Source organism: Collinsella sp. SGI.033, assembly GCF_050315135.1.
Taxonomy (GTDB): Bacteria; Actinomycetota; Coriobacteriia; order Coriobacteriales; family Coriobacteriaceae; genus Collinsella.
Genome location: NZ_JBNPOK010000006.1, coordinates 1 through 95,469, shown reverse-complemented (window position 1 = coordinate 95,469; position 95,469 = coordinate 1). Strand labels below are relative to the sequence as shown.

Genomic DNA, 95,469 nt, shown 5'->3' with positions numbered 1-95,469 from the left:
CGGGGGCGGGAATCTGGTTGCACACAACTCCTACACATTTATACCCGCAGCTGACGCTTGCCAGTCGTTACCTACCACTCGCCGAGCATATCTTTATATTGAGCAGCCCCATGGCTAGAGCCGATATGCGCCCCGAGCCAAAGCGCAGCCGGCATCAAGCAACTCGTCGCGCTCCTCCACCGAAAAGCCCTCGGCGTACACTCGCACCACCGGCTCAGTGCCACTCGGGCGAACCAACAGCCAGGTATCATCCTCAAATGCCAAACGCAAGCCGTCCATGTGACTTACGCTCTGCGGCGCCTTGCCGCAAATCGACTTGGGATTCACACCGGGAAGCAGCGTGCGCAGCGACTCGGCATCTTCTGCCTCAAGTCGTAAATCTCGACGGCCATAACTTGTTTTTCCAAAACTCGCCTCGAGCTGATCGACCAGCACGCCCAGCGAAGCCCCCGTCTTTGCCATGAGCTCACACAGGAGTAGGCAAGCGAGGATGCCGTCACGCTCGGGCATATGCGCGGCAATGCCGATGCCACCGGCCTCCTCACCGCCCATAAGCACCCCGTCTTTTTTCATCTCGGCGGCTATATATTTGAAGCCAACCGGTTTTACGGTCACGCGGCAACCGAGCGCCTCGGCAACACGACGCACAAGCGTCGAGCACGATAGATTGACGACGACTCGCCCCTTCAAATTGCGAAACTGAACCAATTCGCCCATTACGAGCGCCATGATCTGATGCGGATGTATATATCTACCGCGCTCGTCGACCGCGCCAATACGGTCAGCATCGCCATCGGTCACCAGGCCGGCACACGCGCCGTCTTCGATAACTGCACGCTCGCAGGCATCCACCCACGGCTCTACGGGATCGGGACAGATATCCCTCCAATCCGATGCTTGCCCCGCATGAATCTCATGGACCTCAACACCCAGCTCGCGCAGCAAATCGGCAAGATAACCTTGAGCCGCTCCCCCCATGGGGTCGACCACCACGCGCAGACGAGCGGCACGAATGGCATCGGCATCGACAAACGATGCTACCGCTCGCATATAGTCGGGAATGATATCCGCCGTGCGATACTGCTCCTCGAGCCCCAGAGGTTCGGCGGCCATCGTTGCCTCGAGCTCTTCGATGACGTCCTGGTTTGCCGTGGAACCATCGCCCATGCGCAGTTTGAGACAGAGATAGCCCTGCGGATGATGTGAACCGGTCACCATGAGCGCCCCGCACGCCTCGCCATCGTATGCGGCAGCCCACGTGATGGCAGGCGTGGGTACAAAACGGGCCGCGAGCACGGCATCAAGGCCATGGGCCGCAAGCACGCCAGCTGCAAGTTCTGCAAACTCGCGCGCCCGGGGACGGGTGTCATACCCGATATATACCGTCTTGCCGGGATATGTCTTTTGCCAGAGCTCGCCGGCTGCATCAGCGATACGGGCAACATTGTCAGCGTTAAAATCCTCGCCGACGCGAGCGCGCCAGCCATCAGTTCCAAAATGAATTATCGCGCACACACGCAGACACCTCGCAGTGTTTGGATCATGGTACGCAGGTGGTATACCCGCAACGAGCGCCCGGCAAGCCGCCGGCGCACGCATTCACCGTTTAGGCAAAAGCCGTCGAGGGCGCATATAGACAAAAAACCGCCCCGGTTGGGGCGGTAATTCGAATGTGCTTTTCTTAGGACTCTATATATCGAGCGCGTCTGCCATAGCAGCCGTCGTGATCGCCGTGGTTCCGCAACAGCCACCAACCATTGCGGCGCCAGCCCGCTTCCACTCGACACATGCGCGCGCGAAAGCTTCGGGGTCCTCGTGCCACACAGACCCATCTTGCGTTTGGACCGGATTTCCCGCATTGGGACGTACAGTAACGGGCGTCGTGGCTATCTTGACCATTCTTGGTACCGCAGCGGTAGCCGCTGTCAGGGTGCAGCAATTGACCCCAACCGAGCTCGCACCGTGCTTCTCGGCATACAAGATGGCACCTTCGATGTTTAGGCCATCACCCAGCAGGTCGCCCTTGTCATCAATAGCAAAGCTCACCAGAACGGGCATGCCATCAGCGGCATCATGGACACCGGCGAGCACGGGCTGCAGATTGCGGATAGACGTGACCGTCTCGACCAGAATCCCGTCGACGCCGGCGTTGAGCAGGGCGGACGCCTGCTCGCGAGCATTTGCGCGAATCTCTCGATACTCGGAAGAATCCTCGACAAACCACTCAATCGCAATAGGCCCCATGGACCCCAGCAATAGCTGGGGATTTGCCTGGCGGGCATCGTCGACCGCCCCGCGATTGACCTCTGCCATAGATGGAGCGATTTCATCGCGATCGAGCGCAAAACCCGATGCCTGGAACGTATTGGTAATAAGCACCTGTGCACCAGCGGCGGCATACAGTCGGTGGATGCGAGAAACCGTCTGTGGTTCGGCGAGGTTCCAAAATGCCGGCGGAATATCGGCAGCACCGTATTCACTCAGCAGCACGCTGCCCATCGGACCCTGTGCCAGCAGCGTCTCGCTGGTAAGTCGGCGCATAAGCTCCTCGCCGCCGAAGCGATTGTAATAACTCGTATCCATATATATGTTTCGCTATTCCTCGATGCTGATTCCCTGCTTTTCGAGATAGGCGAGCCAACGGACCATTGTGTCCTCGGAAAGCGCGTGCTCCATCATGCAGGCCTCGGCATCGGCGCGCTCAAAGTCGACGCCGAGCTCCTGGACCAAAAATGTGCGAATCAGGCGATGGCGATACCAGATAGCCAAACCGACCTCGCGCCCACGGTTGGTCAGGATAACCTTGCCGTAGTGAGACTGCTCGACAAGTTCGGATGCCTTGAGAGCCGAAACCGCCTTGTTGACCGATGCCTTCGAAACGCCAAGGCGCTGTGCGATATCGACCGACCGCACGCCATTAGTCTCCCCATCCTCGCTTTCGATGCGAACCATGCACTCCAAGTAGTCTTCGTTCGCCACCGTTAGATGTAGCTCGCGCGAGCTATTTGTCGTATCCATGAACATCCGTCCCTTCTGCATTCAATGGCTGATTCTACCCCATCCAAGCGTCGCGGTATGCCGCGGCATACCGTGCTAGAGTTCTTGTTGCACACGACAACCAAGATTGGAGCGGTCTCTATGGAAAACACCACCACGAACCCCGACGTACTCGAGCGTTTTTTGCGCTACGTCCAGATCAACACACAGTCCGAGGATGCCAACTGTGACCAGGTTCCGTCGAGCACCGTCCAGTTTGATCTTGCCAATGTGCTTGCCGAGGAATTGCGCGAGCTTGGTGCAACCGATGCCCATGTAACCGAAAACGCCTATGTCTGCGCTCACATTCCCGCGAGCGCCGGCTCCGAGAATAAGCCCGCCCTGGGCCTGATCGCGCACCTCGACACCACCGAGGTCGCACCGGGAGCCGGCGTAGCGCCGCACATTGTGCACTACGAGGGCGGCGACCTGGTTTGCGGCATCGTCGACGGCAAGCCCGTTTCCATGAGCACCGCCAAGCTCCCCGCCCTCAACAACCTTTTGGGCGAGGACCTGGTTTGCACCGACGGCACCACGCTGCTGGGCGCCGACGATAAGGCCGGTGTCGCCGAGATTATGGCGCTCGTCGCACGCATTGCACAGGACCCCAGCCTGCCCCACCCCACGCTTGGCATTTGTTTCTGCCCGGACGAGGAAATCGGCCACGGTGCCGAGCTGTTGGATATCGAGGACTTTGGCTGTAAGTATGCCTACACAGTCGACGGCGGTCCGGTTGGCGAGCTTGAGTGGGAGTGCTTCAACGCCGCCGAGGCTACCGTTAGCTTTGAGGGCCAGTCCATTCACCCCGGCGACGCCAAGGGCCGCATGGTTAACGCGGGCAATCTGTTCTGCGACTTCAATGCCCTGCTTCCCTACGTGCAGCGTCCGGAATACACCGAGGGCTACGAGGGCTTCTATCACCTCGAGGGCGTTTCTGCCACAGTCGACCATGCCACGGCGCGCTATATCGTCCGTGATCACGATGCCGCCAAGTTCCAGCAGAAGCTCGATCTGATGGATGCTGCCGCCGCGCTGCTCAACCAGCGTCTGGGCGAGGAGCGCGTAACGGTCGAGATCAAGCACCAGTACCGTAACATGGCCGAGATTGTCCGCGACTACCCAGAGCTGATCGAAGTCGCCAAGGAATCCTTCCTTGCCTGCGATGTTGAGCCCCAGGTGCTGCCGATTCGCGGCGGCACCGACGGCGCACAGCTGTCGTTCCGCGGCCTGCCCTGTCCCAACCTTTCGACGGGCGGCTACTGCTACCACGGCGTCAACGAGTTTGTTCCGGTCAGCTCGCTCGTCAAGATGACCGACGTCTTGCAGGAGCTCGTCGCCCGCTTCGCATAAGGAACTCGAATAATCTAGGTAAGCAAAATCGCCCCGTCCTCAAAACCGAGAACGGAGCGATTTTTTGGTGCAAGGGGAGTAGTCGGCATCGCTGGTTGAATCAACGTCAGCGAGCGACGTCCAGAGCGAACAAGTTGGCATGAAAAAGGCAGGACATTGACCTTCTGGTCATGCCCTGCCTTTTGAATGACAAATTGTCGCTCTGGGCGGCGCGCAGCGTCGAGCCGTTGCACGGGCTGGCAAGCCCGCGCAACCCTAGTAGTTGGCTTCGTAACCGTTGCCGTCGCCAGTGGGCTCCTCGTAATAATATGAGCTGTAATCCGAATCGTCCGAATAGCTCGAATCGTCCGAATAACTAGAATCGTCCGAGCTTTCCGACGAACCGGCCGTACCGTAGGCGTAATCGTCAGAAGTATGGTTGCTCAAATCACCGATTGTGGAGCTGGTTCCGTCGGATAGGCCCATGGTGTTTGGTCCCTTAGGATCCTTGCCGGCATCGACGCGCGCCATCATCTCCTTAAGCTCGTCCTCGTAGACAAAGACATAGCTCTGGCCGTCGATCATGGTGGTTTCATCTGCGTAGGAAGGCAGATTCGCCGAATAGATGCCATCGACATCCATGCCGCGCATAGCATTGACCGTAGACACGATGTCCTGAACGCTCATATCGGTCACAAGCATATCGGACAGCGAATTAACCAGGTCGAAGACCTTCGTAGCATCAAAGTTGTTGAGAATCTGGTTGGCAAGGGCACCAAGCACCTGGCGTTGGTGACGCATGCGCGTATAGTCGCCGTCGGCATAGGTATAGCGGCAACGGGCATAGGTGAGCGCGGTAGCACCGTCCATGTGCTGCTGGCCTGCCGTAATCTTAATGTCCAGATGCTCGGGGTCATCGACATCGTCGGTGGCGTTGATGTCGATACCGCCCACAGAGTCAATCAATGATTGCATACCGTCAAAGCTAACCTCGGCATAGTGGGAAATCTGCACGCCGCACAGCTCATTGACCGCTTGAACCATGGCCTCGGCACCGCCATAGGTATGGCAGGCGTTGACCTTCATGGTTTCGCCGTTATAGACAACCTTGGTATCACGTGGAATGGATATAAGCGTAGCCTGCTTTTGCGTAGGGTCGATGCGCGCCAAGATAATTGAATCGGCGCGATACGTGTCCTCGCCCGGACGACCATCGGTACCTAAAAGAAGCACGTAGAACGGATCCTTAGCCTCATCGGTATCCACCAAGATATGGCGCAGATTGTCGGTAATGACATTGGAATCGCCGAGCTTGCCCATAATGCTGGCGAACCACAGCCCGGCGGCAGTCGTAGCGCTCAACAGCACGCCAAGCACGGCGATAAGCGCAACGCGACGGATTGTCTGGCCGCGGCGGCGCTGACGAGCGCGCTCGGAGTAGCGTGCAACATTATCGCGACTGTAGATCTTGGCCTGTGCGCCGGTTGAAGGTCTTCGAGTATCCGCTAAGGGCTTCTTATTATTAAACATAGGCAACCTGCATTAGTAGATGACGGGATCGGGAACAGTGGCGTGCTCGACGTTTGCACCAAGTGCCTGCAGTTTTTCGACAAACTGCTCATAGCCACGTTTGATGTGATGGATGGCCGAGACCTCGGTAACGCCGTCGGCGATAAGGCCAGCAACGACGAGCGCGGCGCCGCCGCGCAGATCAGGCGAGGTAACCTGTGCACCCGAGAACCCCTTGACGCCATGAATCATGGCGTGATGGCTTTCGATGCGGATATCCGCGCCCATACGGACCAGCTCCGACGCGAACATGAAGCGGTTCTCGAAGATATTCTCGGTAATCACAGAGCTGCCATCAGCAAGAGCGGAAAGCACCATGATCTGCGCCTGCATGTCCGTCGGGAAGCCCGGGAACGGAAGTGTCTGAATATCGACCGGCCTGATGTGCTCGACACGACTCACGTGAACGCCATTCTCGATTCGCTCACACTCGATACCCATGAGCTCCATCTTCTTGAGCACCATGCCCAAGTGAATGGGGCAAAAGCCCGTAACGTCGACACCGCGGTCATCGGCCATCAGGGCACCGGCAACGATAAAGGTGCCGGCCTCGATGCGGTCGCCCACCACGCGATGGGTAACGGGATGCAGCTCGTCCACACCTTCGATGGTCACGACGGGCGTGCCGGCGCCAACAATCTTGGCGCCCATCTCGTTGAGCATATTGGCAAGGTCGACGATCTCGGGCTCGCGAGCCGCATTATCGATAACCGTAGTGCCTTGTGCGCGCACGGCCGCCATGATGAGGTTCTCGGTAGCGCCGACGCTGGCAAATTCAAGCGTAACCGTGGTACCGCGCAACCCCTGAGGAGCGTTGGCATTGATGTAACCGTGTGCAGTGTCGAATTCTACGCCCAGCGCCTCAAGACCCAAGATGTGCATGTCGATCTTACGGGCACCCAGATTGCAGCCACCCGGCATGGCAATCTTGGCACGATGGAAACGGCCCAGCAGGGGACCCATCACGGCCGTGGAGGCGCGCATCTTGGCGACAAGCTCGTAGGGAGCCTCCCAGGAATCAACCTGAGAAGTGTCGATCTCGAGCGTATGCTCATCGAGAACGTCAATCTTGGCGCCCATACCCTTGAGCACCTTGCCCATAACATGGACATCCGAGATATCGGGCACGTTCTGCAGCGTCGTCTTCCCCGGTGCCAGAAGCGTTGCCGCCATGAGTTTGAGTGCAGAGTTCTTTGCACCCGAAACGGGCACGGAGCCTCCGATGGTGTGGCCACCTTCAACACGGATAATATCCAAGGTCTACCCTTTCAAAAAGCATGCCCGGGATGGCTGGGCCATCCCGGGCATGATGTGTTCGCAAATGGTCGAACGCCAAATCGTTTGACTATTGGGCAAGCATGAGCTTACACCATGCGATTTCATTATAGAGGTAGGCGCGGCGTGCATCATCCTCCGACAAATTACCCAGCTTCTCTTCAAAACCTTGAATATCAGCTTTAAGCTTGTCGGCATCGACGGTCGCCAAATCGCAAGCGCGCTCGGCGAGGACAATCACGACATCGTCCGCAACCTGGGCATAGCCGCCGTCCACAGCAAACGTGTGGTCGACGGTGCCCATTTGCTTATCACAAACGCGAACGTAGCCGCGATCGATCGTGCAGATCTCGCTAGCGTGACGCGGAAGAATGCCGAACTCGCCGTCCGTGGAAGGCAGGGCGACAAATGCCGCCTCGCCTTCATAGGCGCAGCTCTCCGGACACACGATGCGGATTTGCATAGCCACTACTTCTCCTCCATCTTGGCGGCGCGCTCGCGCACGTCGTCAATCGTGGACGCATAACGGAACGCCTGCTCGGGCAGGTCGTCGCACTCGCCGTCGACAATGGCGGCAAACGAGCGGACCGTGTCCTCGACACGGATGTAGACACCGGGGTTGCCGGTGAACTGCTCGGCGACGTGGAAGGACTGAGACAGGAACTGCTGGAGCTTACGGGCACGGTTGACCGTAAGGCGCTGCTCCTCGGAAAGCTCGTCCATACCCAGAATGGCGATGATGTCCTGCAGGTCGGAGTACTCCTGGAGCAGCTCTTGGACTGCGACGGCCACACGATAGTGCTCCTCGCCGACAATCGAGGGATCCAGGGCGTCGGAAGAGGAAGCCAAGGGGTCGATTGCGGGATACAGACCGAGCTCGGCGATGGAACGCGAAAGAACGGTCGTGGCGTCGAGGTGTGTAAACGTCGTGGCGGGAGCCGGGTCGGTCAGGTCGTCTGCAGGGACGTAGACAGCCTGAACGGAGGTGATGGAACCCGTCTTGGTCGAGGTAATGCGCTCCTGGAGGTCGCCCATCTCGGTAGCCAGCGTGGGCTGGTAGCCAACAGCGGACGGCATACGGCCCAGAAGGGCGGAAACCTCGGAACCGGCCTGGGAGAAGCGGAAAATGTTATCGATGAACAGCAGGACGTCCTGGCCACGATCGCGGAAGTACTCAGCGGTGGTGAGGCCGGCCAGACCGATGCGCAGACGCGCTCCAGGCGGCTCGTTCATCTGACCGTAGACCAAGCAGGTCTTGTCGATAACGCCAGACTCGCTCATCTCGAGGAACAGATCGGTACCCTCACGGGTACGCTCGCCAACGCCGGTGAACACCGAGGTGCCGCCATGCTCCTGGGCGAGGTTGTTGATGAGCTCCTGAATCAGAACGGTCTTGCCGACGCCGGCGCCGCCAAACAGACCAGTTTTGCCGCCACGGATGTAGGGCTCGAGCAGGTCGACGGCCTTAATGCCGGTCTCGAAGATCTCGGTCTTGGTAGTGAGCTCGTCGAAATGAGGTGCCGGGTGATGGATGGGATAAAACTCATCGATCTGGGGCATGGGCTTGCCATCGACAGGCTGGCCCATAACATTCCAAATGCGGCCGAGGGTCTCGGGGCCGACGGGCATCTTCATGGGTGCGCCGGTGTCGACCGCGACGACGCCGCGCTGCAAGCCGTCGGTCGACGTCATGGCGACGGTACGAACGACACCGCCGGGAAGCTGAGACTCAACCTCCAGGATGGTGCTGATGTGACCCATCGGCGTATCGGCCTCGACCGTGAGCGCGTTGTAGATCGAGGGGACAGCGCCATCGAACTTAACGTCGACAACTGCGCCGATGATACGGACGATACGTCCCTCACCGGCCGTCTGACGTGCCGTGGCCTCCTCGACCGCCGCTTTAACGGTGGTATCTGCCATTAGTGTTCCTCCAATGCTGCGGCTCCGCCCACGATCTCGTTGATCTCCGTGGTAATGGAAGCCTGACGCACGCGGTTATACGTACGGGTAAGAGTCGAGATGATCGACGACGCGTTCTCCGTGGCGGAGTGCATGGCCTTACGGCGCGCACCCTGCTCGGCGGCGGCCGAATCGATCAGCGCCTGGTGAATGACGGTCAGGATGTAGCTGGGGACCATCTCAGCCAACACATGCTGGGCGCTCGGCACGAACTTGAACGAGGACGAAACGCGCTCGGGGCCCTCGTCTGCGTTCTTACGCGGGCCATGTGCCATGGCGATCATCTCGGGGTCGAGCGGAAGCAAATGCTCGGTACGAAGAACCTGATCGACGCGGTTGCGAGCGTGATGGTACACGATCTCGACGCGGTCGAGCTGACCCTTGGAGTACTCGTCGCAGATATAGCTCGCGATCATGCGGGCATCCTCGAGGCTCGGGTCGGCCGAGGAACCCTCGAAGTGCATGACCGTGTTGGCACGGCTGCGGAAATACTCGCTCGCCTTGCGACCGCATGCGATGATCTCGCACTCGGCGCCATCATGTGCCCATTCGCGAGCGATTTTCTCGCAGGTGCGCTCAACGTTGACGTTGAAGCCGCCCGCCAGACCGCGATCGGACGTGATCGCGATGATCAGACCGCGCTTGAACTCCTCATGCGTCTTGAGCATGGGGTTGTCGCCGACAGTCTCTGTATCGCTCGCAACGGTGTGCATGACGTCGGTGAGCGCCTTCTTGTAGGGCTCAGCCTGCGTGGCTCGATCGAGCGCGCGACGGATCTTGGCCGTAGAGACCATCTCCATCGTGCGCGTGATCTGCTTGGTGCTCGTGACCGAGGAGATTCGCTTCTTAATGTCGCGAAGGTTAGCCATAGAGCTTAGTTCTCCTCTGCGCCCTCAGCTGCGCTCGCGGTGGAGGCATGCTTGGAGGCGTACTCGTTCTTGAAATCGGTGATGGCCTGAAGCAGCTGCTCTTTGGTCTCGCCGTCGATCTTGTTGGTACGGACCTTCTGCAGCAAGCCGCCAAAGCCAGCATTCATGTACTCGAGCAGCTCGGCGCGGAACGGCAGCACCTCGGAAAGGGGCAGGTCGTCGATAAAGCCCTCGTTGCCGGCGAACAGCGTAACGATCTGCTCGGCGACGTCGAACGGCTTAAAGCGCGGCTGCTTAAGAAGCTCGGTCATGTGCGCACCGTGGGTAAGCTGCTTTTGGGTGGCTGCATCCAGGTCGGAACCGAACTGGGTAAAACCGGCGAGCTCACGGTAGGCGGCAAGGTCCAGACGGAGGTTGCCGGCGACCTGCTTCATGGCCTTGGTCTGAGCGGAGCCACCGACGCGCGACACCGAGATGCCGACGTCGACTGCCGGGCGCTGGCCCTGGAAGAAGAGCTCGGACTGCAGGTAGATCTGACCATCGGTAATGGAAATGACGTTGGTCGGAATGTAGGCCGAAACGTCGCCGTCCTGGGTCTCGATGACCGGCAGGGCCGTCATGGATCCGTAGCCGTTCTTCTTGGACATCTTGACGGCACGCTCGAGCAGGCGAGAGTGCAGGTAGAAGATGTCGCCAGGATAGGCCTCGCGTCCGGGCGGACGATGCAGCGTAAGCGACATCTGACGATAGGCGACAGCCTGCTTGGATAGGTCATCGTAGATGACGAGCACATGGCCGCCGGGGTTGGTCTCGCTGGCGGGCTCGCCGTTCTCGCCGTTGTACATAAAGAACTCGCCGATAGCGGCACCGGCCATAGGGGCGATGTACTGCATAGGGGCCGAGTCGGCAGCGGTAGCCGAGACGATGATGGTGTAGTCGAGTGCGCCGTGCTGGGCGAGGGTCTCACGGATGTTGGCAACCGTAGAGGCCTTCTGGCCGATAGCGACGTAGATGCAGACCATGTCCTTACCGCGCTGGTTGAGGATAGCATCGATCGCGATGGCGGTCTTGCCGGTCTTACGGTCGCCGATGATGAGCTCACGCTGGCCACGGCCGATAGGAACCATGGAGTCGATAGCGAGCAGACCAGTCTGAACCGGCTCGCAGACCGGGGTGCGGTCGATAACGCCGGGGGCCTTGAACTCGATGGGGCGACGGTGCGTGGCGACGATATCGCCCAGGCCGTCGATGGGCTGGCCCAGCGGGTTGACGACGCGACCGAGCATGGCGCGGCTCACGGGAATATCCATGACGCGACCGGTGGTACGGCACTCGTCGCCTTCCTTGATGACGTTGACGGCGCCGAACAGAACAGCACCGACCTCATCGCGGTCGAGGTTCTGGGCAAGGCCGTAGACGGTCTCGCCGGTCTCGGAGCTCTTGAACTCCAAGAGCTCGCCGGCCATGGCGTTGCGCAGTCCCGAGACGCGCGCGATGCCGTCGCCAACCTCGTCAACATGGGAAACCTCTTGCGTGTCGACGGTAGCCGCCAGGCCATCGAGCTTCGCCTGCAGGGCGCGGGCGATGCTTTCGGCATTGAGGGTATCGGACATAACTAGGCTTCACCTCCGTTATTCAAAATCGTGGAACCGAGGGCCTCACGCGCTGCGCGCAGCTGGGTCTTGACGGTAACGTCGCGACGCTGGCCGCGGGCCTCGAGAATCAGACCGCCGATGATGGACGGATCGACCTTCTCGATCAGGAACACCTTGCGCTTTAGATCGGCCTCGCATTTCTCGGTAATCGTGCGGCGCAGCTCGTCATCGAGCGGGACAGCCGTGGTGACGGTGACGCCTACGACGTCCTCGTCGGTCGCGGTTACCATCCGATAAGCCGATGCAATCTGCGGCAGAAGATCGAGCTGGCCGCGCTCGAACACGGTACCGAGGACAGCAAGCACCTCGGGGCTGGCGTTCGCGATGACCTCAAGCTCGTGAAGATCGCGGAACACACGGCCCTCGGCCTTAGCGGCCTCCAGGAGGGTGCGTGCATAGGTCTCGAGAACCCTGTTCTCCATGCGGCTGTTAGGCATTCAGGCTACCTGCTTCCTTTATGTAGCGCTCGATCAGACGACGCTGCTCGTCGTCGTTCTCGAGGGCCTCGCCGACAATCTTGGTCGCAACGGAGACGGAAAGATCGGCGATGGAGCCGGCAGCGGCAGCATAGATGGAGTTGCGCTCGTCCTCGGCGTTGGCGTGGGCCTTGGCAATGATGTCCTCGGCCTCCTCGTGAGCCTTGGCGATAATGCGGGCGCGCTCGGACTCGGCGTCCTGACGGGCGGCGGTCACGATGTCGGCAGCCTGACGACGGGCGTCGGTGAGGAGGGCGTCGGACTCCTTGCGGGCCTCGATGGCCTTGCGCTTGGTGGTCTCAGCCTCATCGAGGCTGTCCTTGATGCGCTTGCCGCGCTCTTCCATCGTCTGCAGAATCTGCGGCCAGGCGAACTTGGCCAAAACGATGAAGATGATGAGGAAGGCAATGAGTGCAGGGACGAATTCCGCCATCTTGGGGACGAGGATCTCGGCCTTGTTCTCAGACTCCTCGGCGAATGCCGACACCGGCATGGCGAGCATGGCGCCCGTCAGCGCAGCAGCGACTTTCGCGTGGTTGAAATGCTTCATGGCGACTACCTTCGTGCTCAATTACGAAATCAGCGTAACGACGAAGCCGATCAGGCCCAGAGCCTCGGTGAATGCAGATGCAAGAATGAAGACGGTGAAGGCACGGCCCTGGACCTCAGGCTGACGAGCCATAGCGCCCGTAGCACCGAGTGCTGCAAGACCAATTGCGAGACCGGCACCGATAACGCCGAGACCATATCCGATAACTCCCACGATTCCTCCTTTGTCGTGCGCGTGTGCGCAGGATAAATACCTATGTTGTAGAGGCGCACGCGGGTGCCGCGCCTCCGAACACCAAATGAATGCGACCGCTAGTGGGCGTCAGCCTCTGCGATCTGGATGTACACGGCCTCGAGGACCGTAAAGACGTATGCCTGAACAAAGGCAACGATCAGCTCGACGACGTAGATCACCAACAGGATCAGGACCCACGCCACGCTGGGCAGGGCGCCCACGGCGTTCATGGCCGTGAAGTGCTCCAGCATCGGCTGGGCAAAGAGCGTTGCCATGATGGCAAACGAGCCCATGACGACGTGGCCGGCGAACATGTTGCAGAACAGACGGACGGCGAGCGTGATCAGGCGCAGGCACAGCGAGAAGAGCTCGATGACCCACACGAAGACGTTCATGGGGAAGGCGACACCCGCAGGGGCGAGGCTCTTGAAGTACCCAAAGAAGCCGTGCTTCTTAATACCGAAGTAGAGGAAGTACACAAAGGACACGAGCGCGAGGGCAGCCGTGCAGCCAATGGCGCCGGTGCCGGGCTTCATGCCGGGGATCAGGCCGATGAAGTTGTTGATCAGGATAAAGAAGAACAACGAGGCCAAAAACGGGAAGTGCTTCTTCCAGTTGTCGCCGACGACGCCCTTGGCGATATCGTCCTGCACGTACTCGATAACCCACTCGACACCGTTAACGAAGAAGCCCTCGGGGACAACCTTCTGCTTCTTGGTAAACGCGAAGAAGACCGCGAACATGACGACGGCAGCGATAAGCAGCCAGAACGAGTACTGCGTCAGGCCCGCGTTAAGGTCACCCACGACCGGAGTCGAGGAGAACTCCTCCACGAGTTCGGCGATCGCGCTGGGTAACTTGGCAAATGCGTCCAAGATTCCACCTTCCCTGTTTGCCCGCACCGAGGTGGGGCAACGCCTTTAATCCTTCATAATCACCATGCAGGCGATCACGATCCAACAAATCAAAAACCCGGCGAGCTCGCCGCACAAAAAGGCGATGAGCGCCGCGGGGACTACCAGGTGCACAATTACGACGCCCATAAAGAGCACCGCAAACGACACCATGATACCCAACATGCCCACGGTCATGTTGGCATCGCGTCGATGCGCCAGTACCGGAGCAAGCGCAAGGTACAACGGCAAAAAAGCAACAAGACCGACGACGAATCCCATTGCGATGAACGGCACGTGGCCTGCCAGCTCAACCGGCATCTGCGTTCCCTTCTCGCGACGTACAACTCGCATGGAGCCATACCCCGCTCACATCGTCCTAGTATTTTAGGGCGCAAGGTTGCAAAATCAATGCGCCGTTACCCAACCTTAATTGCGTCTTTAACCCCGTAGGGCGTCAAACGGACAAAAGGCCGGGCACTGAGGACGAATGGGTCGCGATAGTCGACGAGCGTACTTGACGAACGCCGCCGCACCCGCGTAAGCGCAGCACGACAGCGTTGTTGACTATTGTACGAACCGAACACGCGATGACAAGTGGGAAAACGTAAGTTAATACACAACTGTACATTTTCTTAAGACACTCTTTATACCGTACCTACGGTATAGCGCGTTTTGGGCCCTCGGTGGCTGCGACGACACTCATAAATATGCGTGCAGGCGTCACTCGTACACCCGCACGCACCAATCATGCACGAATGAGAACGTGCAGCTGCCCATGCCTGGCGACTAGAGCGTGCCGTAGATGCGGTCGCCGGCGTCGCCGAGGCCGGGAACGATGTAGGCAGCCTCGTTGAGATGGTCGTCGATGGCACAGGTATAGATATGCACATCTGGGTCCTTCTCGGTCAGCGACTTGAGGCCCTCGGGAGCCGCGACGATGCACAGCATGCGGATGTCCTTGACACCGCGCTCGCGCAGGTAGCTGATGGCCATCTCGGCCGAACCGCCCGTGGCGAGCATGGGGTCGACAACCAGGCAGATGCGCTGGTCGATATCCTTGGGCATTTTGCAGTAATACTCATGCGGTTCGTGGGTAACCTCGTCGCGCTCCATACCGATGTGGCCCACGCGAGCGGAGGGCACCAGGTCGAGGATGCCGTCGACCATGCCAAGGCCCGCACGCAGGATGGGCACGATGGCGAGTTTCTTGCCGGCGAGCTGTTTGAACGTGGCGGTAGTGATGGGGGTCTCGACCTCGACGTCTTCCATAGGCAGGTCGCGCATGGCCTCGTAGCCGTCAAAAAGCGCGAGTTCGCGCACGAGCTGGCGGAACTGATTGGTGCCGGTGTTTTTGTCGCGCAGGATCGACAGCTTGTGCTGAACGAGCGGATGATCGACAAGCGTCACACGGGACGCATCGTAGGTGACGGTCATGGGTCTTGCCCCTTTCGTTGCGGCCACAAAATGGCCTTGCTGACAAGGCGCGCAGCAATGTTGCCGCCGCGCGCCATACACAAGTTTAGCGGTTTGCTGTATCGAGTGGCCCGTCGCAGCCCTACTGTGCGGTACTGAGCGAGCGCTTGACCGCATCGCGCCAGCCCGCAAGGTTTTGCTCGCGGCGCTCGGCGGACATGTGGGGAAGGAAGGTCCTAACAATCTGGGCATTTTGCTCCAGCTCTTCCAGGTCTTCCCAATAGCCGACGGCAAGGCCCGCCAAGTACGCGGCACCGATTGCCGTGGTCTCCACCGTCTCGCATTGCAGCACGGGGATATCCAGCAGGTCGGCCTGGAATTGCATGATGAACTCGTTGCGCGACGCGCCGCCATCGACAGACAGGCGTTCGATCGAAAGCCCCACGTCCTGCTCCATGGCGCGCAGCACGTCGTAGCTCTGATATGCCATGGATTCGCAGGCGGCACGTACGATGGTCGCACGGCTCGAGGCGCCGGTCAGACCGCACACGATACCGCGGGCACGCGGGTCCCACCAGGGAGCGCCCAAACCCGCAAAGGCGGGAACGAAGTAGCAGCCCTCGTTGTCGTTAATCGAAGCGGCGAGTTGTGCCGATTCGCTCACGCTCGAGATGATGCCCATGTTGTTGCGCAGCCAGTTCATGGTGGAGCCGGCGGCAAAGATGGAACCCTCGAGTGCATAGCTGATCTTCCCGTTCGCAGCGATACCGATGGTGGAGACCAGACCGTTCTTGGATTCGATGACCTCGTCGCCGGTGTTCATGAGCATAAAGCAACCAGTACCATAGGTGTTTTTGGTCTGGCCGGGACGGAAACAGCAGTGGCCGAACAGCGACGCCTGCTGGTCGCCCGCCACACCCATGATGGGTGGCATGTTGGTCATGATGTCGCTCGCGACGCGGCCGTAGTCGCCCGAGCTCCAGCGAACCTCGGGCATCATGGAACGCGGAACGTCAAAGAGCGCCAGCAGGTCGTCGTCCCAATCGAGCGTATGGATATTAAAGAGTGCCGTGCGGCTGGCATTGGTGTAGTCGGTGGCAAAAACCTGACCGCCGGTGAGGTTGTAGATGAGCCAGGTGTCGATGGTGCCAAACATGAGGTCGCCCGCCGCCGCACTCTCGCGTGCGCCGTCGACGTTGTCGAGAATCCACTGCACCTTGGAGGCCGAGAAATACGGGTCGAGCGTAAGCCCCGTGCGGGAGCGCACCAGCTCTTCTGCGCCCTGCTCAACCAAATTATCGATCAGAGACGCGGTGCGACGGCACTGCCATACGATGGCGTTATAGATGGGCTGGCCGCTCACGCGGTCCCATACCACCGTGGTCTCACGCTGATTGGAGATACCGATGGCGGCGATGCGATCGGAATGAATCCCGCTCTTAAACTGAACCTCCATCATGACCGCAATCTGGCTGGCAAGGACCGCCATGGGGTCTTGCTCCACCCAGCCGGGACGCGGGAAGCTGGTTTTGACGCTGCGGCGCGCTTGGGCGACGATGCAGCCGTACTCGTCGACGATGGTCGCAAGTACCGAGGTGGTGCCGCAGTCGAGCGCCATGATGTAGGAACCGCCAAAGTCAAACGAGGCATCTTCCATGCCCAGGCTGCCCAGATTCAACGACATCGCTTACACCTTTCTGTTGCATCGGGTCGGACAGGACCCGCTCAATCTCTGATGCGGGAAGTGCGCCTTGGCGCAGGATCTGAAGCCCGCCGTGCTGGAACGACACGATGGTCGAAGCGTCGCGGCACGGCGTCTCGCCCGCGTCGACGGCCACGTCGACCCCTTCTAGAATGCGGTCTTCAACGTCGGCAAAGCTTGCCGGCGCGGGCGCGCCGTGTGTATTGGCGCTCGTACAGGCAAGTGGGCTGCCACAGGTGCGAATGAGCGCCTGTACCACGGGCGAGGCCGACGCGCGAAGAGCCACCGTGTCGTCGGCGGCACGCATAAAGGTCGGCACGCAGGGAGCCGCCTTGACCACAATAGTCAGGGCGCCCGGCCAGCATCGTCGGGCAAGTATGCGTGCCTCTTCTGGGATATCCACGCCGTAGCGGTCGAGGGCCTCGGCATCATCGACCAGCCAGGCGACCGTTTGGGTGAGCTCACGCTGCTTGAGGGTAAAGATGCGACGGTAGCCGGTACCGAGCGCGGGCACCGCGGCGCCGTTGACGGCAGCCTGCGGATCGCGCGGCCACGGCAGAGATTCGCTTGTATCTTGGGGCACGGCGTCCGAGAAGGCGTTGACTGCCACAGCGACGCCATAGACGGTCTCGGTTGGGATCAGGGCCAGGCCGCCACGGCCGAGCACCTCGGCCGTACGCTCGACGGCGAGCCGATGCGGCTCGCGCGCTCCCTCGAATACCCGATAGACCGTCTGCATGTGTATGCCAGCCCCTTACGCTCTGGTGAAAGTTTGTTTACTGAGGGGCATTCTCGCACGAAACGTTTAACCTATTTGTCCACAGCGCATGTTGGTTTGGTGAGCGGCTATAGCAGTCGGTGAAAGTGAGGGGTAATTGAGCCGTGACAAGCCTCTTTACATTTCCGGCGCAGCGCTCCCGCCGCCGCACCGCCAATACGCTTCGTACTTTACTGACGTTGTTTGGGCTCGGTGACGATAGCTCGAACGATGCGGGGACGATCGGTGAGGTCACGGACGATGCGTACGTCCGAAAGACCCGCCTGGCGGCAGAGCTCGACCGCGGCGTCGAGGGCACCCTCATAGAGCTCGCAGGCAAACAGGCCGCCGGCGCGCAGCATATAGGGCGCCGCATTGAGCAGGCGGCGGAAGATATCAAGGCCATCGGCGCCGCCCTCGAGCGCCAAATCGGGCTCAAAGTCCTTGACCTCGTGCGGCAGCGAGCGCATGACGTCAGTCGGGATATAAGGCGGGTTGGAAACGAGCACGTCAAAGGTGCCCCACTCCTCGCGGGGGATAGAGCTCACCAGGTTCGTGAGGCTGAAGGCGACCTCATCGGACGTCAGCCCGAGTGCATCGCGGTTTTTGGTGGCCAGGTCGATGGCGCGCGGCTCGATATCGGTAGCGGTGCAGGCGACATGGCCGCGACGCTCCCAAGCAAGGGAGAGCGAGATGCAGCCCGTGCCGCAGCCGACCTCGAGAACGCGGGCAATGCGGGGGTCGGCAGGCACAGACGCGGCGGCATCCTGCACTAGGGCCGTCTCTTGGTCGACGCCTTCGATGGCAATGCCGTATTCGTCGAGCCCGGGCTCAGCGACTTCCGCGGTCTCGGCCTCAGCTGCCTGCGCGGCGGCTTCCTCGGCCTCACGATCGGCCAGCTCCTCGGCATAAGCTCGGCTGCCCAGCACGTCTCCGCCCAACGCCGCCTCATCGGCAGCCGTGAGGTTGGCGGCACGGCGCTCGGCAGTCGCGCGTTCGTCAGCCAATGCGACTTCGGCTTTACGCGCCTGCTCGACCTCGTCGTTCCATGGCAACTCTACGCGCTGGCGGGTGGCAGCCTCGGGGCTCAGAACCTCGGCATCCAGATAATTGAGGACTTCCTCGACGAGCATCTCGGTCTCGGGACGTGGAATGAGCACGCCGGGGGCGCACGCGACGTCGATCATGCGGAACTGCGTGCTGCCGGTGATGTACTGCAGCGGCTCGCCCTTGGCGCGACGGACAACCGCCGCGTGCATGGTCTCGAGCTGCGCTGCATCGAGCGTGTCGTCCATACGCATATATAAGTCGATGCGCGCTAGGCCCGTGGCTGCGCACAACAGCCACTCGGCAGAAAGACGGGGGTGCTCTTCGCCGCGCTCGGCTAGGTACTCCTTGGTCCACTCGAGACAACGCCTGATGGTCCAGATCTCGTTTGCCATGGGTCCTCCCCTCTTAAGCGCCGGGCGGCGCGCGAATGTCGGAGCAGATTGTACGCGAGGGCGGCACGCGGCGAGAGACGATTGGAAGCGATTATCGAGAATCAGCCCAGAATTTTGCACCGGGCTCGCTCAAAGTGTTCATTCGCCGACGTCTAGATTTGCATTCGTCAAGCTTTTGGCAAGGTTGCCCCAAAACTAACCAATATCTAACCAAGAACTTGCCAAATCACTTGACGTGCGACGCACCAAAAAGGGCCCCGCGACTTCTTGGACGATTTTTCGAGCAATATTTTCAATAGCAGATGAAGGTTGTTAATTACTTTAAGCAGGTAGACAGGTCAATTTCCAACAAAGCAGATTAAATAAACTCGAAAAGTAATTAACCCAACCTAGTCATTTAAGAACGTCCCCAATGACTACATCTAAGGCGCCGCAGGTTGAGCATAAGTCCCCAATGACTACCCGCCGCAGGTAGAGGACGGACAGCGAGCGGGTCGCATTTGAGACAAGGTGACGTGGAACGAAAGGGCGCTGACCTTCTGGTCGCGCCCTTGAAGTTGAACGTCAGATTGTACAGGTGCGGCCCGCGCAGCGTCGGCCGGTCCGCCGTTCGGTAGAACGGCGGAACCTACTACACGGCCTGTGCCAGCTTCTCGGCACGCTCGGCGGCGGCAAGCGCCTCGATGACGGCACCGAGTTGGTCGCCCAGAAGGACGCCGTTGTAGGTGGAGTTGAAACCGATACGGTGGTCGGTCACGCGGTCCTGGGGCTGGTTGTAAGTACGGATCTTCTCGGAACGGTTACCGTGGCCAATCTGGCTCTGGCGCTCGGCGCCGAGCTCGGCCTGCTGCTTCTCGAGTTCCATCTCGTACAGACGGGCACGCAGCATCTGCATGCAGACCTCGCGGTTTTGAATCTGGGAACGCTGCTCCTGCGACTGCACCACGGTATTGGTGGGCAGGTGGGTAATGCGCACGGCGGAATAGGTGGTGTTAACGCACTGACCGCCAGGACCGGAGGCACAGTAGGTATCGATGCGCAGGTCGGACTGGTTGATCTGAACGTCGATCTCCTCGGCCTCGGGAAGCACGGCGACAGTTGCCGTGGAGGTCTGGATGCGGCCCTGGGACTCGGTCTTGGGAACGCGCTGGACACGGTGCACGCCGGACTCGAACTTCATGACGGAGTAGACACGGTCGCCCTCGACCTTGAACTCGATGGACTTAAAACCGCCGGCCTCGCTGGGGCTGGAGTCGAGCACGGTGGTCTTCCAGCCGCGCGACTCGCAGAAGCGCTGATACATCTTGTAGAGGTCGCCGGCGAAAATGGCCGCCTCGTCGCCACCTGCGGCGGAGCGGATCTCGACGATGGTGTTCTTGTCGTCATTGGGGTCACTCGGGATGAGCATGTACTTGATGTCTTCCTCAAGCTGGGGAAGCTTGTCCTCGTTCTCGGAGATGTCCATCTGGAGCATCTCCTTCTCGTCGGCATCGGTAGTGTCACGGAGCATTTCTTTGGCAGCCTCGATGTCGTCGAGCGCGCCGATGTACTCGCGCGCAGCGGCAATGAGGTCGGACTGGTGCGCGTACTCCTTGTTGAGACGCGTGAACTCCTTGATGTCGGAGGCGACGGCCGGGTCGGAAAGCTTCTTCTCGAGCTCCTCGTAGGCCTTGATGATCTTTTCGAGCTTGTCGCGCATGGCGGAACTCCTTTATATGCGTGAAGGTGAAAATCGGCGGAATTGATGGGGCGCATGGCGCCGTTGCGGGGTAAGCCCAGCTAGAACATGTCGATTTTCAGATACATGCGCATCCCTTCGCGTATAGGGTACATAGTTGCGGTCTAACCCATATATGATAGCGTGCGCAGGCAAACCTGCATATAACCCGCACGGAATGAGTGGACGTAGTCGTTGGGGACGTTCCTTAACGACGAGTCGTTTAAGAACGTCCCCAACGACTACAACGGCTAACAAAGGGACTGTCGCTTTGTCACATTCTAGAGCGTTTGAAGCAGAGCGATGAAAAAGTGGACACCCTGGAGGTAGGCACGGCGGGTAATGCGCTCGTTGGTGCCGTGGACACCGCGATCGCACTCGTCATCGTCGACCACAAACGCCGAAAAGCGAATGCATTCAGAGCAAATACGCTGATAGTTAGCCGCATCGGTGGCACCGATCACAGTTGAGGGCACAATGCCGACAGCAGCCCCGCCCGCCGCATTCGGTACGTTTTCCTCCGCCCCCTTTTGATCACGAAAGTAGCGGGCGGCAATAGTGCGAACGGCCTCGAGCCCCGGTCCGCCAACACGTGGGGACGGCGAAGGTTCTGAGCTGCCGGGGCCAAGTTCGACCTCCACGCGCCCGGTAAGGCCCGCAGCGGCAACGGCCTCGCGGCAACGGTCAACAACATCAGCCACGCCCGTGCCCTCGAGCATGCGGAAGTTAATATTGGCCCACATATCCTGCGGCATCACGTTGGCGCCAGTGCTGCCGCCCTCAATCTGCGTGGGCGCACAGGTAGTGGTCACGAGCGGATAGAGCTTGTTGCTGGCGAGGCAGTCGCGAACAATGACGCCTCCGTTGGCGGCAATCTCATCCGCCGTGTAGAGCCCCAACTCGACAAGCTGCGCGGCAAGCAGATCGGTCACGCGCGTCGGCCACTCGATATCGCAGATTGCGGCGATAGCGCGGCTCAATACCTCGAGCGATGTGCCGCCGTAGGGGTTGGACGAATGCCCGCCTTCGCTCTTCGTCTTGAGCACGATATCGGCATAGCCCTTCTCGGCAAGGTCGGCATGCATAAGCCAGCCCTCGCCCGCGCCGTACTCGGCAGCCGAAACAATACGGTAGTCACCCTCGTCGATCAGGTATTCAAGTTCAACGCCGCGCTCCTCGAGCACGCGGCCGATGGCCCCCGCTCCATACTGCGTGGTTTCCTCGTCCTGGCCAAAGGCGAGCAGCAGCGTCCGCTCGTGCTCCCAGCCGTGCACCAACGCATACTCAACCGCCTCGAGAATACCTGCAACCTGGTCTTTCATGTCGATAGCGCCGCGACCCCAAATGTAGGTGTCGTCCACGTGACCGCTAAAGGGGGCATGCGTCCAGTCGGCCTCGGTGCCGGGCACCACGGGAACCACGTCCATGTGGCCCATGAGCATAACGGGCTTGAGGGCAGGGTCGGAACCGCCAAGTGTCACCAGCAGCGAGTGGTCGATGAGTTCGACCTCGCCCGCCGCGAACACATGTGGCCACGCCTGCTGCATATAGGCGCGCAGGTCATCGAACGGCTGCCAGTTCACCGCCTCGGCATCCATACTCGAAACGGTCGGAAACGACAGCACGCGCCCCAAGCGCTCGCACGCGCCAACTTCGTCCAAATCGGCAAAATCATCCTCATGCGCAAAGAAGCGCCAAACATCGGCCATGACATCCTTTCGATTGTGATGACGAGGGCCGCCCCACCGGAACGGCCCTGCCATGCAAACATTTGCGGTTGGTTATTTGTCCTCGAGATAGCGCGAGAGGAACTCGCGGGTACGCTGGTGCTTGGGGTTGCCAAAGAGCTCCGCCGGCGCGGCGTCCTCGAGGACCACGCCCTTGTCCATAAAGACCACGCGATCGGACACGGTGCGGGCAAAGGCCATCTCGTGCGTGACGACGACCATGGTCATGCCGTCGGCAGCGAGCTTGCGCATGACCTCGAGCACCTCTCCCACGATCTCGGGGTCGAGTGCGGAGGTCGGCTCGTCGAACAGCATGATCTGCGGATTCATGCATAGGGCACGAGCGATGGCCACGCGCTGCTTTTGACCACCGGACAGGCGACCCACGGCGGCGTGCGCGAACTTTTCGAGTCCCACGCTCGTCAGATGCTCCAGCGCGACCTTTTCGGCCTCGGCCTTGCTCATCTTTTTGAGCGTGACGGGCGCAAGCGTGCAGTTATCGAGCACGTCCATGTTGTTAAACAGGTTGAAGCCCTGGAACACCATGCCGATGTCCTCACGCAGCTTGTTAATGTTGCAGCGCTCGGCCGTGAGGTCCTGGCCATGGAACCAGATATGGCCCGCGTCCGGGGTCTCGAGCAGGTTGAGGCAGCGCAGAAAGGTCGATTTGCCCGAACCCGAAGCGCCGATAATGGTAACGACCTCGCCGGGGTTAACGGACAGGTCGATGCCCTTGAGCACCTCGAGCGAGCCGAAGCTCTTGTGCAGGCCCTCGACGCGGATGAGCGGCTCATTGGTCTGTGCGGCGGCCGCAGCGCCGGTAGTGGCGGTATCTGCCATGATGATTCTCCTCGTCTTGAGCCTAGTTGGAGCTGGGCAGCGTGGCCGGGGCCTCGGCGCCGAGCTTTTTGCCAAAGGCCTCGAGCAGGCGGCTCGCCACGAGCGTCAGGATTAGGTAGACCACGAGTGCCACGCAGTAGACCTCCATCTGGCGGTAGTACACGCCGGCGACGGTGGTAGTGGCGTACATGAGGTCGAACACGCCGATGACCGAGAGCACCGACGAGTCCTTGATGTTGATGATGAGCTCGTTGGTGAGCGCCGGAATCGCGTTTTTAATGCCCTGGGGAAACACGACTTTACGCATAGCCTGCCACTGCGACAGACCCAGCGAGCGCGCCGCCTCGGCCTGACCGGGATCGATGGACTCGATGCCGCCGCGCAGGACCTCCATCATGTAGGCGGTGGAATTGAGCGAGATGGTGACGAGGCCGGCGGTAAAGGTACTCCAAATCTGGTTGGCCTGGGCGGTCTCGAAGCCCATGCCGCGCAAAACGGTGAAGCCCGCGTAATAGATGAGCAGGCCCTGGACCATCATGGGCGTACCGCGCACGATGGTGGAGTAGACGGTCGTAAAGCCGCGGCCGATGCTCTTAAAGAAGCGCACCAGGTCGTTGTCCACGCGATCGAAGGTCTGAATGCGCAAAAACACAAAGAGCAGTGCCAGGAAAAAGGCGATAACGGTACCGAAGGTCGCAAGTGCGATGGTAATCTCGATGCCGCGGATAAAGAAGTCGCCGCTCTTGTAGGTCATATAGACCAGGCTCGACAAAAAGTCACTGGGGTTGGAATCCGAGACAATGCTCACCTGCACCAAGTCGATAAACGACATGACGCAGCGATCCACGAAAAAGACCACCGCGATGGCGACCGCGACGTAGCTGCCCAAGCGTGCTCCACGACGGAAACGCTCGGATGCGAACGGCGACTTTTCGCGATAGTCGCTCCAGTGCATAAGCTTGGTGACCAGCGCCGCCGCCGACACGACGAGCCACGCCCACAGGATCGCCCAAAGGCAATCTTGGAACACGCCCGTGGGGGCCAGGAAGCTCAGCGGCGTGGGGTTGCGCTGGCTAAACGCCAGTCCGAGCGCCGCGATGACGCTCGTGCCCAGGTACACATAACGATGGTCGGCTTTGATAAAGGAGACCAGACGATTAATGGCTTTCATGCTGCCTCCCTATGCCGGCTGACGGTCGAGGCACGCGTCCCACATCTGGTCGCGCTCCTCCTGGCTGACGCCCTTGAGCGTCTTGTCGATGAGCTTAAGCAGCTTGTCCGAGCCCTTGCGGCAGCCGACGTTTGCCGCGACCTCCTGCTTAAAGCCCTCGCCCTCGGCAAAATGAATGGGGACGATACCGGGATTTTGGGCCATGTAGCCCTTTTCGTTTTCGGTGTTGTACGTCACGGCGTCGCAGGTGCCCTGCAGCAGGTTCGAGAACACCGTGGGGACGGAGTCGACCGGGTTTTTGTGAACGACGCCCGGGATCTCGTCGATGACGGTATCGAGCATGGTGTCCTTTTGGCCGAGCACCGTGGCGCCGCTGAAGTCACTGAGCTTGGTGGCGTTTTGGTAGGGGGAACCCTCTTTTACGAACAGGCCAAAGTAGCCAATAAAGTACGGGTCGGAGAAGCCGACCGACTCCTCACGCTCGGGCGTGGCGCTCATACCGGCGATGATGAGGTCGATCTGGCCGTTGTTGAGCGAATCGATAAGGCCCGAGAAGCTCTGCTTGACGGCAACGGGCTCGCCACCGAAGGCCTTGCAGACAATCTTGGCGATCTGCACGTCGTAGCCATCGGCATAGGCGCCCTGTACGTTGTCGATGGGAATGGTGTACTCACTGGCTTCGGAAACCTGCCAGTTGTACGGGGCGTAGGCCGCCTCCATGCCGATGCGAATCTTATCCTTGCCGATCACGGAATCGGACAGGTCGTCGCGACCGCCGCCCGTCGTGGGCTGAACCACCTTGAGCGTGGACGGGCGCTGACAGCCGGCGAGCGCGCCGGCAACGACGGAAGCGCTCGCGGCAAGAGCGCTACCCAAGAAGATGCGACGGCTGCACACCGGCTGTGGATGCACGTCGCGCTGATGGGGAGAATGCATAATCTGCCTTCCCTGTTGAATCGTATGCTAATGACTTAACAGGATACCGCTCAGCGTTACCTCCAGCAGATGCATATATACAGATTAACAAACTGAAAACGATTGGTAGCCGTTGGGGACGTTCTTAAACGACGGGTCAAACAAGTAGTCATCGGGGACAGTCGTTGGGGACGTCGATGATTCGGCAATGCCAGCGAGCGCCACCCAGAGCGAACAAGTTGGCATGAAAAAGGCAAGGCATAGACCTTCTGGTCATGCCTTGCCTTTTGAATGACAAATTGTCACTCTGGGTGGCGCGCAGCGTCGACCGGTCCGCCGTTCGTTAGAACGGCGGAACCTCTAGAGCAGCGTAACCTCGAAGGCGCGCTTGTCGGTGGCACCGGGAGCCAAGGTGATGGTGTTGACCTTGTGCTCGAAGACGTCGTCCTCGGTGTCCATGGTGGTATGTCCGGTCCAAGGCTCGAGCGCCACGAACGGGGCGTCGTTGGCGGCAGACCACACGCCAATGTACTTAAAGCCCTCAAAGTCAATCTTGACGCCGTGGCCCGACTTGCGACCGCGCAGCGTGAGCGTGGAGCCCGGGGTATCGGTGAACATGATGGCGTCGTTGTCGAAGCTACGGTGTGTGATGGGCAGCACGTCCGAGTTATCGGGAGCCTTGTAACTTCCCTCGAACGTCATAAGGCCATCGGGCGTGATGATGGGGGCCTCGTTAGTCCAAGCCTCGGTAAACGCCAGCTCGTAATCCTCGAACGCCTCGTCCTCGGCACCGGGAACGGGCACGTTAAATGCGGGGTGGCCGCCCACCGAAAACGGCAGGTCCACGTCGCCGGTGTTGGTGACGGCAAAGGTCTGCGTAAGAGTGGCGTCGCCAGTCAGGGCATAGGTCATGTTGAGCTTAAAGTGGAACGGGAAGGCCTTGAGCGACTCGGGCGTATCGGTGATCTCGTAGGTGACGGACGAACCGTCCTCCGACACCTCGACCAGCTTGTGCTCCACGATACGCGCGATGCCATGGCGCGCCATCTCGCAGCTGCCGGCCGCAGACGTCGCCGTGTTGTTGCGCAGCGAGCCCACAATGGGGAACAGGATGGGCGCATGCTTGCCCCAAAAAGCGGGATCGCCCTGCCATAGATACTCGTTGCCGTTGAGGGCAAGGCTCGTGAGCTGGGCGCCCATGGAATCGATGGCCGCGGTGAGGCCGCCGCGCCTGATGGTAGTGACGGTAGACATGCTACTTCCTCCAAAAGTAAACAATAGTGTCGAGGACTATTGTCCCACTCTTGGCGGCGGGACGGGACGGCAGGCGATTATTGAGTAGCCATAGCGGAAATGGGCGGCGAGCGCCTACTGGGTATCCACGTAAAGGTCAAACCCGCCCTGCGAGGTGGTGTCGACCGTATCGGGCGCCCGCGAGTTAAAGCTCGCGGGAACCATTCTTTTCGAGGCACGAAAACGCGTGCCGTCGGTGGCGACAGGTGGCTCATCGACCGTAAGTTCGTAGTCGCCGGGCTTGAGCTCGATACCGTCACCTTCGGAATTGACGTATTGGTGCTCGTCGATCGCTTGTCCCTTGAGCGTGCGGCCTACGATATGGATGAGCATCTGGCTGTCGCCGCGCGCGGTATCCCACGTCGCGCCGTCCTTGACCTCGACCGACACATGCACCGAGCGCGTACGGTTGAGCGATTGTTCGACGGAGATCTCGACCTTGGCGGCGTCTTGGCGCTGCTGCTCAACATGGCTCCAAACGCTGCCGATTGCCGAGCAGGCGATAACGCCGGCCATGAAGGCGATGAGGATGGGGCCGAGCGGAGAGCGCCGGCCCGCGCCTTCCTCGCGAGCCAGATCGGGGCGATGCGTGGGCGCAGGCGCCTGGGCGCCCTGCGCGAGCACGTCGAGAATGCTAAAGGATGCCGTGCTGTCGGGGTCGATAGTGTGACGCGGCTGCGGGGTCTTTGCCGGCGAGATGGACATGTCGGCCGGCTCACCCAGTGTGGCCGTAGCATCGGCCTTTGCCTCGTCGGCCTCAGCCTGGGCCCAGGCCTGTTCAAAGGTTAGGGGTTCGGCCGAGTCGGAAGCGGCATCCGTCTCGACGGCATCGTTGCCGCTCTCGTCCTCGTCGCTCGACACGTCATGCGGCGCGGGCTCGTCCCACTCCTCGTCCGGAACCTCGCCCTCGCTATACCACCATTCAAAGTTATCGATATCCATACGGGGCGCCCCTTAGGCCTCGCAAATAAACACTTGCTAGCCTTATACCCCCAGACGGCACGAGGGCTCGCACGGAATGCGAAAAGGACTGCTCCTTTGTCGCATCGAAACGGATCTGTTTACGTTTAGCCGCGGGTAATCTTATTTCTCAACAAGAAGTCGACTGCCCCCACGATTCTGATGCCATCGATGTCCGTTGGATGGTCGCCATCCCTGACAATCAGGATCTTCTCATACGAATCAGGAATTTTTCCTAGCGTGCTTAGCTTGAGCGGTCGCAGCTCGCGTTCCCTCGTCGCCTCGGCATCGATCCGTTCGGTAACCTGGATATATTTGCGGTCTGATCCCTCGCCGATTGCGACAAAGTCGATTTCCCCCGCGCGTAGATGGCCGCAAAACACTTCGTATCCTTCAAAGACAAGCTGGTTGTAGATAACGTTCTCGAGCATCCTTCCGCTATCGCTACCTCTATATCCGTCAAGATAGCTGCGAATTCCCGTATCAGCTATGTAATATTTACCGCCTGTCTTAAGAAGCTCCCGCCCCTTGATGTCATACCTTTTTACTTTGGTAAACAGGTACGTCTCTTCCAGAGCGTCAATATATGCCGACACCGTCGATGCGTTGGTCTTACCGCCCGCTGATTCGTTGAGCGTCCCTACGATTTTGTTGACCGAGGTTTGGTTGGAGATGTTGTCTGCCAGATACGCACAGAGCCGCTCGAGAACATCGCGCTTGGTGATAGCTCCGCGACCCCTACGCGTCACACGCGACAGGATATCGCGCGCGACGATCGTCTGGTAGAGGCTACGGATATAGTCGCGACACAGCTCACGTCTCGGCTCATCATGGGCCAGAAACGGCATGCCGCCATAGGTTATGTACTGCTCAAGCACGGTATTTGAATTAAGGCGATCGCCCGTCTTGGAAACAAGTTCGACCCTCTCACCAAGCCCTTCAGCGGCGACCGCATCAATCGAACGAAAATCAAGATATTCGCCAAACGTGAGAGGCTGCATCTTGACCTCGACATATCGGCCCGAGATAAGCGTTGCGAGCTCGCTCGATAGCAAAAAGGCATTGGAGCCCGTGACATAGATATCGCACGGCAAATCGACTCGGAGCGAGTTGACCGCCTTTTCCCAGCCTTCGACATTCTGGAGCTCGTCAAAGAACAGGTAGGGACGATCGATGCCATCGATGCGCTCCCGAACCATGCGATAAAACGTCAGGTAATCCGTAATACCCGCGTACTCTAGAGATTCCATCTTAAAGGTCAGCAAACGCTCGGTTGGTACCCCCTGTTGCGCCAGATGGTCCCTCATCATGTCCAATAACGTAGATTTACCGCAACGGCGTATACCCGTCACGATTTTGATGAGGTCGGTATCCTGAAAAGCAATGAGTCGATCAAGATACCGGTTTCGGCGAACGATATCCATAGAGTCTCCCTAGCGCCCGACCAGACATGAAACCTTATAAACTTGCAGCATTTGCAAGTTTATAAGATGTTACCTTAGAAACTTGCAAATGCTGCAAGTTTCTAAGAAATGGGCGAGCCCCTGAGCAGAAAACCGCCCCAACATTCGACGGTTTTCCTCGTTTTCGAGTTTTTCGCCGAGTGATGGGACGGTTTGGGGAGCCAGTCGACTGTGCAATGTGACAAAGGGACTGTCCCCTTGTCACATCTGGAGGGCCACGGGGATCTGGATGCAGCAGAAGTCTTCTTGGTGGGACTCGTCGTAGCTCGTGGTGTCGAGGTAGCAAAAGTCAAAGGCGTTACCGATGGGCTGGAGCGCGTGCTTGTCCATGCAGGCCACGATGGCACGGATGCCTTCGGGCTCATACGGCATACCCCAGCGGCTCATGCACAGGTATGTGCCCTCGGGCAGCACCTCGACGCCGATCTCTGCCAGCTCGGCAGGATCACTCGGCAGCAGTTCCTCGGCACCGCGCGGCAGTACGGCAAAGGGGCCGGCGCCGGCGATGGGGTCGTCGGAATGCAGTGCCTCGCGACGCAACATGGTGCCCCAACCGCGCATGGGACGTGTGCCCGTCAGCGCGCGCATGCGCAAAATCGCCCGCATGAGCGTGGGGTGAAGGATCGAGCGGCCGCGCTCGATTTCGCTCGGAAACTCCTCAAAGACCACGTAGCGGCGCTCGAACTGTTTGAGCTCCGGCCTGCCCTCGCGCTCACGCCAGTAAACCGCCTCGTCGTAAAAGCTCAGGCGCTCCCGCACGCTCGCGCGCTCGGCTTTGAGCCCGGCAATCTGTTCGTCGATCACCTGCACCCGCGAGCGCAGGTGATCGGTCATCTCGCCAATGTCGAACGTCGAGGTCAGACGGTCGATCTCGTCGAGCTCAAGCCCTAGGTCGCGCAACATGCAGATCAGACGCATGAGCGGAATCTGCGTGGGCGAATAAAAACGGTAGCCCTTTTCGTTGACTACGGCTGGTTTAAACAGACCGATCTTGTCGTAGTAGATGAGCGTTTGGCGCGAAACGTTAAACAGGCTCGCCATCTCGCTAATCGCATACATGCCCGTCTGCATAGGTCCTCCCGACACACCAAAGCCCGCCGCCCACAGGGGCAGCGGGCTCAAACACTATTCGTATCCTACCCTAAAGGCGCCTATGACCAGCGCTTATAGTTGGCACACGAAACGCCGACGGCCTCGAGTGCCTTGGCGGCGATGTGATGCACCGCGTCATCGAGTGTGGCGGGGCCGTTGTAAAACGTAAGCATGGGCGGCATGAGCATCACGCCCGGCACGCGCGCCAGGCGCGCCATGTTGTCGACGTGAATGGCGCTGAAGGGCGTCTCGCGCACCATGAGCACCAGGCGGCGCTGCTCCTTCATCTGCACGTCGGCCGCTCTCAGAAGGAGGTTCTCCGAATAGCCGGAGGCGATGCCTGCGAGCGTCTTCATAGAGCACGGAGCCACGATCATGCCATCGATGGGGAACGTGCCGCTCGCAATGGAGGCACCGATGTTGCGATTGTCGTAGACCACGTCGCCATAGCTCATAAACTCATCGAGCGTCATGCCGAGCTCCTGCTTGATGGTGACCTCGGCACCGCGGCTCACGACCAGGTGGCTCTCTGCTCCGGCCTCGCGCATACATTTGAGGCACTCCAAGCCAAGAAGCGATCCGGAGGCACCTGAGACGCCGACGACGATGCGTTTCCTCTCAGCCATGATGTTCCTTTCAGCCAGTGAATAAAATGACGCTGTCCATATAGGCAAAGCTAGTTTCCTTATCAATCCTACCTTTGCCTGTACCAGCAAAGACAATCGGTTTTGGAAGGACGACTGTCCAAAATGGAAACGGGTCGGAGCCATGATTAATGACCCGACCCGTTCTAAGCGGCAGTGTGCGAAATATGGGGGCGCAGCTGCGCAATCAGCCCTTCTGTATGAGAGTGCCTAGCTTAGATGTTAAGCTCGGGAGCCCACTTCTCCTCATCGATCTCCATGAACTGGGAGCGGATGAAGCGGTCCTTGAGCGCAAACGGGACGGTGCAGTCATAGATGACCTTGCACGCGATACCGTGCTCGCGGATACTGGGTGACACGGCGTTGTCGTTTGACGGATCAAGCACGTGGCAGTGGCAGCCCGGGATCGTGATGATGTCGACGTCGGCCTGGAAACGCGTGGTCATGGCCCACATCACGTCGCTCATATCGAAGATATCGACATCCTCATCGACCAGGAAGACCTCCTTGAGCTCGCCGAACGCGGAGAACGCGAGCATGGCAGCGTTGCGCTGGCGGCCCTCATCGGAAGCAGCGGACTTCTTGAACTGCATGATGGCACAGAACTTGCCGCCGCCGCAGGGAGCGGCATGGACGTTAAGCAGACGGCCCGGCATAGCCTTGTTGACCATGTTGAAGATGGAAGCCTCGGTGGGGATACCGGCCATGGAGACATGCTCGTGCGAAGGCCCGATGCAGGACTCCATGATGGGGTTCTTGCGGGTCGTCACAGCAGTGACGTTGATGACCGGGCAGACCTTGGCGCCACCGGTGTAGCCGGGGAACTCGGGCATAGCAAAGCCGTAGCCGGCGGTGTCCTCGTTGACCATCTCGGTTGCGGAGAGGTAGCCCTCGATGACGTACTCGGCGTTAGCGATGCACTTCTGGTCGATGGTGAGGCACTTGGCGAGCTCGACCGGCTTGTTGCGCACGGCGCCGGCGATCTGCAGCTCGTTGAAGCCGAGCGGCGTGGTGGGAGCCTCGAAGCCGCAGCCCATGTACACGGCCGGGTCGAGACCGATCTGGATGGAGATCGGCATGTCCTCGCCGCGCTCCTTGTACATGTCGAAGAAGTGACCGAGGTGACGCGAGCCCGGGGTGATGAACATCGTGAGCTTGGTCTTGTCGACGATAGCGAAGCGATGGATGGTGACGTCGGACATGGTCTTGTCCGGGTCGTTGCCCATGGCGAGGCCCATGGTGATGTAGGGGCCGCCGTCGACGGGCGTGTTGGTGGGCGCCGGAATCAGCTTGTGCAGGTCGAAGTCGGGGTCGGTGGCCTTATGAACGACTTCCTGGCAATCGATGTGCTTGCCGTCCTCGATCATCTCGGGGGCGATGAGGTTGTCGAACATCTTGCCCATCTCGAGGCCAAGGTGCTCCTCCTCGAGGCCGAGCATGGCAGCAACGCGCTTGCGGCTGGCGAGCAGGCCGATGGCGACCTTCGCATCGGGATGGCCCTTGACGTTGTTGAAGACCATCGCGGGGCCTTCCTTGGTCGGGCGCATGACGGTGCCACCAGAGCCAACGTGGCGATACACACCGGAAACCTCGGCCTTGGGGTCAACCTCGGTGTCGGTCTCAAGATACTGACCCGGCATGGTCTTCAGGAACTCAAGTGCAGAGCGAAGATCATGAATCTCGTTGTTTGCCATTTTTAACTCCTTTTTCTCCTCATCTGAGAAACTGCAAACGGTTTTGAGACGGTCCCTTGCGGGCTCTTCGCGAGCGCCCGGCCACATCGGCCTATCAGGCATTCGGTGGCCGCAGGCGCAGGGCGCGACGCGAAGAGTGCTTAGGAAGGTCTTAAGTCGTGCCGTGCGAGCGATACTTGCGCGAGCTGTCGGGCGGCAAGCGCGCTCGGGTTCGACTTACATCAGGCCCAGCGTGCTGAACCAGAAGGCCTCGACAAGAACCACCAGGAAGGTGACCACGGTCAGGGGGATGCCCATCTTCATGGCTTCCTTGGAGGTATAGCCACCGGCGTCCTTGCCCTCGCCGACCAGGATGGCCAGGTTATGGAAGGGCAGGATGTAGTGGAGGTTGATAGCGGTGAAGACGATCAGCGCGACGGCGATAGGCGAAACGCTGGTTCCCTGGATGAAGGTGAGGAACGCAGGCACGCAGATGCCCAGGCCGGCCATGACGGAGCCCATGAACATGTGGATGACCATGGTCAGAGCGCAGACGAGCAGCGCGAAGAGATAAGGGTTCGTAGGAACGGTGCTGGGGAGCACGACGTCGGCGATCCAGGCGTTCATGCCGGTGGCGCCACCGACGGAGCCGATTGCCATAGCGGCGGTCAGGAACATGAGGGTCTTGATGTCAACGGAACCCCAAGATGCGGGAGTCAGAACCTCGCCGATAACGGGCATGGCCATGAGAACGCCGATGACCAGGGTGACCCAAGCCAGGTAGTCGCCGGAAACGGTGAGCCACAGGGCGATGGCGATGACGAGCCACACGATGGTGCGGATCTCCTTCTCGGAAAGCTTGCCGAGAGCAGCCTGCTTAGCGAGAACATCCTCGCGGTCGTATACGAGCTCCTTGGAAGGCTTGAAGAGAGCAAGAGCGAGAACGATGGTGCACAGGGTTGCGACAACCATGGGGACGCTCATGTAGATGAACCAGTCAACGAAGCCGATAGCGGCACCGCCGTTGGCGCCATAGGAAGCGACGAGCGGGTTGAGGGTGGAGTCACCGGTCATGAAGAACATGGAGCAAGGCACGGCGGCGGCGAAGATCAGGAAGCCGAGCTTGCCGCGGTCTTCCTCACCGTAGCCAGCGGACTCGGCGATAACCGAGACAACGGCCAGGATCAGGAACGCACGGGGGAAGGGATGCGGAATGAGCAGCGCGAGAACGAACGTCAGGGCGAAGATCGAGAGGATTAGCGACTTGGCGCTCTTCACGAACTTGAGCATGAATGCATAAGCGATGCGCTGGCCGAGGCCGGAGTCCTTCACCGCACCAGCGATGAGGTAAGCACCGACAACGATCCACATGGTGCCCTTGGTCCAGGCGCCAAATGCGACGGAGACGGTAGCGGCCATGCTCGGCACGCCGTCAGCGTCGGGGACGACCTGCATGAGCACCAGCAGGGCGCAGTAGAGGATGCCCGTGTAACCAGGCTGTGCGACACCGCACGCCCACATCACGACGGCACCGAGCGAGAGAGCCAGGCAGTTCTTGCCACCCTCAGAGAGAGTAACGGAACCGAGGCTGTCCAGGGGAAGAACAAACTTGATCAGCAGAAAGACGACGATCGCCAGGAAGAAACCAATGTAGCGCTTCGTCAGAAACTTATTCTTTGCAGCTGCCATTTCTTCACCCTCCTTCCTTTGTCATGCGCCCCCTACCTGATAGGAGCGCTTGTACACGACGATTGAAACGTTGCGCTGTGTAGTTGGAATACAGTCAAGAAATTTGATGAACTCGGTGCGCTGAACGGTTTTCAGCAACCGATGAGCGGTTTAGCGTGGTGCAGCGCGCACGTTTCCCTTTACACGCCACGCGAATTTCGCTCTAGAACTTGACCATGACTTGAATGCAACAAAAGTCCTGTTGATGGATATCGTTATAGGACGTGGTATCGAGCAGGCAGAAGTCGAAGGCATTACCCAGAGGCTCGAAATTATGGTCGTTGAGCCACTTCATGAGCCGCTCGGCGGCATAACCCTGGTACGGCATGCCCCAGTAGCTCATGCATGCATAGAGGCCCTTAGGCAGCATCACCACGTCGGATAACTTTGAAGAATCCACGCCTGCAGGCACAACGGTAAATGTCGCTGCCGGGCGGTACACGAACTGGCCCTCGTCGCCGCGCTCGTCCTTCACCTCGGTAAGCATGGTGCCAAAGCCGTCTACCGGCACGCCGTCCTCCACCGCACGAAGCTTTTTCATGCTGCGCATGAGCGTGGGGTGCAGCACCGCGCGGGTCACATCGGGATGAGGAAACTCCTCTGCCACCGCAAGGCGCTCGTCATATTGCTTGAGAATGGGCGTATCGGTCACATCGCGCCAGCGCTCGACCGACTTGTAGTACTTAATGCGTTGGTCGATAAGCTCGCGCTGCGTATCAAGCTGGCCGATACGACGACCTATCTCGGCTTTACGTGCCATGAGATAGTCGATCAGAGCAGCAATATTGCGCGAATCGATGATGTCCGCGATTTCCTTGAGCTTGATGCCTAAGTCTTTAAGCAGACAGATAAGGCGCAGCGTAGGAATCTGCGTTGGAAGATAGAAACGATAGCCATCATCGTTGACCATCGCGGGGCAGAACAGCCCGATCTTGTCGTAATAGATTAAGGTTTGGCGAGTAAGACCAAACAAGGAGGCCATCTCACCGATTGAGTACCAATGTGACTCAGCTCGAGCCATGCTCATCATTCCCATCGAGATAGAATCGATGGCGCCCAGCGCGCGACGCGCGGACGCTCTGCCTGCGCTGGACGTTTGCACGAGCTTCAGGCACGCTCGATTGCTAACCAGCGATGGGTTGTATTTTTGTATACGAGTCAGTATAGGGCGAATGGTGATGCGCGGGCGCATGCTCTCGATGAGCGGTATGCTCCTCTCAGGCAGCGGCCTGTAAAGCAGCTATACACCCTTCCATATGCATAAGAACCCGCATCCGGCCACCAAAAAGTGACCGTCTGCAGGTTCTCAGATGAGGGCTGGCACAGGGGGTTCATTTGACAGCTCGAACCAAAGGAAAGCACCAGCGCGAAAAAGCATACATGAGCGGGTGCGCCCGCACAATCTGGAAACAGGCGCACCCGGCAAGATCCTAGGCCGTGAGACTAGAAAAGGGGATTAGTCCTCGAAGCCCGGGACCCAATGAGAGGCGTCGACATCCATGAACTTGGAGCGCTGGAAGCGATGCTTCTGGTCGTAGGGCACCGTGCAGTCGAAGATCGTCTTGCAGGCGATGCCGTGATCGCGAATGGAGGGGTCGCACGTAGGATCGTTCGACGGATCCAGCGGATGGCAGCGAACGCCCGGGATGGTGATGACGTCGTGATCGGCCTGGAAGCGGGTGTTCATAGCCCAGATGACATCCTTGATGTCGAACGGATCGACGTCCTCGTCGACCAGCCACACGTGCTTGAGCTCGGGGAACGCGGTGAACGCGATGAGTGCGGCCTGGCGCTGACGGCCCTCGTCAGAAGGAATGAGCTTCTTGAACTGGATAACGGCCATGTACTTGCCACCGCCGGGGGTAGCAGCGTAGACGTTCTGCACACGGCCGGGCATAGCCTTGTCGACCATGGAGAGAATCGATGCCTCGGTGGGGATACCGGCCATGGAGACATGCTCCTCGGACGGGCCGATGACCGTCTGCATGATGGGGTTCTTGCGCGTGGTGACAGCCTTGACCTTGATGATGGGAAGTGCTGCCTGGGCGCCGCCGGTGTAGCCCGGGAACTCGGGCATAGCCTTACCGGACTCGGAATGCTGGTCCTCGCGAACGCGAACGTCGGGAAGTAGCTCGCCCTCGATGACGTACTCGGCGTTGGCGATGCACTTCTCGGGGATGGTCAGGCAGTCGGCCATCTTGACGCCCTCACCGCGGATGGCGCCGGCGATGGTGAGCTCGTTGAAGCCGAGCGGCGTAGTGGGGGGCTCGAAGCAGGCTGCAATCTCGATTGCGGGATCGACACCGATGGAGATGGAGATGGGCAGCGGCTTGCCGGCCTTCTCGGCCTTCTCGCGGAACACGGTGAGGTGACGAGCGCCAGGGACGAAGTACATCGAGATCTCGTCCTTGCTCTGCAGGCACAGACGGTGAATCGTCACGTCGCTCTCGCCCGTCTCGGGGTCGGAGGCGTAGCACATGCCCATGGTGATGTAGGGGCCGGCGTCCTCTTCGGTGTTGGTGGGAGCAGGGATGAGCTTGCGGATATCGAAATCGGGATCGTCTGCCTTGTAGACGACCTCCTGGCAAACGGCCTCGTCAGCCCCAACGTTCTGCACGGGGATGGGGTTCTTGACAGCGTCGTTGAGCAGGAAGCCCAAGCGCCTGGGGTCGCAATCGAGCAGATGGCCGACGCGCGTACGGCTGGCGAGCATACCGATGGCAACGCGAGCGCCCGGATGGCCCTTCACGTTGTTGAAGATCATCGCCGGGCCCTCTTTGGTCGGACGCATAACGGTGCCGCCCGCACCGATATGACGATACACACCAGAGAGCTGGGCGCGGGGCTCGACCTCGACATCAGTCGTGACCAGCTGACCAGGGATGGTCTCCAGAAGCTCAACAGCGCTACGGAAATCAGTGACCTTATTTGCCATGTTTACCTCCAATGCAAAAGGTGACCACTCGTGTGGTCCGTTGATTGGAGTGTAGAAGCGTATAGTCGCTGTACGTGCAAGCAGTGACCTGAAAAAGAGCCGAGTAACACCGTTCACCTGCGAAAATAAACCGTTGAGAAGGCGATTTCACAGGGCGTGTACAACGCTGGCGTCAAAGCCCGGCGCCTCGATACAAAAGAGCGCGGCACCTTGCGGCACCGCGCTCTATAACAAAGCATTGTGGCTAGGCCCATCGCAGGAGCAGGCTATTTCCTGCAGCAAAACTCGATCAAAGCGTCGTCTTTGCGAGCGAACATCACATCTTGCTCCGGCGTGTCCTCAAACGGACCGAGGATGACCTCGTCGCACCAAGCGGCGGCTTCGTCGAGGTCGTCTGTCAAAAATGCGACATGATAGTGCGTCTTCATGATCTCGGGAGCAGGCGACCCCTCCTCAAAATAGAGGTACTCGACCCTATCGGGAGAATCGGCGGGATTGGAAACCCACAGCTTCATGGGTTCCGCGTTGCGCATGCCCTCACGCTTCTCCGAAACGGGCACACCCGAATGATCGAACGAAAGCTTCATGGACGGACCTTCCCTTCTCTATTCCTGGCAAAGCTCGACAAGCTTCGCGCGAATATCCGCATCCTCAAGTGCCAAGCGCGTCCAAGGGGCAAGCGGCTCGGGATGCCCCGCGAGATAGGCGTCGATCTCGCCCAGGCGCACAGGACGCACCTCGGAAATCTCCTGCTCGTTTACGCGCAGGGCACCCGCATCGACATGCGCGGCAAAGACGGCGCACCATTCGCACTCGCAGTTGCCGTCACCGTGGTCCTCGCGGTACACGATGTGCCCCAGCTGGTTGAGCGGAGCCTGCTCAGACGTCAGGCCGCACTCTTCCTGCAAGCGACGCGCGGCCCCTGCCGCCAGCTCCTCCCCCACTTCGGGATGGCCAGCACAGCTATCGGAAAGCACGCCTCCCCATAGGCGCTTGAGCGCACTGCGGCGACACAGCAGCAGACGGGCGTCATCGCCCGTACCCTCCACCAAAAACGTCTCGAACGCCTGGTGCAAGACGCCCTCTCCCGCATGGGCCTTTATGCGGTCCACGGGACCGATCACGCTGCCGTCCTCATGCACGGCAAGCACTTCGTCGGCCTCGTCCCACGTTGCGCGCATCACGCGAGCAACGTGCTTCTTAAGGGCATCGATGAGCTCCGCCGTCGTGTCAAGCACGGTCTGCAGGTCATCCTTGCTCGCATGCTCCACATGAAAGCCCGTGGAGCAGGTACAGGGCATCTTGAATTCGGTGGCGAGCGCCGCACAGATGTCGTGCGCCGGAATCTCGTCGCGATGACAGGGCACCGACAGGATGCTCACCGTGGCGGTTCTTCCCGGCTCGGGGCGCGGAATAGCCTGCGCCGTGGACCCCAGATGGGCATACTCGGGCGAGCACGCATAGACGATGATGCCGCGCGGCGTGACCGTTACCACGGCCTCCAGCGCAAACTTACCCTCGCCCACGCGAACATTCGCAGTGTGCATCTTGCTTTTGGGAGCCTCTTTCATGGCATGTCCTTTCCGATGCGCTTTATCTGCTATCAATTTCGACTATATACCTGCTATACGTTCAAGGTCACCTTCTGCGAACGGCGCCTCTCGTCTCGGGTCCGGCATATAAAAGCCGGACGGCATCAGGCATACCGTCCGGCTGGGAAAAGAGAGTAGTTCTCTTATTATGTCAGGCGCTTACATAATGCCCATGGCGCCAAACCATGCCGCCTCGACAAGCACCACAACAAAGGTAAACAGTGTCATGGGAATACCCATCTTGGTGGCCTCTTTGGAGGTGTAGCCACCGGCGTCCTTGCCCTCGCCAACGAGGATAGCCAGGTTATGGAAGGGCAAGATGTAGTGGAGGTTGATTGCGGTGTAGACGATAAGAGCAACCGCCAGCGGAGTCACGCTCGTACCCTGAACAAAAGTGAGGAACGCGGGCACGCAGATGCCCAGGCCGGCCATGACGGAGCCCATGAACATATGGATGACCATCGTGATGGCGCAGACGAGCAGCGCGAACAGGAAGGGGTTCGTGGGGGCCGTGCTGGGGAGCACGACGTCGGCGATCCAGGCGTTCATGCCGGTGGCGCCACCCACGGTGCCGATTGCCATAGCCGCCGTCAGGAACATGAGGGTCTTGACGTCGACCGCAGACCACGAAGCCGGAGTCAGGACCTCGCCGATAACGGGCATGGCCATGAGGACGCCGATGACCAGGGTGACCCAAGCCAGGTAGTCGCCGGAGACCGTGAGCCACAGGGCGATGGCGTTGACGAGCCACACCAGGGTGCGGATCTCGCGCTCGGTGAGCTTGCCGAGAGCGGCCTGCTTGGCAAGAACTTTCTCGCGATCGTAGACAAGCTCCTTGGAGGGCTTGAACAGCACCAGGCAGATGGTCATAACAATGAGCGTAGCAACGACCATCGGGACGCTCATGTAGGTAAACCACTCAACAAAGCCAATGGAGGCGCCGCCGTTAGCGCCATAGGAGGCAACAAGCGGGTTGAGGGTGGAATCACCGGTCATAAAGAACATGGAGCACGGAATAGCAGCGGCGAAAATGATGAATCCGAGCTTGCCGCGATCTTCGTCGTTGTAGCCAGCGGACTTAGCGATAACCGAAACGACCGCCAAGATGAGGAAGCAACGCGGGAAGGGGTGCGGAATGAGCAGGGAGAGAACAAACGTCAGGGCGAAGATCGAGATGATCAGCGACTTTACGTTCTTCACGAACTTGAGCATGAACGCATATGCGATGCGCTCGCCCAGGCCGGAATCCTTAACAGCACCGGCCACCAGATACGCACCGACAACGATCCACATGGTGCCCTTAGTCCAGCCACCAAACGCAGATGCAACGGTTGCCGCCATGCTGGGGGCACCCGTTTCGTCGGGAACAACCTGGAACAACACGAGTAGGGCGCAATACAGGATGCCGGTATAACCGGGCTGTGCAACGCCACATGCCCACATCACGACCGCGGCAAGTGAGAGCGCCAAGCAGTTCTTTCCGCCCTCACTCAAAGCAGTAGACCCCAGGCTGTCGAGCGGCAGCACGAATTTGATGAGCAGGAACACTGCAATTGCCACGAAAAAACCGATATAGCGCTTTGTGAGGTACTTGTTTTTCACAGCCTCTGCCATATGGGTTCACCTTCTTTCTTCTTTTTGTACGAACGCATCGATTTGGCAGGGTATTGCCGCCTCGGCTTCAAAGCCGGCCGCCAACCAATGCCGGCGGCCGACGTTTATAAGGGGGCGATTGGGGAATCGGCCTTAGATCTTAAAAAGGCGACTCTGCCCGATTACTTCTCTAGCGGCGGAATGGGAGGCATGATGGGCAGCTTATCGATGTCCTCGGGCTTGATCTTAAAGCGGTCGTGAACCACGGGATGCTCCGTGGAACGCCACGAATACTGGCAGGTAGTGCAGCCGTAATACTCCCAGACGCCCGGAACGGGGCTGGTCGAGATGGTCTTGATGGTTTCGCTATCGCAACGCGGGCACTTCATGTGCTAGTCCTCCTTTAGGATGATTTCATCAGGGTCAAGCGGCAGGCTTACTTGTTCTTAGCGGCCCACAGCTCGGCGAGCAGCTTGGCGTAATCGGCCGTCTCGGCGGGGTCACCGAGCATCTCGACCTCGCGCGTAACCGGCTCAGGATCGATAGGCGTCGTAGCATCGATGACAAGCTTTGCGGTGATGCCGGGGATCTCCTCGGTAGGATTGAGCGTCATGCCCGGGCAGTTGGGGATAACCTTGACGTCCTTGTCCGGACGCACGCGGGTGGAAAGCGCCCACATAACCTGGTTGAGATCGAACGGGTCCACAAAGTCATCGACGATAATCACGTTGTGCGCGTACTGAGCGCCGTGCGGAGTGCTCATGATGCGGAATGCCGCCGTTGCCGCCTGGCCACCATAGCGGGGCTTCATGGAGATGATCTCAGTCATGCCGTGGGTGTACATGGCGTTGACCGCCACGACCTCGGGCATATCCTTCTGGATCTGCTTGAACAGCGGCACCGAGGTGTTAAGGGCAACCAGGTAATCGCACTCGGTCCAAGGCATACCGATATAGAGGCTCTCGAAGATGGGGTTAGTGCGATAGGTCACATGCGTGATCTTTGCCTCAAGCTGACGGCGGGCGCCGGAGACGGAACCGGTGAACTCGCCAAACGGGCCCTCAATCTTACGGACGCGAGGCTCGATGTAGCCCTCGAGAATGACCTCGGAACCAGCGGGAACGAAGAGGTGCTCATCGGTATCGGCACGGACGATCTCGGCAGGCACGCCGTCGTTCAAGGCGCCCACGAACTCGTACTCGTTCTGCTCGTGTCCAATGGGCGTGGAGGCCATAAAGGTGACAAGCGGGGCATTGCCCAGGGCGATGGCGATATGCAGCGGCTCGTTGCGAGCCTCGCACTTCTTGAGGTGAACGGCCATATCGTGAGACGGGATAACCTGGATGCCCAGAGTGTCCTTGTCCTTGATCTGGATACGGTAGGTGCCCACGTTCATCTTGTTGAAGTTATCCGGATCGTCCGGATCGGCAGAGACCAGCGCGAACTTGGAGAAGTAGCAGCCTGCATCCTGGTCGTTGATGCGATAGAGCGGCAGCAGGTGGAACAGATCGATCTCGTCACCAGAGGCGGCATCGAGCGTGTTCTCCTTGCAGGGAGCCTCATCGCGAGAAAGGATCTTGGGCTCCACGGGATAGGTGTCCCAACGGCGGTTGAGCTCGAAGAACTGCTCCTTGGTGGGGGTGTTCTTATCCATGCCCATCATGAGGGCGTGGTTTGCCCAAGAACCATGGACGTTGGTGACAATGCGTGTACCCTCGGGATAGCCCGCGATGTTGTCGAACATCACAGCGGGGCCGTTTTGCATACGGGCGGCAGCGCGGCAAGCAGAAGACACGCCGGGCTCAGGCAGTACCTCGTCGGTAACGTGCAGAAGCTGCCCCTCCTCCTCAAGCGTGTCGAGGAACGAACGCAAATCTTGATAAACCTTGGTCATGTGTACTCTCCCATCTATGAGGGTTTGCGTTGCCTCTTATATAAACGCGATGGAAGAGCCTGATAAATTCGTCGTTGTTCTACCGCTATTCCGGATTAGGCATAACCCCTGTCCTCACAGGTCTGTTATGCACAATTTGGAATAGCGACTGTCTAAAGTGGAAGAAATCGAGCGGCTTGCGCCCCCTATCATGGAATTGTGCAAAAACCGCTCGTTGCAAACGGAGGCAGTATGGACTTCAAGAAAATCGAAGCGTTCCTATGCGTGGCCTCTCAAAAGCAGTTCACGGCAGCGGCCGAGAAACTCTATACCTCGCAATCGGCGCTATCCAAGCAGATGAAGCAGCTCGAAGCAGAAATCGGCACCCCGCTCTTCAAAAAGACGAGCACCGGCGTCGAGCTCACCCAGGCGGGCTGGGAGTTTTACTACTACGCGCGCCATGCGCTTCCGGAACTTCAAAGCACGCTGGCGCACATCGAGGCTTGCAAGGGGCGTACCAAAGCATTCATCCGCTTTGGCTCCCTGCCGTTTGTGGAGGACTACGGCATCAGCGATACCCTCTGCTCGTTTTGGTCCAAAAAACCTGGGGTACAGATTGAATTCTCCGAGCGCAGCCAGGAGGACCTTGTCTACGCGCTGCAACGCAACAAGCTCGACCTTGCCATCGTCCGCTTCGACATGCTCGATCGCTCACAGTTCTCGACGCGCAAGATCTTGACCGACGAGCTTGTTGTCGTATTCAACAAGCACAACCCCCTGGCGCATCGCAAGAGCATCGATCTTGAATCCCTGCGAAACGAGCAGTTCATCCTTCCCACCGAGCGAAGCGATCTTTCCCAGGTATTCATCAACGCCTGCAAGGAGCACGGGTTCTACCCCGATGTTCCGCTCACGCATTCGCGCCACTGGATGCTGCTCAAGGCCGTGCAGCGCAATATGGGCACCACCGTCATGCCGCGCGGCATGGCCACGCCCATCCATGCGAGCGATATCGTCTGCGTCCCGTTTGAAGAGCCCATCGAGACAACCGTCGGCTTTGCCTGGCTGCCCGAGGTCTCCCTTAGCAGAACAGCCATGGAATTCGTCGACTTCGTTTGCACGAGCTATAACGAGTAGGACCAAATTAAATAGTTCCGGGACACTCTTTCAAACCGAGCGTTTCATCTTGTTCAACGGATGCCGCAAGGCCGGGATATCGTTGCGCATAACGCTCGATACATGCACCCCTCCATACACAAAAAGGCCGCGAGAGCGTATGCCCTCGCGGCCCGATACCGCTTGCCGAAACGATGGGTATGCCTGATTTACCCATCACCTCAGCCTCGGATGAGGTGCGACCCCTTGGTCTTTAGACCTCCAGCGGCGGAACCGGCGGAATTACCTGAAGCTTGGCAATCTTGTCGGCATCCAGCTTAAACACGTCGTCGACGTGAGGGGTCTCGGTCGAGCGCCAGGAATAGAAGCAGCGATCGCACTGATAGACTTCCCAAACGCCTTCGATAGGCGACTTGGCGATCGTTGAAATCTGGTCATGTTCGCAACGCGGGCACTTCATGGTTTTATCCTCCTTTGGGACGTGGTTTACCAAGCTGCCGCCCATGGGCGCGCAAAATCCACGCGCCCAGTTACGGCAGAGAGAGGGACGCTTACTGCTTAGCAGCCATCAGATCGGCGATGATCTTGGCGTATTCAGCGGTCTTGGCGGGATCCTTCAGGAGCTCGACCGAACGGGTGAGCGGCTCGGGATCGACCGGCGTGGTAGCGTCGATGATGAGCTTGGCAGTCATACCAGCGACTTCCTCGGACGGGTTGAGCGGCATGCCGGCGCAGTTGGGGATGACCTTGACGTCCTTGTCCGGGCGCACGCGGGTCGAAAGGGCCCACATAACCTGGTTGAGGTCGAACGGGTCAACGTAGTCGTCGACGAGGATGACGTTGTGGCAGTACGGCATAGCGTGCGGCGTGGAGAGCAGCTTGAAGGCAGCGCCCGTTGCATGGCCACCGTAGCGAGGCTTGATGGAGATGATCTCGGTGAAGCCGTGGGTGTACATGGCGTTGACGGAAACGACCTCGGGGAAGCCCTCGTCATGCAGCTGCTTATAGATAGGCACGGAGGTGTTGAGTGCCATGAGGAAGTCGATCTCGGTCCAGGGCATGCCCAGGTAGATGTTCTCGAAGATCGGGTTGGTGCGATAGGTCACATGCGTGATGACGGCCTCGCACTGAGCGCGGCAACCGGAGTAGGAGCCGGGGAACTCGCCGAACGGCCCCTCGCAAGTACGGACGCGCGGGTCGATGTAGCCCTCGAGGACAACCTCGGAGCCGGCGGGAACATACAGGTGGTCGTACAGATCGGACTTGACGATGTCAGCGGGGACGCCACCGTTGAGGGCGCCGACGAACTCATATTCGTTCTGGGTGTAGCCGACGGGCGTGGAGGCCATGAAGGTGACCAGCGGGGCGTTGCCGAGCGTAACGCAGATGGGGAACTTCTCGTTCTTCTTCTCGGCCTCGGCAAGCTGCTTGGCGATATCGTGCATGGCCAGGCACTGCATGCCGATGCGGTTGGCACCCTTGACCTGAATGCGATAGGTGCCGACGTTCATCTTGTCGAAGTTATCCGGGTCGGAAGGGTCACCGGTGATGATGGACGCCTTGCCGATGAACATGCCGCCGTCCTGTTCGTTGATGCGATAGAGCGGCAGGAGGTCGAACAGGTTGACGTTCTCGGCGCCGTCAATGACGTTCTCCTTGCAGGGGGCGTCATCGTGGGCGACCACATTAGGCTTGACGGGGAACAGGTCCCAGCGGCGGTTGAGCTCGAGGAACTGGTCCTTGGTAGACGTGTTCTTGTCCATGCCCATCATGAGGGCGTGGTTGGCCCAAGAGCCGTGGACGTTGGTGACGACGGAATGGCCGGGGCCATAGCCCTTGATGTTGTCGAACATGACCGCGGGGCCGTTGTTCATACGGCTGGCGGCGCGACCGGCGGAACCGATATCCGGCTCGGGGAGAACCTCATCGGTCACATGGACGAGCTGGCCCTCCTCCTCGAGCACGGCGAGGAAGGAACGAAGATCCTGGTACACCTTGTTTGACATGAAAGCTCCTTTCCGAGAACTTCCGGTTAACTTGGCTCCAGTATCGATCGCGTCCGTCAATGTTTCTATTCCGTTAATGCAGACTGTTTTTCCGCTTTGGAATAACGCAGGAACGGGGATTTGATTATTCCCTTTTTTCATATTAAATGGGAAAAGGCCCGCATAAACGCCATGTCAACCGAGTAATGTGGTGCTCAAATACACTGGCAAATGTGCCGGATGGAATAACCGCCCCATTTCCTATCCATATCATTTTGTTGGGAGCAGACATGGATATCAGAAAGCTCGAGGCCTTTCAGACCGTGGCGAATACCGGCAAGTTCACCGACGCAGCGGACAAGCTCTTCATCTCGCAATCCTCACTCTCCAAGCAGATGTCGCAGATGGAAAAGGAGCTGGGCGTCAAGCTCTTCAAGAAGACGCGAAACGGCGTCGAGCTTACGCAGGCTGGCTTCGATTTCTACTCCTATGTGCGTAAGGCCCTGCCCGAGTACCAGCGCGCCGTGGCGCGCCTCAGGATGTACCGAGAGGGTTCCACGTATCCCCTACGTATCGGATCGCTGCCGCTCATCGAAGAGTACGGCCTCGCCGACTCGTTCAGCTCGTACTGGGTGCGCAACCCTTCCGTGCAGCTCGAGTACTTTGAGCGTAGTCAGGAGGACCTGATCAGCAAGCTCGACCGCCACAAGATTGACCTCGCCATCGCGCGCGGCGACATGCTCGATATGGAAAAATACTCGTTTGTACCACTCGTGCGCGACGAAATGGTGCTCATATGCTCACGCAAGCACCCGCTCTCACAGGTGGATACGATAAGCGTCTCTAAACTGCGCAACGAGGAGTTCATGCTGCTGGAGGAAAAGTCCGATGTCACACAGATCTTCCGACGTATCTGCGAGCGAGAAGGGTTCTTCCCCAACGTACCGCTCCACCACTCACGTCACCGCATGCTCATGAAGGCCGTGCAGAACAACATGGGCATCTCCGTACTGCCGCGGCGCCTGGCCTCGACCTATCTCGCCTGTGACCTCTCCATCGTGTCCTTTGAGAAGCCGTTCTACTCCACGCTTGGGTTCGTATGGCACGCCGACGAAGTGCTCACGCCGGTCATGCGCGAATTCGTCAACTACGTCTGCGAGGACTTCAACGTCGAGCCGCTCGAGGACGGGACCAGTGAGGCGTAGCGGGCGTCTCTATTCCTCAAAACTGAATTATTTCCGATTTTGAGGAATAGCGCTCAATAGCTTCGGGCGGACATCATATATCCCGCGCGAGCGTGGCGGAATAGACGTTGTTGCGTCCGCCCCGTCCGATAAGGGATCTCTCCACGTCCGCCTTGACCTGAATCTCGTCCGCAAGCTCCCGCCCCTGCATGGCTACGTTACGCCTATCTTGAGCAGGTCCTCGGCATGGACGCCTTCGAGATCTCGACCATGCTTATGGTCTACGGTGCGCTCTGTCTGCCCTCCAATATCCTGTGCAGCTAGATCAACGTATGCTTTGGCATGAAGGCCCTGTTCGAGACGCTTATGCCCCGCGGCGTCACCGTCAACTGGGCCTCGAGCGCAAACTTGCCCTCGCCCACTGCAACCTTTGTCGTGTGCATACCCATGGGATCTCCTGTCACCCGCGATGTACCTGAGACCATCTTCACCTGTATTGCGACTATACAGGCAAGCTCGCCATGTGACAAAGAAACTGTCCCTTTGCCACATTCTGTTAGAGTTGCAGGGATTGAATCCCGCTTATTTATGCGACATTGGAGTGACAACCTTGGCCGCCGCAACCACGCCTAAATGTAAGTCAACCGCCGCCGCGCTCTCCCCCGCGCGCAGCAAGCTCTGCCTGGCGCTGCTCGTGCTGTTGGGATTCTCGCTCGGCTGCTCCGAGTTCGTGGTCATCGGCATCGAAAGTGACTTGGCGACGGAACTCGGCGTATCGCTTGCCACAGCGGGCCAGCTCATCAGCGTGTTTGCGCTTGTCTACGCTATCGCGACGCCGGTGCTCGCGCTCAGCACGGGGCGTTTTCGCCGCTACCAGCTGCTCGTGTGCTATAGCATCGTCTTTGTGCTCGGCAACCTAGTCATGGCACTAGCGCCCAACTTCCAGGTGCTCTTTATCTCGCGCATCATCTTGGGCTCTGTCTCGGGCGCGCTGCTCGCCGTGGGCGTGACGTACATCCCCGAGCTGCTGTCCCCGCGGCAAACTTCGCTTGCCATCTCGGTGGTATATGGTGCGTTTTCCGTGGCAATGGTCTTTGTCACTTCGATCGGCAAGTTTGTGGCCGACACGCTCGATTGGCACGTGGCCATGTACGGCACGCTTGCCTTTGCCGTTCTGATATGCGGAGCGCTCGTGATGTTTATGCCGCGCGCCGGACAGACCGACGAACCTGCCACCTTTCGCGAGCAGGCGGGTCTGCTATGCGAGCCGTGCATCATCACCGGCATGCTCATCTTTTTGTTTGGTGTGGGCTCGGTCTACGTATTCTACGGCTACGTTACGCCTTATCTTGAGCAGATGCTGGGTATGGGCACTGTTCAGGCGAGTACCACGCTTATGGTCTATGGCGTGTTCTGCCTGATCTCGAACATCCTGGGCGGATGGATCGATGCGCGCTTTGGCATGAAGGCGCTGCTTGTGACGTTTGTGCTGCAGGCTGCAGCGTTACTCGGGCTGTTTGCTGTGGGCGGCACCATGCCGCTCGCACTGGTCTTTGTCTTTAGCTTGGCGCTGCTCATGTACCTGTTCTCGGTGTCGTGCATCACGCACTTTATGGACGTGGCACGCAGCCGCCATCCCAAGTCGATGGTACTCGCAAGTTCGGTTGAGCCCATGGCGTTTAACGTCGGCATTTCGTTTGGCACCGCGGTGGGCGGCGCCGTGGTAAGCAGCGTTGGCATTGCGTACGTGGGCGCAGTGGGCGCCGCGTTCTCGCTTGTGGCCTGGGCCCTCACGCTGGTGACGATTAAGTTGGCTCGCTGGGAGCGTCGCCGCGGGTAGCGCAATTGCAGCCAAAAGCCGCAGCACCGCCCGCCATCTTTTGACCGCCTGGCGTTCGCTCCCGCAGCCGTGCAACACGTCGCCTGCCGCCCAAGTCAGTATCTTTCCCGGCGCTATTTAACCACGCAAAACGCATCCTGTTAAGATTATCGCTATCGTTTTTCGCAATCTGAAAATCGATAGAATCGCAGGTAGAGCTTTCGTAGTCTGAAATGGTCAATCCACACGAAAGGGGTTTACCACATGGACAAGAAAGCAGTTGTAATCGCCGGGGCCGGCAGCACCCACACCCCTGGCATCATCCAGAGCCTATTGCAGAAGAAAAACGAATTACCGCTGCGCAAACTCGCCCTGTACGACATCGACGAAAAGCGCATGCATCTCGTCTACGACATCATGAAGCAGTTCATCGAGCAGGAAGCTCCTGACATCGAAGTTGTCGTGACGACCGATCCCGAAAAGGCATTCACCGATGTCGACTTCGTCTTCGCGCAAATCCGCCAGGGTGGCCTTCAGATGCGTCGCCAGGACGAGCGCATCCCTCTCAAGTACGGTTGCGTGGGACAGGAAACCTGCGGCGCCGGCGGTTCGATCTCCTATGGCATCAGGTCTATCCCCGGCGTCTTCGACCTCGTACGCTACGCCAAGAAATACAGTCCAGACGCCTGGATCCTCAACTATTCCAACCCCGCCGCAGTTGTCGCCGAGGCCACGCGTCGCGAGTTTGGCAACGACCATATCCTTAACATCTGCGATATGCCCACGGCTATCTTGCTCTCGTACTCTAAGATGCTTGGACTTCCCAGCTGGCGCGATATCGACCCCATGTATTTTGGACTCAATCACTTTGGCTGGTTTACCAAAATCTACGACAAGCAGGGGCGCGATCGTCTGCCGGAGCTTCGTCAGATGATTCTCGAGCACGGCATGGCCGTGAGCGACAAGCATCACAAGGACAAGGACTGGATGCACACCTGGGGTCAATACGTCAAGATTGTGAAGGACTATCCCGAGTATCTGCCCAACAGCTACCTGCAGTACTACCTGTACTCCAAAGACATGGCAGATGACATGGACCCCAACTGGACGCGCGCCGACAACGTCATCAACGGACGCGAGAAGGAGATGTTTGCCGAGCACGACAAGTACCTGGCAGATCCCGCCAATTACAAGAGCCCCGTACAGAGCTTCACGGTCTTTGGCGACTTTATCGTCGACGCAGCCGCCTCTATCGCCTACAACAAGTGCGAACGTTATCTCGTAATCGTCGAGAATAACGGCGCCATCCCCAATCTGCCCGACGACGCCATGGTCGAGGTTCCCGCCTACCTGCGCTCTTGGGGCCCCGAACCCATCAGCCAGCCTGCTATCCCCACCTTTTACAAGGGGCTTATCGAAGAGCAGAATGCCAGCGAAAAGCTCGCCGTCGACGCATATTACGAGCATTCCTACCAGAAGGCGCTCGAAGCCATCGCAATCAACAAGACCGTCCCTTCGACTACCGTCGCGCGCCAAATCCTCGACGACCTGATCGAAGCGAACGGCGATTATTGGCCGACCCTGTCCTAACTCCCCGCGCATCGAAGGAACATCATGAAAGAAAGCAAGCTCTACACCGAGTTCCAGAGACTCGGCAAGGTGCTCATGGCGCCGGTCCTCCTCCTGCCCGTTTCCGGCATTTTGGTCGGTCTGGGCTCCGCCCTTTCCAATGCTAACCTCATCTCGCTCTGCCCGTTTTTGGGCACCGAGCCGATGGTGATCTTTAGCACGCTCATCAAAGCAGCCGGCAACGTTATCAATGGTAACATCTCGGTTCTCTTTGCGATCTGCATTGCCTACGGTTACGCCAAGGCCGAGAAGGCGACCGCCGCACTCTCAGGCTTCATCGGCTACATGACCATGAACACGATCATGGGTCAGCTGCTTATCCTGCTGGGCATCATCGATCCCGCCAACCTGCAGACCGGTCAGAACGCCATCCTGGGCGTAACCACACTCGACACCGGCGTATTCGGCGGCATCATCATCGGCTTGGTAGTCGCGTGGATCCACAACCGATTCTATAAGGTGCAGCTTCCGCCGGTGCTCGGCATCTTCAACGGCACACGCTGCGTCCCCGCCCTCACCGTCGTTTTCGCGAGCCTGGTGGGCGTTGCGCTCGCCTTCGTGTTTCCGTTTGTGCAAACCGGCCTAAAGGCCGCCTCGACACTCATCGATTCCACCGGGGTGTTTGGCGCGTTCATCTATGGCTTCTCCGAGCGCATGCTTCTGCCCTTCGGCCTGCATCATTTCATCTACCTGCCGTTTTTCTTCACTTCTCTGGGCGGTAGCATCCAGGTTGACGGCCAGACCGTCGAGGGTGCTGTCAACATCTACAACGCCATGCTCAACACGCCCGGCATGATGTACGACATCGACATCTCAAAATACGTCATGAACGGCAAGGTGCTGTTCGCCATGTGCGGCCTGCCCGCGGCGGCGCTCGCCATCTACCACTGTGCCCGTCCCGAGAATAAAAAGAAGGTCGGCTCCCTCATGATCGCCGCCGTCATTCCGGCCGCCATCATGGGCATAACCGAACCGCTCGAGTACTCCTTCCTCTTTGTAGCGCCCGTACTCTATGTGGTCCACGCCCTGCTGTGCGGCATCGCGTATGTACTCACCTACCTGGTACAGTTCAATGTGCCCGGGCCTTCCGCCTTCGGCGGACCGCTCCTCTCGTGGATCTTCAACGGCATCATGAACGCCGACAAAGGCTCCAACTGGTTCTGGCTTATTCCGCTCGGCATCGCTTACTTCGGGATCTATTACGTGCTGTTCCGCACCTTTATCAAGAAATTTGACCTCAAAACCCCGGGCCGCGAGGATGATGACACGCAGGCAGCGGATGACACGTCGGCCATCGACTCCAAGGCACCTGTCCAGGTAAGCGACCTCATCCCGCAGATCGTGGATGCCGTGGGCGGCGCCGATAACATCTCGGGCGTCAACGCCTGCTTCACCCGCCTGAGGCTCAGCCTCAAAGACACCGCCCTGGTCAAGGACGATAGCGTCTTCACCAAAAACCTCGGCGCCAGTGCCATCGTGCACGTTGGCGGCGGCGTTCAGATCGTTTACGGCAATAAGGCTTCTGTCTACAAAGTCGAAATGAGAGAATACTTGGGCATGGAATAAATCCGTCCCATAGCTTCACCACAATGCTCCGGAGATGGCATATCCGCTCCGGGGCATTATTGTTTGGAGTGATTTGAATGTCGATGTACGAGGTCTATTCGAACCTCAGGTCTTGTATCGAAGACGTCGAGAAGGGCGGCAGCCTTGACGCCCACATCGCACTCTACGCCCTTTCCCATCACGACGAGGTCCCAGAGCTCTCAATAGAAGAACTTGCCCGCGCATGCAATACATCGCCCGCGACCATCTCGCGCTTCTGCAGGCGCGTAAACGGCTCGAGCTTTCGATCGTTCAAAGAGCAAGTTGACGACTTCAACGCTTGGCTCCAGCGTGAGACAACCGAGACAAGGGCTCATAAGCAAATCGATATACCCTGGTATTTCGATATCGTAGAGACCTCTTTGCTTGAAACAAAACGCCTGCTCACTGAGGATCGACTCGAGCGGGCCGTTGACTGGCTTCTCGATGCGCAAAATGTCTACGTATACGGAAGCTCATTCTCCAATCTCGTCGCCCGCTCACTCTGCGAAAAGCTGAGCCGCGTAAACCGACTGTGCTTCTCATTTGGCTCCGTCAAGGGACAGGAGACGTCGCTCTGTCTGCTCCAACCCGACGATCTAACCGTCTTTGTATCGTTCTCAGGGAAGACGAGCCATATCTTCAATCTTTACGTTGAGGCCAAGCGGCGAGGTTGCCGCGTTATTTGGATATCGAGCAACATGGCATTCGATAACAACGGGGCACGTGAGCTCTTGCTACCCGTAAGCGCGGAGTCACTCAGCGAGTACTCGACCGCCCTGGTAGAGGGCATGAGCCTACAAAGCGCGGTTAACGCTCTGTATATCAGCTGTGCAAATCGACTTCGGGCGCAGCGCTAGCCGCAAACACGCTAGGACCGAAAAGAACGCACCTCACCATCGCAAGGCTTCCGAATACACGATAGGCAGTGCCAAAAGAGAGCAGCAAGCGCATCATGTACTTGCCCATTCGCCCCAAAACAGCACAGGTCGGCGCCCGATTGAAGAATCGGACGCCGACCTGTATTAATCTTGATCGTGTGTTTGGGGCGTTTATTCCATACCCAGCAGCTCGCGCATCTGGGTTGCGTAGTTAGATGCCATGTTGCCGTAGACAATCTGCACGCCGCCGTTAACATGCACGATGCCACGCGCTTCGAGCTTTTCGGTAAACTCGGCGTCATCAACCACCTTGTCACAGTCATTGAGCTGGATGCGCAGACGGGTGAAGCAGGCCTCGACAGACTTAATGTTGTTGTCGCCGCCCACTGCCTCAACGATGGCGGGAATGAGGTCGCTGATCACGGTCTTGGGAGCCTTTTCGGCCTCATCGTCGGACTCTTCCTCGCGGCCGGGGGTCTTAAGGCCCTTCTTAAGAATGATGAACTTGAAGACGAAGTAGTACACCACGAAGTAGATGGGGCCGAGGAACAGGATAACCTGCCAGTTGGAGCCCTTGGCTGCACCCATAATGCCGTTAAAGATCAACGACAAGAGCGGGCCGCCAAAGGATGCGGAGCCGGCCACGTTGAACTGCAGGATATAGGTCAGCGCATAGGCAAGACCAGCCATGAGAGCGTGGAACACGTAGAGGATGGGCGCGATAAACAGGAAGGAGTACTCGAGCGGCTCGGTAATGCCGGAGAGGATGCAAGGCACCACGATGGCAATCATGAGCGCTGCGGTCTTCTTCTTGTTCTTGGGAAGCGCCGTCTTGTAGAAGGCGAGTGCAGCACCGGGCAGGCCGAACATGGCGAAGATAACCTTACCGTTCATGACAAAACGGCTGACCTCGATGTTAAACGGCGTGCTAGGAGAGCCCAGGATCGCGTTGTAGATATTGATAGCGCCCTGAACGGTCTGGCCGTCGATGGTCTCGACGCCACCGAGCGACGTGAAGAAGAACGGTAAATAGACAAAGTGATGCAGACCAAAAGGCAGGAGCATGCGCTCGCCAGCGCCGTAGACAAATGCACCAAAGGCACCCGTAGTCTTGATGAACTCGGACAGCGCACCGAGAGCGTTCTGGATAAACGGGAAAACAAAGGACATGACCAATGCGAGGACACTGCATGAGAGCAGCGTTACCGCCGGAATAAAGCGCGTGCCGTTGAAGATGGAGAACACGGCAGGCAGCTCAATCTTGTAGTAACGGTTATGCAGCCATGCGACGATTGCACCCACCAGAAGACCGCCGATAACGCCCGTGTCGAGCGTGGTGATACCGAGGATCGTGCTCTGACCCGTCGTAAGATTGGCGGGATCGATAACGCCGGTCGCCGTGAGGAACGTGCCCATCACGGAGTTCATGCACATGTAGCCCAAAAAGCCACAAAGCGCCGCGGTAGCCTTCTCGGACTTGGCGAAGCCATAGGCGAGACAAATCGAGAAGATAACCGGGATGTTGCTCATAACGATGCCGGCTGCGGCCTTAAGAATCGAAAAGAAAATCGCAAAGCCCGGAGCAGCAAGCCAGGGAACAGCTGCCGTAAGGGTGGGGCTGGTAAAGGCATTGCCAAAGCCCTGAAGGATGCCGGCGATTGGCAGGATCAGGACAGGCGTCATGAGGACTTTGCCCAGGCGCTGGAACTTTGCCAGCAGCTCATCTTTGTTCATGGGATACCCCTCTTAAAGAAACGGGGCGTGCAGTTCTACAACCCACACGCCCCATAACAGTTATCAAACGCTATGGAACTAGCTACTTAAGCTCCGGCCAGTAATCCTTATTGGCCTCGATGAGCTTATCGAGCACCTTACGCGCCTTCTTTGCGTCACCGACCAGACGATTAAGCGTGAGTGCCTGCAGGGCCTTCTCGTAGGAACCCTCCATCCAAGCCTCAACAGTCAGGCGCTCATAGGCGTACTGGTTCTCCATAAGACCGCGATAGAAGGTGCCAATCTTGCCAACAGCATAGGGCTGCGGGCCATTGGCGCCCACGCTTGCCGCGACCTCGACCATGGCGTCATCGGGCATACCCTCGATAATGCCGTTGTTGGGCACGATGACAATGAAGGTCTTATTGGTGTTGCGATAAATGGCCGAGGTGATTTCCACGATCATATCGCCATGAGCATCGTTCTGCACAACCGAGGAGTTCTTTGCGGTGCCGACTTTGGCAACACGCTCGCACTCGGCGAACACGCGCTTCTCACGACCGTTGATAACCTCGTCGGAGCGAGTGTAGTCGGGGTCGAGGTGAGCGACCTTGTACTCGGGATACAGATAGTACTGCAGATAAGTGTTGGGCAGATAGTCGGGGAAGTCCTCGAGCATGTCCTTGACCATGGCGTAGGTATCAAGCCAGGACTGGTCACGCTGCTCGGCATCGGCAGGAAGGAAGCCGTTCTTCTCCGTGTACTCCTTAATCTGCGGGACGAGGTCATGGCCCTCTTCATCGTAGATGTGCTTGAACCAACCGAAGTGATTGAGGCCAAAGTACACGGGCTCCGTCTTGCTCATATCGCGACCGAGCAGGCGACCGTAAGAGCGCATGAGGTTGACAGGCTGGTCGCAGATGTTGAGAACGCGATGCTCATCGGGCAGGACGCGCTCGAGACCATATGCCACAATAGCAGCCGGATTGGTGTAATTGATAATCCACGCCTCCGGGCTATGGGCGCGAACGTCGTTGACGATCTCAACCATGTCATGCATGGAGCGCATACCGTAAGCCATGCCGCCAGGGCCCACCGTTTCCTGGCCGATGATTCCCATATGCAGCGGAATCTTCTCGTCCTTGCTACGCATCTCGTAGCCGCCGGTACGAATCTGGCAGAGCACAAAGTCGACGTCGGTGTAAGCCTCGTCCTTATCGGTGGTGTAACCAAACTCCACACCGGGCTCCTCTTCGGCGAAGAGGATCTTGCCAAACTCGCCGATCGGACGCTGGCGCTCGGCATCGATGTCATAGAGCATCACGCGGTTCAGCGGCAGAATGTCCATGTGCTTGGTCAGGGCTTTAAGAATGCCAGGGCACCACGTGGAGCCGCCGCCAACGATCACAATATTGAGCTTATCCTTCATGTTCCGTCCCTCCAGGGTTGGCTGATCGGTGTTCTCGAAGACCTTGGGCTCCGCGGCTGTCCTCGGCTTGCTTCGTTTCGATTGGTATTTTGCGACATAAGGTCATTTGCAAGTCCCCGTGTGGGCCAATGCGAAACGGGGACACATGATTTCGCTCACGACACAGATATGTGTAGGCAGACACGCGCGTTTGCCCAGTTCATGGGCAATAGGCAATCTTGACCGATTACCGATTTCTCACCTGGCTACACAAAGCGGTACCATATGTACGGCGAGGTGCGAGGGGCTGAAACATCTTATGAAAGATCAAGAATCTTTTTATGATCATGTGCGAGCTGGCGAGAGCAAGCTCAACGATCTCGAAAGCGAGATCATGCGCTACATCATCGAGCTGCGTGATGATATTGACGATGTCACGCTTAAGAGCGTTGCCGAACGGTTCTTCGTCGCTCCCAATACAATCGTCAGGCTTGCCCACAAGCTTGGCTTCTCGGGGTTTACGGAGCTCAAACAATCGTATTCCGCCTCGCTCGATCGCAATCGATTCACTATCGAGGCACTTCCTCTTGATACCCAGCTCGTACAGACCAAAGATCTGCTTAACGACCGGGTCATCGATTCGGTTGTGAGTCTTATCCAGGACGCCTCGCATATCGTGTTCTTCTGCTCGGGCTTTTCGAAATACCCGTGCCTCGAGATGGCTGAAAAGCTCAAAATAATGGGCAAGAATACCGACACGCTCAGTGAACGCCACGTCATGAGGCATTACGCAGAACTCCTCGGCAAAAACGACCTGGTCTTCAGCGTTTCCGTAAGCGGCGAGACGCAGGTGTCTATTGACGCCACATCGATAGCCAAAACGCGCGGGTGCAAGGTCGTCACGCTCACCGGCTTTTCTCGAAATTCCCTCTCGAAACTAGCCGACTACCCCATCTACACCGTGCAAAAAGAAATCCGCTTGGGCAGCATGGACCTCGACAGTCGATTGATGTTCTATTACGTTTTCGAATTGATATTTGAGCGCTACTTCAAACTGGCCAAGAAATAAAACTTGGCATGCGCCCGGCTTCGACTCTTTAGCAGCCTTCTATATGAAAGGTATCGCCCTATGCAACGCGTACTGTTTATCTGCCATGGGAACATCTGCAGATTCAGAAAAATGCCTAGCTAGTTAGGATCCCGGCGAACCATATCGCGTACCTTACGACGTTTTTACGACTTTGAGCCCCGATGCGATATTGCCGTGATGGAGAAAAGCAACTCCTTTCGCCTTTCCCCAGTAGCTGAAGAACGGAGAATCGAGCATAAGCATTCCTTTCCGGTCGTCTCAAACCTCTGCAATTTGGAGGGTAAATCGCGAAAGCTAATATCTCAAACACCAGAAAAATCAAGTCGATGACCTCGCTCAACATTCACGATGCCCACCATCGCATGCTAGTTACAAGAAGCGGATGCACTAGTATTCTTTCAATCGACTTGCAAACCCCTTCAAGCGTCCAACGCAATGGCGTGCTTTCAGACGCAACGCCTCCTTGCGTCCGCATTATTGCTTTGTTAGACTCTACGGAAGAATTCAGCGCAGGCCCATATGCCAAGCCAGCGCCCCGGAAAGGAAAAGGATTCGTGAAGCTGTAGACGATACATATCGACGCCAATTTGCAAATTGCCATCTATCCAAGAATAAATCTGGCTGCACATTTGTCGTATCGTCTTTTCACTGATCCTCGTATATCCTAAACACTACCCTTGCGAGCATTGCCGTCGACTCATTTTCTTTCAGCTTGACTCGAGTCGACGGGCGTTCACGTTGGTCGGAACGAGCCAATCAGAGCATATGCGGCAAAACGCGGCCTCCCATGCCGAGGAGGCACAATGTCAAGAACCAATTTGAACAGCTCCACCACCCTCGTTCTTTCCCATATTACTTATGCATATCCTGGCAGCGCAATGCCCGCACTCGACAACGTGTCGGCGACATTTGCCCCCGGCTGGCACGGCATCGTCGGAGACAACGGGTGCGGGAAATCAACTTTCGTCCGCATTGCGTGCGGACTTCTGATTCCAGATCGCGGCGTCGTTTCACCGCGTCTCGTCTCCGCATATTGCGCGCAAGAAGCCGGAGTCGAACCGCCCATGCTCTTCGATTTTGCGTGCGACTTCGCCCCGGCGACCACGCACCTCAGAAGGATGCTCCGCATCACCGATGATATGCTCTGGCGTTTTTCCGAGCTCTCCGGTGGCGAGCAGAAGAAAATTCAAATAGCCGTCGCGCTTTGGCAGAATCCCGATCTTCTGGCAATGGATGAACCGACTAACCATGTGGACGCAGAATGCAGAAGGCAGATTTGCAAAGCACTCGCCGAGTACAAGGGTATTGGCCTCCTCGTCTCGCACGACCGTGCGTTGCTCGACTCCTTGGCAAAGGACTGCCTGTGCTTTGAGTCGGGGCACGTCACCATGCGCCCCGGCAACTACTCCCAAGCTCGCTCGCAGGCGAATCTGGAGCGCGAAAGCGCGGCGCGGGCCAAATCGATTGCGCGATCCGAAGAAAAGCGCATGAAGGCTGAGTATATCAGGCGCGTTGAAAACGCCTCACGGTCCGCATCCAAGAGAAGCGCCCGTCATGTCGATCCGAAGGATCACGACGCGAAAGCACGAATCAAACTCGCCATTCTCACTGGCAGAGACGGCGTTGCGGGCAAGCTCGCTTCGCGCATGGACTCCCGAATCCAGCGCACGCAAGCCGCCGTCGACGCCCACCATGTCGAAAAGCGCTACGAAAGCACCTTGTGGATGGAAGCGCAACCCAGCCCGCGCAAAACACTGATTCACGTCAGCTCAGATCGCATACCGTGCGGCCCGAGGCAATCTTTGCGGGTTCCCGAGATTTATCTGGGAAATACCGATCATCTGGGCATAAGCGGCCCCAACGGAGCGGGGAAAACAACACTGGTCAAGCATATCCTGGAGATATTGGAAGGCCGCAAGGCCACGGGATTGGACATTCGCACGCTGTATATCCCTCAGGAAGTCGACGATTCATCCTCAATTGAATTCCTCTCGGAAATCAAGGACCTGCCCCAAGCCGAACGTGGAGCCCTGCTTTCGATCGTTGCGCAACTCAATTCGGATCCCGAACGAATATTGTCCGGCGAGAACATCAGCCCGGGGGAGCTGCGGAAGCTCATGCTCGCCCGCGGTATACTAGATGCCCCCGAAATCATCGTCATGGACGAACCCACGAATCACCTGGACCTGCACTCGGTGGAGGCACTCGAGCGAGCGCTTTCCGCCTTTCCCGGCGCGCTTGTTTTGGTGAGCCATGACGAGCAGTTCCTCTCGGCCTCATGCCCCCTCCGCTTGGATTTGGCCCCAGAAGAGGAGCACACTATTGGTCAGCCCCTCCTCTAGCGCTCAGGCATGTCTTCTGCAAGCCGCCTTCTTCTGATATCCCCTCCCCCGTTTTGCAAGCAACTCAGCGCAAATGGCCCATCCCCCTCAGCCTGAAGGCTCAGCGACACCAACGATACCGACGATTCAATATCTGGATGTCCATATTTGCCCCATCTGGGTGATTATTAAATTGTGTTTGTTCCGTGATTGAATACTTTGTCATCATTACGCCCCACTTCTTCTCATCAGAGGACGTCGAGAACGACAGGTCCTTGCGAAATAATCCCAGCTCAGAAGCTTATGGCATGATGTGCTCACCGAGTGCTCGATGACGGTTGACGAATCGTCGGTAATATCCAATTTTTGGAAAGAGGTGTGTATGACCCGACCGAAGATCATGCGCGGACCGTTTGAATGCGGCTCCATCTCAACAACCAGTACGGCAATGTCGTCTATAAAGGAGTCTTCGGCGAGCATGCCGACTTGTTCTGAACGAGCTGTTCGACATGCCCTGAAGGCCGAAGAGATGTTCTCTCGCGTCATGTATCGCCAGATTCTTTGTGCCCACACGAAGCTCCATGGGGCAATGTTTGGGGACGATGATCTTCATGCCGCAACAAGAAATGTCGAGGAGATCTTGCGCAACGTCCTGCGCCTCTATCTCGATGTCCACGGCGAGCCGCAACGCGGAGTCAGCAAATAATTGGATTGAGAGGAGTTCGAGTATGAGGAAATTGAATCAGTTTATGAAGTTCGATTGGGAAGCTTTTGCGAAAGGCAAGCGTTTCCTTTGTGTCGGAGGTGGTAAATGGGTTGATTAAAACACCAAAGAGCATCGCGGCACCAAGATCGACGTGGTGATCACAACCGATAACACGCAGTATCACCAAAACGAAGGCGAGGTGGTCAGCAATCGTTTCGAGAAGCTTTCCATCAAGGTTTCGAACGATATCGAGATTCCCGTCAATCAGCACGTCATTCCCACCGGCGTGGTCGCAAAGGTTTACGGTGATTATCGCAACCAGTTGTCCATCACGGCGGACGGCATTACCGTCATCCCCGCGAAGGGCTAGGTGATTGTGGTGCGTTACTCCAGTGGCGCACCGGCGATCGTGTATTCGACCCCCAGCGCAAAGCTTTGTGTGCTGGGGGTCGCTTTATTTGCGGTCGCCGCGTGCGTTTATTGCATCGGGCTATTCGTGAACACCATTCTTGCGCCCATCGCCATAGAGCCCAGTACGGTGATGGCGTTTGGCGGCAACCTTACCTCCGCAGCGGCCACTCTTAGCCTCGCTGGGACCATGTTGTTTGCGGGAGGGATCACACATTACGTCATGCTATCTGAATCAACACGGTTGCATGCACGCATTAGGAAGGGGCTCTTTGATCCACGTTACGGGAATCCTCTACACCTGCGAGAAGGCGAGCTTCTTCCCGACATCTCTTGCAAAGAGACGGCTCCTGGACAGTTCGAGCTCGCCATCTCAACCTCATCCTCAACGGCAGAAGAAATATCGAAGATGGGACCTAGCATTAGCTCCCGACTTCGCGGAAGGTTCTCCCGCTACGCCGTCGTACTTGCCGAAGCAGACGTCGCATGCAATCAAGTGACCTTCTTCCTTGAAGATGTGACGTTGCATCGAGAGATCAAGGCATCGCGTGTCGAGGATTTGTGCCCGGCGAACGCCTACGAATTCCGCGTTCAAAACGGCACGAGCATCGACCTCCGCACCTCCGGTTCCATGCTCATCGCTGGAAAGACCACGGGCGTGATCGCCCTCTTGCTCCAAGCCCTGTTGGCTGGTCCTGACGGACACGGATCGCAAGTCCTCATCATAGACCCCAAGCAGGCCGAGCCCTCCCGACTTCCTCGCGTGGTTTCACTGAATGCTGACGGGGACGCTCGCGCAATCCTGTCTGCGTTATCACGGTTCGCCGACAGCATCAAAGAGCGACAGAGCTTCCTCAACGACAGGTCGACAGAGACGGGAGACGCCGTGCACTGGTGAGATGCGGGGCTTCACGTTTCGCTTCTCTTCATGGATGAGTACGTGGCACTCCGCACGCTGTTTCCCAAGCGCGCGAGCAAGGAGGACCCCGATTACTGCCTCGCAACGTTTGATGGGCTGGTGAAGCGCATCGTAACGATGGGGGCGAGCGCGGGCTGCTACGCCATCATCTCGATCGCCGAGGCGTCTGTTGAGGAGGGGGGCTTGCCGTCGATGCTGCGCTCGGCGTGCAGCACCCGCGTCCTCTTCAAGCCGACGCTTCCCGAGGCGCGGCTCATATGGGGCGCGGAACGCCTGCTCGACCTCGGTGCACCTCGCACCTTCTCCCCGGGCGACGCTTGGTTCAGCAGTACGGACGGGGCGCACGACCGCATCGGCTTTGTGCATTTTCCGATCATGGACTTCCCCGTGTACCGCGAGCTTGGGCGGCTCCTTGACCTGTACTTCAGAGAATAACCACCGCGGGGTCCGCTTCGCGCAGCAAAAGCGGACCCCGTCGATTGTTCCATTACTTGAAATTCTGCTCATTTATGCGCCTTGGGGAGCTTGTTATCCCAAGGCGCACCCTCGGGCGCGTTCCAAAATCGTCCCGAAATAGCTCATTTACGAGAAAGGACTCGGAACCATGACCAATTCTCTGCCCATGAAGACCCGCGCGATGATGTACGAGCAGCAGCTCGATCACCTGCCCCGTCTTGTGGACGAAATGTACCGAAGAATCGAAACACTCGCCCCGAAGCGCTATGCGGGCATCGTGCACGACAGCGACACGACGGACGCGGGACGTCCGGCAGCCGCGCATCTTCACGTGATGATGGAGTTCCAGAATCCGCGCTCGCTCAATAGCATCGCGAAGCTCCTTGGAGATAAACCTGAGCGCATCGAGGCTTGGAAGGCAGGTGTGGAAAACGGTTTTTCCTACCTGTGCCACAGAACGGATGGCGCACGATCCAAGCATCAGTACGACCCCAAAATCGTGCGCTCCAATTTCGATTACCCAGCGCTACTTGCTTCTATTGAGTCGCGCGTTGCTCGAACGAGGTCCCATAGCAGCATCAAAGTCCTTCTCGATGACCTTCTCGAAGGTCGTATCGACAAGGAGTCCTTGATCTCTCAGCTCTCCGGATCCGAATATGCCCGGACATAGCGTCAGATCGAAGACGTTTATGCACGCCGCCTTCAGGTTCAGGCCCGGGAATGGCGGGGGTTGATGCTCAAGGGCGAAAGAAGGGTGGAATCAGTTTGGATCTTCGGGCCTGCTGGAACGGGGAAGTCCACCCTCGCAAAGCTCTATGCGAAGCGGAAGGGCGAACCGTTCTTCGTCTCTGGATCTACGAGAGACATCTTTCAGGGGTATGAGGGCAAGCACACGGTGATTCTTGACGAACTTCGTCCCTCATCCATCCCCTACGCCGACCTGCTTCGCATCACGGATCCCTATGCGATGGAGCATGAGGTGATGGCACCGTCCCGATATTCCGACAAAGCGATAGCCGCCGATCTCGTAATCGTCACGACGCCCTACAGCCCCTTGGAATTCTATGGAGAACAGATGCGCCGATCCGCGACTTATCGTCCGCAAAACGATGTCGACGGATTTGGTCAACTTGAGAGGCGCCTCTCCGTCGTTGCGGAGATGCAGACGAGGGAGATCTGTCTCTCTGAGTTTAGGCACGATCTCGACGGATACTGGCCGGTCGAAGGTTCCTCTCGTACAAACCCATATTCGAGTTATGCGCGAGGACTCGCCCCCTCGTCCTGCGCCAACGCTCTTTATAAAGAGCTTCTCGACACCGTTTCGCACTTGACAGCTTAACCAATCGGGCCCCGTGCGATAATCTTGAAATATCGCATCGGGGCTCTTTTCTGAACAGGAAGGAGCCTGCTAGTGACTGTGAGAAAAGACAGCAAAGGGCGAATCCTCAGACGCGGGGAAAGCCAGAGAAAAAACGGCCGTTACTGCTTCATGTATGTGGATGCAAGAGGTAAAACGCGGAGCGTCTACTCGTGGACCTTGACAACTCATGATCTAACTCCGAAGGGGAAGAAAGCCAGTCCGTGCTTGCGCGCGTTGGAGCATGAGATCCAGCGCGATCTGCTTGATAAGGTCGCGCCGAACAATATGACAGTCTACGAACTCGCATCTCGTTACACTGAAACAAAGACTGCCGTGAAACAATCCACTCGAGCCGCCTACAAGACAATCCTCAATTTTCTTGCTACAGATGAATTCGGCTCGCGACGAATATGCGGTGTCACCTCCCTTGATGCCAAGGAATGGCTCATCAACCTGCAAAAAATCCACGGCAAGCGCTATAGCACAATCCATAGCATCCGTGGTGTTCTGAGACCGGCGTTTCAACTGGCAGAGGAGAACAGCCTGATTCGCCGAAATCCCTTCTATTTCGAGCTCGCAACGATACTGACAAACGACATGGTTACACGCAAGGCCTTGGCCACTAACCAAGAACGCAGATTTCTTGCTTTCGTGGAGGGCGATGAACACTTTCACCGCTATCGTGACGCCATCTACATCCTTCTAAATACGGGCCTGCGCATTTCTGAATTCTGCGGTCTTACCGTCGAAGACCTTGATTTCAAAAACGGAAGCATTCGGGTAAACAAGCAACTTCAGCGGACCAGCAACATGCGATACTACATCGAACGTCCCAAGACGGAGAGCGGGATCCGCTATGTTCCCATGACTCAAGCCGTGACAGAGTGTTTCAGGAGTATCCTTGCGCAACGTCTAAAGCCTTCGAGTGAGCCGGTCGTTGACGGTGTTAGCGGTTTTCTGTTTCTTGATAAAAACGAGATGCCGCGTGTTGCCCTGCACTGGGAGAAGTACTTCCACCACGCGATAGAGAAACATAATCGCATCTACAAGGATGAGCTTCCCAAAATCACACCACATGTCTGCCGACATACCTTCTGCTCGAAGATGGCACGCAGGGGAATGAACCCTGCGAAGCTAAAATGCATCATGGGCCACTCCGACATCAACGTGACTTTTAACACATACACCCATCTTGATTTCGACGACGTCAGAGAGGATATGCTGAAAATTGGATGCAAAGGACGGTCAACATTGTGACAACAAGTCGTAAACCCTCGTTCTTTACGACAATTCTTACGACGCTGGAAAGAAGAATAATCCGCTCATTTATGAATCAATTTGATATTCTGTCCTTGACGAGGGATCAAAAAGCAGTGCGATTATCTGCGAAAACTCTGATATTCGAGAGGTTTTAGCCAATGCGCAAAATCCTATTTGTCTGTCATGGGAACATCTGTCGCTCGACGATGGCTGAGTCGGTGTTTGCCGAGCTGGTGCGCCGTGCTGGGCGCGAGGCGGAGTTCGTCATTGATTCTGCCGCGACCTCGACCGAGGAGATTGGCAACCCTCCGCATCATGGCACCGTCGCCAAGCTGCGCGAGGTCGGGATTCCCGTCGTTGCGCACCGCGCGCGCCAGGTTCGTCGCGCGGAGTATGGTGACTGGGACCACATCGTCTATATGGATGCCGAGAACGCGCGCGGCCTGCGTCGCATCTTCGGCGACGATGCCGACGGCAAGATTTCGCGGCTGCTGGATTGGACCGATCGCCCCGGCGACGTCGCCGATCCCTGGTACACCGGCAACTTCGATGCCACCTACCGCGATGTGCTCGCCGGCTGCACGGCCATGCTCGAGCAACTGTAGGCGCCCGGGCGGCGCGGATGCGTGAGCCACGCCATCGGCATAAAATGAGCGTGGATAATCTCCCGCATACAAATTGAGCGTGGATAATCTCCCACTTTGAACGCAAAACGGCGCTCTAAACGGGAGATTATCCACGCTCATTATCTTGGTGGGAGAAAATCCACGCTCGATTACTCGTCGACGATCTCGGCGAGCCAGACGTTCAACGTATCGACCTCGGGGCAGCAGAACTTTGCCGTACCGGGCTCGTTGCCGGGCACGGTTCCGCCGTAGCGCAGGATGTCGATATAGGGAAAGCCCACATGGCAGGCCATGGAGCACATCTTGCCGCGATCGCGGTCGAAGTCGAAGACGTCGCCGGGCTTGTGGCCATGGTGGCAGCGGCACGTGCCCAGCTGGTCCACGCAGCTAATGCGGATACGTGGGCGCTTGCCGCGTGGCGCGCCGAGCGACTTGCCCTCGCTCGCGGGCTCGGGGCCGCTTTCGCTGGCGCTACTCATGGTCGATCACATCCAGGCAAGCCTCGATGGGCAGGCCGGCAGACTTGTCCTCCTGGTCAGCGTTGCGCTCGATAAGCTCGGCCACCACACGCATGGCATCGGCCGTTGCGTGCTGCAGGCTCCAGCCAGCCATAACGCGACCGACGAGCACCGCCGAGAACGTGTCACCGGTGCCCGGGAAATAGACCGGGATCAGGTCGAAGGGAATCGTGAAGTACTCCCCCGCCACGTGGTCGTAACCGATGACGGCGTTCGTGCCGTCGACCACAGCGCTCGTAATGACCACCGACTTGGCGCCCAGCGCGCGCATGGCGTCCACAAGGGCGTGGGCCTCGTCAGGCGTGATTTGCTCGGCAATGGGCGTGTCGGTGAGCAGGCACGCCTCGGTATAGTTGGGCACCGCATAGTCGGCGCACTCGAGCAGATGCCTCATGAGACCGATCGTGGACTCGGGCACACCGGCGTAAAGTTTGCCGTTGTCGCCCATGATGGGGTCGACGAATACCTTGGTGCCCTTTTGCGCGCGGCGGTGGCAAAAGTCTGAGATGATGCGCGTCTCTTCTTCGGTCACGATAAAGCCAGTGGAGATGGCGTCGAACTCAAAGCCGAGCTCTTCCCAGATGGCGAGACTCTGACGCACGTACTCCGTGGTGTCGTGGATGTAGAACTTGGGGTAGTTGAGCGTATCGGACACAAGTGCCGTCGGCAGGTTGTGGATACGGTAGCCCATGTGCGACAGCACCGGAAGCATGGCGGAAAGCGCGACCTTGCCATAGCCGCACATATCGTTGATCAGCAGCAGCTGAGTGTTCTTCATGAGTGTCCCCCTTGGGTCGGGAGCGGCGCGGCGGCGCCACAGTGCGACTAAGTGTAGCGCAGGGAACGCTACGGACGAAAGCTTGCGCCGTGGAGGACAGTTTGTTGCGGAAAGGTTTCGGAAACGAGGGGCTAGCCTGCTTCATTGCGGCCCATTCGCCGCCACTCATTCAGTGCCATTTCAAAACTACACCGGATTACGGGGCTGAACCTGAATGAGCCAACCACACCCCTTATTTTCAAATCATAGCGAACCTTCTACCTGCGGTTTTCTTTTTACCAATTTCGGCATGGTCGGCAATCCGTCATTCAGCCCCGTAATCCGGCATAGTTTTTAAGTTAGTCGTTGGGGACGTTCTTAAACGACTAGTCAAACAAGAACGTCCCCAACGACTATCCCAACAAGGGCAACGCCGATGTTTTGGCGAAGTCAGCGAAAACCCGCCAGAGTGAGCAAGGTGCCTTGAAACGAGGCGGCATTGACCTTCTGGTCATGCCGCCGAAGTTGAAAGGCAGATTGCCGCTCTGGCGGGTTTGCAGCGTCGAGCCGTTACGCGGTTTGGTAAAACCGCGTAACCACTAGTTTGGTACCTTGACTTTGATTTCTCACGCTCCTAAATTGGTTAGGCACAAAACAATTCCACTACCTAACTAAAGAAAGGAGCAGCACTAATTTATGTGCGATGAACCTCTTAGCCTTTGTTCGCACGAGCCCGGCGGCGACCCGTCACAGCCGGCGGATGTATCCGAAGCGGCTAGCTCGGAAGACAAGCTTGCCAAGCGCATCCTCAATAACCTGGGCTTTTGCGGCCATTACATGCATTTTCATGGCGGAGGCGTGTCCGGCAAGGCGCCCATCATCTGCCTACTGGCCAAGCAGCCCGGCGGCGAGATGTCGCAGCAGGAACTCGGCATGCACTTCGGCCTCAAGCCGGGGTCGCTTTCCGAGATCCTGTCCAAGCTCGAGCTCAACGGCCTCATTGAGCGCAGCCGTAACCCCAAGGATCGACGGCAACTCACCATTCGCCTGACCGAAACCGGCCGGGAAAACGCCCGCATCGACCAGGCGGCCCGCATCCGCTTTAGAGAACGGGCCTTTAGCGCGCTCACCCACGACGAGCGCGAGCAGCTCGCCGAAATGCTCGATAAAATCCGCAAAACCTGGGAGGAACTGGATGATTAAAACCCTTATGGGCAGCATCCGCGATTACATGAAGGTCACGATCGCCACGCCGCTGCTGGTGCTTGGCGAGGTAATCTGCCAGATGATGATCCCGTTTATCACCGCCGACATGATCGACGCCATCAAGGACGGCACCGCCGTTACCGAGATGCTGCCCACCGCCGGCCTTCTCGTACTCATCGCGCTGACGTCACTCGCCTTTGGCGCCGCCGCGGGCATCACCTGCAGCCATGCCAGCTGCGGCTTTGCCAAGAACCTGCGTCGCGACCTGTTCTACAAGATCCAGACGTTCAGCTTCGCCAACATCGATGAGTTCTCGACCTCCTCGCTCGTCACGCGCCTCACCACCGACATCAACAACGTGCAGCAGGCCTTTATGATGCTCATCCGCATCGCCGTGCGCTCGCCGCTGGTGCTGGTCTTTGCCTTTACCATGGCATACGCCATGGGCGGCAGCGTCGCCATGGTCTACCTGGTCATCATTCCGCTGCTGGGCTTTGGCCTGTTCTTTATCATCTATAAGGTGCGCCCGATCTTTACCCGCGTGTTCCGCAAGTACGACGCGCTCAACGAATCGGTCGAGGAAAACGTCACCGGCATGCGCGTGGTCAAGAGCTACGTGCGCCAGGACTACGAGAAGGAGAAGTTCGCCACCGCCGCGCGCGACGTCCAGATGGACTTCACCCGCGCCGAGAAGTTGCTCGCCTTCAACAACCCCATGATGAACATCTGCGTCAACGGCGCGTTCGTCGTCATCATCTACCTGGGCTCCAAGCTCATCATCACGAGCCAGGGCACCCTGTTCGATGTGGGCCAGCTCTCCTCCATCTTTACCTACGGCTTCCAGATTCTGATGAGCCTAATGCAGCTGTCGATGATCTTTGTCATGGTGACCATGGCAGATGAGTCGGCGCACCGCATTACCGAGGTGCTGGCCGCCGAGCCCACGATCGCTAACCCGACCGAGCCCGTGCACGAGGTTGCCGACGGCTCCATCGACTTCGATCACGTGAGCTTTAAGTATTCTGCGCATGCGAAGCGCCAGGCGCTCGACGACATCGACCTGCACATTACGAGCGGCGAGACCATCGGCATCATCGGCGGTACCGGCTCGGCCAAGTCCACGCTCGTAAACCTCATCGCCCGCCTGTACGACGCCACCGAGGGCACCGTGCGCGTCGGCGGCGTGGACGTGCGCGACTACGACCTGGACGCGCTGCGCCACCAGGTAGCCATGGTCCTGCAGAAAAACGTGCTGTTTAGCGGCACCATCGCCGAGAACCTGCGCTGGGGCGACCCGAACGCCACCGACGAGGAAGTCCGCGAGGCCGCACATCTGGCCTGCGCCGACGAGTTTGTCGACGGCTTCCCCAAGGGCTACGACACCTGGATCGAGCAGGGCGGCTCCAACGTTTCCGGCGGCCAGAAGCAGCGCCTGTGCATCGCGCGTGCCCTGCTGCGTCGCCCCAAGATCTTGATCCTGGACGACTCCACGAGCGCCGTCGACACCAAGACCGACGCCAAGATCCGCGAGGGCCTGGCGAGCTACCTGCCCAACACGACCAAGCTCATCATCGCCCAGCGCATCAGCTCCGTGCAGGACGCCGACCGCATCATCGTCATGGAGGGCGGCCGCATCAAGGACATCGGCAACCACGATGAGCTGCTCAAGACGAGCGAGGTCTACCGCGAGACCTTTACCTCGCAAAACAAGATGTCTGCCGAGGGCGAGGACGCGGGCGAGACCGCCGCAGCCGACACCGAGGCATCCGCACCGCAAGCTCAGACCCAGGAAGGAGGCGAGGCACATGAGTAAGGCCGCTACCGCCGAGCGCGCGCGCAACCGCAAGGGCGGCACCATGACGCGCCTGATCAAGATGCTCTTTGGCTTCTACCCGGTGCTTTTGCCCCTCGTCGTCGCCGGCGTTGTGCTCTGCGCCATCATCAACTCCATCGGCGCGACGTTTCTCCAGAGCGCGCTGCAGGTCATTAGCGAATCGTGGCAGTCGGGCGACTGGACGGCCGCGCAGCCCAAGATTCTGAAGCTCGTGACCACCCTCGGCTGCATCTACGCCGTGGGCGTCGCCTCCTCGCTCTTCTGGAACCGCGCCATGGCCGTCATCACGCAGGGCTCGCTCGAGAAGCTGCGCGAAAAGATGTTCAACCGCATGCAGGACCTGCCGATTCGCTACTTCGACACGCACCAGCGCGGCGACATCATGAGCCACTACACCAACGACATCGACACGCTGCGTCAGATGATCAGCCAATCGCTGCCCAACCTGCTCATGACGATCATCGTCATCGTCACCGTGTTCTTCATCATGCTGTATTACAGCGTGTGGATGTGCCTGGTCATCATTGCCGGCGTCGCCTTTATGACCTTTATGACCAAGCTGCTCGGCTCCAACTCCGCGCGCTTCTTTATCGCGCAGCAGACCGAGCTCGGCGTGGTCGAGGGCCATATCGAGGAAGTCATGAACGGCCAGAAAGTCGTCAAGGCGTTCTGTCACGAGTCCGCTGCCGAGGCCGATTTTGACGAGCGCAACGAGAAGCTCTTCGAGGTCTCGCAGAAGGCCAACATGTACGCCAACATCCTCATGCCGATCCTCGGGAACCTGGGCGACTTGCTCTACGTGCTGGTCGCGCTGGCGGGCGGCATTTTCCTGGCGCTGGGCGTGCCCAACCTGAGCATCTCGGGCATGACGCTGTCCATCGCCGTCGTGGTGCCGTTCCTCAACATGACCAAGCAGTTCTGCGGACAGATCGGTCAGATCTCGCAGCAGATCAACGCCGTGGTCATGGGCCTTGCCGGCGCCGAGCGCATCTTTGAGCTGCTCGACGAGGAGCCCGAAGCCGACGAGGGCTACGTGACGCTCGTCAACGCACAGGTGAACCCCGAGACCTGGCAGCTCGAGGAAGCCGACCACCGCACCGGCATGTGGGCATGGAAGCACCCGCACCGCGCAACCGGCGAGATCGAGTACGTGCCGCTGCGCGGCGACCTGGTCATGGACAACGTCGACTTTGGCTATACGCCCGACCACGAGGTGCTGCACGGCGTGTCCGTATATGCCAAGCCGGGCCAGAAGGTCGCGTTTGTCGGTGCCACCGGTGCCGGTAAGACGACCATCACCAACCTCATCAACCGCTTCTACGACATTGCCGACGGCAAGATCCGCTACGACGGCATCAACGTCAACAAGATTCGCAAGTCCGACCTGCGTCGCTCGCTGGGCGTGGTGCTGCAGGACGTGAACCTGTTCACCGGCACTGTGATGGACAACATCCGCTACGGCAACCTGGACGCCACCGACGAGGAGTGCATCGCGGCGGCCAAGCTCGCGGGCGCCGACGACTTTATCACCCGCCTGCCCGACGGCTACGACACCATGCTCACCGGCAACGGCGCGCAGCTGTCGCAGGGCCAGCGCCAGCTGATTTCGATCGCACGCGCCGCCGTCGCCGATCCGCCGGCAATGATTCTGGACGAGGCCACGTCGAGCATCGACACCCGCACTGAGGCCATCGTGCAAGCAGGCATGGATAAGCTCATGGAGGGCCGCACGACGTTTGTCATCGCGCACCGCCTGTCCACCGTGCGCAACGCCGACGCAATCATCTGCCTGGACCACGGCCGCATCATCGAGCGTGGCAACCACGACGAGCTGATCGCCAAGCGCGGATATTACTACCAGCTCTATACCGGAGCGTTTGAGCTGGAGTAGCTCAAAACAGCCCCTACGCTCCCAACGGAGCTCCCCGAGGGAGACGGGGTGTTTACTCCGTGCTCAAACATTCTCGCTTCGCTGCGAAACCGCGCGCGGAGCAAACATCCCGTCTCCCTCGGGGAGCTCCTGCGCACACGGTCTTTTCTCGCAGCCTGAAAAGAAGTGGTGAGGCCCTGGCCGTTTGGCCGGGGCCTCGTTTTGTAAGGATGATTTGGGAGGTGGTGGAGGAACAGTGTTTTTGGGACGGGGCTAAATTAGCTGGTTCTCCATCCCAATATCGATGAATCAACAAATCGCAACTGAGCCCTAATCCAAAAACAGCTAATTTAGCCCCGTCCCAAAAAGACTGGTCAAGCTAACGGAACGCCGTAGCTAAAAAAGCCCCGTCCCAAAAAGACTGCTTTGGCAGAACGTCGGGTGGTATCCTTGGTAGCCCTGTGCTGCAAACGCACCTTAAACGCAAGGAGTCCCATGGATCTTATCGCCCAGCTCGCCCACGAGCTCAACCTTAAGGCCGCCAACATCGAGGCAGCCGTCAAGCTCATCGACGAGGGCAACACCATCCCCTTTATTTCGCGCTACCGCAAGGAAGCCACGGGCGGCATGGACGACGTCGCCCTGCGCGCACTCGACGAGCGCCTGTCCTACCTGCGCAATCTTGAGCAGCGTAAAGAGGACGTCATCCTGCTCATCGACGCCCAGGGCAAACTCACGCCCGAACTCGAGCAGCAGATTCGCGAGGCCACGCAGCTCCAGCGTGTCGAGGACCTCTACAAGCCCTACCGCAAAAAGCGCATGACTCGCGCGCAGAAGGCCCGCGAGGCAGGCCTTGAGCCGCTCGCCAACATGATCATCATGCAGGCCTCGGCCAAGGGCAGCGCACTCGACGCCGCCGCGGCATACGTCAACGAGGAGGCCGGCTTCGACACGCCCGAAAAGGCGCTTGCCGGCGCGGCGGACATCGTGGCCGAGACGGTGGCCGAGGACCCCGAGAACGTCGCCGACCTGCGCGCCTTTACGCAGAACACCGCCGACATCGTCGTCGAGGCCACCGACCCCACCGAGAAGACTCCCTACGAGCCGTACTACAGCTATGACGAGCCGCTGCGCCGTATACCCAACCACCGCGTGCTGGCTATCGACCGCGGTGAGCGCGAGGGCAAACTCCGCGTGCGCGTGAACGTCGACGGCACTGCCGCCACGGCACGCCTCGGCAGCCGTTGGCCCCGACGCCAGGGCGTGTTTGCGCCCGTCTTTGATGCCGCTATCGCCGACGGTTACAAGCGCCTCATGGCCCCCTCGCTGGAGCGCGAGGCCCGCGCCAAGCTCACCGTCCGCGCGCAGACCGAGGCCATCAACGTCTTTGCCAAGAATCTCGAGGGCCTGCTCTCGGCACGCCCCGTACGCGGCGCCCGTGTGCTTGCACTCGATCCGGGCTACCGCACCGGTTGCAAGGTCGCCGTCATGGACGAGACCGGCAAGCTACTCGACCACGGCGTGGTCTACCCCACCAAGCCGCGCCACGACGTCGCCGGCACCAAGCGCGAGCTCGCCCGCCTCGTCAAGAAGGACGGCGTCAACACCATCGTCATCGGCAACGGCACCGCCAGCCGCGAGACCGAGGAAGTCGTCTCGGAGTTTATCGCCGAACAGGCGCCTGGACTGCGATACACCATCGTCAACGAGGCCGGCGCATCGGTGTACTCCGCCTCCGAGCTCGCAAGCCAGGAATATCCCGACCTGGACGTCACCGTGCGCGGCGCCATGAGCCTGGGCCGTCGCCTGCAAGACCCGCTGGCAGAGCTCGTCAAGATTCCACCCCAGTCCATCGGCGTTGGCCAGTACCAGCACGACCTTGACCAGGCCGAGCTTTCGCGCACCCTGGGCCACGTGGTGGAGGACGTCGTCAACCGCGTGGGCGTCGACGTAAACACCGCAAGTGCGAGCCTGCTGGGATACGTATCGGGCATCACGCCGAGCGTAGCCAAAAACATCGTGGCCTACCGCGAGGAGAACGGCGCCTTTACCGATCGCCGCCAGCTTAAGAAGGTCCCCAAGCTGGGGCCCAAGGCATATCTCAACGCCGCGGGCTTCCTGCGCATCAGCGGCGGTAAGAACCCGCTCGATGCGACGAGCGTCCACCCCGAAAGCTACGAGGTGGCCACGGCCGTCCTGGAGCGTGCGGGTGTGGCGGCAAGCGAGCTCAGCCGCGGCGGCGTGCCCGACATCGAGCGACGCATCGGCAGCATCTCGGCACTGGCAAGCGACCTGGACTGCGGCATCCTCACGCTCATCGACATCGTCAACGAGCTCAAGAAGCCTGGCCGAGACCCGCGCGACGACGCGCCCGAGGTGGTCTTTAGCCGCTCAGCACTTTCCATCGACGACCTGGAACCCGGCATGGAGCTCAAGGGCACGGTGCGCAACGTCGTGGACTTTGGCGCCTTCGTCGACGTGGGTGTGCACCAGGACGGCCTCGTGCATATCTCCAAGCTGGCCAACCGCTTTGTCAAGCACCCCAGCGACGTGGTGCGCGTCGGCGACACGGTCAAGGTGTGGGTCGAAAAGGTCGATCGCGACCGCAAGAAAATCTCCCTCACCATGGTTCAGGGCAAATAGCCGCCAAAGCGGACGTCCCCCTCTTCGCGGCGTGCAAAATCGCGAGTATTCAGCATCTCCCGATAGCCCCGCGGCGCTTCAGAGGGCCATAAAAGCAAAAACGGCCCCCGTTTTGGCGTTTTAGGGCCAAAACGGGGGCCGTTCCGCGCTTCAACCAGCTGGTAAAAGTCTTTACCATGCTGAAAACTCGCGATTTTGCACGTCGCTGCAGGGGGTACCCTTGCTTAGGGCAGAATATGGAAACCCAAAGCGGCGATATCCTTGGCAAAACCGCGCACGGTATCGAGCGAGACCTCGTACGGGTCACGGCCGATGTTCTTGCGCTTGGCCAGGATGCTGTTGGGCACCGTGATGATCTGGCAACCGCAGGCCTCGGCCTGGTAAATGTTGATGAGCTCGCGCGTGGACGCCCACAGGACCTCGCAGTTGGGCTTGGCGGCGGCCTTCTTGACCGACTCCGTCATAAACGGAATGGGATCGACGCCGGTATCGGCGATGCGGCCGGCAAAGAGCGAAATGATGGACGGCGTCTCGGCGTCAACGGCCTCGACCATCTCATCGACCTGCTTAGGCGTAAAGATGGTGGTAACGTTGACCTTGATGCCGTCGGCCGAAAGCTTGCGGACCAGCTCGGCGGTGGACTCGCCCTTGGTGGTCACGCACGGAATCTTGACGTAGACGTTCTCGGCCCAGGTAGCAATCTCGCGCGCCTCGACCTCCATGGTCTCGACGTCGTCGGCAAAGACCTCAAACGAGACGGACACATCGGTGATGTGGGCCAGAACCTCCTTGGCAAACGCGCGGTAATCCGTCACGCCACCCTTCTTCATAAGGGACGGGTTGGTCGTGAAACCCTGAACGTTGCCGTTCTCGTACATGTCGAGCATGCCCTCGAGGTTTGCACCGTCAGCGAACACCTTGATTGCCATCTGCCTGATTCCTTTCGTTTGCATACGGGCATTGAGCTGCTAAACACTTTACCTACGTTTATTAAGGCGTGAACTGCGGTTTTTTATCTTCTCGGCGAACGGCATAAACACCTCAGTGTTTGGATTGATAAATCGATTGAGCATGCAAAAGCAAAGAGTCGCAGTTTGAGCAAACGTCAGAACGCGGGATTCATTAGATGAGGCCAAAATGCCGCATCGCTGTGACGGTGCCGTCGTGTGCGACATCGTCGGTCACGTAGTCGGCGACCGCCTTGACCTCGGGCATGGCGTTGCCCATGGCGACAGCCGTCTCGACCGCACCGAGCATGCCCAGGTCGTTGCCCGAATCGCCAAAGCCAAAGGTGCGCGCATTTCCTTCGCGGCCCAGATACGCCAGCGCTCGCGCCACGCCCACGCCTTTGTCAATACCCTTGGGGCTCAGCTCGCGATTCTGGCCACCGGTGTTGCACAGCTCAAACTCGCAATCGATAAAGCCGTCATCATTGGCTACGCGAGCCAAACTGGGCACACTGAGGCATGCCTTGCCCACGCGCAGACTGCCGTCGACGCGCATTTCCTCGGTGCTGTGCACCACAGAAGTGCCGATCAGAGACGACTGCTCAACGCCCACAGGCTCCAGGGCAAAAGTAGCCACGTTGGTCTCGAAAAAGGCCTCAATCCCTGCCGCGGCCATACGGCGCGCGAGCTCCTCGATAACGTCCTCGTCAAAGCAGTCCTCGTGTACCACGCGTCCCTCGACCTCGAGCGTGGCGCCTGCCATGGCCACGACGCCCGCGGGGTCGAGCGCACGCAGGCTATCGGCGATAAGCCACAGGGGGCGACCCGTGCAGATAAATGCCTTGTGCCCTGCATCGCGCAGCGCACGGAACGCCTCAACCACCGTCTGCGAGGGGCGAACCGCCGAAAAGTCCTTATCGCTCATATCGTCGGGATCGAACGACGTCAGCGTGCCGTCCACGTCAAAAAAGAGCACGGCGGAATCGGGGCACGCATCAATCATATGGGTTCCTTTCGGGGATGAGGGCAAACGAAGCATCCATCATATAATGGAGCGACGCAACCAGAGAGGTCACCCATGGAATTTTACGCAAGCTGCCCCGAGGGCTTTGAGTCCGCACTCGCCGATGAGCTTAAACGCCTCGGGCTTTCGCATGTCCGCCGGCTGAAGGGCCGCGCTACGTTTGAGGGCGAGCTCGAAGAAGGCTACCGCGCCTGTCTGTGGTCGCGCCTGGCGAGCCGCGTGTTCGTGGTTCTTGGGCGCTTTGAGGCGCAGGATGCCGACGAGCTGTACGATAGCGTTTACGACATCGCCTGGGAGAACATCATCCGCCCCGGCGCAACCATCGCCATCACCGCCCGCGGCGTGACCGAGCAGCTGCGCAACACGCGCTTCTCGGCCCTGCGCGCCAAGGACGCGCTGTGCGACCGTCTGGCCGAGACCACGGGCCGTCGTGCCGATGTCGACGCCGCCGACCCCGATGTTCACCTGCTGCTTTCGCTGCGCCAGCGCCGCGCGAGCATCAGCCTGGACCTTTCGGGCGACCCGCTGTTCAAACGCCTGCCGCCCGCAGCGACCCGCGCCGGCGAGGGCGCGCACGTGCTGCGCCCCGACTACGCCGCCCTGGTGCTGGCGCAGGTCGGTTGGACCGCGCTGTGCGAGCGCGAGCTGACGGCCGATGATTACGAGAACGAAGCCCTGCCCACGCTGATCGACGCCTCGTGCGCCGGCGGCGGCCTGCTGCTGGAAGCCGTGAACATTCTGACCGACCGCGCCCCGGGCGCTGCACGCGAGCGCTGGGGCTTTGAGGGCTGGCAGCTGTACGACGCCGCCCTATGGGAGCAGCTGCTCGCCGAGGCACGCGAGCGCGAGGCAGCAGCACGCGAGCGCCAGGCGCGCATCGTCGCCGTGGACATTGACCCCGCTGCCCGCAAGACTGCCGAGCGCATGGTCAAGTGCGCCGGCTACAAGCGTTTTGTCGACTTTTGCGCTGCCAAGCCAGCCACCGTGCTGGACCATGCAGACACTGTCGCCGGTGCCGCCGTGGTCGCAGACACCACCGAGACCCCGCTTTCGCTCATGCACGACGCCATGACGCTGGTCGGCGAGCTGCGCCGCGCGCCCGAGCTTGCCGCGGCACCGGTCGCTGCGCTCACCCGTGATGGATTGCTGGCCCGCTCGCTCCACGCCGAGCCCGAGCGCTCGATCGCCGTCATGCCCAACAACGAGGAGGCGACCGTCGAAGTCTGGCCGTCGCTCGACCACGCCGCCGCAGCGTTTGAGGCTGCGACCAGCGCAGATGCCGAGGCCGAGGTTGCGGATACCAACGAAGTCAACGACAAAGCCGCCAGCACCCCCATGCCCGAACCTGCCGCCACACTCGACCTGGGCGACGGCAAGCCGCTGCCCGTGCTCATCCCCGAGTCCGAGCAGTTCGCCAACCGCTTGCGCAAGAACGCCCGTCTGCGCCGCAAGTGGGCAAAGCGCGAGGGCGTGAGCTGCTACCGCGTCTACGATGCCGACCTACCCGATTACTCCGCCGCCATCGATCTATACGAGGGCTGCCCGCAGACGCCGGGCCGCTGGCTCGTCATCGCCGAATACGCCGCGCCCAAGACCATCGATCCCGCGCTTGCCCAGGCCCGCATGCTCGACATTCTGGCCATCGCGCCGCGCATCCTAGATGTTCCCGCCGAGCACGTGCACGCCAAGGCCCGCATGCGTTCGCGCGGCGGCTCGCAGTACGGCAAGCAGGGCGCCGGCAAGGGCGGCTCGGGCGAGCGCGCCAATATCGCACGCCGTCGTCTGCCGCTCATCGAGGAGGGCGGCCTTACCTTTGCCGTCAACTTTGACGACTACCTGGACGTCGGCATCTTCTTGGATCACCGCGTCACCCGCAACCTGGTGCGCGAGCACGCCAAGCAGGCGCGGCGCTTTCTCAACCTGTTCGCTTATACCGGCACCGCTACCTGCTATGCGGCAGACGGCGGCGTCGAAGAAACTGTGACAGTCGACCTCTCCAACACCTACCTGGACTGGGCCGAGCGCAATATGCGCCAGAACGGCTTTGTTGGTCCGCAGCATCATTTTGTGCGCGACGACGTGCTTGCCTGGATTCGCGTCCAGCGCCAGACGCGCAACCGCTGGGACCTGATTTTTGTCGATCCGCCCACGTTTTCGAACTCATCAAAGATGGGCCGCCGCACCTGGGACGTCCAGCGCGACCATGTTGAGCTTTTGGCCGGCGTATCGCGCCTGCTCGCACAGGGCGGCCACGCCATCTTTAGCTGCAACCTGCGCGGCTTCCGCCCCGAGACGCGCAAGCTCGCGCGCGCGGGCGTCGTGCTAGAGGACATTACGGCGCAGACCATCCCCGAGGACTTTGCGCGCAACCAGAAGGTGCACCATTGCTATATCGTGCGCCGCCTGCCCATCGAGGACGCCATGGCCGAAGTCGGCTTTAGCGCCGAGGAGATTGCAGAGCGAACCGAAGAGCTGCGCAACCCCGAGGCCCGCAAGCCCCGCGCAACGGCGCCCGCGCACGCGCAGGCCGGAGACCGAGGGTCGCGCGGCGACGGCAAGCCTGCCTGCGCCGGCAAGCCCAAAAAGAAGAAGTTCTACGCCAGCAAGCCCAAGGGCAGATAAACCAAGTTGCGGTGGAATACGGACTGTTTTGCCTGGAATTAGGCAAATTTAGACCGTATTTCACCGCAACTCATATTGGGATGGTGGTTGGCGATCTAGCCTTGGGTGACCAGGCGATAGCCGATACCCACGTGCGTCTGGATATAGCGCGGATGCGCCGGATCGGACTCGATCTTCTTACGCAACGTGCCCATAAAGACACGAAGGCTCGCCAGGTCGCTCTTAGTTGCCGTGCCCCAAATCTCGTGCAGGATAAACTGGTGCGTCAGCACCTTGTCGGCATTGTGCGCCAGCAGGCACAAGAGCCTGTACTCGATCGGCGTCAGATGCAGCTCCTCGCCATCCATCGTGGCGATGCCGGCATCAAAATCGATATGCAGCTCACCGGTATCGAACGAGCCCTCGGAGGCAACGCCGCCCGTTTGCGCATACGAAAGGCGCCTGAGCGTCGTGCGAATGCGCGCGAGCAGCTCCTCGACCGAAAACGGCTTGGTCAGGTAGTCGTCGGCACCGGCATCGAGTGCGCGAATCTTGTCCGCATCCTCGCTGCGCGCCGAGACCACAATGATCGGCATGCCCGACCATGCGCGCACCGACTCCACCACCTTGACGCCGTCCATATCGGGCAGGCCCAGATCGAGCAGCACAATACTCGGTGCCTGCGATGAGGCGGCGGCGATGGCGGCATGGGCGGTCTCCACGGCCATATGGCGCAAGCCGTGCGCCTCGAGCGCGGCAACGATAAGGTTGCGGACGGCGGGGTCGTCCTCAACGACCAAGATAAGCGGTTTCATGGCAGAGTTCGACACAGCGTTACTCCTTATCAAACGAAACGTCGGCGGCGGGAAGCCCAATCGTAAAGACCGAGCCGTGCGGGTCCGCCGCGGCAACCTCTATGCTACCGCCATGCGCCAACATAATGGATCGACAGAGCGAAAGTCCCAAGCCCACGCTGCGATGGCTATCAGCCAAGCCATGGTTGACAGTGTAGAACGATTCAAAGATCCGGCCCTGCTCCTCGGGCGCAATACCGGGACCGTCATCGGCGACGGAACATGCCACCTGTCCATCGTTCGCCATAATCGAGATCACGATATGCGAGGCGGGCGGCGTATAGGCAATAGCGTTGTTCACCAGGTTCACCACCAGCTGCACCATCAGGCGCGCATCGACGTTGACGAGCGCCGGCTCGTCGCACGGCACCACCTTAAGATCGTGCTCGCGTACAGCCGGATTCACGTGGCGCAGCGCCTCCTCGACGATATCGTCCATGAGCTCGAGCGTGGTCGACAGATGCATGCCGCCGCCCTCGAGCTTTGTGATGGCGAGCAAATTCTCGACGGTGGCGTTGAGCCATTGCGCATCCGAACGAATGGAAAGGAGCATGCTGCGGCGCGTCTGGCTATCGAGCACGGCCGTGCCGGTCGAACCCTGGTCGAGTAGCACGTCGGCATTGCCCGAAATGCTGGTAAGCGGCGTGCGCAGATCGTGCGAGATGGAGCGCAGCAGATTGGCGCGCAGCTGTTCGTTTTTGGCGAGCACCGCCGCCTCCTCGCGGGCCTCCATGGCGCGGGCGCGATCGAGTGCCAGCTCGCCTTCGCTCACGATGGCGTCGGCAAGTGTCCGTTCCTCGTGCGTCAGCACGTCGGGCTCGGCAACGATAGCCAGCACGCCCACCACCGAGGCGGGGTCGCCCGAGCGCACGAAGCCGTCGCCTGTGCAAACCGTCAGGTAGATGCCATAAAACGCCGAGCCGCCATAGGTGGCATCGAGTGGCGTTCCCACATAGGCGGACGCCGAGAGCCGCGGCGGCATCTGGGGCGTCAGCTGGTGCACCGGCGCGGCGTCACCCACGGCCGTGTACGTCGCACGCGGCAGCAAGTCATCATCGTCGGCGTCGGCGCTGTACCACACGACCGGACAGCCCGAAAGACGCGCCAGCTGCGTTGCCATGGCATGCACAATCTGCTGCTGATCGGGACACCGCTGCAGCATGCGGTTGGTCTCGAGCACCATATGCGTGCGACGGTCGCTGGCGGCAGCCTGTGCCAAGGCGCGGCGCAGGGCCAACGCAATCGAGCTCGACACAAGCGAGACCACAAACATGATGAAGAACATGCCGGGATAGACGCGGTCGATAAACGATAGCGAGCAGCGCGGGTCGACAAACAAGAAGTTGTAGAGCGCTACGGCGGCAGCCGAGCTCAGCAAGCAATACAGGCGGCTCCAGGTAAAGAATGCGCACAGCTGCACGGCGAACACATAGACGATCATGATGCTCGGCGCGAGACCAGGATGGTCGAGCAGCGCACCCACAATCGTCGCCGCGACCAGCAGCCCCGCCGATACGCAGGCGTCATACAGAGGGCTGCGACGTGTCAGCGTTGTGCGCCGCCACCAAAAGCTATCGGCAATATCGCCGTCCGCACGGACGTCCATCGGCACCCCGCCCCTCTCTTAAAAACAAAAACCACCACAGAGGGACAGCACCTTTGTGGTGGTTTCCCTTGTGGTGGTTCCAAGTGTATAGCCTTTGCAGTCTGCGGTCGTTAGACAAACAGCATGTGCGCGAGCAGGGCGCACACTCCTGTCCATCGAAGACCAACTCCATGCAACCTGTCGGCGACTACGGGCGCTCGTTGGGGGCCAGGCGCTGCATCTTGTTCACAGCCTTGAACTTGGTGAACAGCGGCACATACTCAAAGCTCACGTTGGAGTTCTCCAGGCCATACCAGCGCGCCGGCGTACCGGCAAAGCGGCGGATGATGTACTTGAGCGTGATGGCCGTGCGCTCGCTCGGCTCCACGTCACTCTCGGGCGCCAGGAGCTTGCGGATCATGACGAACTTAAACGTGCCGATGTTGCCCGGATCCTTGTAGACCGAGTAGTCATGCATCTGCGGCGGCAGCTCGCCAGTGGCGGCCAGATCCTGAACAACCTGGCGCAGGTAGGCGTTCACGCGCTGGTTAACCTTGTAGCCCAGGTACAGATGCACGCGGAAAACATAGTCGGTGCCAAACGTCTCGACCGAATAGGCAAAGGTATGCGGTTCGTCCATGGTCTCGACGTTCACGAACCACCAGGCGCGGGCGCGCTTGGGATGCTTGTCCAGAATCGAGTAGACGATATCGCGGTCGATGTAGTCGGTATTGGTGTCCTTGGTCAGGTACACGATGTTGTCGCTCATAAGCTCATAGCGATCGTCGTCGCGCAGGCGCTTGAGCTGCGGCAGATAGCTGCGCAGCGGCAGCAGCGTAAACTGACGCCGCTCGACCGCCGTGCCGTTGTACCAGCACAGCATAACGCCCATGATGAGCATGGCCATAAGAATAGTGAAATAGCCACCGTGGAAAAATTTGGTGAGCGAACTCACAAAGAAGAAGCCCTCGAGCAAAAGGAAGAACGCAACGAAGATATACGGGACGACCTTAAGGCCGCGATCAACATGCAGGTAGAAGAAGAGCAGCACCGTCGTGCACATCATGGTCAGGGTGATCGCCAAGCCGTAGGCGGCCTCCATGTGCGCCGAGCTCTGGAACAGCAGCACCACGATGACGCAGCCCACAAGCATGACGTTGTTGACCATGGGAATATAGAGCTGGCCCTTGGTCTCGGCAGGATAGAAGACCTGCATGTGCGGCATGAGGTCCAGGCGGCTGGCCTCGGACACCAACGAGAAAGCGCCGGTGATGAGCGCCTGCGAGGCAATGATGGCCGCGACGGTGGAAAGGCCGACGGCAAAGGGACGCAGGCCCGGGGTGAGCATCTGGTAGAAGGGGTTGAGGTCGGCGATACCCATGAGCTCCGGGTTGCTGGCGTTGTTGATAAGCCACGCGCCCTGGCCCATGTAGGACAGCAGCAAGCAGCACTTAACGAACGGCCAGGTTGCGTAGATGTTGCCACGGCCCACGTGGCCCATGTCGGAGTAGAGCGCCTCGGCACCGGTGGTGGCGAGGAAGCAGCTGCCCAGAATCATGATGCCCGCATGGTTGTTGGGGCTCAACAAAAAGGCGATGCCGCGCACCGGGTTGAGGCACAGCAGCACGGCGGGGTGCTGGAAGACAAAGAACAGACCCGTGCCGCCCAGGAACAGGAACCACAGCGTCATGATGGGGCCAAAGGCGTGGCCGATCTTGGCCGTGCCGATGCGCTGCACCAAGAAGAGCGCAATGATGATGGCAAGCGTGATGGCCACGACGCGGGCCTGATCGTCGCCCAGCACGGCATGGACTGCCGGAATGGTGCGCAGGCCTTCGATAGCCGTAGTCACGGTAACGGCAGGCGTGAGGATGCCATCGGCGAGCAGTGCCGCGCCGCCCAGCATGGCGGGGATGATGAGCCATTTGCCGCAGCGCTTAACCAAGCTGTACAGAGCAAAGATGCCACCCTCGCCATGGTTGTCGGCGCGCAGCGAGATGAGCACGTACTTGACGGTCGTCAGCAGCGTGACCGTCCACACGACAAGAGAGAGTGCGCCGAGCACGAACTCCTCCGTGACGCTTCCGATGCCGCCGTTGCCGGCAACGAGCGCCTTGGTTACATACATGGGGCTGGTGCCGATATCGCCATACACCACGCCCAGCGTGACGAGCATCGCCGAGATGCTCACAGGAATCGCAGCGTGCGAGGCTGCCTCCTTGGCCTTTTGTTCCATAAGCCGGTTTCCTCCCAACTTTAACGTTCGAGGGGATTATAGATAATCGTCCCATGTTTTAATGCACTGTTTTCCCAGCTAGATAAACATTTATACGGCCTTTAGGCCACCGCAGCGATATGGAATGTGACAAAGGGACTGTCCCTTTGTCACATTCGTCATTTTCCGAGCCAGTTTTTGAACCACCACTCCATGGATCGGCTCATCTCGGCCATAAAGGGGCTCGTGTGCTTGCGGGTGTAGATATCCACGACGCGCTCCCCCACCTCGCGGGCATGCGGACGGAACATCGCGTCCATCTCGGCCACCTGCGCATCCATGGTCGCGGCATCGGCGCGCCGATAGCGCTCCTCGTGCACCAGGTTCACCACGGGATGCGCAATCGCCGGGCGCTCCTTGCGGGGCGTGCCGATGATGAGCATCGACAGCGGCATGGTATAGGGCGGCAAGTCCAGCAGCGCAGCAACTTCCTCGGCGTTCTCGACGACATCGCCGATATAGCAGCTCCCCAGCCCCAGGGACTCGGCGGCGACCACGGCGTTTTGGGCAGCGATCACGGCATCCTGCGCCGCGATGGCAAAGTCGCCTAAACCCGGCGCGCGGCGGGGCGCCTTGCCCGTGCGCTCGACAAACTCGGGCTCAAAGCAACCCACGTGCTCAAACAGATCGATCCACTTGGCATAGTCGACCACAAATATAAGTGCCCAGGGCGCCTTGGCGATCATGGGCTGGTGGTCGCACAGGTCGGCCAGGCGATCGAGCGTTGTCTGCTCGCGGATACTCACGATGGAATACATCATCATGGCGCCTGCCGACGGCGCGCGGCTCGCCGCATGCAGAATCGCCGCCCGCTGCTCGTCGGTCACCGCTACGGGACGGTCGTTGTCATCGCGCGCAAAAGCGCGCGTGGACGAACGGTGCTCCAACGTGTCCAGCACCGCGTTGCCCGTGGTCTCGACCGGATAGCCGCCCGCGCCCATGCCAGCGCCCACGTCGCCCGCACTCGTCATACAAACCTGCTCGTTCATCGCCTTAACCTCGCCATTTCTTTAAGAAGCCTTTACGTTTCCGTGTAATTCCCGTCCATTATCGCGCAGGTCGCCACTACATTGCGCCACACCGCCACACATGCGCGCTAATATGGCTGGTTGTTGTGCGCAGCCACCAATCGCAGCGCATATCTTGGTAACAATCGGGTAAACCCCCGCTTTCGTAGTTTTAAGTTTGTGAGGAGTCTCAGCATGTTCGCAGCCGCCATCTCGCTCGTCGGTCTTGCGGCGACCGTCTTCCTTGTCTTGCGCGAGGCCAAGGCCATTCGCGCGCAGTCGGGCACCGTTGCCAAGGGCGCTCTTGGATGGAGCGTCGCCTTCGGTCTGTTCCAGGTCTTTTTGACCATTTGGGGCGCCATGGGCCTCGTCGCCCAAAACGAGCCGCTCGCCTTTGTGATGCTCATCCTGACCAACGCCATCCTCACCGGCTGCGCCTGGGCCAGCATCGCACGCGACCGCATCGCCCCGCGCGTCTTTGCGTTCGCCGCGCCCGACGCCCCCGCCCCCACCGGCAAGCTCGCCCGTCTGCGCGGAGCCTTTGTGGGCAAACCGCTCGTCGCCGCCGTGCTGTGCCTGCTGCTCGCCGGCGTCTTTGCGCTGCTGGGCATGGAGGTCTCGTCCAACCACGACTTTACCTGGGTCTACCCCCTGTGCATACTGCTCGAGTGGGCCATCATCACCACGCTCATGGTCGGCCTGTTCTTCCTGTTCCAGCGCCGCGGCGCAGCTCCCGCCGCCCTGGCCTTCGCCCTCTTTATCCTGGGCATTGCCGAGTTCTTCGTCATCACGTTTAAATCCATGCCCATCCAGCCGGGCGACCTTTCGGCCATCTCCACCGCCGCCGCGGTCGCCGGCAACGGCTACACCTACTCGATCTCGCTGTTCTGCGTGCTGTCCATGGGCTTTACCGCCATCGCCATGCTGCTATGCGAGTACGCCGGCCTGGTAGCACCGCACCGTCAGAAGGGTGCCGCCAACGCCAAGCGCATGCTGCTCACCAACCTGCTCGTGGCGGTGCTGTGCCTGGGCGGCGTGACCGCGCATGTCACGCTTATCGACTACTACAACACCCTCGGCATCACCGTCTACACCTGGCGCCCGCTCGAGAGCTACTGGCGCGAGGGTTATCTTCCTGCCTTTATTAGTGCGGCACAGTCCATCAAGCCGCCCAAACCCGCCAACTACTCCGCCGACGACGCCAAGGCAACGCTCAAAAAGTATGCCAAGGCCTATGACAAGTCCGATGCCGCCACAAGCGACGCCCGTACCGCCGCCCAAGAGCAGTTCGATAGTGAGAAGCCCACGGTCATCGCCATTATGAACGAGACCTTCTCGGATCTTTCGATCTATCAGGAGATGCACGCCGGCTACGAGGGCCCGCAGTACTTTAAGAACCTGTCCGACTGCCTCAGCCGCGGCAAGCTCTACGTGAGCGCCTACGGCGGCGGCACCGCCAATACCGAGTTTGAGTTTATGACCGGCAACTCCATGGCCAACCTGGGCTCGGGCGTGTACCCCTACACCATCTACAACATGGAAACGACCGGAAACCTGGCAGAGCAGTTCAAGTCGCTCGGATATTCCACGACGGCCATGCACCCCAACCACGCAACCAACTGGAACCGCGAGAACGTCTACAAGGACTTTGGCTTTGACCAGTTCCTGTCTATCAACGACTTCCAGGGAGCCGACACCTTGCGCGGCATGGTGACCGACCAGGCAACCTACGACAAAATCCTTGAGCTGCTCAACCAGAACGCCGACCCGCAGTTCATCTTTGACGTGACCATGCAGAACCACTCGGGCTACGATACGGGCCTGCTGCCGGCAGATAAGCAGATGCACCTGAACATCGACACGACCGATCTGGACGCCAAGACCATCGAGGACGGCACACTCTCCGATGTCGACGAGTACGTCTCGTGCATCGAGCAGTCCGACCAGGCACTGCGCTACTTCCTCAATGCCCTGCGCAATCTCGACCGCAAGGTGGTCGTGGTGTTCTGGGGCGACCACCAGCCGTTCTTCCCGTCCAAGTTCAACGATAAGTGGTTTACCGGCGAGGACGACGCTACGCATCAGGAGCGCCTGTGGCAGACCGACTACATCATCTGGGCCAACTACGACGTTGCCGGCTGCGACCAGACAAGCGAGGTCGACGACCTGTCCACCAACTACCTGTCCACCCAGCTGATGCAGCTGATCGGCGCACCACTGACCGACTACCAGAAAGCGCACATGACGCTGCGCAAGTCGCTGCCCGCCATTAACTCGGTGGGCTATGAGGACGCTAGCCTGCGCTGGGCGCTCTCCTCCAACGTCACCGGTGACGACGCCGTCGCCGCAGCGGCCACCAAGGCGCGCGAGGATTACGCCAAGATGCAGTACTACGAGATGTTCCGCGACGGCAAGAACGTGTACACCGAGCACCTCCAGACCGAGGCCAACGAGACCGACCCCAACCTGGCGCCGGGTACGACCAAGATCAAGTAGCGGGGATCAAGTAACGGGGTCGGGGGCCCGAATCGGCGGCAGGCGGAGGTACGGGAAAGGTCTGCTGCTCAAACAGTCCTGCGCAAGACGGGGGCCACATTAAGTGGCCCCCTTTGCGTGCGGAACTCGCGACAGACCTTTCCCGTGCCTTCGCCTGCCGCCGCCCCTCACCCGTTGCGGGTTGAGTAGGCTGAAGAGAAACTGCGCTCGCCAAACGCTTGCCACGGTTGCTCCCGCGAGTGTCAAGAAAAAAGCCTCGAGGATTTCGAGGCTTTCGCTTCTGTATTATTTCGCACGCGCGGCAGCGATAGACCTACTCGCCCAGCACGGCCTTCTTGGCGGCTGCCGCCATGTTGTCCAGATCTTCCTTGGTCGGATGGTCCTTCGCGGCAACCCAGTTGTCGAGCAGCAACTTAGCGCGGGCGTTGTCGGAATCTTGCTCGAGCATGGCCTCGTAGCGCTGCTTGACCGCAGGGCCCATCTTGCCCTGGCACATCGCCCAACCTACAAGCTCGGCATCATTGGCCAAATTGGAGGTCACGCGATCGATAATCTGCTGATAATAGCTCTGGTCGGCGCCAAAACCGCAGGTGCCAAACAAAAAGACGCGCTTGCCGTGCAAGGTGGAGAGCAACGCCGCGACCGAAGGCGTGCACGCGCCCTTGTCACACCAAAAACCGACGAGCACCGTGTCGGCCGCACAGGCGCCCTGCGCCTCGAGCGCAACCTGATCTGCATCCGCATCGTCGCTCAACGCCGCGGCATGGACAAACTCAACACCCGCAGCCTGCAGAGCGCGCTTGATCGCGCCCGAAACCATCCTGGTATTACCGCTCTTGCTGTTAACCACCAAAGAGCACGTCATAGTCACGTTGCCTCGTTTCCCCCAAAACTAAAGCCACTAATGCAATTTATTAGATGAATATCTTAGTACCAACGTGACAGATGTAAACCACCTGCCGCTAATCGGTGCCCCTACTGGGCAAACTGGCTGCGGTAAAGATCGGCATAGAAGCCGTCTGCCGCCAGCAGCTCGTCGTGTGTGCCGCGCTCGATAATCTCGCCGTCGCGCATCACCAGAATGCAGTCGGCGTTGCGAATGGTGCTCAGGCGGTGCGCCACCACAAAGCTTGTGCGACCGGCCATGAGCTCGTCGAATGCCGCCTGCACCTGCAGCTCGGTGCGGGTATCGATGCTCGAGGTCGCCTCGTCCAGCAGCAAGATCGCCGGATCGGTGAGCATGACGCGCGCGATGCACAGCAGCTGTTTTTGACCCTGGCTAAACGTGCCGCCGTCCTCGCCAATCACCGTGTCGTAGCCCTGCGGCAGCTGCACGATAAACTTGTGCGCATGCGCGCGCTTGGCAGCTTCGATAACCTGCTCGCGCGTGGCATCGGGACAGCCGTAGGCTATGTTATCTGCCACCGTGCCCTCGAACAGCCACGTATCCTGCAACACCATGCCAAAGGCACGGCGCAGGCTTGCGCGCGTGTAGTCACGCGAGGAACGGCCATCGACCGCAATGCGGCCAGCATCGATATCATAAAAACGCAGCAGCAAATTGATGAGCGTTGTCTTGCCACAGCCCGTAGGGCCGACCAGGGCAAAGCGCATGCCGGGCTTGGCCTCGATGCAGATATCCTGCAGCAGCTTGCGGTCGGACACGTAGCTAAAGTCCACATGCTCAAAAGCGACCTCGCCCTGCGGTGCGGCAAGCTCTACAGCGTCCGACGCGTCGGGCTCCTGCTCGCGCGCATCGAGCAGCGCAAACATGCGGCGCGCCGAGGCATACGCCGTCTGGATCTGCGTAATAACGTTGGTGACCTCGTTGAACGGCTTGGTGTACTGGTTAGCATAGGACAGAAAGATCTGCACGCCGCCCACCGTAAGCGCCGCGGGCACGCCCGTGATCACGCCCACGCAGCCGATCACAGCGACCACGGCATAGATGATGTTATTGACAAAGCGCGTGCCGGGGTTGGAGAGCGAACCCATAAACTGCGCGCGCTCGCCCGCGGTGTAGAGCTCGGCATTGAGGGCATCGAAGCTCGCTTGCGCGTTGGAGCCATAGGCAAAGGCGTCGACAAGCTTCTGCTCGCCCACGTATTCCTCGATATGACCACCGAGCTGGCCTTGGATGCGCTGCTGTGCCGTAAAGCTTTTGTTGGAGAGCTTGGCAATAGCACCGGCTGCAAAAATGGAAAGCGGCGTGACGAGCACCACCACGAGCGTCATGGTCAGGTTGATGGAAAGCATAAACGCGAGCGTGCCCACGATGGTGATAACGCCGGTGAAAAGCTGGGTAAAGCCCTGCAGCAGGCCATCGCCCACCTGATCGACGTCGTTAACCACGCGGCTCATGAGGTCGCCGTGGGCATGGCTGTCGATAAAGCTGAGCGGCATGCGGCTGAGCTTGTCGCTCGCCTCCACGCGCATGTCGCGCACCGTCTCGTAGGACAGGCGGTTGACGCAGTAGCCCTGCAGCCACTGGAAAGCCGCAGCACCTACGACGACAATCGCGAGCTTGGTGACAAGCGGCAGCAGCGCGTCGAAGTCCACCTGCCCGGCGGCGACGATCAGGTCGATGCCCTCGCCGACGAGGATGGGCGTGTAGAGCTGCAAGATCACCGAAGCGGCGGCACTCACAAACGACGCTACAAACGAAATGCGGTGCGGACGAACATAGCCCAGCAGGCGGCGAGTTACCGCGCCCACGGGATAGCGCTCGGGATCGCCGGGCTGACGCGGGCCGTCACCCAAGTCACTGAGGTTATCGTTGCCGGACACGTTGGCCGTCATCGTGGCGACCGAACCGGAGGAAGTGTAGGGATTCATTTAGCAGCCCTCCTTTGCGCAGACGAATGCGGGGGCGGTCGGGGCGCCTGGGACGGGCGCGGGGCTTGGAGCGGGCGTGGGCGCCGTACTCCCCTGCTGACCCTCGAGCTCCTCGCGGCGAAGCTGCGACTGGCAAATCTCGCGGTAGAGCTGGCAGCTTGCATACAGCTCATCGTGCGTGCCCAAGCCCGCGACCGAGCCGTGGTCGAGTACGCAAATCACGTCGGCGTCGCGCACGGTCGAGACGCGCTGGCTCACGATGATGGTCGTCAGCGGCAGCCCGCCCTCGGCGGCACCGCACACGCTTCGTTCACGAATGGCACGGCGAAGCGCTGCGTCGGTCTTAAAGTCGAGCGCCGAGGCGGAGTCATCCATAATCAGAACCTGCGGAGAGCCCACCAGGGCACGTGCGATGGTCAGGCGCTGGCGCTGGCCACCGCTAAAGTTCTTGCCGCCCGCCTCGACCGGGGCATCTAAGCCCTGCGGCTTGTTGCGCACAAACTCGCTGGCCTGCGCCATATCGAGCGCCGCCCACAGCTCCTCGTCGGTTGCCGCCTCGTCGCGCCAGGTCAGGTTGCTGCGGATAGTGCCGCTCACCAGCGACGCGCGCTGCGGAACGGTCGCGACCACACGGCGCAGCTGGTCGAGCGGCCAGGTGCGCACGTCGGCACCCATCACGCTCACGCTGCCGGTGCTCGCATCGTACAGGCGTGGGATAAGCGAGACGAGTGTGGACTTGCCGCTGCCCGTGCCGCCGATAATGCCGAGCGTTTTGCCCGCCGGCAGCTCCAGGGTCACATCGTTGACGGCGTTGGCAGCGCCCGCGCCAAACGAAAAGCTCGCATGGTCAAAGCTCAGTGCGGGAACCGGAACAGCGCCACCCGCCAGTTCGCTCGGCTTGGGCAGCGCGACCGGCTGGTTGCCCTCGTCGGTGATACTCGGCTCACAATTGAGCACCTCGTTGATACGCGAAGCGCTCGCGCTCGCCTTGGTAAAGACCACGACCAGGTTGGCGACGTACACGATGGAGGTGAGCGTCTGCGTCATGTAGTTGACGAACGCCATAACCTGGCCCTGCGTAAGCTCGCCCACGTTGACCTGGATGCCGCCCACCCACAGGATGGCGCACACGCCCAGGTTCATCATCAAAAACGTGACGGGGTTAAGGATCGACGAGAGCTTGCCCACCGCGATGGCAACATGCGCCTGCTCATCGGCGGCTAGGGCAAAGCGCTCGCGCTCGTGATCCTCGCGTACAAAGGCGCGGACCACGCGGGCGCCCGAAAGTCCCTCGCGGCAAATGAGTGCGATGCGGTCGAGCTTTGCCTGCAGCTGCTTGTAGTACGGAATGCAGCGAGCCATGACAAACCAAAACACCAAGCCGATGGCGGGCGTGCAAATCAAAAAGATGATGCCGAGCTTAAGGTCGATGGCAAGGGCCGCGCACATAGAGCCCACCGCCAAAAAGGGCCAGCGAATGAGCATGCGCACGCCCAGCGCCACGGCAAGCTGCACCTGGTTGACATCGTTGGTGATGCGCGTGATGAGCGACGGCGTGCCAAAGCGATCGAGCTCAGCATAGCTCAGCTTATTGATGTGCTGGTAGAGTGCGCCGCGGATGTCGGTGCCCATGCCCTGCGAGGTGAGCGCCGCCATCTTTTGGCAGACGAGCGTAAACGAGATGCCGATCACAGCCATGGCGGCGAGCACCATACCGTAGTGGACGACGGCGTTGACATCGCGTGCGCCAATACCCTTATCGATCATCTGGGCAATCACGAGCGGTGTAAGTAGGTCAAAAATCACTTCGATCAACTTACACGCAGGGCCAATCACCATATACCGGCGAAACTTACCACCAAAACGCCTGAGCAGCTCAATCATAGAAGGCGCTCCCTATCATCATCTCTCTTCAATCTGATTCATGATAGTACGGCGCGCCCTGGAGATGCGTAAGCAACTCGTTACAGATGTAAGGGCGACGGTCACTAGCGCCCAAGGCATGTAGCAGCCGATGTTTTGGCAACGCCAGCGAGCGCCGCAAGACACGGGATTCAATTCTTCAGATAAATGCGCCCTCTACGGGTGATTTTTGGACGAAGTGGTCCCGGTGCCGGCGGGCTGTTTGGTAGTCGAGCGATCCCGCAGGCAAAGCCGAGGACCAGCGAGACACCAAACAGCCCGCCGGCACCGGGACCGCATCGCGGCACCAAAAAGCGCCCGTGCGCTCGATGGATTCGGATGCCCGACAGAGGCTCCTTATGGCTGCTTCCTTCCGGACCTGACCAGATTCGGAACATGTCGTCATCCGAACCCATCGAACGCGCTTGGCGCTCGGTATATCTTACCCGCTCCCGCCCGATGGGGCAAGGTAGCTAATTTGGGACGGGGCCAAAAAGACTACTTTTGAGTTGCCTGGATAAACTCAAATACGGCCGAGGTCGTAGGCTCGAGCGGCTGCCTCGCCGGCACAGATGAGGTTGGTTGTGGCTTCCTGGGGGTCGAGCGCTTGGTCAAGGGGCATGGGCCTGCGGCAAACCGGCAGAACCAAGTCGATACCCTGTCCATACACCGCATCCAGGTTGTCGGCACGACCGCCCACGACGGCGACCACCGGCTTGCTATATCGCTTCGCACGACGGGCCACGCCCACCGGCGCCTTACCGGCGGCGGATTGCTCGTCCATATTGCCCTCGCCCGTTATGACCAGGTCGGCATCGCGAACGCACTCGTCAAACCCAATCAAATCGAGCATCGTCTCCACGCCCGAGCGCAACTCCGCACCGAGCGCCAGCAGCGCGGCACCCAAGCCGCCGGCGGCACCGGCACCGGGCACACCAAGCACCGAGCCAAATGACCGTGCACCCTCGGGCGCGCGCAGAAGCTTCTGGGCTCGCATCTCGAAAATCGCCGCATCGAGCAGACGACCGTAACCGACCATCCATCCGTCGTATTTGCCCAGGGCCTCGGCATCCCCCGTCGGCAGGCCTTTCTGCCCGCCAAACACCGTCAGAGCGCCTCGGCGCCCCACGAGCGGATTCTCAACATCGGAAAGCACCACGATACGCACGCCATTCAGCACCCGAAGCGCTGGCGCCAAATCGATACTCACCACGTGTTCGAGACCCGCAAGACCGGGGGCGATATTGCAGCCACACTCATCGACAAGATTCGCGCCCAGCGCCTGCAGCATGCCGGCGCCACCGTCGTTGGTGGCACTGCCGCCCAAACCAATATAGATAGTCTTTGCCCCAGCACGGACCGCGCGAAGCATGAGCTCGCCCACGCCATAGGTCGAAGCCGCAAGCGCCGCCGATTCCGTGCAGGGCGAATACCCAATACCCGCCGCCTCGGCCATCTCAACTACAGCCGACTCGTGCTCACCGTCCACCAGCATCCGTGCAGACACGCGGTCGCCCAAGGGCCCTGCAACCTCGCAGGTCAAAAGCTCGCCGCCGCGCGCGGCGACGGCATCGAGCGTTCCCTCGCCACCATCTGCCAGCGGCAAAGCGCTCAGCTCGGCATCGGGCCACACCTGGCACACGCCTTCGGCAACGGCCGCCTCCGCCCGTGCACTCGAAACGCTGCCCTTAAAGGAGTCGATCGCCAGCAGCACACGGCGGGGCCGGCGGCACGCGGCACCAAAATCGACCGCCTCAACGGCAATATCTTCGGCACACGTGAGTGCCTTGGCATGAGCGACATGCGCCTCAAGATCGGCCCCACAACCGCAGACAGCACCATCGGTGTCACGCAGCCCACTAAAATAGCCGCTCAACACCTCACGGCACTCGTCTGCCAGCACGCCGGCGGTCACATTAAACCGATGGTTCAGGCGCGAATCGGCATTGAGGTCATACAGCGAACCCACCGCGCCCGCCTTGGCATCGGCCGCACCATACACGCAACGCCCCACGCGCGCGTTAACCATAAGCCCCGCACACATGCAGCAGGGTTCGAGCGTCACGTAGACCGTACAATCGGAAAGGCGCCAACGCCCAAGCGTCTGAGCGGCGGCGCACAGGGCCAAAAACTCGGCATGTGCCGAAGGGTCCTGGTCGAGCTCACGGCGATTATGCGCCCTCGCGACAATCTCGCCCGCACGCACCACCACAGCACCAATCGGCACCTCGCCCACTGTCGCAGCGGCGCGCGCCTCCGCCAGCGCCTCGCGCATGAACTTCTCGTCGATTTCGGTGATCGTCATCGTTCGCCTTCCCTGTTGCAAATTCAAAACGATGCTATCATTACGACTCACGGAGAGATGGCAGAGCGGTTGAATGCGGCGGTCTTGAAAACCGTTGAGCGCGAGAGCGTTCCGGGGGTTCGAATCCCCCTCTCTCCGCCACCTTAGTGATTCACCGGCGTCATGGTGCGCTCAAACAGCGCATCGACCACGTCGGCCATCTCGGGTCGACGCTCAAGATCGTGGCCCGATTCCCACCAATTTGTGAACACTCGAATAATGCCACCGGCGATAAATTCCGATGTCGTCTCGAGCGAAACGGGCGCCAGGGCGTCTTCGGCAAGCGAACTCATCACGCGCTCACGGATGGAATGCGCGATGCGGTCGCAAATCATGCCGGTCAGCATGCCCGACATGCTGCTCGCCAAAAGGTTATCCATGAGCTGCTCATGCGCCAGTACCATATTCATGGCATCGTCAAAGACCTCATGGCGAAGCGCCCGTACATCCACAAGCGGCTCCGCGTCCGCTGCGTCGGTCTGGTTTTGCGGCAAGCCCGTCATAAGCTCATCGATATAGAAGGCAAAATAATCGTTTTTATCGCGAAAATGCTTATAGAACGTCGTGCGGCGAATCAGGGCCCGGTCGCAAAGCATGGCAACCGTCAAATCCTCAAACCGATGCTCTTCCAAAAGCTCGGTAAAGGCGTCGAACAGGGCACGATAGGTTTTCTTGATGCGAAGGTCCATCCGTATCGCCATCCTCAAGGCGTAGACAGCATTCCGTAATTTGTCGCATATCTTACACCTGTACCAACCGTTCGATATTGGCGCCCCCTCCCTGGTTGAAACAAAACGCTTACCGGAAAGTTCGGCACCGCCAAAGGTTGCGGGTATACTAGACACGTTATACCAACAACGGCCGGCGCAAAACGCCGCTGCCATTCGAAACGGAGACATCATGCTTCCCCCCGTCATCATCGGTATCGTTGTTGTCGTTGTGATCGTCTGCGCCATCGCTGGCATCTACAACAACATGGTTACCAAGCGCAATCGCATCGATAACGCCTGGCAGAACATCGACACGCAGCTGCAGCGCCGCAACGACCTGATCCCCAACCTGGTCGAGACCGTCAAGGGCTACGCCAAGCACGAGCAGGACACGCTCGCCGCCGTGATCAACGCGCGCAACACCGCCGTAAGCGCCACCACCCCCGAGGCCAAAATGGAAGCCGACAACGTGCTGACCGGTGCACTGCGCCAGCTCTTTGCCGTGGCCGAGGCCTACCCCGACCTTAAGGCGAACACCAACTTTATGCAGCTCCAGGCTACGCTCGAGGACACCGAGAACAAGGTGAGCTACGCGCGCCAGAGCTACAACGACTGCGTGCTCAGCTACAACAACGCCATCCAGACGTTCCCGGCCGTTATCTTTGCCGGCATCTTCCAGTTTAAGGAGCGCCAGGGCTTCGAGGCCGCCGAAGCTGCCCGCCAGGCACCGACCGTCAAGTTCTAACAGATCCGCAGCGTATCCTTAATCGGGTATATGCATAAACCGTCCCGTCGAATGCATACTTCGGCGGGACGGTTGCTTTTTGCCCACAGGTACCCCAGAGGGCGGCGTGCAAATTTTGGAGTTTTCAGCATCCTGGAGCCCAAAGGAACAGGAATGGGCCCACAAAACCGCGTTGAAAACCCTGATTCTGAGCCCTCAGCACCTCAGGGATCACTCATTTTCTACAGGATGCGGCTCACGGCGCCTGACTTTCGCCCAAAATCCCGTATGCATGCGCACCCGGCTGCTGAAAACTCCCAAAAATGTACGCCCCGTCCCACCCCAGGCGAGCGGCAACCGGAAAACCGCGCACGCACCTCTTCCTGGCGCGCGGTTTTCCTACAGAACTGCGCGGGGTCACTAGGGCCAAGCTCCTTATGGAGCCCACACCCAGGCGCACTCCGCAGGACGAAAGAACCCCCGCCGCACGT

78 protein-coding genes, 1 tRNA gene and 1 other RNA gene are annotated in these 95,469 nt (G+C 59.4%); 25 read left to right on the top strand and 55 right to left on the bottom strand.

All coding sequences use genetic code 11. The features are described 5' to 3' along the window. Window positions 1-114 precede the first annotated feature (114 nt). From ACQRC0_RS03390 to ACQRC0_RS03380, 3 genes are all read right to left on the bottom strand, one after another. On the bottom strand, window positions 115-1,515 hold the full coding sequence (locus ACQRC0_RS03390) for a phosphoglucomutase/phosphomannomutase family protein (protein ID WP_427719693.1): 1,401 nt from the start codon (window positions 1,513-1,515) through the stop codon (window positions 115-117). Between the two features lie 174 nt (window positions 1,516-1,689). After that, complete coding sequence (locus ACQRC0_RS03385; RefSeq protein WP_427727753.1) at window positions 1,690-2,583, bottom strand: homocysteine S-methyltransferase family protein; 894 nt, start codon at window positions 2,581-2,583, stop codon at window positions 1,690-1,692. 12 nt (window positions 2,584-2,595) lie between these two features. Then, window positions 2,596-3,018 (bottom strand): metal-dependent transcriptional regulator, encoded by a 423-nt coding sequence (locus tag ACQRC0_RS03380; protein ID WP_154518396.1) that lies wholly within the window; start codon window positions 3,016-3,018, stop codon window positions 2,596-2,598. 120 nt (window positions 3,019-3,138) lie between these two features. On the opposite strand from ACQRC0_RS03380, the gene pepT reads away from it, so the two are divergent. Further along, window positions 3,139-4,386 carry a peptidase T gene (pepT, locus tag ACQRC0_RS03375; RefSeq protein WP_154518393.1) on the top strand — a complete coding sequence of 416 codons (1,248 nt, stop codon included), beginning with the start codon at window positions 3,139-3,141 and terminating at the stop codon, window positions 4,384-4,386. Between the two features lie 255 nt (window positions 4,387-4,641). On the opposite strand, the gene ACQRC0_RS03370 is transcribed toward pepT, so the two are convergent. The 34 genes from ACQRC0_RS03370 to ACQRC0_RS03205 form a co-directional block, all read right to left on the bottom strand. Beyond that, on the bottom strand, window positions 4,642-5,895 hold the full coding sequence (locus tag ACQRC0_RS03370) for an LCP family protein (protein ID WP_427727751.1): 1,254 nt from the start codon (window positions 5,893-5,895) through the stop codon (window positions 4,642-4,644). 12 nt (window positions 5,896-5,907) lie between these two features. Further along, window positions 5,908-7,191 (bottom strand): UDP-N-acetylglucosamine 1-carboxyvinyltransferase, encoded by a 1,284-nt coding sequence (gene murA, locus ACQRC0_RS03365; protein ID WP_154518387.1) that lies wholly within the window; start codon window positions 7,189-7,191, stop codon window positions 5,908-5,910. 88 nt (window positions 7,192-7,279) lie between these two features. Continuing rightward, window positions 7,280-7,672, bottom strand: coding sequence for an ATP synthase F1 subunit epsilon (atpC, locus tag ACQRC0_RS03360; protein WP_427727755.1), 393 nt, complete (start codon window positions 7,670-7,672; stop codon window positions 7,280-7,282). A gap of 5 nt (window positions 7,673-7,677) precedes the next feature. Further along, window positions 7,678-9,132: a F0F1 ATP synthase subunit beta gene (gene atpD / locus ACQRC0_RS03355; RefSeq protein ID WP_427727748.1), complete on the bottom strand. Its 1,455-nt coding sequence runs from the start codon at window positions 9,130-9,132 to the stop codon at window positions 7,678-7,680. Further along, window positions 9,132-10,040 (bottom strand): ATP synthase F1 subunit gamma, encoded by a 909-nt coding sequence (atpG, locus tag ACQRC0_RS03350; protein ID WP_427727746.1) that lies wholly within the window; start codon window positions 10,038-10,040, stop codon window positions 9,132-9,134. The genes atpD and atpG overlap by 1 nt, the downstream gene beginning before the upstream one ends. A gap of 5 nt (window positions 10,041-10,045) precedes the next feature. Next, the gene (gene atpA / locus ACQRC0_RS03345; protein WP_427727745.1) at window positions 10,046-11,653 is read right to left on the bottom strand and encodes a F0F1 ATP synthase subunit alpha; all 1,608 of its coding nucleotides are present in this window, start codon (window positions 11,651-11,653) and stop codon (window positions 10,046-10,048) included. Between the two features lie 2 nt (window positions 11,654-11,655). Continuing rightward, window positions 11,656-12,132 (bottom strand): F0F1 ATP synthase subunit delta, encoded by a 477-nt coding sequence (locus tag ACQRC0_RS03340; RefSeq protein WP_427727743.1) that lies wholly within the window; start codon window positions 12,130-12,132, stop codon window positions 11,656-11,658. Next, window positions 12,125-12,721 carry a F0F1 ATP synthase subunit B gene (gene atpF, locus ACQRC0_RS03335; RefSeq protein ID WP_427727741.1) on the bottom strand — a complete coding sequence of 199 codons (597 nt, stop codon included), beginning with the start codon at window positions 12,719-12,721 and terminating at the stop codon, window positions 12,125-12,127. Before atpF ends, ACQRC0_RS03340 begins: the two co-directional genes overlap by 8 nt. A gap of 21 nt (window positions 12,722-12,742) precedes the next feature. Then, the gene (locus ACQRC0_RS03330; protein ID WP_427727739.1) at window positions 12,743-12,934 is read right to left on the bottom strand and encodes an ATP synthase F0 subunit C; all 192 of its coding nucleotides are present in this window, start codon (window positions 12,932-12,934) and stop codon (window positions 12,743-12,745) included. A gap of 98 nt (window positions 12,935-13,032) precedes the next feature. Further along, complete coding sequence (gene atpB, locus ACQRC0_RS03325) at window positions 13,033-13,830, bottom strand: F0F1 ATP synthase subunit A (protein WP_427727738.1); 798 nt, start codon at window positions 13,828-13,830, stop codon at window positions 13,033-13,035. A gap of 45 nt (window positions 13,831-13,875) precedes the next feature. After that, entirely contained in the window at window positions 13,876-14,169 is a 294-nt protein-coding gene (locus ACQRC0_RS03320) for a hypothetical protein (RefSeq protein ID WP_427727736.1), read from the bottom strand. Between the two features lie 468 nt (window positions 14,170-14,637). Then, window positions 14,638-15,285 carry a uracil phosphoribosyltransferase gene (gene upp / locus ACQRC0_RS03315; RefSeq protein WP_040359658.1) on the bottom strand — a complete coding sequence of 216 codons (648 nt, stop codon included), beginning with the start codon at window positions 15,283-15,285 and terminating at the stop codon, window positions 14,638-14,640. A 121-nt stretch (window positions 15,286-15,406) separates the two neighbouring features. Continuing rightward, a complete protein-coding gene (gene glpK / locus ACQRC0_RS03310; protein WP_427727734.1) occupies window positions 15,407-16,948 on the bottom strand; it encodes a glycerol kinase GlpK in 1,542 nt (513 codons plus the stop codon). Beyond that, window positions 16,902-17,705 (bottom strand): L-threonylcarbamoyladenylate synthase, encoded by an 804-nt coding sequence (locus tag ACQRC0_RS03305; RefSeq protein WP_427727732.1) that lies wholly within the window; start codon window positions 17,703-17,705, stop codon window positions 16,902-16,904. Before ACQRC0_RS03305 ends, glpK begins: the two co-directional genes overlap by 47 nt. 209 nt (window positions 17,706-17,914) lie before the next feature. After that, a complete protein-coding gene (locus ACQRC0_RS03300) occupies window positions 17,915-19,165 on the bottom strand; it encodes a N5-glutamine methyltransferase family protein (RefSeq protein ID WP_427727730.1) in 1,251 nt (416 codons plus the stop codon). A 631-nt stretch (window positions 19,166-19,796) separates the two neighbouring features. Further along, window positions 19,797-20,864 (bottom strand): peptide chain release factor 1, encoded by a 1,068-nt coding sequence (gene prfA / locus ACQRC0_RS03295; protein WP_154518366.1) that lies wholly within the window; start codon window positions 20,862-20,864, stop codon window positions 19,797-19,799. A gap of 299 nt (window positions 20,865-21,163) precedes the next feature. Further along, the gene (locus tag ACQRC0_RS03290) at window positions 21,164-22,591 is read right to left on the bottom strand and encodes a M20/M25/M40 family metallo-hydrolase (RefSeq protein ID WP_427727728.1); all 1,428 of its coding nucleotides are present in this window, start codon (window positions 22,589-22,591) and stop codon (window positions 21,164-21,166) included. A 72-nt stretch (window positions 22,592-22,663) separates the two neighbouring features. Beyond that, entirely contained in the window at window positions 22,664-23,449 is a 786-nt protein-coding gene (locus ACQRC0_RS03285) for an amino acid ABC transporter ATP-binding protein (RefSeq protein ID WP_154518360.1), read from the bottom strand. A 22-nt stretch (window positions 23,450-23,471) separates the two neighbouring features. Beyond that, window positions 23,472-24,620, bottom strand: coding sequence for an amino acid ABC transporter permease (locus ACQRC0_RS03280; protein WP_427727726.1), 1,149 nt, complete (start codon window positions 24,618-24,620; stop codon window positions 23,472-23,474). Between the two features lie 9 nt (window positions 24,621-24,629). Continuing rightward, window positions 24,630-25,556 carry a transporter substrate-binding domain-containing protein gene (locus tag ACQRC0_RS03275; protein ID WP_427727724.1) on the bottom strand — a complete coding sequence of 309 codons (927 nt, stop codon included), beginning with the start codon at window positions 25,554-25,556 and terminating at the stop codon, window positions 24,630-24,632. A 339-nt stretch (window positions 25,557-25,895) separates the two neighbouring features. Then, on the bottom strand, window positions 25,896-26,789 hold the full coding sequence (locus ACQRC0_RS03270; RefSeq protein ID WP_427727722.1) for an aldose 1-epimerase family protein: 894 nt from the start codon (window positions 26,787-26,789) through the stop codon (window positions 25,896-25,898). 114 nt (window positions 26,790-26,903) lie between these two features. Further along, complete coding sequence (locus ACQRC0_RS03265) at window positions 26,904-27,770, bottom strand: hypothetical protein (RefSeq protein ID WP_427727720.1); 867 nt, start codon at window positions 27,768-27,770, stop codon at window positions 26,904-26,906. Between the two features lie 125 nt (window positions 27,771-27,895). Beyond that, window positions 27,896-29,212 (bottom strand): ATP-binding protein, encoded by a 1,317-nt coding sequence (locus ACQRC0_RS03260; RefSeq protein WP_427727717.1) that lies wholly within the window; start codon window positions 29,210-29,212, stop codon window positions 27,896-27,898. 240 nt (window positions 29,213-29,452) lie between these two features. Further along, entirely contained in the window at window positions 29,453-30,322 is an 870-nt protein-coding gene (locus tag ACQRC0_RS03255; RefSeq protein WP_427727715.1) for a MerR family transcriptional regulator, read from the bottom strand. Window positions 30,323-30,402: 80 nt separating this feature from the next. Continuing rightward, complete coding sequence (locus ACQRC0_RS03250) at window positions 30,403-30,969, bottom strand: UbiX family flavin prenyltransferase (protein ID WP_427727713.1); 567 nt, start codon at window positions 30,967-30,969, stop codon at window positions 30,403-30,405. Window positions 30,970-31,202: 233 nt separating this feature from the next. After that, complete coding sequence (locus tag ACQRC0_RS03245) at window positions 31,203-32,681, bottom strand: UbiD family decarboxylase (RefSeq protein WP_427727711.1); 1,479 nt, start codon at window positions 32,679-32,681, stop codon at window positions 31,203-31,205. Between the two features lie 216 nt (window positions 32,682-32,897). After that, complete coding sequence (locus ACQRC0_RS03240; protein ID WP_427727709.1) at window positions 32,898-34,349, bottom strand: SLC13 family permease; 1,452 nt, start codon at window positions 34,347-34,349, stop codon at window positions 32,898-32,900. 202 nt (window positions 34,350-34,551) lie between these two features. Then, complete coding sequence (locus ACQRC0_RS03235) at window positions 34,552-35,409, bottom strand: MerR family transcriptional regulator (protein WP_427727707.1); 858 nt, start codon at window positions 35,407-35,409, stop codon at window positions 34,552-34,554. 435 nt (window positions 35,410-35,844) lie between these two features. After that, window positions 35,845-37,323 carry a UbiD family decarboxylase gene (locus ACQRC0_RS03230; protein ID WP_138377663.1) on the bottom strand — a complete coding sequence of 493 codons (1,479 nt, stop codon included), beginning with the start codon at window positions 37,321-37,323 and terminating at the stop codon, window positions 35,845-35,847. Between the two features lie 266 nt (window positions 37,324-37,589). Next, complete coding sequence (locus ACQRC0_RS03225; RefSeq protein ID WP_427727705.1) at window positions 37,590-37,910, bottom strand: hypothetical protein; 321 nt, start codon at window positions 37,908-37,910, stop codon at window positions 37,590-37,592. Window positions 37,911-37,928: 18 nt separating this feature from the next. Next, window positions 37,929-38,894 carry an isopentenyl-diphosphate Delta-isomerase gene (locus tag ACQRC0_RS03220; protein ID WP_427727703.1) on the bottom strand — a complete coding sequence of 322 codons (966 nt, stop codon included), beginning with the start codon at window positions 38,892-38,894 and terminating at the stop codon, window positions 37,929-37,931. 180 nt (window positions 38,895-39,074) lie between these two features. Then, window positions 39,075-40,529 (bottom strand): SLC13 family permease, encoded by a 1,455-nt coding sequence (locus tag ACQRC0_RS03215; protein WP_427727701.1) that lies wholly within the window; start codon window positions 40,527-40,529, stop codon window positions 39,075-39,077. A gap of 161 nt (window positions 40,530-40,690) precedes the next feature. Next, window positions 40,691-40,897: a non-oxidative hydroxyarylic acid decarboxylases subunit D gene (locus ACQRC0_RS03210; RefSeq protein ID WP_427727700.1), complete on the bottom strand. Its 207-nt coding sequence runs from the start codon at window positions 40,895-40,897 to the stop codon at window positions 40,691-40,693. Between the two features lie 47 nt (window positions 40,898-40,944). Beyond that, a complete protein-coding gene (locus ACQRC0_RS03205) occupies window positions 40,945-42,402 on the bottom strand; it encodes a non-oxidative hydroxyarylic acid decarboxylases subunit C (protein WP_427727698.1) in 1,458 nt (485 codons plus the stop codon). A gap of 231 nt (window positions 42,403-42,633) precedes the next feature. Between ACQRC0_RS03205 and ACQRC0_RS03200 the strand changes: the two genes are divergently transcribed. Further along, window positions 42,634-43,518: a LysR family transcriptional regulator gene (locus ACQRC0_RS03200; protein ID WP_427727696.1), complete on the top strand. Its 885-nt coding sequence runs from the start codon at window positions 42,634-42,636 to the stop codon at window positions 43,516-43,518. 232 nt (window positions 43,519-43,750) lie between these two features. On the opposite strand, the gene ACQRC0_RS03195 is transcribed toward ACQRC0_RS03200, so the two are convergent. After that, complete coding sequence (locus ACQRC0_RS03195) at window positions 43,751-43,957, bottom strand: non-oxidative hydroxyarylic acid decarboxylases subunit D (RefSeq protein ID WP_427727694.1); 207 nt, start codon at window positions 43,955-43,957, stop codon at window positions 43,751-43,753. A gap of 91 nt (window positions 43,958-44,048) precedes the next feature. Next, window positions 44,049-45,503, bottom strand: a complete 1,455-nt coding sequence (locus tag ACQRC0_RS03190; protein WP_427727692.1) for a non-oxidative hydroxyarylic acid decarboxylases subunit C — start codon at window positions 45,501-45,503, stop codon at window positions 44,049-44,051. A 269-nt stretch (window positions 45,504-45,772) separates the two neighbouring features. Between ACQRC0_RS03190 and ACQRC0_RS03185 the strand changes: the two genes are divergently transcribed. From ACQRC0_RS03185 to ACQRC0_RS03165, 5 genes are all read left to right on the top strand, one after another. Continuing rightward, window positions 45,773-46,687 (top strand): LysR family transcriptional regulator, encoded by a 915-nt coding sequence (locus ACQRC0_RS03185; protein ID WP_427727690.1) that lies wholly within the window; start codon window positions 45,773-45,775, stop codon window positions 46,685-46,687. 580 nt (window positions 46,688-47,267) lie between these two features. After that, window positions 47,268-48,506, top strand: a complete 1,239-nt coding sequence (locus ACQRC0_RS03180) for an MFS transporter (RefSeq protein ID WP_427727688.1) — start codon at window positions 47,268-47,270, stop codon at window positions 48,504-48,506. Between the two features lie 243 nt (window positions 48,507-48,749). Beyond that, window positions 48,750-50,075, top strand: coding sequence for a 6-phospho-alpha-glucosidase (locus ACQRC0_RS03175; RefSeq protein ID WP_089573123.1), 1,326 nt, complete (start codon window positions 48,750-48,752; stop codon window positions 50,073-50,075). A 24-nt stretch (window positions 50,076-50,099) separates the two neighbouring features. Continuing rightward, window positions 50,100-51,680 carry a PTS transporter subunit EIIC gene (locus ACQRC0_RS03170; protein ID WP_427727686.1) on the top strand — a complete coding sequence of 527 codons (1,581 nt, stop codon included), beginning with the start codon at window positions 50,100-50,102 and terminating at the stop codon, window positions 51,678-51,680. Window positions 51,681-51,757: 77 nt separating this feature from the next. Continuing rightward, the gene (locus tag ACQRC0_RS03165) at window positions 51,758-52,558 is read left to right on the top strand and encodes a MurR/RpiR family transcriptional regulator (RefSeq protein ID WP_156600897.1); all 801 of its coding nucleotides are present in this window, start codon (window positions 51,758-51,760) and stop codon (window positions 52,556-52,558) included. A 192-nt stretch (window positions 52,559-52,750) separates the two neighbouring features. Here ACQRC0_RS03165 and ACQRC0_RS03160 read toward each other — a convergent pair whose 3' ends face one another. Together ACQRC0_RS03160 and ACQRC0_RS03155 are read right to left on the bottom strand one after the other, a co-directional pair. Continuing rightward, window positions 52,751-54,313 (bottom strand): PTS transporter subunit EIIC, encoded by a 1,563-nt coding sequence (locus ACQRC0_RS03160; protein ID WP_427727684.1) that lies wholly within the window; start codon window positions 54,311-54,313, stop codon window positions 52,751-52,753. An 82-nt stretch (window positions 54,314-54,395) separates the two neighbouring features. After that, window positions 54,396-55,721 (bottom strand): 6-phospho-alpha-glucosidase, encoded by a 1,326-nt coding sequence (locus ACQRC0_RS03155; RefSeq protein ID WP_089573127.1) that lies wholly within the window; start codon window positions 55,719-55,721, stop codon window positions 54,396-54,398. Window positions 55,722-56,019: 298 nt separating this feature from the next. On the opposite strand from ACQRC0_RS03155, the gene ACQRC0_RS03150 reads away from it, so the two are divergent. From ACQRC0_RS03150 to ACQRC0_RS03105, 10 genes are all read left to right on the top strand, one after another. Next, entirely contained in the window at window positions 56,020-56,769 is a 750-nt protein-coding gene (locus ACQRC0_RS03150; RefSeq protein ID WP_117757480.1) for a MurR/RpiR family transcriptional regulator, read from the top strand. Window positions 56,770-57,593: 824 nt separating this feature from the next. Next, window positions 57,594-59,132 (top strand): ATP-binding cassette domain-containing protein, encoded by a 1,539-nt coding sequence (locus ACQRC0_RS03145; RefSeq protein WP_427727682.1) that lies wholly within the window; start codon window positions 57,594-57,596, stop codon window positions 59,130-59,132. A gap of 361 nt (window positions 59,133-59,493) precedes the next feature. Next, window positions 59,494-59,817 (top strand): hypothetical protein, encoded by a 324-nt coding sequence (locus ACQRC0_RS03140; protein WP_117734898.1) that lies wholly within the window; start codon window positions 59,494-59,496, stop codon window positions 59,815-59,817. Between the two features lie 154 nt (window positions 59,818-59,971). Beyond that, window positions 59,972-60,187, top strand: coding sequence for a hypothetical protein (locus ACQRC0_RS03135; RefSeq protein WP_117743463.1), 216 nt, complete (start codon window positions 59,972-59,974; stop codon window positions 60,185-60,187). After that, entirely contained in the window at window positions 60,188-61,123 is a 936-nt protein-coding gene (locus ACQRC0_RS03130; RefSeq protein WP_427727680.1) for a hypothetical protein, read from the top strand. A gap of 42 nt (window positions 61,124-61,165) precedes the next feature. Beyond that, window positions 61,166-61,579 carry a hypothetical protein gene (locus ACQRC0_RS03125; RefSeq protein WP_427727678.1) on the top strand — a complete coding sequence of 138 codons (414 nt, stop codon included), beginning with the start codon at window positions 61,166-61,168 and terminating at the stop codon, window positions 61,577-61,579. A gap of 169 nt (window positions 61,580-61,748) precedes the next feature. After that, on the top strand, window positions 61,749-62,270 hold the full coding sequence (locus tag ACQRC0_RS03120; RefSeq protein WP_117743461.1) for a Rep family protein: 522 nt from the start codon (window positions 61,749-61,751) through the stop codon (window positions 62,268-62,270). Window positions 62,271-62,333: 63 nt separating this feature from the next. After that, window positions 62,334-62,939 carry a hypothetical protein gene (locus ACQRC0_RS03115; RefSeq protein WP_117734894.1) on the top strand — a complete coding sequence of 202 codons (606 nt, stop codon included), beginning with the start codon at window positions 62,334-62,336 and terminating at the stop codon, window positions 62,937-62,939. 72 nt (window positions 62,940-63,011) lie between these two features. After that, complete coding sequence (locus ACQRC0_RS03110) at window positions 63,012-64,217, top strand: tyrosine-type recombinase/integrase (RefSeq protein WP_427727676.1); 1,206 nt, start codon at window positions 63,012-63,014, stop codon at window positions 64,215-64,217. A gap of 161 nt (window positions 64,218-64,378) precedes the next feature. Then, window positions 64,379-64,825 carry a low molecular weight protein-tyrosine-phosphatase gene (locus ACQRC0_RS03105; protein WP_117743459.1) on the top strand — a complete coding sequence of 149 codons (447 nt, stop codon included), beginning with the start codon at window positions 64,379-64,381 and terminating at the stop codon, window positions 64,823-64,825. 170 nt (window positions 64,826-64,995) lie between these two features. Here the strand turns inward: ACQRC0_RS03105 and ACQRC0_RS03100 are convergent, their stop codons facing one another. Beyond that, window positions 64,996-65,325, bottom strand: a complete 330-nt coding sequence (locus ACQRC0_RS03100) for a TIGR04076 family protein (protein WP_117763846.1) — start codon at window positions 65,323-65,325, stop codon at window positions 64,996-64,998. Next, window positions 65,318-66,142 carry a PfkB family carbohydrate kinase gene (locus ACQRC0_RS03095; RefSeq protein ID WP_117743457.1) on the bottom strand — a complete coding sequence of 275 codons (825 nt, stop codon included), beginning with the start codon at window positions 66,140-66,142 and terminating at the stop codon, window positions 65,318-65,320. The genes ACQRC0_RS03100 and ACQRC0_RS03095 overlap by 8 nt, the downstream gene beginning before the upstream one ends. Before the next feature lie 675 nt (window positions 66,143-66,817). On the opposite strand from ACQRC0_RS03095, the gene ACQRC0_RS03090 reads away from it, so the two are divergent. The 4 genes from ACQRC0_RS03090 (at window position 66,818) to ACQRC0_RS03075 (ending at window position 73,674) form a co-directional block, all read left to right on the top strand. Next, window positions 66,818-67,324 (top strand): MarR family winged helix-turn-helix transcriptional regulator, encoded by a 507-nt coding sequence (locus tag ACQRC0_RS03090; RefSeq protein ID WP_427727674.1) that lies wholly within the window; start codon window positions 66,818-66,820, stop codon window positions 67,322-67,324. Continuing rightward, on the top strand, window positions 67,317-69,140 hold the full coding sequence (locus ACQRC0_RS03085; protein ID WP_427727672.1) for an ABC transporter ATP-binding protein: 1,824 nt from the start codon (window positions 67,317-67,319) through the stop codon (window positions 69,138-69,140). The genes ACQRC0_RS03090 and ACQRC0_RS03085 overlap by 8 nt, the downstream gene beginning before the upstream one ends. Continuing rightward, window positions 69,133-71,052, top strand: a complete 1,920-nt coding sequence (locus ACQRC0_RS03080) for an ABC transporter ATP-binding protein (RefSeq protein WP_427727670.1) — start codon at window positions 69,133-69,135, stop codon at window positions 71,050-71,052. Before ACQRC0_RS03085 ends, ACQRC0_RS03080 begins: the two co-directional genes overlap by 8 nt. Window positions 71,053-71,526: 474 nt before the next feature. Then, window positions 71,527-73,674 (top strand): Tex family protein, encoded by a 2,148-nt coding sequence (locus ACQRC0_RS03075; protein ID WP_427727668.1) that lies wholly within the window; start codon window positions 71,527-71,529, stop codon window positions 73,672-73,674. 224 nt (window positions 73,675-73,898) lie between these two features. Here ACQRC0_RS03075 and ACQRC0_RS03070 read toward each other — a convergent pair whose 3' ends face one another. Together ACQRC0_RS03070 and ACQRC0_RS03065 are read right to left on the bottom strand one after the other, a co-directional pair. Next, window positions 73,899-74,603, bottom strand: a complete 705-nt coding sequence (locus ACQRC0_RS03070) for a transaldolase (protein WP_238057455.1) — start codon at window positions 74,601-74,603, stop codon at window positions 73,899-73,901. Window positions 74,604-74,796: 193 nt separating this feature from the next. Further along, complete coding sequence (locus ACQRC0_RS03065; RefSeq protein ID WP_427727667.1) at window positions 74,797-75,624, bottom strand: HAD-IIB family hydrolase; 828 nt, start codon at window positions 75,622-75,624, stop codon at window positions 74,797-74,799. Window positions 75,625-75,699: 75 nt separating this feature from the next. Between ACQRC0_RS03065 and rlmKL the strand changes: the two genes are divergently transcribed. Continuing rightward, on the top strand, window positions 75,700-78,267 hold the full coding sequence (gene rlmKL, locus ACQRC0_RS03060; protein ID WP_427727665.1) for a bifunctional 23S rRNA (guanine(2069)-N(7))-methyltransferase RlmK/23S rRNA (guanine(2445)-N(2))-methyltransferase RlmL: 2,568 nt from the start codon (window positions 75,700-75,702) through the stop codon (window positions 78,265-78,267). A 95-nt stretch (window positions 78,268-78,362) separates the two neighbouring features. Here rlmKL and ACQRC0_RS03055 read toward each other — a convergent pair whose 3' ends face one another. The 4 genes from ACQRC0_RS03055 to ACQRC0_RS03040 all read right to left on the bottom strand — a co-directional run bounded on the left by ACQRC0_RS03055 (window position 78,363) and on the right by ACQRC0_RS03040 (window position 83,949). After that, on the bottom strand, window positions 78,363-79,076 hold the full coding sequence (locus tag ACQRC0_RS03055) for a response regulator (RefSeq protein WP_427727663.1): 714 nt from the start codon (window positions 79,074-79,076) through the stop codon (window positions 78,363-78,365). Between the two features lie 4 nt (window positions 79,077-79,080). Then, on the bottom strand, window positions 79,081-80,706 hold the full coding sequence (locus ACQRC0_RS03050) for a sensor histidine kinase (RefSeq protein WP_427727661.1): 1,626 nt from the start codon (window positions 80,704-80,706) through the stop codon (window positions 79,081-79,083). A gap of 187 nt (window positions 80,707-80,893) precedes the next feature. Further along, a complete protein-coding gene (locus ACQRC0_RS03045) occupies window positions 80,894-82,921 on the bottom strand; it encodes a KUP/HAK/KT family potassium transporter (RefSeq protein ID WP_427727659.1) in 2,028 nt (675 codons plus the stop codon). Window positions 82,922-83,079: 158 nt separating this feature from the next. Continuing rightward, window positions 83,080-83,949: a nitroreductase family protein gene (locus ACQRC0_RS03040; protein ID WP_427727657.1), complete on the bottom strand. Its 870-nt coding sequence runs from the start codon at window positions 83,947-83,949 to the stop codon at window positions 83,080-83,082. A gap of 213 nt (window positions 83,950-84,162) precedes the next feature. Here ACQRC0_RS03040 and ACQRC0_RS03035 point away from each other — a divergent pair, with 213 nt between their 5' ends. Further along, the gene (locus ACQRC0_RS03035; protein WP_427727655.1) at window positions 84,163-86,463 is read left to right on the top strand and encodes an LTA synthase family protein; all 2,301 of its coding nucleotides are present in this window, start codon (window positions 84,163-84,165) and stop codon (window positions 86,461-86,463) included. 313 nt (window positions 86,464-86,776) lie between these two features. Here the strand turns inward: ACQRC0_RS03035 and bilS are convergent, their stop codons facing one another. The 5 genes from bilS to tadA form a co-directional block, all read right to left on the bottom strand. Then, the gene (gene bilS, locus ACQRC0_RS03030; protein ID WP_427727654.1) at window positions 86,777-87,328 is read right to left on the bottom strand and encodes a flavodoxin family protein BilS; all 552 of its coding nucleotides are present in this window, start codon (window positions 87,326-87,328) and stop codon (window positions 86,777-86,779) included. A 110-nt stretch (window positions 87,329-87,438) separates the two neighbouring features. Continuing rightward, complete coding sequence (locus ACQRC0_RS03025; RefSeq protein WP_427727652.1) at window positions 87,439-89,298, bottom strand: ABC transporter ATP-binding protein; 1,860 nt, start codon at window positions 89,296-89,298, stop codon at window positions 87,439-87,441. Further along, the gene (locus tag ACQRC0_RS03020; RefSeq protein ID WP_427727649.1) at window positions 89,299-91,182 is read right to left on the bottom strand and encodes an ABC transporter ATP-binding protein; all 1,884 of its coding nucleotides are present in this window, start codon (window positions 91,180-91,182) and stop codon (window positions 89,299-89,301) included. It abuts the gene before it with no gap. A 341-nt stretch (window positions 91,183-91,523) separates the two neighbouring features. After that, window positions 91,524-91,619: signal recognition particle sRNA small type (ffs, locus tag ACQRC0_RS03015), an RNA gene on the bottom strand. A 104-nt stretch (window positions 91,620-91,723) separates the two neighbouring features. Next, window positions 91,724-93,505 carry a tRNA adenosine(34) deaminase TadA gene (tadA, locus tag ACQRC0_RS03010; protein WP_427727646.1) on the bottom strand — a complete coding sequence of 594 codons (1,782 nt, stop codon included), beginning with the start codon at window positions 93,503-93,505 and terminating at the stop codon, window positions 91,724-91,726. Window positions 93,506-93,556: 51 nt separating this feature from the next. On the opposite strand from tadA, the gene ACQRC0_RS03005 reads away from it, so the two are divergent. After that, window positions 93,557-93,646 (top strand) — tRNA-Ser (locus ACQRC0_RS03005). Window positions 93,647-93,648: 2 nt separating this feature from the next. Here the strand turns inward: ACQRC0_RS03005 and ACQRC0_RS03000 are convergent. Continuing rightward, window positions 93,649-94,233, bottom strand: coding sequence for a TetR/AcrR family transcriptional regulator (locus ACQRC0_RS03000; protein WP_427727644.1), 585 nt, complete (start codon window positions 94,231-94,233; stop codon window positions 93,649-93,651). A 211-nt stretch (window positions 94,234-94,444) separates the two neighbouring features. Here ACQRC0_RS03000 and ACQRC0_RS02995 point away from each other — a divergent pair, with 211 nt between their 5' ends. After that, the gene (locus ACQRC0_RS02995; RefSeq protein ID WP_154517837.1) at window positions 94,445-94,999 is read left to right on the top strand and encodes a LemA family protein; all 555 of its coding nucleotides are present in this window, start codon (window positions 94,445-94,447) and stop codon (window positions 94,997-94,999) included. The last annotated feature ends 470 nt before the right edge of the window (window positions 95,000-95,469 follow it).

Coding starts and splice junctions, on each gene's coding strand:
- ACQRC0_RS03385 (WP_427727753.1), bottom strand. CDS start 2,583: ATGGATACGAGTTATTACAATCGCTTCGGCGGCGAGGAGCTTATGCGC.
- ACQRC0_RS03380 (WP_154518396.1), bottom strand. CDS start 3,018: ATGGATACGACAAATAGCTCGCGCGAGCTACATCTAACGGTGGCGAAC.
- pepT (WP_154518393.1), top strand. CDS start 3,139: ATGGAAAACACCACCACGAACCCCGACGTACTCGAGCGTTTTTTGCGC.
- ACQRC0_RS03370 (WP_427727751.1), bottom strand. CDS start 5,895: ATGTTTAATAATAAGAAGCCCTTAGCGGATACTCGAAGACCTTCAACC.
- atpC (WP_427727755.1), bottom strand. CDS start 7,672: ATGCAAATCCGCATCGTGTGTCCGGAGAGCTGCGCCTATGAAGGCGAG.
- atpD (WP_427727748.1), bottom strand. CDS start 9,132: ATGGCAGATACCACCGTTAAAGCGGCGGTCGAGGAGGCCACGGCACGT.
- atpG (WP_427727746.1), bottom strand. CDS start 10,040: ATGGCTAACCTTCGCGACATTAAGAAGCGAATCTCCTCGGTCACGAGC.
- atpA (WP_427727745.1), bottom strand. CDS start 11,653: ATGTCCGATACCCTCAATGCCGAAAGCATCGCCCGCGCCCTGCAGGCG.
- ACQRC0_RS03340 (WP_427727743.1), bottom strand. CDS start 12,132: ATGCCTAACAGCCGCATGGAGAACAGGGTTCTCGAGACCTATGCACGC.
- atpF (WP_427727741.1), bottom strand. CDS start 12,721: ATGAAGCATTTCAACCACGCGAAAGTCGCTGCTGCGCTGACGGGCGCC.
- ACQRC0_RS03320 (WP_427727736.1), bottom strand. CDS start 14,169: ATGCCGGTTGAGCTGGCAGGCCACGTGCCGTTCATCGCAATGGGATTC.
- upp (WP_040359658.1), bottom strand. CDS start 15,285: ATGACCGTCACCTACGATGCGTCCCGTGTGACGCTTGTCGATCATCCG.
- glpK (WP_427727734.1), bottom strand. CDS start 16,948: ATGTCGTTGAATCTGGGCAGCCTGGGCATGGAAGATGCCTCGTTTGAC.
- ACQRC0_RS03305 (WP_427727732.1), bottom strand. CDS start 17,705: ATGCAGACGGTCTATCGGGTATTCGAGGGAGCGCGCGAGCCGCATCGG.
- ACQRC0_RS03300 (WP_427727730.1), bottom strand. CDS start 19,165: ATGGCAAACGAGATCTGGACCATCAGGCGTTGTCTCGAGTGGACCAAG.
- prfA (WP_154518366.1), bottom strand. CDS start 20,864: ATGCGCGACAAGCTCGAAAAGATCATCAAGGCCTACGAGGAGCTCGAG.
- ACQRC0_RS03290 (WP_427727728.1), bottom strand. CDS start 22,591: ATGGCCGATGTTTGGCGCTTCTTTGCGCATGAGGATGATTTTGCCGAT.
- ACQRC0_RS03285 (WP_154518360.1), bottom strand. CDS start 23,449: ATGGCAGATACCGCCACTACCGGCGCTGCGGCCGCCGCACAGACCAAT.
- ACQRC0_RS03280 (WP_427727726.1), bottom strand. CDS start 24,620: ATGAAAGCCATTAATCGTCTGGTCTCCTTTATCAAAGCCGACCATCGT.
- ACQRC0_RS03275 (WP_427727724.1), bottom strand. CDS start 25,556: ATGCATTCTCCCCATCAGCGCGACGTGCATCCACAGCCGGTGTGCAGC.
- ACQRC0_RS03270 (WP_427727722.1), bottom strand. CDS start 26,789: ATGTCTACCGTCACTACCATCAGGCGCGGCGGCCTCACCGCGGCCATC.
- ACQRC0_RS03265 (WP_427727720.1), bottom strand. CDS start 27,770: ATGGATATCGATAACTTTGAATGGTGGTATAGCGAGGGCGAGGTTCCG.
- ACQRC0_RS03260 (WP_427727717.1), bottom strand. CDS start 29,212: ATGGATATCGTTCGCCGAAACCGGTATCTTGATCGACTCATTGCTTTT.
- ACQRC0_RS03255 (WP_427727715.1), bottom strand. CDS start 30,322: ATGCAGACGGGCATGTATGCGATTAGCGAGATGGCGAGCCTGTTTAAC.
- ACQRC0_RS03250 (WP_427727713.1), bottom strand. CDS start 30,969: ATGGCTGAGAGGAAACGCATCGTCGTCGGCGTCTCAGGTGCCTCCGGA.
- ACQRC0_RS03245 (WP_427727711.1), bottom strand. CDS start 32,681: ATGGCAAACAACGAGATTCATGATCTTCGCTCTGCACTTGAGTTCCTG.
- ACQRC0_RS03240 (WP_427727709.1), bottom strand. CDS start 34,349: ATGGCAGCTGCAAAGAATAAGTTTCTGACGAAGCGCTACATTGGTTTC.
- ACQRC0_RS03235 (WP_427727707.1), bottom strand. CDS start 35,409: ATGGCTCGAGCTGAGTCACATTGGTACTCAATCGGTGAGATGGCCTCC.
- ACQRC0_RS03230 (WP_138377663.1), bottom strand. CDS start 37,323: ATGGCAAATAAGGTCACTGATTTCCGTAGCGCTGTTGAGCTTCTGGAG.
- ACQRC0_RS03225 (WP_427727705.1), bottom strand. CDS start 37,910: ATGAAGCTTTCGTTCGATCATTCGGGTGTGCCCGTTTCGGAGAAGCGT.
- ACQRC0_RS03220 (WP_427727703.1), bottom strand. CDS start 38,894: ATGAAAGAGGCTCCCAAAAGCAAGATGCACACTGCGAATGTTCGCGTG.
- ACQRC0_RS03215 (WP_427727701.1), bottom strand. CDS start 40,529: ATGGCAGAGGCTGTGAAAAACAAGTACCTCACAAAGCGCTATATCGGT.
- ACQRC0_RS03210 (WP_427727700.1), bottom strand. CDS start 40,897: ATGAAGTGCCCGCGTTGCGATAGCGAAACCATCAAGACCATCTCGACC.
- ACQRC0_RS03205 (WP_427727698.1), bottom strand. CDS start 42,402: ATGACCAAGGTTTATCAAGATTTGCGTTCGTTCCTCGACACGCTTGAG.
- ACQRC0_RS03200 (WP_427727696.1), top strand. CDS start 42,634: ATGGACTTCAAGAAAATCGAAGCGTTCCTATGCGTGGCCTCTCAAAAG.
- ACQRC0_RS03195 (WP_427727694.1), bottom strand. CDS start 43,957: ATGAAGTGCCCGCGTTGCGAACATGACCAGATTTCAACGATCGCCAAG.
- ACQRC0_RS03190 (WP_427727692.1), bottom strand. CDS start 45,503: ATGTCAAACAAGGTGTACCAGGATCTTCGTTCCTTCCTCGCCGTGCTC.
- ACQRC0_RS03185 (WP_427727690.1), top strand. CDS start 45,773: ATGGATATCAGAAAGCTCGAGGCCTTTCAGACCGTGGCGAATACCGGC.
- ACQRC0_RS03175 (WP_089573123.1), top strand. CDS start 48,750: ATGGACAAGAAAGCAGTTGTAATCGCCGGGGCCGGCAGCACCCACACC.
- ACQRC0_RS03170 (WP_427727686.1), top strand. CDS start 50,100: ATGAAAGAAAGCAAGCTCTACACCGAGTTCCAGAGACTCGGCAAGGTG.
- ACQRC0_RS03165 (WP_156600897.1), top strand. CDS start 51,758: ATGTCGATGTACGAGGTCTATTCGAACCTCAGGTCTTGTATCGAAGAC.
- ACQRC0_RS03160 (WP_427727684.1), bottom strand. CDS start 54,313: ATGAACAAAGATGAGCTGCTGGCAAAGTTCCAGCGCCTGGGCAAAGTC.
- ACQRC0_RS03155 (WP_089573127.1), bottom strand. CDS start 55,721: ATGAAGGATAAGCTCAATATTGTGATCGTTGGCGGCGGCTCCACGTGG.
- ACQRC0_RS03150 (WP_117757480.1), top strand. CDS start 56,020: ATGAAAGATCAAGAATCTTTTTATGATCATGTGCGAGCTGGCGAGAGC.
- ACQRC0_RS03145 (WP_427727682.1), top strand. CDS start 57,594: ATGTCAAGAACCAATTTGAACAGCTCCACCACCCTCGTTCTTTCCCAT.
- ACQRC0_RS03140 (WP_117734898.1), top strand. CDS start 59,494: ATGACCCGACCGAAGATCATGCGCGGACCGTTTGAATGCGGCTCCATC.
- ACQRC0_RS03120 (WP_117743461.1), top strand. CDS start 61,749: ATGACCAATTCTCTGCCCATGAAGACCCGCGCGATGATGTACGAGCAG.
- ACQRC0_RS03115 (WP_117734894.1), top strand. CDS start 62,334: ATGCTCAAGGGCGAAAGAAGGGTGGAATCAGTTTGGATCTTCGGGCCT.
- ACQRC0_RS03105 (WP_117743459.1), top strand. CDS start 64,379: ATGCGCAAAATCCTATTTGTCTGTCATGGGAACATCTGTCGCTCGACG.
- ACQRC0_RS03100 (WP_117763846.1), bottom strand. CDS start 65,325: ATGAGTAGCGCCAGCGAAAGCGGCCCCGAGCCCGCGAGCGAGGGCAAG.
- ACQRC0_RS03095 (WP_117743457.1), bottom strand. CDS start 66,142: ATGAAGAACACTCAGCTGCTGCTGATCAACGATATGTGCGGCTATGGC.
- ACQRC0_RS03090 (WP_427727674.1), top strand. CDS start 66,818: ATGTGCGATGAACCTCTTAGCCTTTGTTCGCACGAGCCCGGCGGCGAC.
- ACQRC0_RS03085 (WP_427727672.1), top strand. CDS start 67,317: ATGATTAAAACCCTTATGGGCAGCATCCGCGATTACATGAAGGTCACG.
- ACQRC0_RS03080 (WP_427727670.1), top strand. CDS start 69,133: ATGAGTAAGGCCGCTACCGCCGAGCGCGCGCGCAACCGCAAGGGCGGC.
- ACQRC0_RS03075 (WP_427727668.1), top strand. CDS start 71,527: ATGGATCTTATCGCCCAGCTCGCCCACGAGCTCAACCTTAAGGCCGCC.
- ACQRC0_RS03070 (WP_238057455.1), bottom strand. CDS start 74,603: ATGGCAATCAAGGTGTTCGCTGACGGTGCAAACCTCGAGGGCATGCTC.
- ACQRC0_RS03065 (WP_427727667.1), bottom strand. CDS start 75,624: ATGATTGATGCGTGCCCCGATTCCGCCGTGCTCTTTTTTGACGTGGAC.
- rlmKL (WP_427727665.1), top strand. CDS start 75,700: ATGGAATTTTACGCAAGCTGCCCCGAGGGCTTTGAGTCCGCACTCGCC.
- ACQRC0_RS03050 (WP_427727661.1), bottom strand. CDS start 80,706: ATGGACGTCCGTGCGGACGGCGATATTGCCGATAGCTTTTGGTGGCGG.
- ACQRC0_RS03045 (WP_427727659.1), bottom strand. CDS start 82,921: ATGGAACAAAAGGCCAAGGAGGCAGCCTCGCACGCTGCGATTCCTGTG.
- ACQRC0_RS03040 (WP_427727657.1), bottom strand. CDS start 83,949: ATGAACGAGCAGGTTTGTATGACGAGTGCGGGCGACGTGGGCGCTGGC.
- ACQRC0_RS03035 (WP_427727655.1), top strand. CDS start 84,163: ATGTTCGCAGCCGCCATCTCGCTCGTCGGTCTTGCGGCGACCGTCTTC.
- bilS (WP_427727654.1), bottom strand. CDS start 87,328: ATGACGTGCTCTTTGGTGGTTAACAGCAAGAGCGGTAATACCAGGATG.
- ACQRC0_RS03025 (WP_427727652.1), bottom strand. CDS start 89,298: ATGAATCCCTACACTTCCTCCGGTTCGGTCGCCACGATGACGGCCAAC.
- ACQRC0_RS03020 (WP_427727649.1), bottom strand. CDS start 91,182: ATGATTGAGCTGCTCAGGCGTTTTGGTGGTAAGTTTCGCCGGTATATG.
- tadA (WP_427727646.1), bottom strand. CDS start 93,505: ATGACGATCACCGAAATCGACGAGAAGTTCATGCGCGAGGCGCTGGCG.
- ACQRC0_RS03000 (WP_427727644.1), bottom strand. CDS start 94,233: ATGGACCTTCGCATCAAGAAAACCTATCGTGCCCTGTTCGACGCCTTT.
- ACQRC0_RS02995 (WP_154517837.1), top strand. CDS start 94,445: ATGCTTCCCCCCGTCATCATCGGTATCGTTGTTGTCGTTGTGATCGTC.